We start from the raw sequence: 115,343 nt of genomic DNA, 5'->3' as shown, positions 1-115,343 counted from the left end.
TTTTAGTTTCATTAGTTTAATTTTTCTGACATGTTAATTTTTTTGTTTGTAACAGTTTTTGGAGCAATAGAGTTTAAATACTCAGAACTTTTAGCTCTTTTATTTTCTACAAATGGTCTAATTTGAAACAACCATAGTTTGTTGTTTTTAAATCCGAATTCAACATCATACACTTGATTTACATCATTTTCAGTTGATTTTTCTCCTATTTTCTCTCTAATGTTTTTTGCTAAAACCCTAATATCATTCATATTTAACTCATTCAAAATAGGAGCGTCAAATGATGTAAAATATTTTTTAGTACCACCAGTAATTGGTAATCTGTTATAATCAGATTGCCTAGCTGGTGCTAACAAAATATTCCCGTTTGCTGTAATCAATCTTGTTTCTGCAGATTGCCCATCTACAGCGCCACCGGCACCTTTACTAACGGCAACTGTTAAGTCTGTGTCTGTACCTAAATTGATTCCTTTTGTAATTAAAACGCCAGAATAATCTACATCAACACTCGGAATTATTAAAATTGAAGGATACACATTTTCTGGATTCAACAAGTATTTCTGTCTCCATTTAAAACTTCTTTCGGTGTAAGCAGAAGCCCAAACTCTTTTAATACCTTCAATAATTTTTTGCTCTTCTAAAATATTGAATAAAGTTAAATTTAAACCTGCGCCTGTAAATTCTTTTAAATCCTCCATGTTTGTATCACTTCTTAAAAAGACAGGAACTTTACCAATATCACTTTTAAATGCTGTTTTAAAATTAGATTTTAAATCAGTTATAAAAGATTGTTTTAATTCGATTTTTAAAATAGAAGTGTGCAACTTTTCAAGCGATTTAAGCATAAAAGTTTCTACCTCTGTTTCACTTTTATTTTCGTCTCTTTTTTTAGTAGCTTCTACAAAAGTGTCTGTTAAATATTGCCAGTAGGTTTTATTTTCATTTGGCATAGGTAAATTCATATGTTCTTTAAAAACACCAAACGGAATAATAAGTCCTTCTACAACTTGGTTTGGAAAAAGTTGTTTTAACTCTCCTAAGTTTGCTGCTTTTGGGCCACAAAGTCTACCAGAATCAGTTGCATTTACGGTTCTCATGTTAACAACTTTGGTAACATCCAATCTTATATTTTCAATTGGTACCTCAATCATATTTGTGTTTCGAACTTGTTTTTCGAAAAGTAATTTTTCTTCTTTGGTCATGTTCTCTTCTAACTTTAAGATTACATTTCCTTTGTTTGAAACTGCGTAAAAAACTTTTTTACCGTTAAATTCTTTTAACTTTTTTAAATTATCATTTGATAATGCTGCATTTGGTATTCCTAAATTTCTTGCTAATAATTGCACATGCGAAACGAGATTTCCTTCAGAAACCGTCATAATACCAGCAACAGGTTTTAAATCTATAGGCGGTTTTAAAAAAACATATATGTTATTTGAGTTTACTTCTACATCATCAGGATTGCCGTCTATTACAACCAATTGACCAAATGCATAACCAGGATTTAAACCTCTCATTGCACTTACATCTTGTAAATTGAAAACAGCGTTTTTTAGATTTGATTTTTTGGTTACAAATTCACCTAATTTAGAGACTGTTTTCCCTAAGTTTAAAGCAATACTATTGCGTATTCTATCATCTGTAAAACCATAAGCTAGAGGCTCAAAAGCAGTATATTTTATAACAGTTTCATAATAATTTGCTTTTATCAACGAAGAACTCCATTCAACAATGTTTCTACCTAACGTTAATAAATTATTTAGTTCATCAACGGTTATTTCTTGTTTACTTTTTAGCGTATTAAATTGATTTTCAATTTCGTTAAATTCCCATAATTCTAAAAGACCAGTGCCAAAAGCAGCACAGGTTAAGGTTTCTAACTTATCTACTGTTTCTTGCAATGTTTCTGTTTCCCAATTCTCACTTTCAATGATAGCATTCGTTTCTAATAAATTACTTAAGTCTAATAAGATTAATTTATCGCTTGCCAATATTTTTTGGCTCACAGTAAAACGAATAGATGAAAGGATAGAAGCAGTCTCTATAAGTATATTTTTAGGACTATCTAAATTCTTATAATTAGAAAAATAGTTTTGTAATTCTGTTACTATTTTTTTATTAGATTTTATTTTACCAGCAATATCATTTAATTTTTTAAAGTCTAGTGGAGCATAAAATTGCTCCATGGTAAGCAACATTTTATCAAAACTTTTTTTGGTTTCTGTTTTAAGTTTAGCGTCATTTTTTTGTAAAAATTCTTTAACAAGACCAATATCTGTTCTTTGAGGATTTCCATGAATTTTAATTCTAATTTCCATAAAACTTGGATACACTTCTGCCAAGATCTTTGATTCACTTCTCATTAACTGACCTAAATTAGAATCGCCATTGTGCGGAATATCCTTTAATGATTGTCTTATTAAATAAAAATTTGAATTTACTAATGCTTCATTTTTTAAGATATTCTCATAAAATGATTTTCCCCAATTTTCCTCGTCTTCAGATTGTATGGCACCTCTGTAAAATTGTGCTTTTTGAAGAATCCAACCGTTGTTTATACTTGCTAAATACTTGCTAAGTTGATACTGTTTTAATCTGCTAAAGTTTTCTTTTTCATCTAAAAAACTCTCAATATTTAAACCAGCTAAAATTTCTGTAAAGTATAAATTGTTAGTTTCTCTTAATTTTAACACAGAGCTTTTAAAACTTGCATGCTGTAAACCTCCATTTTCTTCATCCGGACACGGGTCTTTAGAGTTTCTGCGGCTACCATCTTTACAAAACCAATTTATTCTTTCATACGGACCTCTAATATCTGCCTTATAAGAGGTTATGAGTGTTGCAATTTCTTCGGATGTTTTTTTTTGACTGTAGGTGTTTGTTATTAGGAATGATAAAAAAAGTAATATTACTTTGCAATAATTTCTCATTTTTGTAGGGTATATCCGCAAATTTAGCAATTATTTTAGAGCTCTTAAAGACTTTATAAGTATTTTTTTTTTGTAAAATGGATAATTAAAAACTAGAAATGTATTTTTAATAGTTTGAATATAAAATCCTTACCATTTTGTTGTACACACATTTCCTTACAACTAGAAGGATGTATAAATGTATGATTTAAGTGAAAGTTAAACGACGGATCATCCGCAGTAAAAAAACCTTCAAAATCTTTGTCACCTCTTAGGGTATGTCTAGCTATTTTATAATTTAAAGCATCTATTTTCTCTTCGATATGAAACCAAGCGCCACTGCCAATGCCAGAAAGCCATGTGCCTTTATTTAAGTTAAATAAATTAATATCAGGTAGTTCTGTGCCAATTAAATTAAGTTCAATATCAAAGGTTTTAAAAAAGGCCGCTTTATACTCTTTTAAAATAGACCTATTTTTATAAATTTCTATTGTTTGATTTTTTACATTGTATACTTTTTTAACCGTTTTTCCTTTTAAAGTATTGCCTAGCGGACTAGGAGTTAACAAGTAAGAACTTTTTAGTTTTAAAACAATTAATCTATTTGTGCATGAATTTATTAGCGTGTCTGTTACAAATCGTGCGCAATTGCTCGCTTTTTTTATAAATGCACCATAAGGATACTCTTTAGCATCCATTAAATAATGTATAAATTTAATAGCGTTGTTATAATTTATTTTATGGTTTATACTAGCAATTAAGCGTCCTTCTCCATGTGTTTTTTCTGGATGCTTTTCTAGCCATAATAAAATGCTTTTTAAGTTTGATAGTTTATCATTTTTAAAAGTTGCTTGGATTGGTATATAAAGTTCTGGATCTGTCTCTAAACAGCGAACTCTACCATTTCCATAAGAAGTTATATACCTGCCAAAATCGAAATATTTAATTTCGGGTTCATTTTTTTTTATCAATAATAACGCAGCATGCCCTGCTTGAACGGCATGTTCACTACCAATGCCAATTTTTGGCCAAATTTTGCTAAAAGATTCCCAATAAGCGGGTCTAACGATAGTATCTGGATAAGATATTATAACTATAATTGCATTTTCTGCAGTATTCTTTCTCATCCAAATATTTTTTCTTTTCTAAATCTAAATTTTTAGTTTAAGTAATTTATTTGCTGGTGAAAATTGCGTTTCTAAGAATGCCAAAAGTTTTAAAAGCAAAAATCATAGTAAAAATTAAGCAACCCAAACCAACCAAAATAAGGGCATAAGCTAAATATATTTTTGGAGCTTCTGTAAATTTATTTAATGCCTTAAAACCCATGGTGATGATAACTGGTGAAGCAATAAAAAATAACACTAAAACTCCCAATCTAATTAATCCTTTACTTAATAAATTTACGTCTGTACTCATTTTTTATAATTTTGAATTGCGTTTCTTACACTTCCAAATTTCAGCAATAATTCACTCGCTTCTTTTTGGTCGATTTTTAATTCTTGAACTAACATTTTTTCTCCTCTATCAACTAATTTGTTGTTAGACAGTTGCATATCAACCATTTTATTACCTTTTACCTTACCTAACTGAATCATAGTTGCGGTAGAAAGCATATTTAAAACTAGTTTCTGTGCAGTTCCTGCTTTCATTCTAGAGCTTCCGGTAACAAATTCTGGACCAACAACTACATCAATAGGAAACTGAGCAGTGTTCGATAAAGGACTATTTTGATTACAAGAAATACAACCTGTAATAATGTTTTGTTCATTGCATTTTTTTAACGCAGCAATTACATAAGGCGTTGTGCCAGATGCTGCAATACCTACAACAACATCTTTATTTGTAATTGAATGTTTTTGTAAATCTAACCAACCTTGATTTGTAGAATCTTCGGCAAATTCAACAGCTTTTCTAATTGCGTAATCTCCACCAGCAATTAAGCCAACAACCATTTCATGAGGTACTCCAAAAGTTGGCGGACATTCGGAAGCATCTAAAATACCTAAACGGCCAGAAGTACCTGCGCCAATGTAAAAAAGTCTTCCACCAACTTTTAGTTTTTCAACAATTTGTTCTGTTAATCTTACAATTTGTGGTAAAGATTTTTCTACAGCTAAAGGCACTGTCTTATCTTCACTATTAATATTTCTTAATATCGAAGATACAGACATCATCTCTAGATAATTGTATTTCGAATCTTGCTCTGTTGTTTTTATAAATTTCATACTTTCAAAAATACATTTTTTTTAGAAATTCTATGTTCAAACTTTTTGCTTTGTGTGTGTAATTGATAAATTTTAGATTGTTTTAACACAAGTAATAAATGCCTTAATTTATTCTAAAATCCATTTTATCAAATCTTCTTTGTCAACGATAGACCAAGAATGCGGATGCCTTTCTCCATTTGCTCTATAACCTTTATTCTTAGTTTCTATAAGTTCTATGTTTGTTTCATTAAACTCAAGTTTTAATTTTTCTGATAATTTTTTAAGATAAAATGCATTTAAATCTTCATAATTATTTTTTGCTTTCTTTTTCCACCAAATTAAATCTGGTTCTGTGTAAAGTCTTACTTTTAGTCCGTTTAATCCAATTAAATTATTAATATTTTCTGATTCAAAGGTGTAAGGAGCATTTTTTTCATAGGTATTAATTCCTTCGGATGGATTTCCAAATAGTGAATCAAACTCTCTAAGTATCCATTTAGACTCTTGCATCGAAGATTTCGAAAAGTTTAGTTTAAGGTTTTTTTCTGATACTCGATATAAAGCAAGAAGATCAATAGGCGCATCAACAATAAACACACCTTTTGGTTTAATCAGATTTTTAGATTTTAGAAGGTAATCCGTAATTAATAAACTCACATTTCCGCCACCAGAAAAACCACCTATAAATATGTTTTTTTCAGATATTTTTTCTTCTCGAATCGTTTTAGTTATCAAGGTAGCTAAATCTAGTTTTTCAGTTTCTGTTAAATATAAATGCATATTAAAATTCATATATAACACCGAAATAGCATTTTTTGCACTTATTTCTGCGATATTAAACTCTGTTTTAGTGTTTTCTATATCGCAAGGAAAACAGGGAAATAAAATTAATAAGCCGTTTTGGTTTTTTGATTTAACTAATTCGTAATCAGTAGTTTTTATAACTTTTAAAGTATTTTCTTTAGATTTTATATTTGGATTTTTACTTTTACAGGAAATGAAAAATATAAATAGAACGATAAAATATTTTTGCATTTCTCTTTTATTTAAACTAAAACTGTTACAATTTAAAGTGATTTATTTTGTAATCAAGTTGCTTATTTATTTGGACAAGTTTTCTAAAACAATTTATTTTTTTGTTCATAAAACACAATATTTTAGTGTTTTATACTTAACCGAAGTTTAATTTAAAATCCTTCTTTTTTTAATTCGGATAATTCTTTTTTAGTAAAATGCTCTTTAATTAGATTCATTTTTTGTTCGTCTCTCTTTCTAGTATACACCCAGCCATATAATTTTCCCATATATTTTCTATAGTGAAACCATTTTCCTTCGGGATTTATATTTCCGTTGTATCTAAAATCTTTCCAAAACTGAACTCTATCAAGATCTGTTTCGGGTTTTGTCCATTTTCTTTTTTCATTAAATCTTTTTTCCCAAAGCTTGTTAAGTTTCTCTGTAGTTTGCTCATTTAACAAACCTTTTCTCGGTAAAATATACGCATTAAATCTGGTAATAAATTGCTGTTTATTTGGTCTTTTCTGTGTTGAAAGTTGTGAAATGTATTTTTCTAAATAGTGTTCGGGTTTTTTACTGTGCATTTTAAAATTAACACCTAAACTTTCTATTTTTTTTATTAATTGGGTTTTATTACTTCTTTTAGCAGCAGTTAAAAAAGTACCTAAACCTTTCTCTTTGTATTTAAAGCGATGATTTACTTGAATCTTAACACCCGATTGAATTGCTTCTTCTAATAATTTGAGCCATTCATTTTCTTTAATTTTATTTATAGATTCCATTTTATTTAGTTCGGTTTATTATTTAAAATTCATCTCTTTACAATTTTTTTAAGCTAACTATTCGTTTCTTTTTTGTCTGTTTTTAGTTTTCTGACAAAATCAGAAAGTAAACAAAAATATTTTTGAATAACCAAATATAGTAATTTAAATTACACAGTGTTGTAAAATGTAATTATTTATGTGGTTTGCCTTTTAAAAATATCTGCTGGCAAATACTTTAGAGAAAGATATATTGTTTTGCAGTTATTTTTATTAAAATACTTCTTAGTATTGTCTTTAAATTTGTCGAAGAAAAAGGATAAATTAAAGTTTAAAGATTCGTCTAAATACTTTTTAGTTAAGTTTTACTTAGCGCTTAATTAGAATGTGAAGCAACTTATTTTTAAAAATAAAATAGATAAAAAACTGATTATTTTATAAGCTGCATGTAGTTCGTTTAATTTGGTATTATTAATCGCTATTTATTTTTTCTAATTTGAGCTATTAGTTTTTCACTATAATCATCTCACTTTTCTATAAGGTTTCCGCTTTTATCAAAAATATAATAAGCAGCAGTTATAAAAACATTGTATTTTGTAAAGACGTCGCTATATTTTCCGTTTTTATTATAAATACTTGTACAAGTTATGTTATTTATTATATAGTTTTTAAACCAATCTTCCTTGTTTTTATCAACATTAATAGTTATAATTTCTAAGTTTTCTGCTTCTTTTTTTATTTCAGGCAACGCCTTTACACTCCAACTTCAATAAGCAGAATAAAACTATAAGAGAATATATTTGTCATTAAAATAACTTGAAAACTTGATCTGTTCGCCATTCTGATTTTCTCCTAAGAAGTCATAAAACTTAGCTCCTATAGTTTAAAGGGTTATTTTTAAATACGTCTATAATACTTTGGCATATTCAGATTTTCTAATATCAGAATTAAGTTTGGTAATTTGTCTCTCTATAAAGTGTTTTGAGAAATCTGTTTTATAAGTTACTAGTTATGATAGTGCATAATCTGAATTTATGTTTTCCTGGATAACGTTTTTAGTAATTTAGCTTGTTTGAGCATTTTTTTTGCAAACTATCATTCCATTTTCCTTCTTGTCTTATGGCAAACATTTTCTGTATTTTTTGATCTCTTTTTTTGTTTAGCGGATTAATTTTTTTATCAAGTTTGGTTTTAAATTTTTGGTGCTTAGAACCTAAAATTTTTAATGCATCAGGGAAATCATTTTTATGACCCGATACTTCAACCGTTTCGTTACCTATATAAATTAACGTGTTAACATTTTCATTATTTTTAGAATTAATAACGATATTTATTGATAACGTAGCTTCAGAGAAAAATCTTTTTGAAATATAATGGTTTCCTACTAATTTTGTCGAATCTGAAATTTTTCGAGTATTTTCGTCTAAAATAATAACTTTAGAGTTCTCAGAAAATCCCTTAAAATCCGCATTTATAATAAAACAATGTTTCTGATGTTTGCAACTTGTATGAATAAATAGGATGCTTGTAATAATTAAGAATAAATTTTTTATTCGTTATTTTTATTTAACCTTTAAAATCCTTATAAATTATTAGTTTTTCTGAACCAAATCTATGGTAAATGTGTCCGTCTCTGAAATATGAAAATATCCTAATGGAAAGTTGTTTTCGTTTGTGGTATTAATCATATTACCTAATAAAGACGAAGGAACAGACTCAAAAGGACCACCAGAATTTTGACCACTTTGACTTACTAAAACTCTAAAATAAGAAAAATAATCTTCAGAAATTCCAGACATTTTTACGGTTACTGTTGCTGGTAATTCTAACTCGTCTTCTTGATAAAAGAAAGAAAAGTTATACTCAGATCCATTAAAAAAACGATCTTCTAGCCCTAAAAATAAATTTTTGCTAAAGTCAAACAAATAATGATTTTTCACAACAGGAGCATCAAAAAAAGACACCTTTAGTTCTGTTTCTTTACCAGAAAACAGCGTTTCTGTTCCTTGAAAAACATTTGTAAATGGTGTTGATTTTACTTTAGTAGCAGAACCTTTGTAAGTCTCGTTTTCATAAATTACCGTTAATTCGTAAGCTGTATCATCAGCAGGAATAAAAGGAATTATAGGTTCATAATTACCATCGGCATTTGCATCAGAAAATAGAACAATTGTATTGGTTACCAAATTAGTTAAAAAGACTGTAGCATTTGTAACAGGCGGTATTGTTTCATCAAAATAATCGGCAGACGATGTTAATTTTACAATCGTTTTTGCTGTTACAGGACTGTTATCAAAAAAGACTTCAAACGAAGCATCAATAATTAATTTCGGTTCAATTGAAGGAACATCAATGTCTACAACTTTTTCACAACTTGTAAAAAATAAAATTAATAATACGGAAAGTGTATATAGTTTTTTCATGATTAATTTAAAATTTAAAATTATAAGTAACAGAAGGCACTAAACCAAAAATTGAAGTTTGGATGGCTTCATTTCTAAAGGTTTCTCTATTTTGTCTAAAATTTATAGAAGCTGCATTTTGTCTTCCATATAAATTATAAATTCCAAAAATCCATTCAGCTTGCCATCTTCTATTTTTGTTACTATCAGGAGTTAAAGTTGCAGAAATATCTAACCTGTGGTATGCCGGAAGCCTGTCTGCATTTCTAGTATTGTCATTAAATATTGGCACATTTAAACCTTGAACTTCATATTGACCTACTGGATAGTTTGTTGGCTGACCCGTTTGAAACAAAAAGTTGGCATTAAACATCCATTTTTTAGACAATTCATAACTCGCATTTAAAGAAATATCATGCGTTTTATCATATGGCGTGTTATACCATTCTCCTTGATTAATTCCTGGCTCGTTTTCTGTTCTTCCAGGTGTTCTCTGTTCAGATTTAGCAAGTGTATATGCAAGCCAGCCTTTAAAATTGCCTTCGTTTTTTTTAAATAATACCTCTAAACCATAAGCTCTAGCTTGCCCATTTAGGATAACGGTTTCAATTTCGTTATTGGCAATTAAGTTTGCACCATTAATATAATCGATTCTATTTTGAATGTCTTTATAAAAAACCTCTGTTTCTAAAGAATAATCCCCGTTTTTGATAGATTTAAAATATCCGGCTGCAAATTGATCTAATAATTGAGGTTTTATAAATTGACCACTAGGCGCCCAAACATCTAATGGAGTAGGAGATGCCGTGTTTGAAAGTAAGTGTAAATATTGTGCCATTCTATTGTAACTTAGTTTAAATGAAGTTTCAGTATCTATTAAATAAGAGAGTGAAACTCGTGGTTCAAAATTGTTAAAAGTAGCCAATACATCACTTCTTTTGTATGATTCTGATCCAATTGCTTGTGCAGATTCATATTTTTTAAACTGTGAGTTGTAAATTACAGGAGTATCGTTTGTATATACGTTTATCTCATCTTGACCTAGTCGTGTAAAATTACTAAAACGAGCACCATATTGTAAAGTAAGTCTGTCATTTATTGAATGTTCAGCTTCTAAATATGCAGCAAATTCATTAGCATATTTATCAATTAATTTTTCTGATTGAATTCCCGAATCGGCTCTATTTGGTACAATTTCTCCTGGATTAAATTTGATGTAAATGTTATTAATACCGTAACTCAACTTAAAATTTTCATTTAAATAATGTTTAAAATCGTATTTTAAGTTAAAGTTTGTAATGCCAGAATTCCATTCAAAACCAACAAAATCTAAAACTAATCCGTAGAAATAATCAGAATAAATTGCAGAAAGATTAGAAAATATTTTATCAGAAAATAAATGATTCCAACGTAAGTTTACAACTGTATTTCCGTATTTGTTTACAAAGTTATCGCTAATACCAAATACATCTTTTCCAAAATAAGTAGATAAAAACACATTATTATTCTCGTTAAATCGGTAATTGATTTTACTATTTAAATCATAAAAATAAGCTTTATTATCATTATTAAAAAGCGGTAAAAATAAATGTGCATAAGAAGCTCTACCACCTACTATAAAAGAGCTTTTTTCTTTAACAATTGGACCCTCTGCAAGTAACCTGCTAGAAACCAAGCCTATCCCTCCAGTTAAATTAAAATCTTTGCTATTTCCTTCTTTCTGATAAATGTCTAAAACAGATGATAATCGTCCTCCAAAACGAGCAGGAATTCCACCTTTATATAGTTTTACATCTTTTATTACATCAGGATTAAATACCGAGAAAAAACCAAGCAAATGCGATGAGTTAAAAACAATCGCTTCATCTAATAAAATTAAATTTTGATCGGCTGCGCCACCTCTAACGTTAAAACCAGAAGCACCCTCACCGGCACTTGTTACTCCGGGTAGCAGTAATAAGGCTTTAATTACATCAGCTTCGCCTAATACAACAGGAATTTGTTTTATAGTTGCTGCAGTTAATTTGTTAACACTCATTTGCGGAGTTTTAACGTTTAGTTTTTCTATGTTACCTTCAATAACAATTTCGTTTAAACTCTCAGTTTCTTCTGACAGTTTAAAGTTTTTCGTTATTTTTTCTGATAAGTTAATGGTCTCAAAAATGGAAGTGTACCCTAAGTAACTAACTTGTGTTTTATAAGTTCCTTTAGGAATTGTAATGGAGTAAAAACCATATTCGTTAGTCGTGGTTCCTGAGTTTAGAGAAGGGAAATAAATAGAAACACCAATTAATGTTTCGTTATTATTTGCGTCGTAAACTGTACCACTAATTGTTAATTTTTCTTGACTAAAAGCATGTAAAGAAAATAGCAAAATGATGAAAAATATTTTTTTGAAATGAAACATATTTTGTTTAATATATTATTTTTTATAGTCAACAAAATTACAGTTATAAATTCTTTATTTTAAATTTAATGCATAAAAAAAACTGATGAATTTATCATCAGTTTTTATATGTACGTATGGTGCTGTTTTTTTAGCCTATAATACTATTTAAAGTAGAATTTGGTCTCATAGCAGCTGTTGCTAGGTCTTCATTTTGAAGGTAATAACCACCAATGTCTAAAGATTTTCCTTGTATTGTATTTAATTCTGATATAATTGTAGCTTCATTTTTACTTAAAGCTTCTGCAATTATACTAAACTCAGCTTTTAACGCTGCGTTTTTATTTTGTTTTGCTAGAGACTCTGCCCAATATAATGCTAAATAAAAATGAGAACCTCTATTGTCTATTTCGCCCACTTTTCTTGAAGGGGATTTATCATTTTCTAGAAATTTATCAGTGGCATCATCTAAAGTTTCTGCTAAAATTAATGCTTTTTCATTGTTATTTGTGGTTCCTAAATGCTCTAAAGAAACTGCTAACGCTAAAAATTCTCCTAGAGAATCCCAACGTAAATGATTTTCCTCTAAAAATTGTTGAACATGTTTTGGGGCAGAACCTCCTGCGCCGGTTTCAAACAAGCCACCACCATTCATTAAAGGAACAATTGATAACATTTTTGCTGATGTACCCACTTCTAAAATAGGAAATAAATCTGTTAAATAATCACGTAAAACGTTACCAGACACAGAAATAGTATCTTCTCCTTTTATAATTCTTTCTAAAGTAAATTCAGTTGCTTTTATTGGTGATAAAATCCTGATGTCTAAACTAGTAGTATCATGTTGTGGTAAATATGTATTTACTTTTTTAATAATTTCAATATCATGAGCTCTATTTTTATCCAACCAAAAAACAGCTGGTGTTTCTGATGCTCTTGCTCTTGTTACTGCTAATTTTATCCAATCTTGAATTGGTAAATCTTTCGTTTGGCACATTCTCCAAATATCTCCAGTCTCAACAGTATGTTCAATTAAAACTTTTCCTTTTTCGTCTAGTACTTGAACTTTTCCGTCCGCAGCGATTTCAAAAGTTTTATCATGAGAACCATATTCTTCTGCTTTTTGAGCCATTAAACCAACGTTAGGAACTGTTCCCATTGTTGTAGGATCAAAAGCACCATGTTTTTTACAGAAATCGATTGTTGCTGAGTAAATACCTGCATACGCACTATCAGGAATAACTGCTTTTGTGTCTTGTAATTTTCCTTCGGCATTATACATTTGGCCAGAAGTTCTAATCATTGCAGGCATTGAAGCATCTACAATAACATCACTTGGTACGTGTAAGTTGGTAATACCTCTTTCGCTATTTACCATTGCTAATTCTGCACTATGATCTAGCGCAAAACGGATATCTTCTCTAATTTCGTCACGTTTGTTTTTAGGTAATTCACTTAATTTGCTAAGAAGATTCCCAAAACCATTATTAACATCAACACCAATTTTCTTAAATGTTTTTCCGTGTTTTTCAAATAAATCTTTAAAATACACACGAACAACGTGGCCAAAAATAATTGGGTCACTCACTTTCATCATGGTTGCCTTCATATGTAATGAAAACAATACATTTTTATCTAAAGCATCTTCAACTTGTTCTTCTAAAAAGTCTATCAATGCTTTTTTACTCATTATTGTAGCATCAATAATTTCGCCGTCTAACAAGTTTAATTTTTCTTTTAAAATAGTAGTTTTTCCGTTTGTATTTTTATGAATAATCTTAACTGTAGCTTCTTTTTTTAGGGTAATCGATTTTTCATTATGTGCAAAATCACCTTCCGTCATTGTTGCTACATGAGTCTTTGAGTCTTTAGACCATTTACCCATAGAATGAGGGTTTTTGCGAGCAAAATTTTTCACCGCTTTTGGCGCTCTTCTATCAGAGTTTCCTTCTCGTAGAACAGGGTTTACTGCAGATCCTTTTACTTTATTATACAATGCTGAAACAGCTTTATCTTCATCCGTTTTTATTTCGTCTGGATAATTTGGCAAAGCATAACCTAAGTCTTGCAATTCTTCAATAGCATCTTTTAATTGAGGTACAGAAGCACTAATATTAGGTAATTTTATAATATTAGCGTCTGGTTGGTTTGCTAATTCTCCTAAAACAGCTAAAGCATCTTCTACTTTTTGATCATCCGTAAGGTAATCAGAAAAATTTGCTAATATTCTTGAAGCTAAAGAAATATCTTTAATTTCAATTTCTATATTAGACGATTTTGTAAAAGCTTTAACGATCGGTAAAAATGAACGGGTTGCTAATGCTGGTGCTTCGTCTGTTTTTGTATATATAATTTTGGCTGTTTTGCTCATAAAAGTATTTTGTTTTTCTAAAAATTGAACACTATGCTTCTACGAAATGGATTTCGTTTAAAGCGGAACAAATTTATGAATTTAAGGTGAGATTTTAGATGTTAATTTTTTATTAATTACTATCTATTATAACGAATTTAATAAAAAAAGACTCTTTTATTATGGAATTGATATTAATAATAAAAAGCCATAGCTCACAATTGCTTGTTGAGATATGGCTTTTTTGAAATAGTCTTTTACACTTTTTGTATTGCTACAAATAAAATAAGAAGTTATTCTTATACCTCTTTTTTACAAAGAAATTATATTTTTCTATTTCGGGTTTTAAAACATCCTTAATTTTAAACTAGCATTTTACTTTTTTAAAATTTTTATTAATGTTTCTATTGTTATCGTTCTAAAGATGATACTTTAAGTGAGTTAGTAATTTTAATAATAATATGAACTTTTTAAAGCGGTAACTATCATTTTTTGAAATGAACATTGCTACACTATCACATTTTTTCTGATGAACAATTTATAAAGAACGTTACTTTACCCATTTACGCACAATTTTTATTAGTTGTTTGTACACTAACAAGTTTAATTAGTTTGTAAATATTAAAACAAATATAAGGTACTTAATTTAGTTTTGTATAGTTTTTAATAAATTAGAAATCAACATGTTATTAACCAGAGTTGTTAACATTTGTTAACTAAAAAAAGCGTTGTGAATATTCACAACGCTTTTTATATTTTTATTTAAAAAGAAATTATCTTCTTTTTTCAGTAATTCTAGCTTTTTTACCAGTAAGACCTCTAAAGTAGAAAATACGAGCTCTACGTACTTTACCTCTTTTATTAACTTCAATTTTTTGAATAGAAGGTAAGTTTACAGGGAAAATTCTTTCAACACCTACAGTACCAGACATTTTTCTGATTGTAAAAGTTTCAGATAAGCCTGTTCCTTTTCTTTGAATAACTACACCTCTAAAAAACTGAGTACGTACTTTTTCACCCTCTTTAATTTCGTAAAACACAGTAATTGTGTCTCCAGCAGAAAATTCTGCGAATTCTTTTTTTGTTACAAATTCGTCTTGTACAAATTTTATTAAAGCTTCCATATTTAATATTTATATTTTAGTAAAGCAACGTTCACGATTTCTTCGTCAGAGGTTAATTTAGCGTTTGCAAAAGTAATAATTATTTATTGTTGATAAAACTAAAATGTATTATTTTTTAGACTGATAGTTTGTACAGTAGAAAATCCAGAATTTACGAGCTTCTTTTCCGTTTATTTTAATGATAATTGGTTTTAATTCTGTGATAGAATCAAAATATTGGCTTAACAAAGCATTCTTTTCTCCTTTTAACTTGTTGTCTTTAAAACGTTTGTCAGAGTCAATGAAAATTGCATTTTTGTTATTTAAAGTCTGCAAATCATCACCTAGATAATCAAAATGTAAAGCAGGCAATCCTATTATATTTTGTGCATATATTTTTTCATCCATAAAAAAGTTTAAACATGCAGAAGTTTTATAGTTATCATCAGAAAACACAAAACTATTAGGATATTGTATCTGTAAATTACTGGTTTCTTGCGCTAATTCTTTCCAACCAACCCAAGTGTCATCGCTTTTAATAGGAACTAAATAAAAGATAATTTGTAAGCTAAACAATACATGAAATACGATTGAAAAGATGATCTGTATCTTTAATAACTTCTTACTAATAAACATTCCGGCTAAAATAATTCCGGTTATATAAGACGGCATCATCCAGTTTAACTTTACCCAATAAATAGGAGTAAGGGCAAAGAATCCAACGAAAGTTGGGATAAAAAAGGCTAATAAAAATAAGGTTTTAGCTTGCGGAAGTTTAAATTTCAGCAACGCTCTCTTTACATATTTATACGTAAACGTGATAAAAATTAGAAATAAAACGGGTAATAATAAGAACATTTGATGACCAATGGCGCCAAAAAAATATTTGGGTGATATTTTAAATTCTGAAATTGAACTTGTTCTTTCGGATGATTGAAAAGCAAAGGATGCAAAATCGTTTTGATAGTTCCAATACCAAACAGGAAATGTTACGGCAACAGAAATCAGCAAAGAAATCCAAAGCCAAGGGGAAAGGAGTAGTTTTCTGTAACTATTTGAAAAAACTAAAAATCCTAGCAAGCCAATTTGTAATACTAAAGCGGTGTATTTACTATTAAAAGCCAGGCCCATCGCAATTCCGCCTAAAATCCAAAACAGCTTTTTATCTTCAAAAATTGCTTTGTACAAACAAATTAAACTTAAGGTCCAGAATAATAACAAAGGTACATCTGGCGTAGAATTAAAAGATAAGATCGATATAAATATGGTAGAAGCTAATAAAACAAAAGCGCGTTCTAATTTTTCTTTGGATAAAAAGTAAGATGCTAATTTATAGAAACTTAAAATGGTTAAAGTGGTAACTACAAAATCCGCAAATTTTATGATGAAGATAGATTGCCCAAAAATTTCTGTAAAGATTCTTAAAATATAACCAATCATTCCTGGATGATCAAAATAAGATAAAGATAAATTTTGACCGTATAAATAATAATAGGCGTCTTGTGGCATTAATCCCATAAATGGAAGTAAAATCAAACGAAAAAGTTGAAATCCTAAAACCCAAGAAATGGCTATATTGTTTTGTAAGAAAGATTTTATTTTATTCAAAGGTTTTTATTTTATAAAACTTCACAGGTTTTAAAAACTAATGAAATTTAGTCATCTAATAAATCAGGTCTAATTTGTTGTGTTCTTTTGTATGCTTGATCGCTGCGCCAATCATCAATTTTAGGAAAATTACCAGATAATAATATTGCAGGAACTTTCATGCCATCAAATTCTGCAGGTCTCGTATAAACTGGCGGTGATAATAAATTATCTTGAAAAGAATCTGTTAAGGCAGATTGTTCATCGCCAATAACACCCGGAATTAAACGCACAACAGCATCTACTAAAACTGCTGCTGCCAATTCGCCACCTGTTAAAACATAATCGCCAATAGAAATTTCTTTGGTAATATATTTATCACGAATTCTTTGATCTACACCTTTATAATGTCCTGTTAAAATAAGGATGTTTTCTTTTAAAGAAAGCGTATTTGCGGTAGATTGATTCAACGTTTTTGCATCCGGAGTCATGTAAATAACTTCGTCATACTCTCTTTCTGCGAGCAATTGTTTGATACAATTAGAAATTGGTTCTATCATTAAAACCATGCCTGCGCCACCGCCAAATTGAGTATCATCAATTTGTTTGTAGTTGCCTAAACCAAATTTTCGTAAATCGTGAATTACAATTTCTGCCAAACCTTTGTCTTGCGCACGTTTTATGATAGAATGATTAAACGGACTTTCTAATAAATTGGGCGCTACTGAAATAATATCTATTCGCATGTTGCAAATGTAAGTTTTTTGAAGGATTTAAAAAGAAGGTTTTTTTATAGGATTTTAAGAGCATAGGCAAATTTAAAAAAACAAACTACTTTGTTATGTAAGCATCTAGTATTTTAATTATAAAACAATTTTTTTAAAAAAAAAGTATTTTTGTTCTCTTAGAAAAAAGGTAAATCAAAATTTTCTAAACTAACCAAATTTTTAATTTTTCTGTTATCTCAAGATTACTCAATAAATCCAGGTGATTATTTTCATAAACAATCAAGGTGTTTTCTAATTTGAAATCAAGATTTTTTTCAGTTTTTTTATGTTGACCTAAGGCGCTTTTTACATCCACTAAGCTATCTCCTAAAATTTTAGCAGAACCTGCTGTTTCTTTACCAATTATTGCTGCAACAGCATAAAAATCAATATTTTTTGCTAACTGAATGTGTTGTCTTTGATCTCCTTTTCTTTCAAATCGACCGTTGTTTTGCCAATCTTCATCAACAAGATTTCCGTATCTTAAATCTGTTACACCAGCACTTCTAATTTTTCCTAATCTTGCAAAAGGTTTTAAATACGGTACAGATTCCAAAATAAGATCTACATAATTTCCAATACGCTCAATATGAGATCCATGATGCGGAGTTCCTAAAAAAGCGACTTTTTTAAGGTGCTTTGTCCAATTATTTTGATTTTGGTCTGCATAATAAAGCGCACTTCTAGTTAGTAATCCACCCATACTGTGCGCAATAATTACAATTTCTTCGACAGGAACTGGCCAGTTTTCAACTAATTTTTGAATGTTTTTATTTAAGTCTTTTCCGTTGATAGAAATATGTTTTCCACTATTATAATTTAAGTAAATGGGTGTTTTCTCTAATTCTTCGGATAAAATTTCTCCGTGATTATGATTTTTACGAGTCCATTGAATATCACTCATACAAGAACCATGAATCATTAAAAGAATTTTGCCATTAATTTTCGGATACGTTTCTTTTAAACTTTCAGCATTAATTTCAATTGCTTTTGATTGGAATCGAAATTGCATTTCAATCTTTAAAGGGTTTTCTTTTTCCTCTAAATAATCACCAATTACGCCGTTTAAAACAGAAAGTAGTACTTCTTTTTTATCCGAAGATTTTATATTACTAATTGCTGGCGTAACATATTCTAAAATTTTAGAAATAGAATTACCTATTAATTTAGTGCTCCATCTAATATTATTAAAAGTAAAACCGGCAATTTTACTAATTAGTTTTTGAATACTTGTTGATGGTAAAAAAGGTGGATGCACAACTTGTTTATGTATTTCTTCTACTAAATCTGTTACACCAATTGTTGCATCTACAATTAGATGGGTAAGGCCTTGTAATTCTGAATCTGTTTTTGTTTTTTTTGACATTATTAGGTGTCTTTTAAAAATATACGTTCTTAATTTTTTCTGATGGAAATAGATTAAAGATGCGTATATTTTTTAAAATTTAGTATCGATTAAAAATATGAAAAACAAAACGAATCTACTCCTCAATACTTACATGAAACAACGCTTCTCCTTTATTTACAATCGGGGTTTTATTAATACAGAAAATATGACAATCAAAAGGAGCATAAATATTTTTCTTAAATTCGCCAAAAGGATCTTGAATTACACCTAGAATATCTTTCTTTTTAACGTGCGTTCCGTTTTCGACTAAAATTTTAAACATTCCCGAATGATTAGAACGTAACCATTTTGCTTTTTTAATGAAGGTTGGTTTCAAAGCAAGAGAAACTTCACCGTCTATAAAACCTAAGTGGATTAATACATTTTTGGTGCCTCTTATTCCGTGATGAATCACAACAGGATCTAAATTTTTAGATTTTCCGCCTTCGAACAGTAACACCGTTTTACCCATTTTTTTGAGAGATTCACGTAAAGACTTTGCTATATAACTAGAGTGAACCACAAAAGGAGGGTTAAAGACGTTAGCTAATTCTAAAGTTTTTTCTTCAACACTATCTAATCTTATTTGTGTAATATTATCTCGTTCGCCGCCACCAGTGTGATAATCAATAACATAATCTACAAAAGGTGCAATTTCTTGGGTAAATTGATGCGCAAATTGGCTTGCTAAAGAGCCGTTTAAAGTACCCGGAAACATTCTGTTTAAATCGCGTCCATCAGGAAACTCTCTTGTCTGAATTAAATAGCCAAAAATATTAAATACAGGAATACAAATAATTGTTCCTTTTTTGGGTACGTTTAGTTTTTGATCTATGATTTCTCTTATAATACTAACACCGTTTATTTCGTCACCATGAACACCTGCGAGCAATAAAATTACAGGTCCTTCAATTTTAGAACGCTCAATGATTACAGGAACTTTTACTGTTGTTCTTGTGTGTAATTTAGCAACTTCTATATCTAAAACGGTACGTTTTCCTTCTGGAATATTTTGACCTAAAATAATTAAAGGTTTATTCGACATGGATTTCTAAGTATCTAATAATTTCTTTTGCAATATTTTTACCAGTTGCAACCTCAATACCTTCTAGACCAGGAGAAGAGTTTACTTCTAAAACCAATGGTCCTTTAGAAGATTGTAACATATCTACGCCAGCAACTCCTAAGCCCATCGCTTTGGTTGCTTTTAAAGCAGTTCTTTCTTCATCGTCGGTTAACTCTATGATCGTTGCGTTTCCGCCTCTATGTAAATTAGAACGAAATTCACCTTCTTTTCCTTGACGTTTCATTGCTCCAACAACTTTACCATCTACTACAAAAGCTCTAATATCTGCGCCGCCAGCTTCTTTAATAAATTCTTGTGCAATTACTCTAGCTCCTAAACCATTAAATGCTTCTAAAACAGAAGTAGCTGCATTTTTTGTTTCTGCCAAGACAACCCCTAAACCTTGCGTACCTTCTAATAGTTTTAAAACTAAAGGTGCACCACCAACAGAATCTACAACATGTTCTACATCTTTTGTGTAATTTGTAAAAACAGTTTTAGGCAAACCAACACCAGCTCTTGCCAATATTTGTAAACTGCTTAATTTGTCTCTAGATCTAACCAATGCTTGAGAGCTAACCGCAGTAAAAACTTTCATCATTTCAAATTGTCTAATAACGGCAGTACCATAAAAGGTTACAGAAGCTCCTATTCTTGGAATGATGGCATCTATATTTGTAATATATTCTCCTTTATAAAATATTTTTGGAGATTTTTTTTCAATTTCGATATTGCATTTTAAATGGTCTACAACAAAAACTTCATGTTTTCTTTTTATTGCAGCTTCCACCAATCTTCTTGTTGAATACAGTTTCGGATTTCTAGATAAAATTACAATTCTCATTTATTTTATATTTTTTAATTTAAAGGATAGATTCTTCTTCGCAGTATCTATCACAAATTTTTTATTTAAAAACTTTCTACCTAAAAGTATAGGGAAAGTCATGTCTTTACGCTCGCTTAATGTTAAGTGAATAGGGAAGGTTTCATTGAAAATTATAATTTCGGTTTGTACTAAAAACCTTTCTACTGAAATTCCATTAGAACTTTTTACCATTTTTGATGAATAGTTTTTAGTTGAAAATTCTTTATTATTGTAAAAATCATGTTCTGGGTCTAATAATGTAAACCTAATTAAACTTTCACCGTTAATCTCAATTTCTTCAATATTAGAGCAATGTATAGACGAAGTGTATGCACCAGAATCTATTTTAATATCAATATCTAGTAGATGTAACTCAGGAAAATCAGCTTTATCACTTCTACCAATGGTAGTTTTCATGTATGTAAATTAAATGGCCGTAAAATTAGTTATAGTTTTTGACTTAACATCCAAAGTATCAATAAATATTTATAAGCTTGCAATTGCAGCCTCAGCACAACGTTCTCCATCCATTGCTGCAGAAACAATACCACCAGCATAACCACCGCCTTCTCCACAAGGAAATAATCCTTCAATTTCTGGATGTTCTAAATTTTCTTTTCTTGGGATGTTGATTGGGGACGAAGTTCTAGATTCTACACCAATAATATTTGCTTCGTTTGTATAATATCCATGCATTTTTTGACCAAATGCAGCAAAACCTTTTCGCAATCTGCCACCTATTATTTTTGGTAATAAAGAATGAAGCGGAGCAGAAATTAAGCCTGGTTGATAAGAACAATCATTTAAATCTGATGAAATTTTACCATCAACAAAATCTACCAATCTTTGGGCTGGTGCAGCTTGCGTTCTTCCGCCAGCTAAAAAAGAAATTCTTTCTAAATCTTTTTGAAATTCTAATCCTTTTAAAGCACCAAATTTTTCGTATTTTTTAAAATCTTTGTCAATGTCTAATTCAACAACAATACCCGAGTTGGCAAATTTATTATTTCTTTTAGAAGGAGACATACCGTTTACCACCACTTCGCCACTTGCCGTTGCAGCAGGGACGATAAACCCTCCAGGACACATGCAAAAAGAATATACGCCTCTATTTTGTACTTGTTGCACTAAACTATAGGCTGCGGCTGGTAATAATTCATCTCTTTCACCAGAACAATGGTATTGAATTTGATCTATAATTTCCTGCGGATGTTCTACACGAACGCCCATTGCAAAAGATTTTGCTTTTAGCGCAATTTTCTTTTTATGTAACAGTTCGTAAATATCTCTAGCAGAATGACCTGTTGCTAAAATAACTGAATTTACAGCCATTTCTGTTCCGTTATGAAGCTGAATTGCTTGTAATTTATTCTTTTTAATTATAAAATCTACTACCCTTGTTTCAAAATGAATTTCGCCACCAAATTTTAAAATGTTTTCACGAATGTTTTCAATTATTTTTGGTAATTTATTAGTACCAATATGAGGATGCGCATCTATTAAAATTTGTTCTGTTGCACCATGAAAAACTAGGTTTTCAAAAATACGTCGCACATCACCACGCTTTAAACTTCTGGTGTAGAGTTTTCCATCAGAATACGTTCCAGCACCGCCTTCACCAAAACAATAATTAGAATCTTCATGAACAATGTGATCTCGATTTATTGCTTTTATATCTCTTCTACGATTTTGAACATTTTTACCTCTTTCTAAAACGATTGGTTTGTAACCTAATTCGATACATCGCAAAGCGGCATACATACCAGCTGGGCCAAAACCAATAATATGAACTTCTTTGGCTTTAGAAACATCTTTGTAATCAAAAATATAATCAGATTTTTCTGGTATTTGCTCGTTTATATAAACTGCTACTTTATAATTAAAGATGATTTCTTTTTTACGTGCATCAATAGATTTTCTTAGAACTTTTACAGCAGAAATTTCTGCGGCATCAACACTAAGTTGTTTAGAAGCTTTGTACAAAAGTATGTTTTCTGTAAGTTCTTCTATTAAATTTACACGAAGTTGTAGGTCTTTAATCATTTGGCAAATTTAGAAAATTAAAGTTCTTCTAAACCATCTAAAATCAATCTATATTCAATAATACTTTCTCTACAAATAGGGAGTACATAATTTAATCTTTCTTTTATAACGTCTTCTGGTTCATTGTTTTGTGCTAGTTTTTCTAGTGTCGCAATTTCGTCTAAACATCTAACACCCATTAAACCTAGAGAAGATTTTAAAAAATGGCAAATAGATTTTACAGAAACATAATCAACTTTAGTTAAACTTTCTTCTAAAATATCAATTCTAGGAGCAGTATCAGATAAATAAACACCAATAAGTTGAATTAATGAATCTTTATCCGAAGCAAAGTATTCTTTTAATGAAGATAAATCAACAACGTTGCTAATTAAAACTTTTTGAATATCCATATTTTTTAGTAAATTAGGGGAATAATATTATATTTAAAATTTTTGTAAAGATAAATAAAAACTTGAAGTTACCTTTTGTTTGATATTTTTATTAAATTTGAAATAATAAAAGGTATTTTTTTTAAAAAAATATTTACTCCTTAAATTATTATGATTGAAAAAAAGAAAATTGTTTTAGCAGAAGATAATTCTGTTTTATCGCTTTTGTTAAAATTCCGTTTAGAAAAAGATGGATATGAGCTATTAATGGCTAAAAACGGAATGGAAGCTATTGAGTTAATAGAAGCTGAAAATCCTGATTTAATTTTAACAGATGTAATGATGGATTATGTTAGTGGTCTAGAGGTTATTAGTCATGTTAGAAACAAGCTTAAAAGTAAAATACCAATTTTAGTCTTTTCTTCATCGGGTCAAGAAGAAATGGTTTTAAATGCTTTTAATTTAGGAGCTAATGATTTTATGAGTAAACCTTTAAGTCCTAATGAACTGTCTATTAGAGTTCGAAGAATGTTTCTCTAAATAGTTTTAAAATTCGTATGCAGATGAAACTCCCCCTGATAGAAAATATAATTTGGACACTTGTAGTATTGCTCTCTTTTGTAATCGTAATTCTAATTTTTTATCTTAAAGTTTTAAGAAATGATATAAGAGTTAAAAAAAGCAGGAATATAAAATATACCAATATTATAGAAAAGCTGTTAATTGAATTTCTGTACTCAGAAGAAGAAGCAACAGCGCTAAGTAAAAGTCAAATTAGAATTATTAGACACTTTAAAAAAGGATTATCTAGCAAGTATAAAAGAAAAATAATTATTAAAACTTTTATAAAATTAACCAATGAAATTTCTGGTAATATGATTGGCATAATGCGTAAATTGTATGATGAAATTGGTTTGTTAAAGTTTGCCTACAAAAAATTAAGAAGTAAAAAATGGCATATTGTAGCGCTTGGTATTAGAGATATTAGGCAGTTTAGAGTAAAAAAAGCACAAAATCATATTACTAAATACATTAACCATCCAAGAGAAGAGGTTCGTAGAGAAGCGCATTTGTATTTTATAGAATTGTTTGGATATGAAGGGTTAAATTTTTTGGATGACTTAGAGCTTCCTCTGTCAGAATGGGATCAAATTCAATTACTACGTAAAATAGAAAAAATTGATAACAATGAAATCTTAGACATCACTAAATGGTTGAAATCAGAAAACGATTATGTTGTAATATTTATGTTAACCATTGTAAAATTGTATAATAGATTAGAAACAAAAGAGATACTTTTAGAAAAATTAACCGATGAAAATTTAGATGTTAGGCTAAAGGCAACAGAAGTATTAACACATTTTGAAGTTGCAGAAGCTAAAGAAATTCTTAAAAATAAATTTGATACACTTACATTAAAAGAAAAATTAGCGTTTTTTGATTTACTAGAAAAAACGGCAACAGAAAACGACAGTGTTTTTGTTATTGATCATATAAGTAGCACTAATTTTGAGATTAAGCATAAATCGCTTAGAATTCTAAAAGCCATTAATAAAAATATATACGACAAATTAGAGAAAACCGCGGATGACGATTCTTATAATAAAATAATTCACTTTTTAGATTATAGCCATGGATTATAATCATATTGTAAGAAGTATTTTAGTAGGGTTTCATTATTTTTTCTTGCTATTTACAGTGTTAATCGTTGGGTCTTATATCATATTGGCTTTTTTATCATCAAAAGAAACCAAAAGATATTTAAAAAAAAATAGCTTTGTAAATCATAAAGATTTAATTAGTTCAAGAATCGCTCCATCTATTTCTATTATTGCACCTGCTTACAATGAAAGTCTAAACATTGTTGAAAATGTAAGGTCTCTTTTGTCTACACATTATGTAAATTACGATGTTATTATTGTTAACGATGGCAGCAAAGATGATAGTTTAGAAAAACTTATAATAGCCTATGACTTAGAAAGAGTAGAATATTTAATCGATTATAAAGTGCCCACTCAAGATTTAAGAGCAGGAGTTTTTAAATCTAAAAACCCTGCTTTTGATAAATTAATAGTAGTTGACAAAGAAAATGGCGGCAAGGCCGATGCCTTAAATTGTGGCATAAACATTAGTCAAAGTAGATATATTGCTTGTATAGACGTTGATTGTTTGTTACTAGAAGATTCTTTGCAGCGAATGGTAAAACCGTTTTTAGAATATACCGATAGAAAAGTAATAGCCTCTGGCGGAGTTATTAGAATTGCGAATTCTTGTAAAATTGAAAACGGGAAATTATTACAAGTAAATTTTCCGGATAAATGGTTAGAAAGAGCACAGATACTAGAATACTTGAGGTCTTTTTTATTAGGCAGAATGGCTTGGGCTAGATTAAATGGATTGCTTGTAATTTCTGGTGCTTTTGGTTTGTTTGATAAGGAAATAGCCATACAAGTTGGTGGTTATGACACAAAAACGGTTGGAGAGGATATGGAAATCATTGTTAGAATGAGGAAATATATGGAAGAACAGAATCTAAAATATAAGGTAGCTTACATACCTGATCCGTTATGTTGGACGGAAGCACCCGATAACAGAAAAATCATTATTTCACAAAGAAATAGATGGACAAGAGGAACCATAGAAACGCTTAAAATGCACAGAAAAATAGCGCTAAACCCAAAGTATAGAATTCTAGGTTTATTGAGTTTTCCGTATTGGTTTATTTTTGAAAGAATGGCGCCGTTGATAGAAGTTACAGGCATGCTTTATTTTATTTTTCTTTATTTTTATCAAGAACTAAGTTGGAGCTTTGTAGTTGGTCTTTTTTTACTTGCGTATCTTTTTTCATTACTGTTTTCTTTTGTAGCTATTTTTACAGAAGAATTTACTTATCATCAATACGAGAAAAAAGGAATTGGTATTAAACTCGTTTTAACCGTATTTTTAGAACCTTTAATATTACATCCTCTTGTCTTATATGCAGCTATAAGAGGTAATTATGATTACTATTTTAATAAAAATAAAAAATGGGGAGTCATGGTAAGAAAAGGTTTATCAAAAACAGAATAATCAAAACAATACTTAAAATAGAATAAAAGAAATAATAATAATTTTACCCCTAATTTAAAATGAAAAATTATAATAATAAAATGAATAAGAAGATTAGTAGATATGTGTTAATCTGTTTTTCTTTAATGTTAACTTTTTGGTTGATAAGTTTATATGAATTAAGCGCAACCCTTTTAAGTGGAAAAGAAATCGAAAACATACCTAAATATATAGGTTTAAAGTTTTTAAATCACTTTTTTACAGTACTCTTTATTTTTATCATTTTTTTTCCAGTTTACTATTTAATAGCAAAAAAGAAGAAAAAATTACCAAGAACAATTATAAAAGTCTTTTTTGTTCTTTTAGTTATTATTGAGTTTACGTTAACAAAATATAGCTTAACAACTTTATTAAATCTAGGAGCAGATTTATTAGGCTACTCTTTAAATGATATTTACATAACGGTAACAGCATCAGAAAGTACATCTATCATTTCTTTTTTACCTTTTTTAATTTTTCCTTTATTATTTTTAGCGAGCTGTTTTTTTCTTAGAAAATCGATATTTTTTAAATATTCGGGTAGAATATTTATGGGTGCAACGCTTGCGGTTATCATTGTAAAGTTTGCTTTACCAGGTTTTTCTGATGTTATATATCAAAATAAATTATATTATTTTACTACGGACATTATTCAGTTTCAGTTAGAAAAAACGGAAGTTAAAGCGATGAAAATGGATGGGAATAACGAATATCCGTTTTTAAAACCATCCGAAGCAATACCAGACGTTTTAGGTCCATTATTTAATACAGGAACAGAAAAACCAAATATAGTTGTAATCTTAGTTGAAGGTTTAGGATCTGAGTTTGTTGGTGAAAGAAATTATAGTGGTTTTACCCCTTATTTAAACTCTCTAATACCGAAGTCGCTTTATTGGGATAATTTTTTAAGCAATACTGGTAGAACATTTGGGGCACTTCCGTCTTTATTTGGTTCTTTACCTTTTGGCGAAAAAGGATTTTTAGAAATAGAAGAAACGCCAACACATATTTCATTATTTAGTATTTTAAAAAATAACGGATATTCAACCTCTTTCTTTTCTGGTGATCAATCTAGTTTTGACAAGAAAATAAACTTTTTAGAATACAACGGAGTAGAAAATATTATTGATGAAAATAAATATGATGAATCTTCTTTTCCTAAATCGATTAACGGATCAAATGGTTTTTCATGGGGATATTCCGACTTTGAAATTTTTACAAAAACCTTAGCTACTTTAGATGAAATTAAAACACCAAGGCTCGATTTAATAGCAACATTAACCATCCACGAACCTTTTGATTTTCCGCTTAAAAAAGAGTATTTAATAAAAGTAGATAGCGTTCTAAACGCATCAGAAAAAATAAAAGCTACAGCAAGAGATGTAACCATTAATAAGGATATTTTTGCAAGTATTTTATATGCGGATGCAAGTATTAAAATGTTTATGGAAGCGTATAAAAAACGACCTGAATATAACAATACTATTTTTATAATTACCGGTGATCATCGATTAATTCCTATTGCCCAAAAAGATAAATTATGTAGATTTAATGTTCCTTTTTTCATTTACAGTCCTATGTTAAAAAAGCCAGCAAAAATGAAATCTATCAATTCTCATTTTGATTTTACGCCAACAATGTTAGCTTTTTTGAGTAAGAATTATAATGTTAGTTTGCCAAAAGAAACGGCTTGGATTGGCGAAGGTATTGATACCTCAAAAGCATTCAGAAATATTCATAAAATACCATTAATGCGCTATAAAGGTAGTATAAACGATTTTGTGTACAAAGAATATATGTATTCGGATGGGATACTTTTTAAAATAAAAGAAGACCTTAATACGTATAAAATTTCTGATGATAAGACTTTAGAAGAAATTACAGGGTTTTTTAACGAGTTTAAAAGTTTGAACGCTTATGTTACTAAAAATGATAAAATTTACCCTAAAAATAGAGATGCCGCAGTTGTAGCGCAAATTAAGTTTACACCCGAAGAAATTTCTAAATTAAAAGAATTAATAGCCAACTTAACTCCAGATCAACAGTTTTTGCTGGCAAGAGAAAAGGCATTTAACAACGAAAGAGAAACGGCGAGATTAATTTGTAATTATATTTTAAAAGAATCGCCCAATTATGTAGATGTAAGAATCTTAAAAGGTAGAACTTTTGCTTGGGATGCTAAGTATGACGAATCTGAGAAAGAACTTTTAAGTGCTTTAAAACGATCGCCATATTATGATGATATTTATTTAGCTCTTTTAGACATGTACTGGTGGTCTTCACAAAATGATAAATCTAAAGTAATTGTAGAACAGGCTGTAAAAAATAAAATTAAAAATGATGATGTTGCTTTTAAAATGGCGAGAGCATATAAAACGATGAATAATATAACAAAAGCAACTAAAATATTGGATAGTATTCTTTTAAAGCAGCCTAAAAATGAAGAATATCTTACGTTTAAAAAAGCATTAAAATAATGAAGGTAAAAATAAAACAAGTTGCAATTTTGATGGTATTAACTTTTTATACCAATCAATTTTTTGCACAAGAAAAAGTCTTTAACGCAAACCCAGATACCGCTTTTGAAGTTGCCAGAGATTTAGCTTTTAATGGCAAACGTGCTCAAGCACAAGATTCTTTAAAGTTTATTTTAACTAAATATCCAGATTATTTAGATATCCGTTCATTTTTAGCAAGCACCTATTCTTGGGATGGAAATTATAACGAGGCAAGAAAAGAGTTTAAATATGTTTTAGCCAAAGATGCAAACAGAAAAACAGATTGGATTGCGTATATCAAAAACGAAGTTTATGCAGAAAAATATTACAATGCCTTAGCATTATCTTTAAAGGCACTAAATATTTTTAATAATGATGCAGATTTACTACAGCTAAAAGCAAAATCAGAATTAAATTCTGGCAAAAGTCAAGAAGCCCTTTCTACAATGAAGGAAGCTGTAAAATTACATCCAAATAACGAAGAGGTTTTAAACTATCAAAATTCTATAGAAAACCAATTAAGTTTTAATAGAATAGGAATAAGTTTTTCTACAGATTATTACGATGTTTATAAAGGTAATAATGGTTGGTCTAACGCATACTTTAGTACATTAAGTTATTCTAGACAAACAAAATACGGAAGTGTTATTGCTAAAATGAATTATTTAAATAGGTTTCAAACAGATAATTATCAATTTGAAGTAGATTTATATCCAAGAATAGCAGAAGGTTTGTACGCGTATGTGAGTGGTGGTTTTTCTAACAGTCCATACAATCCTACACAGCGATACGGATTTGAGCTTTTTAAATCATTACCAAAAAGTTTTGAAGCTTCCTTAGGTTTTAGATGGCTAAAGTTTTCAACAGAAACTACTATTTATACAGGTTCTTTAGCTTGGTACACAGGTAACAGTTATTGGGCTTTTAGAGGATATGTAACTCCAGGTTTTCCTGGTACCAGTAAATCTGCAGCCCTTATTTATAGAAAATATAGAAGCGATGCAGAAAATTATTTTGCTATTGAAGCTGGTTTTGGAGCCGCGCCAACGTTAGATCGATTTATTCCTGGTTTTACAGGGAAAGAAATTTTTGATTTAGGTTCTCAAAAAATAGTATTCGGATATTTCTTTTCCTCTAAAAATAAAAAAAATGCTTGGGGCTTTAATGCCAGCGCTTTTAGAGAAGAAAAACCATTTTCTAAAGGAGAATATTTTTTATACACATCTTTAGGTGTTTCTTACGACGTTAGATTTTAAACTATTTTAAAACTAGCTTATTTTCTTTTTTATCATTTTTTGTAAAAAAACGTTGTTAGGCAACGTTACTTCTTCGTTTTCAATAGTTTTTATTTTTACAAAAAAAAGACCTATATCACTTATTCTACCTTCTATATTGTAGTCTTTGTCTATAATTTGAATGGTGTCGTCTAGTTTTGCAGAATGATTAAAAAAGATAATCATACCAGAGGTAAGATTTGATAAATGAGACCATTGGGCAAACAATGCAATACCAATAACGGTTAGCACAGAAGCCATAAACATAAATAATTCTGATTGATCTACACCCCAAACCGATAAAATAAAAATTAAAATAATAGTTATTAGAACTACTTTAAAAACTTTTTTGATAATTTTTCCTCGTGTTTTATGCAATAAACTTTTTAGTACAGTTCTATCAATTAATTTAATGATGATAATTTTAATTATAAAAAATAGTACGATTGAGATTATCGTTTCGTATATTTTAATTTCTATTAACTTCATTTTATTTTTTTTTAATTGGATGTTAGATCCATGTTGATATAAAATTGTGATGCTAAGCGAAATTATATTTTTTATGTTGAAAAGAAACTAAAAATAAAACTAAATATTTGTTATAATTTCTACGGATAAATAAAGTTTAAATGTAATAATTTTGTAAAAATTCAGCATATTTTAAAAAATAATTATTGAATATTTACACTTATTTTATTTGATAATCATCAAGAACACTCTTAATTCCTTCAGGGTAAGTAGTTACTCTAAAACTCGGAAATTTTTTCTTAAACTTACTAGAATCAAAGATATTATCAATAGCATATCTAGGAAGTAATTCTTGCGTTTCCTTTATGTTTTCATTAAAAAAAGAGACTATTTTTAATACCAATGAATTTAATACAGTATACTTTATTTTTCTGCCTAACTGGGTAGAAATTTCAGCGATTATGCCTTTGTAAGTTAGTCGGTTGTCATCACAAGGAAGATGCCAAGTTTGTCCGTAAGCATCTGTTGTATTGCCAATAAGTGCCATTGCTTTACTCGCATCAGGTGTATAAATAAGCGTTCTTAATACAGAGTCGCTTAAAAAAACTTTTGGCTTTTTATCAATTTTTAGGTTTTCAAAAATAAGGGAATTTGTAAGTCCTTTTGTTTTTCCAGGACCATAAAATTCGGGTGCTCTACAAATAACAGCATTAATTTCTTGTTGTTTAATGGCTGCTAATAAAAGTTCTGCTGCTAATTTTTTCGCTTTTCCTTTTTTTCCTTCGGATTTTAAAGGAGTATTTTCTAACTGAATTTTGCTATCTTGAGCATATGCATACGTATTATCAAAGTAAACAAGTTTGCAGTTATTGGCCTTACAAGCAGTTATTACATTGTTCATAATTATTGACCAATCTGTTAACCAAACATCAGATTTATAAGCAAGGCCAACGGTTAAATATGCAATTTCAGCGTTTTCAATAGCTTTAAAAACTTCCTCTAAATTTAGCAAGTCAGCTTTAAATAAAACATCATTCGTATTCACTTTTTTAGGATTTCGTCCAACTAACTTAATTTCAGTTGTGTAATTAGCGTTTAATTCTTTTGCCAATTCCTCACCAATTATTCCGTTTGCTCCTAAAATTACTTGCATATTATTTCTTTAAATAATGTTTGATGTAAAATTGATGTTTTCATTCTTTAAATTGAATCTAGTTCCGTAATATATTTTTTAGAATTCTTTAGCCAAGATCTCTTTTTAAAACTAATAAACAACTTAAATTAAATTTAAGAATAGTTTAATTTCCCTTTTTGAAGTAAAAAAATTAGGACTAACTCTGATGTTTTCACCCTGCAATGTAACCAGAACATTTTTAGTAATAAGCTTTTGATAAAGCATTTTAGTAGTTTCTAGAGAATCGGATTTAAAATGAATAATGGCACTTCGATCTTCTATCCTTTTAATGGGTGATATAATTTGATATCCTTTATTTTTAAGTCCCTCAATAATAACATCCGTGTTTTCGATCGCTTTTTTGTAAATATTTTCAACTCCTATTTTAAGTAGCAATTCTAATCCTGCAGACCAAGCATCAAATAGGGGATAAGCAATTGTACCAGTTTCAAATTTTCTAGAATCTTTATAAAAAGAAAGTTGGTCGTGCATTCTTTCTGCCGCGTACATTCCTGGTAAAACAGGATTAATTATTTTTATAACTCTTTTACTAACATATAAAAATCCTGTTCCGTGCAGCCCTAAAAGCCATTTAAAACCACAACCAGAAAGCACATCAATTTCATCTTTATCAACATCAATAGGAATCATACCAGCGGCTTGCGCTGCATCTACAATAAATAAAGCATCATTTTCGTGTGCAATTTTTGCAATTGCCGTTAAATTTGGTCTAAAACCGCTATTATATCTTACAGCCGCCATAGCCACAACTTTCGTGTTTTTATCAATTAGTTTTTTTATGGCTGATGGTTCAAAACTTTCATCTTTATTTACTTTTGCAAACCTAATTTCAACACCTTCTTTTTCTAAATGTAACCAAGGGTATGTTGTGTTCCAATGTTCGTTTTCAGGAATTATAATATTGTCTCCTTTTTTAAATTTTAATCCTTGTGCTACGATTCCTATACCAACGCCAGTGCTTGTTGTCAAAGCATACTCATCCGCAGAACCACCTAATAATTTTGAAAGTGGAACACGAATATTATCACGATTAAAACTTTTTTTACCAAGAAGTTGTAATTCTGTTTTCAAACAATTTTGAAGTCTATTATAAACCAAAATATTAAGTGGTGATTGTGATGCGCTATTCAAATAAATTGCTTCTTTGGTAACCGGAAAAAGTGATCGAATTTCTTCTATATTCATAATTTTGTAGGAATAATTTTTACTAATAATTATTTATTCAATATCTTCTTTATTCTAGATGCTAATTTGCTATTATTTTCTTCCTAACTGCCAACAGAACGATTTATAATTACTCCTTTTTTGTCAATTACAAAGTTTTAGGAATAGAATTTGTGCCTATTTATTCCAGGTTTTTCGCAAATAGACTATGTACTTTTTTAGTTGCGCCTTTACCATAGAAGTTATAGTACCATTTTTTACAGAAACTTCAAGTTGTTCTTTTGTTATGATTTCATTGTTGAAAATAATTATATACTCAGGCTTTAGCGCACTTGTTTTTTATCCAAAGAAAGAAAATCTTTAAAGCACAAATAATAGAAAAAGAGTTTGCTTTATTTTTTTCTATAAAATGATAGCTAAGTTATACTTTTTTCTGTTTAAAGTGAAAAAGCCGCAAAATGATTTACATTTTACAGCTTTTTAAAAGTTTTATTTCAGCAAAATTGTTTGTACTTTAATTTCTTTCTATAACACTACCAGAACCCACAGATTTAGTATCAATATCTAAAGGATTTCCTTTATAATAAACGCTACCAGAACCTACTATTTTTGCTTTAATTTTGCTTTTAACACTAGCGTTTACACTACCAGAACCAGCAATATTTGCGTTTAAAATATCCGTATTTAAATTGTAGGCTTTTATACTACCAGAACCAGCAATAGAACAAGTTAACTCTTTTGCAGTGCCAGTTAATTCGATGTTTCCAGAACCACCAATATTTGAGCTAATTTCATTGGCATCAACTTTTAAAGTAATGTTTCCAGAACCGCCTAAAGCAACAGCAAAATCTCTACTTTTTATAATTTCAGTACTACGAATGTTTCCAGAACCAGCTAGCGAAACTTTTTCTATATTTTCAAAATAAACAGTAACTAAAAGTTTTTTGGTTGTGTTAATATTTGTGTTTTTCTTAAATTGTATATGCAAAAGATCTCCTTCAATTTCCGTTTCTATAAAAGGGATAATGTTTTCTTCGCCTTCAATAGTAATTTTACCTTCTTTGCCTTTTACCAACAAAACATCAAAAGAACCACCAACAGCAATGCCATCAAAACTAGAAGTTGTTCTATTTACAGTTACTACTTTTCCGTTACCTTTTATTTTTTTACTACTTCCAGACCAATCTTGTGCATTAGCAGTTATTGATACAGTTAAAATAAGTACAGTTAAAACGATTTTTTTAAACATGATTTTATTGTTTTTTGATTGATTTTAATTAATATTCTGTGATGGAAACTCCACCATATTGAGATCTAATTTTTAGTTTAGAATTAGAGTTTCCTTTTCCAAATTTACCTCTATAATAACTTTTTGTTGCTTTTGATGTTTTTTGATAAAATTCCATTTTATCATTCTCGCCTTTAAAACTAGCATATTGCAAATCTACTTCAAAATCGAACACAGCATCACTTTCAACGCCTATTTTAATATCTGCATATTCTGCATCAATTGTTACTTGTTCAAAACCTTTTGTTACTTTTTTTACAGAAATAGATCCGTAATCTGTATCAATAATTAAATTTCTTCTGATAGTACCAAAGCTCATACTTACATAATCAGAATTTCCATTCACATCATCAGCTTCCTCAATACTTATGGATCCATAATCTGCTTTAAAGTTGATGTTACCAACGGTTCCAAGTTTTAAAGTTGAATAATCGGCATTTACTTTTAAATCTCCTGCTTTATCAATACTAATTTTAGAATAATCAACATTTATATTGCCAGTTTTTATAGCACCAATGGTGGATGAATTGCAGTAATCTAAATTAATAGTAGTATAATCTCCAGTTAATTCACCTACCGAAACTTTACCATAATCGCAGTTGATAGAAGCGTTTCCTGATAAATAATCTAAATAAATACTTCCATAATCATTGTCTAAATTTACAGAATTAGATTTTGGCATTTTTATGACGTAATTAATTTGATACGTAATATTGCTGCTTTTTTTCCAGAAAGACCAGCTTTTTTCTTCTTTTTCAAAGTTAGTCTTAGCGGAAACAAAGTTAGAAGAAGCATCAAATTGAATATCAATGGATGCAAGTTTGTCTTCAACACTTTCTAAATCATCACCTTTTACAGTGATTGTAACTTCTATCTCTACTCTGTTTTTATCCCAAGTGGTGATGTTTAAATTTCCATATTTATTATTAATAGACACTTTTGCATCTGCATTTACAGCATATTCTTTTTTGATAATTTTCTTTTTTTCTTGCTTTTTACCATCAACAATAGCCGAGGTAATTAGCGGGAAAAGTAAAAAAAGCAGAGTAATTTTATAGATATATTTCATCTTTTATTAGATTAGGATTTTTAATTTGTTCAAGTTGAATTAATACGTTTTCTAAAATTTCTAAACGTTGCTGGTAATTTTGAATCATCTCACTTATAATTTGTCTTGAGTTTCCTTCAATATTTAATTCTTTTACAAAAGTTTTATAATTGTCTTCTAATTCTTCCAATCGCTCTAAAGCTTCTTCGATAATTATTTCTGTTTCTAAATTTCTATTTTTTTCAAGATTTTTTAATTCTTGATGAATAGTGGATACAAAATAGTTTTGTACTTCTTCCATTTTAGGAGAAACATCGGCTAAATCCATTTGTTTTTTTTGATGATTGCTGCCCAACCAAAAGCCTAAAACTAAAACTACTGATGCCGCTGCACTTAACCATTTCCAAGAAGTTTTACTATTCTTTTTTGGCTGATTTAGTTTGCCTTCAAAACGTTCTAAATGTCCTGATTTCGGCTCTTGGAAATCAAATTTATTTTCAGAAAAGAAATCCTCTAATTTATTTTCCATACGCTTGTATTTGTGTATTTTCTGCAAGTAGTACTTGCTTTAATTTTTTCTTTGCTCTAGAAATTGTGGTTCTCACATTCTCATTTGTGTACTTTAAAATTTGTGCAATTTCTTCATAATCATATCCTTCTATTAAATTTAAAGTAAGTACAACCCTGTAATTTTCTTTTAAATTTTGCAACGTATTTAAAACCTTTTTAGGGTTTAAATCTTTATAATCAATAGCTTCATCATCAATAGTATCATTTGGTATTACTTCCATTTTTACTTCTTCGTATCTATTGTTTTTCTTTAACTGAGTTAAACTTTTATTGATTACAATTCGTTTTAACCAAGCTCCAAATGCAACTTCACCTTTATAGGAGGCTAACTTTGTAAAAGCAGTTAAAAAGGCTTCTTGCATAATATCTTCCGCTTCAAAACTATCTTTTAAAATTCTGTGCGCAGTATTATACATAGCGCTGTAATAGGCTTTGTATAATAGTAACTGCGCGTTTTTATCAAACTTTTTACAGCGTTCTATAAGGTTGGTTATATGTGGTTGATTGGTTTCCAATAAAACGTTACTATTTTAAAGACTAGATGGTTTTTGAGTTGTTACAGTTTACAAAAATAAAAATACTATTTTTTTATAGTTAGAATTTTAAAAGATATACTTTTAACTAAATTCCTTTGGCATAACAATTGACTTATTTATAATAGATAATTGCTGTTTAGTTTTTAAGCATTTAGTTATCAGTATTTTATAATTATAATACTGATGTTGGTTTTTGTTAGTAAAGAAAATCAATGTCACAATGACACATATACAGCACATGAGCAAATCAAAAATTATAAAGTTAGACAGTTTGTCGTTTCAAAATATTATGAACGAAGATTCTGAATTAATTCCTTTAATGACGCCCGAAGATGAAGAAATTATCAATAAAGAAAGCGTTCCAAAAACATTACCAATTCTCCCGTTAAGAAATACAGTTTTATTTCCAGGAGTTGTAATTCCTATTACCGCGGGTAGAGATAAATCGATTCAATTAATTAAAGACGCAAACAAAGGCGATAAAATTATTGGAGTGGTTGCGCAACGTAATGAAGATGAAGAAGAGCCAACGTTAAAAGATATTCATACAACCGGTGTTGTAGCACAAATTTTACGTGTTTTAAAAATGCCTGACGGGAATACAACTGTCATTATCCAAGGAAAAAAACGTTTCGAAATTGAAGAAATTATTCAAGATGAACCATATTTAAAAGCAACCGTAAAAGAAGCGGTTGATGATAAATTTGTGGAAGATAAAAAGGAGTTTGAAGCCATTATAGATTCTATAAAAGAACAAGCTTTAGAGGTAATTAAAGAAAACCCGATGTTGCCTTCGGAAGCTTCTTTTGCAATTAAAAATATTCATTCAGATGCATTTTTGGTCAATTTTATTGCATCAAATATGGATTTGACAGTGATGCAAAAACAAGTTATTTTAGAAAAAGACAATCTAAAAGAACGTGCTTTACTTACTTTGAAAAGTTTAAATAAAGAGCTTCAGAAATTAAAGTTAAGAAATGATATTCAATCTAAAACACGCGAAGATTTAGACCAACAGCAACGTGAATATTATTTAAATCAGCAATTAAAAACAATTCAAGAAGAATTGGGTGGCGTTTCTAATGATCAAGAATTAGACGAAATGCGCGTGCAAGCTAAAACTAAAAAGTGGACCAAAGAAGTTGGTGATACTTTTGAAAAAGAATTAGCACGTTTGCGAAGAATGAATCCGCAAGCTGCAGATTATGGTGTGCAAAGAAGTTATTTAGAATTGTTGTTAGAACTGCCTTGGGGAATTTTCTCGAAGGATAAATTTGATTTAAAACACGCTGTAAAAGTTTTAGATAGAGATCACTTCGGATTAGAAGATGTAAAAGAAAGAATCATTGAACATTTGGCTGTTTTAAAGCTAAGAGGAGATATGAAATCGCCAATTATCTGTTTATACGGACCTCCAGGAGTTGGTAAAACTTCGTTAGGTAAATCGGTTGCAGAAGCTTTAGGACGTAAATATGTAAGAATGTCTTTAGGTGGTTTGCGTGATGAAGCAGAAATTCGCGGACATAGAAAAACATATATCGGTGCAATGCCAGGTAGATTGATTCAGAACTTAAAAAAAGCCGGAACGTCAAATCCTGTTTTTGTATTAGATGAAATTGATAAGTTAAGTAGTAGTCATCAAGGTGATCCATCTTCTGCAATGTTAGAAGTTTTAGATCCTGAGCAAAATGAGGCTTTCTACGATAATTATTTAGAAGTTGGGTACGATTTATCAAAAGTACTTTTTATAGCTACCGCAAACAATTTAGGCCAAATTCCTTGGGCTTTGCGCGATAGAATGGAAATTATAAATGTTACGGGTTATACAATTGAAGAAAAAATAGAAATAGCTAAAAGACATTTGTTGCCAAAACAATTAAAAGAACATGGTTTAACGGTTAAAGAAATAAAACTTGGCAAAAAACAATTAGAACAAATTGTTGAAGGTTATACGCGTGAATCTGGTGTTCGTGGTTTGGAAAAACAAATAGCTAAAGTGGTACGTTTCGCAGCAAAATCGATTGCTTTAGAAGAGGAGTACGATATTGTTTTATCATCAGAAAAAGTAGAAGCAATTTTAGGAACACCAAGATTTAGAGATAAATCTGAAAATAATGATGTTGCAGGTGTCGTTACAGGTTTAGCTTGGACAAGTGTTGGTGGTGATATTTTATTTATAGAATCTATTTTATCAAAAGGAAAAGGAACACTTTCTATTACAGGTAATTTAGGTACTGTAATGAAAGAATCTGCAACAATTGCGTTGCAATACATAAAGTCGAATGCAGAGGAATTTGGAATTAATCCAGAAATTTTAGAAAAGTACAATGTGCATATTCACGTGCCAGAAGGCGCAACGCCAAAAGACGGACCAAGTGCAGGTATTACTATGTTAACTTCTTTAGTTTCTTCGTATACGCAGCGCAAAGTAAAAAATAAGTTAGCAATGACAGGCGAGATTACATTACGTGGAAAAGTATTGCCTGTTGGCGGAATTAAAGAAAAAATATTAGCTGCAAAAAGAGCAAATATTAAGGAAATAATTTTGTGTAAAGACAATGAAAAAGACATTTTAGAAATTAAAGAAAGCTATCTAAAAGGCTTAACTTTTAACTATGTTACAGATATGAAACAAGTAATAGAATTGGCGCTCACAAAACAAAAAGTAACCAATGCTAAAAAATTAATTTAAATTAAAAAGCCTCTTTTCAAAACTTTGAAAAGAGGCTTTTTTTAATTACAATAATCACAATTAGGTAAGTTTAATTGTTGTTGTAATTGCTTGTAATAAGCACATTGTTTTCTCAAGGCCTCCGTTTCTCCATTACATTTGTACGCATAAGCAGCCTGACATTGATAATCATATTGTTTGTCAATATTACTTGGGCCATTGTAACCGTTACAAACAATAGAATCTACAGCAGTATCTGCTTCTTCTTCACCAAATAAATCTTCGCAACTTAAAATTGTAATTGAAAAGATAGCAAAAATCGCTAAAAATAAAAAATTTCTTTTTTTCATGACTAAATCATTTAAGGTTAGGAGTCAAACTTATAAAAAATTGGTGTTTAATTATATACCTATAATTAGGTATATTTCTGATTTTAAAACACTATAAGAGCATCAAATGCTAAAAAATTGATTTAATTAAAAATCGTCTTTTCAAAGTTTTGAAAGGACGATTTTTTTTGTGCTATATAAACGTAAACTTAAAAAAGGTAAAGCGTAGATACTTATTTTAGATATTTAATTGCTTTATTTCCTAGTGGCTTTATATGTGCCATTGGGTTGAATCATCAGTATTGCATTTATTGATGCATCATCAGATGCTACAAATTCAACTTTAAAACCTTCTAAGGTTTTAAAAGTAAACTTATGTTTGTCTGTTGCTAACAATTCATACTCAGGTTGCCCTTTAACAAAAAGATACAACGTACTTTCATTTTTTAGATAAACTTTTATTTCAATTCCTGCTAATTCATAACTTCCTACATACTTTTCTAAGATTGCTTTGTCAACGTTAATAATAGATGGTTTGTGCTTAAATTCAATCGGATGCTCTAAAGCTTCTTCCATTTTCATTTTAACTAAAGAAATATCACCTACATCGTTGGTATTAAAGTTTAATCGCCAAGCACCATCCTCTGTAGTATCAATTCCTTTTTTAGTTACCTCGAATATTTCAAAAACATCATAGTGTACATGCTTTAAATAAAATTTTTTTAACGTAAAACTTGCAAATAATGAGTCATTTTGGTTGGTAATAGTAAATTCGCCGTAACCAAGGTTTGAATACTTACCCGTAAAATCTTGCAAAACATGCGATGGTTTTGTATTTTCTACTTTTGAAGCTAATGTTTTGTCTTTTGCCGCTTTCTCTTCTTTTTTTTCTTTTAATTTTTGATCTGTAAACTTTTTTGACCAATTTGTTTTTTGCGTTTTTAACATTCTATCTGCAACGATATTTCTAACTAAGCTAGGAACTGCTGAACCGTTTTGATTTGCTAAAACTACAATTCCTAAACTATCAGTAGGAAAAAAGGCAACATTAGCAGAAAATCCATCAATGTTTCCTCCATGCTCAACTCGATAATGTCCTTTGTAAGATGATAGAAACCAAGCATACCCATAGTTTGATAAATGCATATCAGGAAACTCTTTATCGGGTTGCCCGCTGCTTGCGACCATTTGAGAACTTGTTGCTTCGTTAATATAGGATTCGGGTATTACTTGCTGTTCGTTAAATTTTCCATTATTTATCCAAGTTATCAACCAGTTCGACATATCATTTACGCTGCTATTAATACTTCCTGCAGGACTCATACCTGCAATATGATAATAGTCCATTTTGCTTATCAAACTGTCTTTTACAAGCTCATAACCGAGTGCTGCATTTAAGCTTTTCTTTAATTCGTCAATAGAAACATTCGACCTATTCATGTCTAAAGGCTTAAAGAAGCGTTCTTTAATATTTTCCTCCCAACTTTTTCCTGTAATTTTTTCTGCAATTACACCTTGCGCCAAAAACATAAAGTTATTATAATACCATTGTTTTCTTACACCAGTAAATGGTTCTTGGTGTTTTACACGAAGTAGTAAGCTATCTTTATTATTGGTAGGAAAAAGATACCATGAATAGTCATTACGAGGTAAACCTGTTCTATGACTCATTAAATCTTTAATAATGATGTTCGTATTCATGTCATCAGTATTAAATTTTAAATTAGGTAAGTATTTTGTAGGACTTTCTTCAAAAGACATTTTATCATCTTGTCTCAATTGACCAAGAATAGCAGATGTAAATGCTTTTGAACTAGAACCAATCGCATACAAAGTATTGGCATCAGCAGGTATTTTATTTTCAAAATCACTATAACCAAAACCTTTAGCGTAAATAATTTTTTTACCTTCAACAATTGCAACAGCAAAACCTGGTGCTTTTGTAACTTCAAGAATAGTATTTAATTCCTTTTCAAGACCTTTGAGACGTTTATCGTTTTGAGCAAAAACTGATGAAAATGAAATTATTGTAAAAAGTGCAACTATTATTTTTCTCATGATTTCTTCTATTTATTATAATTTTTTGTCATTTATTTTTACAAATAAAGCGCTTATATAGCGAATGAATAAACACACGATCTGGTGAACTAAAAAAGGCTTTTATTATTAGTTATTGAAACAGATTCAACATTTGTAGCAAGTTAGAGTTTTTTAACGAAAAAATTAACAAAGCATTACACCTTATTTTGTGCATATATTAAAAGAGTTAAAAATAAATTTTAAGCTAACTTTTTGAGCACTATTAGTTTAATAAATAATTTAAAAACAAACTACCGCTAACATTCCTAAAAACCTTTAATAAATTAGTACTGTTTTGTTAGTCAAAATCATCCATTTTAATTAGTACTCATAGTAGTAAAACAAAAAAAGCCCCAAATTGGAGCTTTCTATTTTTGTATAAATCAAATTCAAGGATCTAAGAAATGTCTTCTTTATCGTGATTTTTATAAAATTGCATAACAATAAAAGAGCCAATTACAGAAGATGCAAAACCTTCTATCACTAGCGTTAATACAATCTCTGGTAGCGACAAATCTCCAGCTATTAAAAATGAATTCTGTATAACTTGCATAAAATCAGGATTAATAACTTCTAAATACACAACTACACCAACAATAGATAAAGCGACCGCCAAGGCTGATGTCTGAATTCCAACACCTAGATTGGTAGTAAATGCAGTTACTTTATTTGTGTAAATATTTGTTTTTATTGCTTGATGAATTCCAATTAGAACGAAAACAAGATTAAAAAAACGAAGGAAACCGTTACCTGCAAGTCCTAATAACTTACTTAAAAAGAAAAACCCCCCAATTAAGATTGTAATTAATAATGCATTCGTAATAATTATTTTTTTAGTAGACATAAATTTTATTTAGTTTTACCAAAGATAAGGCTTAACAAATAAAACCACCTTAAATGAAATTTTAATGCCCTTTTAAAAAACCTAAGAATTTATAATACCATTAACTTTCTCTAATTCATCCGCAGAAAAAATAGTGTTATCAATCGCTTTTACACTGTCTAAAATTTGTTCGGTTTTACTTGCACCAATTAAAACAGACGTAATTCTGTCATCCTTTAAAATCCAAGAAATTGCCATTTGTGCTAACGTTTGATTTCTGTTTTTAGCAACTTCATTTAATGAATTAATTTTAGGAAGCATTTCTAAAACTTGATTTGTATTTAAAAAAGGACTGTCTTTAACAGCTCTCGAATCTTTTGGCAAACCATTAATGTATTTATCCGTTAACATTCCTTGTGCTAAAGGCGAAAAACAAATAGCGCCAACTCCAGAATTTCCTAATAAATCTAGCAATCCATTTTCAATCCATCGATCAAACATATTATATTTTGGTTGATGAATTAAACACGGCGTTCCTAAATCTTTTAAAATTTTAAATGCTTTTGCAGCTTCTTCTGGTTGATAATTAGAAATACCAACATACAATGCTTTTCCTTGGCGAACCATCAAATCTAAAGTACCCATAGTTTCTTCTAAAGGTGTGTCATAATCAGGTCTATGATGGTAAAAAATATCCACATAATCCAATTTCATTCTTTGTAAGCTTTGATCTAAACTAGCTACTAAAAACTTTTTAGAACCTAAATCTCCATAAGGTCCTGGCCACATTCCGTAACCAGCTTTTGTAGAAATTACTAATTCGTCTCTATAAGATTTGAAATCTTTTTTTAAGATTTTTCCAAAGTTTTTTTCAGCAGAACCAGGAGGTGGTCCATAATTATTTGCCAAATCAAAATGTGTTATTCCGTTATCGAAAGCACATTTTAATAAATTTCTAGCATTTTTAAAATCGTCATTTTCTCCAAAATTATGCCACAATCCTAAAGAAAGTTCAGGTAATAATAAACCACTATTTCCTGTTCTTCTGTATTTCATTTTCTCGTAGCGATTTTCATCAGCTACATATGCATTTAGTTTTGTCATAATTTATAGTAAAGCTTCTTTTAATAAGGTTATTGGGTGTTTTGCAATCCGTTTTGTACCATCAAAAATTTGATGTCTACAACTTGTTCCTGATGCAGCAATTTCTGTCTCCGAAGTACAATTTCTAAGTTTAGGAAATAATGTGTCTTCACCAACTTGCATGCTCACTTTATAATGTTCTTTTTCATATCCAAAAGAACCTGCCATTCCGCAACAACCAGTATTTAAAATAGTTACAGCATAATTAGTTGGAATGTTTAGCATTTTAAAACTTGCAAAAGTGCCCGATAATGCTTTCTGGTGGCAATGTCCATGAATTTTTATTTCTTTCGTTTCTGATGTAAAAAGAGCACCCGTAATGTTTTCTTTTTCAATTTCTTTTGCTAAAAATTCTTCGAACGTAAACACATTTTTTGCAATTTTTTCTGCGGATGTTTTATCAGTTGCTAAACGAATATATTCGTCTCTAAAAGTTAAAATGGCAGAAGGTTCTACGCCAATTAGCGGAGTCTCATCTGTAATTATACCTTTAAAAACAGCAATATTATTGTTGCAAATTTTCTTCGCTTCTTTTAAAAATCCTTTCGAAATATGACTTCTTCCGCTTTCATCATGCGCAATATTTTTAACTTCGTAGCCTAATTTTTCTAATAAAATAACCGCATCTTTTCCTATATCAGCATCGTAAAAATTAGTGAATTCGTCTTTAAATAAATACACTGCTTTTTTAGATACTTTAGGTTGGTGTTGTTTCATCCAACTTTCTAAAGTTTGATTTGCTAATTTAGGAACCGAACGCTCAACAGCCACCCCTAAAACTTTTTTCATCAAAAGTGAATTGGTAAAAAAGTTTGTAATTCTCGGTAATTTACTGCCTAATTTATTGTATTTGGCATTATTTGCAAATAAGCTATTTCTAAAAGAATAGCCGTTTGCTTCTTGATATTGATACAGAAATTCTGCTTTCATAGTTGCAATATCAACATTACTCGGACATTCTGATGCACAGGCTTTACAACTTAAACAAAGGTCAAAAACTTCTTTTAATTCTTTGTGATCAAATTTATTTACTTTATCAGAATTAGTTAAAAATTCACGCAGCGTATTTGCTCTTGCTCTGGTGGTGTCTTTTTCGTTTTTTGTGGCTCTGTAACTAGGGCACATGGTTCCGCCAGCTTCTGCAGGTTTTCTACAATCTCCAGAACCATTGCATTTTTCTGCTAATTTTAAAATTCCTTCGCTATCAGAAAAATCCTGAAGGGTTTTAATTTCTGGTTCTATTCGGTCAATTTCGTAGCGTAAGTTTTTATCCATCGAAAAAGCATCCGTAATTTTTCCTTGGTTAAAGACATTGTTTGGATCAAATGCTTTTTTAATACGTCTTAATAATTGATAATTTTGCTCGCCAATCATCAACGGAATAAATTCTGCACGCACAATTCCGTCTCCATGTTCACCACTAAAAGAACCTTTGTATTTCTTAACCAATTCGGCAGTTTCTGTCGTTATTTTTCTAAATAAAACAACATCTTCTTTTTTCTTTAAATTCAAAATAGGACGTAAATGCAATTCACCAGCGCCTGCATGAGCGTAATACACAGCACTTTGCTGATATTTATCCATTATTTGGGTGAATTCCTGAATATAATTTGGCAAATCTTCTAAAGCCACAGCAGTATCTTCTATACACGCAACTGCTTTCATATCGCCAACAATATTTCCTAAAAGGCCTAAACCAGCTTTGCGCAAATTATGCACTTTTGCAATATCGCTGCCATAAACTTTTGGGTGATGATAGCCAAAATTGTTTTTCTCTAAATCGGTAATTAAAGTATCTGCTAAAATTTCTGCCTCTTCAAGCGTATTTGCAGAAACTTCTAACATTAAAACGGCTTCTGGATCGCCTTGTAAAAAGAACCTGTTTTTTGCAGCCTCTCTGTTACTTTTTGTACAATCTAAAATGGTTTTATCCATCAATTCACAATTGTATAAATTGTGTTTCATGGCGGTAACAGTAGCCAATAAACTTTCATTAATACTTGTAAAATGAGAACAAACCATGATACTTTCTTTTGGCGGTAAAGCATCTAATTGTAACGTTATAGAGGTTGAAAAAGCCAAGGTACCTTCGCTACCAGAAAGGAATTTTGCAACATTTATAGTTGGTTGTGTTCCTCCAAATAAATCTGAAATTAAAAACTCATCAACGGCATAACCGGTATTTCTTCTATGAATGGTTTCTTTTGGAAACTGTTCTTTAATTTCTTGCTGATTTGCCTTAGAAGAAAGTTCTGTATAAATAGATTTATAAATTTGTCCTTCTAAGGTGTTTTCTTTTGTTTTTCTGATGAACTCTTCGGATGAAATTTCTTTAAAAATAGCGGCACTTCCATCACTTAAAATAGCCTCAATTGCTAGCACTTTATCGCGTGTAACGCCGTATTTTATAGAAGTGCTTCCAGATGAATTATTACCAACCATTCCGCCAATCATACACCTGTTTGATGTTGAGGTGTTTGGTCCAAAAAATAATCCGTAGGGTTGTAAAAAAAGATTTAAAGAATCTCGAACGATTCCAGGTTCTAATGTAATCGTCTTCGCCTTTTCATCAAAAGAAATAATATTCGTAAAATGGGTAGAAACGTCTACTACAATTCCGTCTCCAACACATTGCCCAGCAAGGGATGTTCCTGCGGTTCTAGGTATTAAAGTAACGTTATTTTTGGTAGCAAAATCGATTAAAGTTTTAATGTCTTTTTCATCCTTTGGAAAAGCGACTGCTAACGGAATCTTACGATACACAGAAGCATCTGTAGCGTATAAAGTTTTGTGTAAATTATCAAAAAGAACATCACCAGAAAGTGATTTGTGTAAGGTTTTTAAAGCAGTAGTGTCAATCATTTTTTACAATGGAATTTGAGTGTCTTTTACTACTACAAATATCGCTAAAATTATTTTTATAACGGAATAAACAAAGTTGTAATCTAAAGTTTTATGAGTTATTGCAGATATTGTTTTAGATAAAAGCTTTTATTCTTTTTAGTGCATTTTTTTAACTTAAATCTTTAAATACTGCTAATTAAAAGTACTCTGATTGTTGTTCTATTTGATATGCACATCTAGTTGCGGAAACGGAATGGTTACATTGTTCTCGATAAATTTTTGGTTGATAGTTCTTCTAATATCACTTTTCATTCTATCTGCTCCAAAAATTGTACTACTATAAAAAAGTACTTGAAAATCTAAAGAAGAATTTCCGAAATTTACAAGTCTTGCCTCTATAAATTTAGTGTCATCGACCTCTGGGTGAATTTTAGCGCTTTCTTCAAGAATCCTAATAACGAGTTCTACATCGCTTCCGTAACTTGTGCCAACTTCTATTCTAAATCTATTTTGTCTTGTTTGGTGACTCCAATTAATCACTTTATTTGTTGTGATTAAAGAATTTGGGATGATCGTAGAGATATCATCGGTATTTAATCCTTTAGAAGTTCGCAAACCAATTTCTTGTATTTTTAATATGTTTCCGTCTATTTCTAAAACATCACCAATTTTAATGGATCTTTCTGATAGCAAAATAACGCCAGAAATAACATCGTTAAAAGTCTGTTGCAATCCTAAACCAACGCCAACTAACAAGGCCGCAGAACCAGCCAATAAAATAGATATTTTAATGCCAAAAGTTTCTAGTATAAAACCAAAAGCGATGATCCAAATAATGTATTTTATTATTTGATATAAAGAAGACACGTTTCCCTCATCAAATTTATCTAAATTCCTGTTGCGAAAAATAGATTGTTTAATAACAATTAAAACGACTTTGGTAATAATTACAATTAATAGCACCAAAAATAACGTACTAACTTTTAAGTGATAGGTTCCAATATTTAAAAGTTCAAATTCTAAAAATTTGTTGATCAATTCCATGTTTTATAGGGATGAATATTTTTATCAGTAAACTTTTCTGCGGATGTTTGCCTACTTTATTTAATGATATTTTAAAGTTAAAGCGAATTTAAATATTTTTTAGTTAAAAAATTAGAATAACTACTAATTATCAATATTTTGTATTGACACTTTTTGGAAGATTCAAAATACAATTAATTAAAATTAAACAGTTAAAAAGTATTTGAATTGGTATATTTGTTTACAATCAAATCTTATTTTAAATGAAAAAACTAATAGTATTTTTCCTGTTTATTTCTATTTCAATATCAGCACAAGAAGTTAATTTGTCTTATTACTTGCCAAAAGATGTAACTTACAATAAAAATATTCCAACTCCTAAAGATATTATTGGGCATGAAGTAGGCGAGTGGCACGTTACCCACGATAAATTAGTAGAATACATGAAGGCTTTGGCGGCTTCTTCGGATAGAATTTCTATAGAAGATAGAGGAACCACTTACGAAGGAAGACCTTTGTTATTGTTGACAATTACATCGCCAGAAAATCATAAAAATATAGAAAGTATCAGACAAAAACATATCGATGCAACCGATGATACTTCTGTAGATATTTCTAAAAACCCAATTGTTGTCTACCAAGGATTTTCTATTCATGGTAACGAGCCAAGTGGTTCAAATGCAGCTTTGGCAGTTGCATATTATTTGGCTGCCGCAGAAAATATTGATGCGTTGCTAAGCAATACAATTATTCTTTTTGATCCTTCATTTAATCCTGATGGATTGCAACGTTTTGCCTATTGGGCAAATACAAATAAGAGTAAAAACATTAATCCAGATCCTAACGACAGAGAATATTCTGAGATTTGGCCAGGAGGAAGAACCAATCATTATCAGTTTGATATGAATAGAGATTGGTTGCCAGTTCAATTACCAGAAAGCAAAGCAAGAATTGCAAGTTTTCATAAATGGTTGCCTAATATTTTAACCGATCATCATGAAATGGGAAGTAATTCTAGCTTCTTTTTTCAACCGGGAATTCCGAGTAGAACAAACCCGTTAACACCACAAATGAATCAAGATTTAACCAAAGAAATTGCAACCTATCATGCAAAAGCTTTGGATAAAATTGGCTCTCTATATTATTCTGAAGAAAGTTTTGATGACTTTTATTATGGAAAAGGTTCAACATTTCCAGATATTAACGGTGGTATTGGTATTTTGTTTGAACAAGCAAGTTCTAGAGGGCACGCACAAGAAACAGAAAACGGAATCTTAACATTCCCTTTTACGATTAGAAATCAGTTTACAGCTGCATTATCAACTTTAGAAGCAGCTAAAAATATGCGTGTAAAAATCTTACAATATCAGCAAGATTTTTATAAGGAATCTAGAAGTTCTGGCGATAATAAAGCGGTTGTTTTTGGTGATGAAAAAGATGCCGCAAAAAGTTTTATGTTGGCAGAAGTTTTAAAACGTCATCAAATTAAAATACACGAAGTAAAAGCGGATTTTACAGAAAACGGAAAAATATTTAAAAAAGGCTACAGTTATGTAGTGCCAATGAATCAGAAAAATCAACGTTTGGTAAAAGCAATGTTTGATGTTCGAAAAACATTTACAGATAGCTTGTTTTATGATGTTTCTGCCTGGACTTTTAACCATGCATTTGGCGTTGATTATGCAGAAAATATAGCACTTTCAAAAGCAGGAACTGAAATTACAGATTTAAAAATGAAAACAGGATCGGTATCTTCTCAAAGCGATTACGGTTATTTAATGCCTTGGAATGAATATTACACTCCAAAAGCATTAAACGCAATTTTACAGAAAGAGTTGCGTGCAAAAGTTTCAATGAAAAACTTTAAAAATGCAGGGAATTCTTACGAGTACGGAACGATTTTTATTCCTGTGCAAAATCAGAAATTAGACACCGCAGAACTATTTGAGTTTTTAAATCAAGTAGCAAAAGAAAGTAATGTTTCAATAACAGCAGTTACCACGGGTTTAAATGACGGAATTGATTTAGGAAGCGAAAATTTTAGCGCAATTACAAAACCGAAAGTAGCAATGTTGGTTGGCGAAGGAATAACAAGTTACGATTCTGGTGAAATTTGGCACTTATTCGATCAGCGTTTTGATATGCATTTAACACGTTTAGATATGAGTTATTTTACAAGAACGGATATCAGCAAATACACGCATATTGTAATTCCGAGTAGTAATATAGATGCAGCTGCTATTGAAAAATTAACTACTTGGGTTAAAAATGGCGGAATTTTAGTGGGTTATAAAAACACTGCAAAATGGCTAGCAGCAAACAAAATGATTAATTTAGATTTTGAGGAATCTAAAATGGATACCATTAAAAATGTTTCGTTCGAAGATCGTTCTTTGCAATCTGGTGCACAGTATATTGGTGGTGCTATTTTTGAAGCAACTATAGACAGATCTCATCCAATAAACTTTGGATATAAAAATGAAAAAATAGCATTGTTTAGAAACTCAACCATGTTTATAAAAGCAGATACTAAGAGTTACAATAATCCTATTAAGTATACTTCAAATCCTTTATTAAGTGGTTATATTTCTAAAGAAAACTCAAAGCTAATTAAAAATACAGTTCCGTTTAAGGTACAAAGATTAGGCAGAGGTCGCGTAATCGTTTTTACTGATAATACAAACTTTAGAGCTTTTTGGTTCGGAACAAATAAATTATTAATGAATACGATTTTCTTTGGAGATCTGATGTAATGTAATCAGTTGTCGGTTATCAGTTTTCAGTTGTCGGTTATCAGTTATCGGTTGTAGGTTTTCAATAATCAATTATCAATTATCAGTTATCGGTTATCGGTTATCGGTTGTCAGTTTTAAGTTTGTAGTTTTAGTTGGAAATTGCAATGGTTATATCTTTTTGAGCTCAGTTGAAAGGTTTATACGTAAGTGGCAGATTTAGTTTTTTTTAATTTCACGCTGTCACTTCGAGTAATTCCGTTTTTCGGCGGAATTGTATCGAGAAGTCTTTAAACTCTAAAACTTATTGCAGTAACAAAACAAAAAGTGAATCGTCTTAGGTAAACAACCAACAAATTAACAAAATGAGTTTCTTTAGAGTTTTATTTGCAATAATTTTTCCGCCATTATCAGTTATTGATAAAGGCTGTGGTTCGTTCTTTATTATTTTTTTACTTACACTTTGTGGATGGATTCCTGGTATAATTGGCGCATTGGTAATTTTGAATAATCCGAAGAATTAGAAGAGAGTATTTAATTTTTTTAGTTGATTTAAAAGTTTAAAACTACGAAACTTTTTCCCCATTTTTAACACCTTTAGAGGCTTGCAATAACACAACATTTCCATCCGTATTGTAAACTCCTATAACCAAACATTCGCTCATAAAATTGGCAATTTGTCTCGGTTTAAAGTTGATGATTGCAGAAACTTGTTTGTTTAGTAATTCTTCTTTGGTATACAAATCTGTTATTTGAGCACTCGATTTTTTAATACCTAAAGCACCAAAATCTAAGGTAAGTTGATACGCGGGTTTTCTAGCTTTCGGAAAGTCATTTACTTCAATAATTGTTGCCATTCTAATGTCAACTTTTAAAAAATCTTCGAATGTAATTTCTTCTATCATATTTATTTAAAAAAATTTATGTTTTGATTGTTCTCAATAAGTACACAATTAAACGATTACTTCTTCCCTAATTTCTGAATTACCCATAAAGGGCCAATCAATAAAAACTCTAAATCCTTTAAAAAAGAGGGTTTTGCACCTTCTATTTTATGGCCGTAAAACTGACCAATCCACGCTAAAACAAAAATAATTATGGATGCATATAGTAAGTCTATAAAATTACCTAGCCAGAAGTTTGCAATAATACATATTAAAATTACTAAGAGCATTTCTGTAAAATACCAAAATCCTAGTCTTAGGTAAAAAACAGAAATAACAAGGCCAACAACAACTGCCCAATTTTCTAAAAGCGGATTAGAAGTGTTAAATGTATTTTCTAAAAAAGTGTTTGGTATGCTCATTAACAAACCAATTACACTAAAAAATATAAGTGGAACACAAATATAATGAATCGCTTGGTTGGTTTCATTTTGATGGCTAACAGCGTATTCATCAAAGTATTCTTTGGCAGTTTTCATATCTCTAAATTAAGACTTTAAAGATATAAGAATTTTTATAAAGAGGAAATTAAAAATAAAAGGTTATTATTTCCAACCTCTGCGAATCATTAATTGCTCTATATGTGCAAAATGATGGTTGCAATGCCAAGCATAGATGCCAATATTTTCTTTTAAAGTAACTTTTTCGTTGCTTGCTGGATGTATAAAATAACGATCTAAATCTTCATCCTTTAAATTATTTATGAGATAAATCCACTTTGCATGCAATGCTTTTAATCCGTCAATAGATAAAAAAATAGGAGCAGATTTAGAGTCGTGTAAAGCTGCCCAACGTTCTTCAAAATAGGCTTTAATTACAGGTTTATCTTCGGTTAAAGTCCATTTAAAACGGATGTAAGAATTAAGATGACTGTCATAACAATAATGCACAACTTGCCTAATAGACCAACCATTTTCTCTGTAAGGAGTATCTAATTGATTTTCTGATAATTCGCGCGTTAAAAACTCTAAATTCTGCGGAAAAGTTTCTAAAACATACAACCAATCTTCAATATTTTTTTTTGTGATTTGCGCTGGAATATTCGCTTTTCCTATCGGATATTTAAAGGCTTCTAATTCCATCTTTTATTTAGTGATTTTAGTCAAAAAACGTTGAGCACTTCTGTTCTCCGGATTGATGGACAACGCTTTTTTAAAGTTAATTTCAGCATTTAAAGTATCCTTTTGTAACAAATAAGCTTCACCTAAACTGTCAAAAACATTAGAGTTGTTGGGATATAAAGCTGCATTTATTTTAAAAACTTCTAGCGCAAGATCAAAATTATTTTTTCTGATATACTCATAACCTAACCTGTTCATCTTATTTTCATTAATCACCGGACTTAAAGAATCTTGTTTTTTAATTTCTAAAAAAGCTGCTAAAGCGCTCTTATATTCTTTGTCCATAAAATATTCACTTGGTGTTTTTTCACCTTCTCCCATTTTTCTAAAATGATAGAGAATTCCATCATGTTCTGTTTTAGAAGCCAACTCAATATGCATTTCTGGTTTTTTTACAAATAGTATTTTTTCATTTAATGCTTTCATATAGAATGCAGTATCATTTACCTTTAAGGGTTCTATATCATCATTTCCACGCCATTTTACTTTTAGTATATGCTCTTTAAAATGGACTTCTAATACTTCGTCGGCATTAAACAAATAACGACCAGAAGTAGCGTTTATAAATTCATCAGTATTTTTTTGCGAAGTACAACTACTACATAAAAGAAGCACAAATAATGGATATAAAAAATTTTTCATGGTTGGTTTGCTAAAAGGATTCTATATTTTAGACGACTAATCTAACCGTTTTGTTACAAAATAGTGCAATTATTTCAATTACAAAATGTGATTTTGGGTTAAATTTGAAAATGCTTTAGTTTTGTGTATTCACTATTTAAAATAATGTAGTATGGTTTTATGAATGATAATAAAAATCAAGTAAAAAAAATAAAGAAACCTTGGCCTACTAAAAAAGCCATGGAACAAGTCTATGAAATGAAACTTTGGGGCGATGACACTTCTAATTTTTATTCAGGAGCTGGATCTCACCAACCAGGAATAATAAATCCATACATTGCTGTTTTAAAAACATTTTTAAGCTCTTTTAAAAGTAAGATTACAGTTTGTGATTTAGGTTGCGGCGATTTTAATGTAGGCAAAGAATTGGTGCAATTTTCCAAGAAATTTATTGCAGTTGATATTGTTGCAGATCTTATCAAACACAACAAAGAAAATTTTAAAGCAGAAAATTTAGAGTTTCATTGTTTAGACATTTCAAAAGATAATTTGCCTGATGGCGATTGTGCTTTGGTAAGACAAGTATTGCAACATATATCAAATGCTGAAATTAAAACTATCGTAAAAAAGCTAGAAAACTTTAAATATGTAATCGTTACCGAACACTTGCCTATTGGAAACTTCACTCCTAATAAAGACATTATTTCAGGACAAGGAATTCGGCTTAAAAAACAAAGCGGCGTTAATTTACTTGAATCACCATTTAATTTAAAAGTAAAAGAAGAAAAGCAATTATTGGCTATTAATTTAAAAGAGAACAAAGGTGTAATTGTAACTACTTTATACGAACTTCATATTTATTAACCACATCTTTAACTGTTTTAAATAATGTTGTTTGAATCAAAGAAAATTAAAATAAAAAGGATGGATTTCATTTAGAAATGAGCTTTTTTAAGCGAAAGAGAAATCTCGAATACCTATAACTGAATTCTTTATGAGGCTCGGTTTTTAAAAAATATGATTTAAGGTATCTCTCTCAATAGCTGTAATTAATTTCACAAATTTGTGCTGATCTTCTTCGGATAATCGATTAAAAAGCAAGTCGCCTTCAGTAATCATTTCAAGTCCTACTTCCAGTCCTTTAATTTGACTTTTCGAATAGGTATTTGGATTCTTTTGCATCGCAGTGATAAGAAACTGAATTACTTCTTTAATTTTTTTAATGAGATTTTTATCATGTAAAATTTCAAATAAGGTTTGCGAGCTTTCTATAAACCTTTCAATTTCTTCACGAGATAATAATTTTAATAATGCATCAACCTTTACAGAATCATACGGAGCTTCTATTTTATTTTTGATGGCTTCATCTACCATGGTATTCTCAAAATTTGTTGCAGCCTTAAAGGTTTTCATTGCGTCTAATCCTGCGCTCAATATTTTAGGGAGATGTCTTCCATATTTAAAGATAATTTTAGCAGCTTCGAGTAAGATTCGCAATAATTTTTGCGGATGTTTTATATAATCGTCTAAACTGTCAAAGGCCTTATTTAATTCTGCTCTTTTATCAGGCGTTGGATACATGTATGTCAAAAAATATTCCCGAAGTTGGTTTACAGTTTCTTCATTAATAGTTTCAGGAAGACCATACGTGTTCTTTATTTGCTGATATTGATATCTTTGAGAAACAGTTTTGCGATATCCTTCAATTATTTCTTCTAAAACTTTTTCTCTGGTCATTTAATGATATACGTTATAAATTGGGTGGTTGTGCGTACCATAAAACCTTGAATTTTGATTTTATGAACTGAGATTATTTAATTTAGGTTTGTGAGTTCGCTTGCTAAATTAATGAATAATTTAGCAAGCTTTGGTAAAATAATAGATCTTGTTAGAATATTTTATGATAATTTCACTTTATCAGATACTCAAACCAACGAACCTTTTTTATATTTAAAGCATCATTTAGTGTTCGTTTAATTATGAAAAAATTAAATCACGATTTTAGGAATACTCTAAAATGTCAAAAGGAAAAATACTTTTATTGCAAAATTATGCAATCGGTGTTCTATGAAGAGGCAATTAAGTAGTTGATCAAGACGCGATAAGAGTTGCATCAGAATGCAACTTCACCTTTTGTAATTATCTGTAATTCAGTTGATTTAAGTTTGCTGAGAAACTACTCTTTTTAGGCCTAAAACAACCTTTTTCATCCCTAAAACAATTAATAATTTTTCAAAAAATCGTATCTTTACAATAGAAAATTGAAAAATATGAAAGTAGTTACCTTAACCATAAACCCCGCTTTAGACAAAAGTGCAAAAGTGGCAGAAATGACACCTTTTGATAAATTAGACTGTTTAGATATCACGTATCATCCAGGAGGCGGCGGAATTAATATTTCCAGAGTTTTACACAGATTAGCTATAGAAAGCCATTGTTTATTTCCTTACGGAGGAAAAACAGGAGAGCATTTAATAGAATTATTACAAGAAGAACACGTAGCTGTTTTTTCGACACCAATTTCTATCTGGACAAGAGAAAACTTTGCGGTTTTTGATACAAAAACCAATTTACAGTTCAGATTCGGTATGCCAACAGAATCATTTTCTGAGTCCGAAATGAAAAATGTCGAAAGGTTGATAAATGAGCAAGTAGCCGACAATGATATCTTTGTTATAAGTGGTAGTTTGCCAAAAGGATTACCAACTGATTATTATTCTAAAATCATTAAAAACTTAACCGCAAAAGGAGTAAAAGTTATTGTGGATACTTCGGGCCCTGTTTTTAGTGAAGTTTTAAAAAATGAGTTATATCTGATAAAACCTAATCAAAAAGAATTGGCACGTTTAGCAGGTAAAGAATCGTTAACTAAAGAAGAACGAGAAGCATTTGCGATGCAATTGGTAACTTCAAATATTGCAAAATATGTGGTGGTTTCTTTAGGAAAAGACGGTGCTTTTATGGCGCATAAAAACGGAATTGAGTATGTGGCTGCTCCAGAGATTTTAGTAAAAAGTACTATTGGGGCAGGAGATAGTATGGTTGCAGGTTTAATTTATGCGATTGTAAAAAATGAAAGTCCAAAAAACATGTTACGTTGGGGTGTTGCTTGTGGTGTTTCTGCAACTTTAAGTGAAGGTTCCGATTTAGCACACAAAGTAGCTATTGATCAAATTTTGAAATTGGTGTAAATTGTTTTTATAGAATAAAGTTTAACTGCTTCTCAAAGTAAGACTAGCAATCAATAATTAGTAATAAAAGAATTTAAAATTTTTTTGACAAGCTCAGCAAGACAATGAATCGTTTCAAAGTCTTGCTGAGTTTTTTTTATTTAAATAGTTGAGTCCACTTAAGTTTGACATACTTTTATTTTTAAAAAAAATAAATATTCTATAAAATAAGTAGACATCGTATTTTAAATTGGGTTAATGACTTGTTATACAGCTATGTAAAAGCCTTTTTAACAGTTGGGTATAATGTGGTTAAACGTTTCAATATCAGTAAAACACAATAAAATTGTATTTTTGGTAATTGATTATTAATAGCATCATAAAAGTTACAAAAAATGGCAAAAACATTATTTGACAAAGTATGGGATTCACACGTTGTTCGTCACGTTAAAGACGGACCAGATGTGTTTTTTATTGACCGTCATTTTATCCACGAAGTTACAAGTCCTGTAGCGTTTTTAGGATTAGAAAGTAGAGGAAACAGTGTTGTATATCCTGCGCGTACATTTGCAACGGCAGACCACAATACACCAACTATAAATCAACATTTACCTGTCGCAGATCCTTTGTCTGCAAATCAGTTAGATGCGTTAGAAAGAAATGCGGCTAAACACGGAATTTCACATTGGGGTTTAGGTGATAAAAACAACGGAATTGTGCATGTTGTTGGTCCAGAAAACGGAATTACCTTACCTGGTGCAACAATTGTTTGTGGAGATTCTCACACATCAACACATGGTGCTTTTGGTGCTATTGCCTTTGGTATTGGTACATCAGAAGTAGAAATGGTTTTGTCTACACAATGTATTATGCAACCAAAACCTTTAAAAATGCGTATCAACGTAAACGGTAAATTAGGTTTGGGAGTAACTCCAAAAGATGTGGCTTTGTATATTATTTCTAAGCAAACAACTTCGGGCGCAACGGGTTATTTTGTTGAATATGCAGGAGGTGTTTTTAAAGACATGTCTATGGAAGGCAGAATGACTGTGTGTAATTTATCTATTGAGATGGGTGCACGTGGAGGTATGATTGCTCCGGATGCCAAAACATACGAATATTTAAAAGGGCGTGCTCAAACTCCGAAAGGAGCCGATTGGGACAAAGCCATGAAATATTGGGAAACGTTGCATACTGATGAAGGTGCAGAATTTGATGTTGAATATAATTATGAAGCATCAGATATTGAGCCAATGATTACCTACGGTACAAACCCAGGAATGGGAATGGGCGTAACAAAATCGATTCCAACTGCCGAAAGTTTAGAAGGTGGCGTAGAAACTTACAGAAAATCATTAGGATATATGGCTTTTAACGAGGGTGATTCTATGATTGGTAAAGAAATTGATTTTGTGTTTTTAGGTTCTTGTACAAACGGACGAATTGAAGATTTTAGAGGGTTTTGTTCTATTGTAAAAGGAAGACAAAAAGCGCCGAATGTAACAGCTTGGTTAGTACCGGGTTCTCATAAAGTAGTAGATCAAATAAAAGCAGAAGGGTTAGATAAAGTTATTACAGAAGCAGGTTTTGTTTTAAGAGAACCAGGTTGCTCGGCTTGTTTGGCTATGAATGATGATAAAGTTCCATCAGGAAAATTATCGGTCTCAACATCAAACAGAAATTTTGAAGGAAGACAAGGCCCCGGATCTAGAACCCTATTAGCATCACCTTTAGTTGCTGCAGCATCCGCAGTGCAAGGAGTTGTTACAGATCCTAGAACGCTAATGACTAGTTAGCAGTTTACAGTAGGCAGTTTTCAGTCAAATGATGTTGCTTACCATAAAATATTAAAATAACTAAAAATGACTGCCTACTGAATACTGGCAGACTGAATACTTAAAAACATGGCTTACGATAAATTCAACATATTAACAAGTACAGCATATCCATTACCAACAGAAAATGTAGATACAGATCAAATAATTCCTGCTCGTTTTTTAAAAGCAACAGAGCGTGTAGATTTTGATGTAAACTTTTTTCGCGATTGGAGATACAATTCAGACGGAACACCAAAAGCAGATTTTCCTTTAAACAAAGAAATTTATGCAGGTTCTAAAATTTTAGTAGGAGGTAGAAACTTTGGTTCTGGTTCGTCAAGAGAACACGCAGCTTGGTCTGTGTACGATTTTGGATTGCGTTGTGTAATTTCATCAGCATTTGCAGATATTTTTAAAAATAACTGTTTAAATGTGGGGGTTTTACCGGTTCAGGTTTCGGCTAAATTTGCAGATACGTTATTTGCTGCAATTATGGCAGATCCAAAAACAGAGATTAACGTTGATTTACCAAATCAGAAAGTAACTTTACTGGCAACAGGTGAATCTGAATCTTTTGTAATAAATACCTACAAAAAAGACAATATGTTAAACGGTTTTGATGATATTGATTATTTAAAAAACATCGAAAACGAAATAACTGCTTTTGCCAAAACAAGACCTTTCTAAAAATAATTTTTTAAGATTGACGTATGGCAACTAGAAAGATTGAAATAATGGATACGACACTGCGTGATGGCGAACAAACATCAGGCGTGTCGTTTTCGGTTTCTGAGAAATTAACAATCGCAAAATTACTTTTAGAAGAATTAAAAGTAGACCGTTTAGAAATTGCATCTGCCAGAGTTTCTGATGGCGAATTACAAGCTGTAAAGAAAATTACTTCTTGGGCATCAGAAAATAATTGTTTAGATAAAATAGAGGTGTTAACTTTTGTTGATGGTGGAAAATCTATAGAATGGATGATCGAATCTGGCGCAAAAGTTCAGAATTTATTAACCAAAGGTTCTTTAAATCACTTAACACATCAGCTAAAAAAAACACCAACACAACATTTTGTAGATATCAAAGCTACTATTGAGTTAGCGGCGAAACATACTATTAAAACAAATGTGTATTTAGAAGATTGGTCTAACGGAATGCGTAATTCCAAAACCTACGTTTTTGAATATTTAGATTTCTTAACGACTCAAAATATAGAACGCGTTTTATTACCAGATACTTTAGGTATTTTAACTCCGGATGAAACCTTTGAGTTTATTACTGAAGTTCGTCAAAAATATCCAACTATTCACATCGATTTTCATGGTCATAATGATTATGATTTAGGCGTTGCCAACGTAATGGAAGCTGTAAAAGCGGGTGCAAACGGATTGCATTTAACCATAAATGGGATGGGAGAACGTGCAGGAAATGCACCAATGGCAAGTGTTATTGCAGTAATTAACGACTTTTTAAAGGATGTAAAAATTACTGTAAATGAAAAAGCGCTAAATAAAGTTAGTAAGCTTGTAGAAACATTTTCGGGCTTTAGAATTCCCGTGAATAAACCAGTTGTTGGCGCTAATGTTTTTACACAAACGGCAGGAATTCATGCAGATGGAGACAACAAGCACAACTTATATTTTAACGATTTAATGCCAGAACGATTTGGTAGAAAACGTAAATATGCATTAGGAAAAACATCAGGTAAAGCAAATATCCAAAAGAATTTACAAGATTTAGGAATTAGTTTAAATGATGAAGAACTTAAAAAAGTTACCCAAAGAATTATTGAGTTAGGAGACAAAAAAGAAGTAGTGTCTCAAGAAGATTTACCTTACATAATTTCTGATGTTTTAGACAGTGATACAATTGTAAAACGTGTAATTGTAGAAAATTATGTTTTGGGGCATGCAAAAGGAATGAAACCATCAACTACTTTGCAGTTAAGAGTGGAAGGCGTTTTGTATGAAGCGCATGCACAAGGAGACGGACAATTTGATGCCTTTATGAATGCTTTAAAAAAGTTGTACAAAACACACAGTAAAAAGGAAGTTCCTAAGTTGATTGATTATGCAGTTAGAATTCCGCCAGGAAGTAATTCGGATGCCTTGTGTGAAACGATTATTACTTGGAGAAGAGAAAAACACGAATTTATTACACGAGGTTTAGATTCAGATCAAACAGTATCTGCAATTAAAGCCACAGAGAAAATGTTGAATATTATTTAAAAAATGCCATTTGCTCTTAGCAGTTTGCTATTAGCTAAAAAAAACAGAACCGAATAAATTATCAGCTGTATATTGAGCCAATTGCCAATTGCAAACAGCCAAAAGCTTAAAAATATGAAATTAAAAATCGCAGTATTAGCTGGAGACGGAATTGGTCCGGAAGTTATAGACCAAGCAGTAAAAGTATCCGACGCAATAGCTAAAAAATTTAACCACGAAATAACTTGGAGGCCCGCTTTAACAGGTGCAGCAGCAATTGATGCAGTTGGTGAACCATATCCAGATGAAACTCATGAAATTTGTGCAACTTCGGATGCTGTTTTATTTGGTGCAATTGGTCATCCAAGATATGACAATGATCCGTTAGCAAAAGTTCGTCCGGAGCAAGGATTGTTAAAAATGCGTAAAAAATTAGGCTTATTTGCAAACGTAAGACCAACATTTACGTTTCCTTCTTTGTTAGATAAATCGCCTTTAAAAAGAGAAAGAATAGAAGGAACTGATTTGGTTTTTTTACGTGAATTAACGGGGGGAATTTACTTTGGCGAAAAGGGTAGAAGAGATGGTGGAGAGACTGCTTTTGACAATTGTGTATACACAAGAGCAGAGGTAATTCGTTTGGCTAAAAAAGGGTTTGAATTGGCAATGACACGTTCTAAAAAATTGTGTTGTGTTGATAAAGCCAATGTTTTAGAAACTTCACGTTTATGGAGAGAAACTGTTCAGGCTATGGAAAAGGATTATCCAGAAGTTACGGTTTCTTACGAGTTTGTAGATGCAGTTGCGATGCGTTTGGTACAATGGCCAAATAGTTATGACGTATTAATTACAGAAAATTTATTCGGCGATATTTTAACTGATGAAGCTTCTGTTATTTCTGGTTCTATGGGATTAATGCCAAGTGCATCTTTAGGTTCTAATATTGGTTTATTCGAGCCAATTCACGGTTCTTATCCGCAAGCAACTGGCTTAAATATTGCAAATCCTATGGCTACAATTTTATCTGCAGCAATGATGTTCGAAAACTTTGGTTTACTAGAAGAAGGAAAAGCAATTAGAGAGGCGGTAAACAATGCTTTAAACAAAGGAATTGTTACAGAAGATTTAGCAGATGGAGGAAAAGCTTACGGCACAAAAGAGGTAGGAGCTTGGATTACAGAAAATATATAATACTTAGTTTCTAAATTGAATATATTTTAAAAAGCGCTCTAATTTTGGGCGCTTTTTTTGTTTTAGACCATAAAAAAGTCCTGCATCAAAAGAGTACGTTTTATGCTAGATCTTTTACTCTATGTCTTTTGATCTTTTTATTGAATAACCATCAGTAGAAAAAGCAAACCCTTGATTTGTGCCATTTTCTCCTATCATTATTGCTTGAATTATTGGTTTAACATGTTTGTTTTTACCGCTTAACTCAACAATAAAGTTTGCTCCGGATCCTCCTGTATCATCCTCTTTTTCAATCACATAGTTTATACTGGCCATTGGTGGTAAACTAATAGAATTATGTAGATAGTTTTTTACTAAAACGCCTTCAGTATTAAAATAATCAATTTTGGTTACAAATAGAGAATCAGAATAACTCGTATTTCTAATACTCAAAGTAGCGGCTAAAAGGCATTTTTGATTTACTCTGGTTACATAAATATTAGAATAAATGGGTACATAAATAGTATCATTGTACTTCATTTGATTTTTATCTATTGGATGACCCAATTCCAGAGATTCTAACTCGTCTACTCCTGATTTTATAATATTTGGATTCTTATTTTCGCAAGAAATAAAAATAAAAACTAGCAGTACAGTTTTTAATATTGTTGAGGTATATTTCATTTTTTTCATTTTTTAATTAAACGATTTTTATTCTTTATAGTAGTTTATTATCTGCAAAATTGTAATCTTTAATTTAAATATTAGAATAAGCATTTTTAGTACTAGAAAATTACAAAGCCATAAAGGTTTTTTTAAGTTCCTCTAATGTGAATGGTTTTTGTAGAATAAGGTCAATGTTGTTTTGCTCTTTAACTTTCTCTTCAATATCCCATCCGGTTACGGCAACAATTTTTATTTTTTTTGCAAACTTAGCTCTAATTGCTTCGGCTAACTGCCATCCATCCATTTCTACCATGCCAATATCTGTAAATACAACATCACAATTATTTTCATTAAGATGTGCTAAAGCTTCTTTTCCACTCATTACAAGAGTACATTTATGTCCCATCAAAGCCACTAACATACGTGCAGATTCGGCAATTATAAAATCGTCATCTACCCATAAAACACACAAAGATTCTTTTTCTTTATTTTCTTTCATAACTTTTATTTTAGACACCTCTTGGAAAAATAATTTCGATACATGTTCCTTTATTTATTTTAGAAGATTTAACAACTATATCTCCTCTGTGTTTTTTTATAATTCCGTATGCGCCGCTCATTCCTAAACCTCTGCCTAATTTAAATCCTTTGGTTGAAAAGAAGGGTTGAAATACTTTTAATCTAGTTTCTGTATCCATCCCAATACCGGTATCTGTAAAGGTAGCAAAAACGCCTGTTGCATTTAAGCCTGTTTTAATGTTTAGAACGCCACCTTTTGGCATTGCTTCAATACTATTTTTAATCAAATTAAAGATAACAGATTTTATCTCACCTTTGTTACAGTTAATTTTAGGGATGTTACCAAAATCAGTTGTAATATCGATTTTTAGAAATTTACTATCTAATGTGTTTTTCCATAAAGGATTTGATTCCTTTAAGCTTTCTTCAATTAAGATGTTTAAATCGAATAGTTTAGCGTTTTTATTAATATTTTCGGTATCTCCAAATTTTTGCAAGGCTTTAACTCTACTAGCAACATCAGTAATAATAGTTCCAATAGTATTTAACCGATCAAGAGAACTAGTTGATAATTCATTTTGAATTTTTACAACTTCTAAATTACCCATCATTTGTTGTAGAGAATTATTAAAATCATGAGCAATAGAAGATGACATTTCTCCAATAGCTTTTAATCTTTGGTGTTTGCTTTGCGCTTCTTCAAATAGTTTTTGTGCAGTAATATCTTGGTTAGCCCCTGATAAACTAGTTACTTTATTATTGTTATCAAATACAGGTTGACAAATTGATTTTACTGTTTTTTGCTCATTATTAGAAAGTATAATTCGAAATTCAATATCGTATGGAACACCTAGATTAACAGCCTTGTTAACTGCTTCTTTATACAACTCTAAATCATCAGTATGAATTAGACTTAATGCTGTATCGAATTCAGGTATTGGTTTTGTTATGTCAAAACCCCAAATATGATACATTTCTTCTGACCATTCTTTTTCTTGCGTAGAAAGATTGTATAACCAACTGCCTACTTTTGCTAATTTCTGAGCCTGTATTAATTCATTACTAATATTTTGCAATTTTAATTTAGTATTATATTTCTCTTCTTCTAATAGTTTTTTTAAGGTAATATCTTGTGTTGTTCCGGCCAAGCGAAGTATCTTATTATTTTCATCTAAGATCGTTTGACCAACAGACCTTATCGTTTTTTGTGTGCCATTTTGTAGGCAAATTCTATGCTCTAAATCGTATGGTTTTTTTAAACTGATAGCTTCGCTAACAGCACTTATAAATAACTCTTGGTCTTCTGGATGTATTAGGTTAATTAGTTCTTCTAATTCAGGAGGGTTCTTTTTTGGATCAAACCCCCAGATGTGAAATGTTTCATTAGACCATTCTATATTTTGAGTTGAAAGATTATATAACCAACTACCAATATGTGCTAATTTTTGCGCTTCATTTAATTTTTTTAAAGATTCCTTTTTCGCTAATTTTGCATCTTTTATGTTTTGAATACTTTGAATACTAATTGGCACTGTTTTCTGATTCCCTTCTTTTTGAGGAATAGGAATTGAAAATAAAGCAGCAAATTCATCACCCTCTAATGTTTTATAATTTACTTCGGATGTAAATGTTTTTTCATTATTCCAAATGGCTTCTATAAGATTTATAAAAACTTTTTCTGCTCCATCACCAAATGTAAGCTGTATATTATTTAAAAAATCTTGATTATTTTTTGCTTTAAATAACTTTAAAGTGGCTTTATTTACATTCGTTACCTTTACTTTTGAAAGTAATGAAAATACTATTTCTGGGTTTTGTTCTAAATATATTTTAATATTTGATATCTCTAGTTTTCTAAGTTCATCTAAGTGTTTATATACAAGTGTAAAATCTTCGTTCCAAATAGAGATTGCTGCATTATCAAATAATTCTTTAAAATCCTCTTCTATTCGTCTGTTTTTATCTTCTGCATGTTTTTGTTCGGTTATATCTTTTGTAACCCCAAAAATACTGTCTTGAGAATTTTTTTCGAGTGCCATAATATAAAGCGTTCTAATTTCTCCGCAAGGCCTCTTTATTCTAAACTCAAAAGGGATAAATATTTTATCAATAAGTAAAGCGCTTATACCTTTCTCTACTTTATGTAAATCTTGGGGTACAACGGTTTTAGTTACATTTTCATTAGAAGGGTAAAAGTGTTCTTTTGAAACCCCATAAATATTGTACATTTCATCAGACCATTCTGCTTTATCTGTTGTCATGTTCCATTGCCAACTACCAATATTACTTAGTTTTTGAGCTTGATTTAAGGCATTATTTAGTTGATCAAGTTTTTTATTTTGATGGTCTAACTCTTTTTTAATGGTTTTACTTTGGGTGATGTCTTGCACTGTGCCATTAATTGATACTGCTTTTCCGTTTGCATCAAACGAAGGTTTACCAATACCTAAAATGTATTTAGTACTGCCGTCATTGCAAAGTATTCGATGTTCAAATTCATAACTATTGCCCGTTTTAATGGCTAATCTCACCAAACGGTCTAGCTCAGTTTTCTCGCTTCGATTAATTTTGTTTCGATAAGTTTTATATAACTTCTCTGCAGGTGTATTTTCCATTTCAAAAATACGGTATTGTTCAGGTGACCAATAAATATTAAATGTTAAAAGGTCTAATTCCCAACTACCAATTTTTGCAGTGGCTTGTGCTTCGTTTAAACGTTTTTCACTAAGAACTAGTTCGGTAGCTTTCTTATCTTTTAATTTATTTTGATTTTCTATTTCTAGTTCTGCAATTTTACGTTTATCGATGTCTCTGCATACTTTTACTATTTCAACAACTTTACCTGTATCATTTTTAATAGGATACATGTATTCTGAAAACCATTTTTTTTCTCCTAGCCAATCTAAAAGTACTTCAATAGTTTCGCTTTCGCCTGTTTTTACTACTTTTCTAAATCCGTCTAAAAGTACTTTAGAGGTGTCTTGATCAAAAAGGTCTTTGGGTTTTTTACCAACGATATCTTTTAGAGCTATTGCATAACGTGTTGGTCCATTATAATAAATATATCTACCATTAGTTTTGTGAATGGTAATCATATCATCAGATGCTTTTAATAGCATGTTAATACGATCTTCACTTTTTTTTAGTTTATCATCAGATTTTAATTCTTTAATCTGTTCTTCTAATTCTTTATAAGTGGGTTTTTTCTTTAGCATTAGCTTGTATTAAGGTGTTGGCTTTATACATTTAACAAAATTATTAAATATTTAATAATCTTATTTAGCTAATTTAAATTTTTAAATTGAAAAAATCAAGAGGAAAAACATCCTTTTAATAAAAAAAGCACATTAAAGAATCATTTTAAATAACTGAATAAAAATCAAGAAAAAGGGATTAGGTATTTATTGCATTTTCTATTTGATTTAATAAATCTTCTGGTTCAAATGGTTTAAAGATAAAACCATTCATACCACTTTCTTCCATTTTATCTTTTACCTCCATAAAAACAGAAGCGGATAACGCTAAGATTGGTATTTGTTTATTAAATTTTCTAATTTCTTTAGATGCCGTATAGCCGTCCATAATAGGCATTTGAATATCCATTAAAACAACATCATATTCTTTTTCTTTAACCATATTAACCGCAGTTAAACCATCGTTTGCAATTGCAACTTTTAAATTTACTTTTTCTAAGATTTGTTGCGCAACCATAATATTAATTAAATTGTCTTCTACTAATAAGACAGTTTTTTCTTTAAAATTAAATTCTTTTTTATGGGTAGTTTTATGTAGCTCTTTATCCGAAGCTAATTTTACATCTAGCTGAAAATAAAAACGACTTCCTTTGTTAATTTCGCTTTCAATTTTTACTTGCGATCCCATTGCTTCTATAATACTTTTTACAATTGGTAACCCCAAGCCTGTACCACCATACAAGCGGTTAGTGGTGCTAGATGCCTGTGTAAATACTTCCCAAATAGTTTCGTGTTGGTCTTTTGGAATTCCGATTCCTGTGTCTATAATCTGAGTTAATAAAACGAGTGAATCTTTGGTTTTATGTATACTTTTAATGCTAAGAGTTACAGTTCCTTTATCAGTAAATTTTATAGCATTTGTAACTAAGTTATTAATTACTTGATTAAAACGAACTATATCTAGCCAAATTAGAGGTATATCATCATCAATTTCTAGATTCATGGTAATGCCTTTTCTTAAACAAGCAGCTTCATGAATTTTTTTTATTTGTTTTACGGCTGCAGATAAATCAACAGGAATGTTATCTAGTTGAATATTAGTAGACTGCATTTTACTAAAATCTAACACATTGTTTAGCAGATTTAATAATATTTTACCAGAATAATTGAGCGCTTCTATATTTTGAACTTGGTCTTCTCTAGGATTGTTATCGCCCAAAATATGCGAGAGTCCAATAACGGCGTTTAAAGGCGTTCTAATTTCGTGGCTCATGGTGCTTAAAAACTTAGATTTTGCATTTGATGTTTCTAAGGCTTCTAATTCTTTTGTATGAATTTTATCAAAATAACGTGCATTTAATATTAGATAGTATATTAATTGAAAAATAACTAGTGATATGGTACTAGAAATAGCTATTGGATAAATGACATTTCTTGCAGTTATTGGGTCTAACTTTTTGATCGCAAAAAGATTATAATCAGTGATAAAAAGTAACATCCATAATACTAAAGGAAGTAGTGTAAATAGTAGTACTAAGTAGCGTTCTCGTCTAAAAGAAAATAATATAAAAGGCAAGCCAATGTTAAACATATATACAAACTCTACACTACCATTTTTACCTACAAAAGATGAGATAACGGCAAGACCAATACTGCTTGTAAGTAAATATACTATTCTTGCAGCATTCAGTTTTTCTTTTTTTGCAAGATAGGCGGCCAAAACATATGCAATAATATTTAGCGCGTTGTAATTTCTTAGCCAAATAAAATCGAACTTATGAGAAAGGAATGTACACAGTAAAGCAAACCCAATATTAACTAAGGATAATGTAAATACGAGGTTAAATCTTCTTTGTGAGTGATTAAGCATATGTAGAGATATTAATTGCTGATTGCTTGTTCAATTTTGTCTAGTAAATCTTCAGGATTAAAAGGTTTGTAGATAAAACCGTTCATTCCACTTTCATTTATTTTGTCTTTTACTTCCATGAAAATAGAAGCAGAAAGGGCTAAAATTGGCAGTGTTTTATTAAATTTTCTAATTTCTATAGTAGCTTGATATCCATCCATAATTGGCATTTGAATATCCATTAAAACAATGTCGTAGGTATTTTCTTTTACTTTATTTACGGCAGCTAAACCATCGTTTACAACATCTACATTTAATTTTGCTTTTTCTAGAATTTGCTTACCAACCATTACATTAATTAAGTTGTCTTCTACTAAAAGCACTTTTTTACCATCAAAATTTCTTTCTTTTTTTTGATTTGATTTGTTTAATGAAGTGTTTGAAGCAAGTTTTAGATCAAGATTAAAGTAAAAACGACTTCCTGTGCCATGCATACTTTCTATTTTAACTTTAGAATTCATGGCTTCTACAATACTTTTTACAATAGGTAAACCTAAACCTGTACCGCCATATAACCTATTTGTAGTTGTTGATGCTTGCGTAAATGCTTCCCAAATAGTATCTTGTTTATCTTTTGGGATACCTATTCCGGTATCAATTACTTCTGTAAGTATGTTTATACTGTTAATTGTTTCTTTTTGTTTTTTTATTTTTAGAGTTACGCTGCCTTCATCAGTAAATTTTATTGCATTTGTAACTAAGTTATTTATTACTTGATTGTACCTAACAATGTCTAAATAAACAACAGGAATAGCATCATCTATTTCTAGATTCATAGAAATTCCCTTTTGATTACAAGAGGATTCATGAATTTTTTTAATCTGTTTAATGGCAGCAGAAATATCAGTAGGAATAGCGTCAAGCTCAATTTTAGTAGATTGCATTTTACTAAAATCTAAAACGTTATTTAACAGATTTAATAAAATTTTACCAGAATAATTTAAGGCTTCAATGTTTTGTATTTGGTCTTCTCTAGGTTTATTATCGCCTAAAATATGAGAAAGACCAATAACCGCATTTAAAGGTGTTCTAATTTCATGGCTCATCGTGCTTAAAAATTTAGACTTAGCCTCTGATGCTTCTAAGGCATCTTCGCGACTGCTATGAATAGTATAAGAACTATTATAATTTAAGTATGAAAAATACATTAACTGAAAAGTAACTAAAAAAAGTGTGGTAATAATAGAAACAGGATAAATGAGATTACTCGCAGTTTCTATAGCTATTTTTGAGGTTGTTATTAAGTTAAAATCTGTTACATATAATGCTATCCAAAGAAAAATTGAAGTGAGTGAAAATATAGCAATTAGATATTTTTCATTTCTAAAAGAAAATACCATAAAAGGTAAACTCATTGTAAACATTAACATAAACTCTACACCGCCGTCTTGCCCAATATAAGATGCCGTTGAAACTATACCAGTATTTAAAATAATAAAATATAATAATCTTGCTATTTTTAAATTTCCTTTTTTAGCAAGGTAAGCGCTCGTAAGATATAAAAAAATACATGTTGTATGAACGTATATTAAATCTGTAACATTTAATTTTATTACTATTAGTGTGCAAACCACACTAACAATAATAGCAATTAATGATAATGCAAATATCATTTGAATACGCCTTGGGGAAAAATCTAACATAGTGATTTAAATTACATCATTTAAAATGTAAATTCAATTAAAGATACACCTTCTATGATTATAAAAACGTTATTATCTGTTAATTATAGCATTTTCAATTTGATTTAATAAATCATCTGGATCAAAAGGTTTATAAATAAAACCATTCATGCCACAATCTTCTATTTTACTTTTTACTTGCAAAAAAACAGATGCAGAAAGCGCAAAAATAGGGATGTCTTTGTTAAACTTTCTAATTTCTTTGGATGCTTTATAACCATCCATAATTGGCATTTGAATATCCATTAAAACAATATCAAAATGGTTTTCTTTAACCATGTTTACAGCAGTTAAGCCATCCCTAGCAACCTCGACCTTTAAGTTTACTTTTTCTAGAATTTGTTTTCCAACCATTAAATTAATTAAGTTGTCTTCTACCAATAGAATTTTTTTACCTTTAAAATCGTGTTCTTTTTTATAGGTAGTTTTAAGTAGCTCTTGTTCAGTAGCTAGCTTTAGGTTAAGTTGAAAATAGAAACGGCTTCCTTTTTCTGGTTCGCTTTCAATTAGAACACTTGAACCCATTGCTTCAACAATACTTTTTACAATAGGTAAGCCAAGGCCAGTGCCGCCATACAATCTATTTGTTGTGTTAGATGCTTGTGTAAAAGCTTCCCAAATTGTGTTGTGTTTGTCTTCTGGAATACCGATACCAGTATCAATAATTTCGGTTAATAAATCTAAAGAATCTTTGGTTTGATTTACTTTAGTTATTTTAAGAGTTACACTTCCTTTATCTGTAAATTTAATAGCATTTGTTACTAAATTATTAATAATTTGATTGAATCTAACAATATCTAACCAAACAAAAGGAATGTCAGTATCAATTTCTAAATTCATTACAATTCTTTTTCGCAAACAAGATGCTTCATGAATTTTTTTAATCTGCTTTATAGCTTCGGATATGTCTACAGGTATGTTGTCTAATTCTATAGTAGTAGACTGAATTTTGCTAAAATCTAAAACATTGTTTAGTAAGTTTAATAATATTTTACCAGAATAATTTAGAGCTTCAATATTTTGAACTTGATCTTTTCGAGGATTATTATCTGTTAAAATATGAGATAGCCCAATAACAGCGCTTAAGGGCGTTCTAATTTCATGACTCATAGTGCTTAGAAATCTCGATTTTGCATCTGATGCGTCTATGGCTTCTTGTTTTGTAGAATGTGCACTTTTATTTGCATTAGAATTTATATATGAATAATAAATTAGCTGAATTACAACAAAAAGTAGGGTAGTAGTTATTGAAACATAATAAACGATGTTTCTTGTTTTTACAGGATTATTTAATTCAATATCAATAAAAAGTTTAAAGTTGGTAAAATACAGTAGTACCCAAAATATAAAAGGTAGCAAACAAAAAAGGATAATTTGAATTTTCTCTCTACTAAATGAGAAGAAAACGAAAGGTAGGCCAATTGCAAAAATTAAAAAGAATTCTACACTAGCATCTTTACCTAGGTAAGAAGAGACAAAAGCAATTGAGCAGTTGAACAATAAAAGAAATAAAGCTCTCGCTATCTTTGGATATCCATTTTTAGAGAGTATTGCGCAAGTTAAAAATAAAACAGCAGCTACAAATAGATAATTGCTTAAGGTGTTTATTTTTAATGAAACCGCCATTGCAAGCCAAAGAATTGTCATTGTCATGCATATCATAGAAGTAATAAAAATCATTTTTATTCTTCTTTTTGAAAATGGCCAAGTGCTTATTTCTAACATTTCTTTAAAATTAATTACGTGTAAATTTTTCAATCTGACTCAATAAATCTTCTGGAGTAAATGGTTTAAAAATAAAACCATTCATACCACATTTATCAATTTTATCTTTAACCTCCATAAACACATTTGCAGACAGTGCTAGTATAGGAATATTAGGATTAAATTTTCTAATTTCTTTAGTTGCTTTATATCCATCCATAATTGGCATTTGAATATCCATTAGTACAATATCAAAATTTTCTTCTTTTACTTTTTGTACGGCAATTAGACCATCATTCGCGATACTTACTATTAGTTTTTCTTTTTCAAGAATTTGTTTACCAACCATTACGTTAATAAGGTTATCATCTACTAATAAAACTTTGATACCTGTAAAGTTGAATTTTTCTGCCTCTATTTCCTTTTCGATTGTATTGTATTTTGCAATTTTTAGTTTTAAATTAAAATAAAAACGACTACCTTGATCGTTTACACTTCTAATTCTTGCTTTTGTTTTCATTACATTTAGAATACTTTTTACAATAGGCAAACCTAAACCTGTACCACCATATAAGCGGTTTGTTGTATTAGATTCTTGCGTAAAAGCTTCCCAAATTATTTTTTGTTTAACTTTAGGAATACCAATACCAGTATCTTTTACTTCTACATGAAGCGTAACAAAATCTTTTCTTTGTCTTATTTTTTTTATTATTAAGGTAACACTTCCTTTATCTGTAAATTTAATTGCATTAGAAATTAGATTGTTCAGAACTTGACTAAATCTAATTATATCTAGATATACGTAAGGTATAGTATCGTCAATTTCTAATTTAAGCAAAATGCCTTTTTTTAAACAAGCTGCTTCATGTATTTTTTTTATTTGCTGGGCATCGGCATTAATATTTGTAGGGATATTATCTAGCTCTATAGCAGAAAATTGCATTTTACTAAAATCTAAAACATTATTTAATAAATTTAATAATGTTTTACCAGAATAACTCAGCGCCTCGATATTTTTGATTTGATCTTCTCTTGGTTCGTTATCTCCTAAAATATGAGACAAACCAATTACAGCATTTAAAGGTGTTCTAATTTCATGGCTCATAGTGCTTAAAAATTTAGATTTTGCCAGGGATGCTTCTAATGCTTCTTGTTTTTTAATATGAATTTTTGAATAGTATTTTGTGCCAAGAATAGAAAAATAAATAAGTTGGGTTACCACCATAGTAAACGCACAAATAATAGATATAGGATAAATATATGTGTTTGCAATAACAATATCTATAGGTGTATCCGTAAATAATTTAAAGTCGGTTATAGCAAGGGTTATCCAAAGAAAACCAGAAAGAAGCGAAAAGAAATATACATATAGCTTTTCTGTTCTAAAAGAGAATACAGAAAAAGGCAATGCCAAAGAAAAGATAAACATATATTCTACGCTACCTGCTCTTCCTATAAAGGAAGCTGTACTTGTAATCCCTAAATTTAATAGGATAAAAAAGAGGATTCTAGAATAATAAGTACGTCCATTTTTAGAAAGATAAGCACAGTAAATATAGATAATAACCGTAGCAAAATGATAGTAGCCTAAATTATTTAAACCTAAAAGAAAAGAAACGATACCTGAAAATAGTGCTAAGCAACCAATGAGTAAACTTATGGCATACATTAGCTTATTAAGCCTTCTTGAAGTTGGGTGTTTTTTATCTTCGGACATAGAGTTCTATAATTTTATAAAAACCTGTCCCAAAAAATAAATGAATCTTAGGGGGAAGATTTTTATTTTAAACGCAATTAATCAGTTACATGTAAATAAAATTATGATTTAAAAAAAAAATATAATCATAATAACATCTAATGTAGTAAAAAAAAAGTAATAACCTTTAAAAAAAATAAAAACTCTCGAATTTCGAGAGTTTTTTATTTTTTTTAAAAGTAAAATAATTATTTTACTAACCATTGAAAATTAAAATTTTATAAAGTATCAATTTGTTATAAGTTTATTTTTTATTATTCTTAAATGATTTATTTGGGTATTCAGGAACTGCAGGCACTATTCTAGTATCTTTTTCAATTAATTTTTTTAATAAATTAATTGCTTTTTCTAATTGCGCGTCTTTACCGTTAAAAGTTTCATGCGGTAGATTTTCAACCACGATATCCGGTTCAAAACCATGCCCTTCTATACGCCATTTACCATCGCCATAAACACCAAACATTGGCGCTCTTGCAATTCCGTTATCACTTAAAGTATTGGCGCTATTTAACCAAATTTCACCACCCCAAGTTCTAGTTCCAATAGCAGTTCCTAGATTAAGTCTTTTAAATCCGTCTGCAAAAGCTTCACCATCCGAATAGGTGTTTTCATTAACAAGAATTACAATGTGCCCTGTAAATGCGTAAGGCATATTCCAATATTGTTTTCCACTTCTTCCTTTCCAATACATCCACGCTTTACGAAGTAATTTTTCCAGAATAAAACTATCAATATTTCCGCCCCAATTGTATCGAACATCAATAATTAACCCTTGTCTGTTAAAAACAGGATAGAACTCTCTATAAAACTGATTGATGTCATTTTCGCCCATTGCTCTAAGATGCAAATAACCAATAGCGTCTTCAGATTCTTTTTCAACATGCAATCTGTTTCCGTATTCCCAATCTCCATATCTTAATTTGAAAGAATTTGCAATTGGAGTAACAATGATATCTTTTGAAGTTTTTAAGCTCTTTATGGTTAATCGAACTTGTTTACCTACTTGGTTTCTAATTAATTCGCCAATATCTACAGCTGACAAAGCATTTTTACCATTTACATGTGTAATAATATCGCCTTCTTTTACATCTAAATAAGGATCATCTAAAGGTGATTTTTCATCCGGATAATCTGGGTCAACCTTATAAATGTATTCAATTTTAAATCCTGCATTCGCTTCGTCACGCACTAAAACGGCACCAAGATTTGCTACAGGAATATTTTTAGGATCACTTCTTAAATCGCCACCTCCAACACTGGTGTGCAAGGCTGCTAATTCGCCCACAAAACTTCCTATTAAATCAGAAAGTTCGTCTCTTGTGGTAATACGAGAAATTAAAGGAAGATATTTAGCATGCATGGCATCCCAATCTACACCGTGCATATTTTTATCATAAAAATAATCACGTTCCATTCTCCACGCATCTGTAAACATTTGTTGCCAGTCTTCTATGGGGTTTATTGCAAATTTCCAACCACTTAAATCAATGCTATTTTTATCGCTAACACTAATTTTTTCGGTTGCTGCTTTTACCATGTAAAAACTTTTTCCTTTTGAGATAAGAATTTTTTCACCATCCGCAGTTAGTTGGTAGTTTTTAACATCTTCTAGAATTGTAGTTACACTTACCTCTTTGTTGTCTATTTTAATTGCTGCTAAATGAGTTTTTCCATTTAAACCTATATCTGATGAAAGTACAAATAATGTTGTTTTATTAAGGTCTAAGCTTCTATAATTTCCTGGGCTTACTGGTACTTCTATGATTCTTTCTTTAATACCATCTTCATCAATTAAAACAGTTACTACTTTTTTATCGCAGTCTTTGCATTCTTCTTTAATGTATAACTCATCACTTGGTCTAAAGGGAGATCTCGTACCTTTTTGCAACGCAACATGATATATTTTTTCACTCGCTTCAAAATAAGGTTCAGGCTGTCTTGTTCCCCAAGGACTTCCTACAATTGTGGTAAAACTTCTATCGGATATAAAATAAAGAAACGTACCATCTAGACTCCATTTCGGACTCGTGCTATTTGCTCTATCCGTAGTTAAATCGAAACTTTTTTTAGTCTCTACATTGTAAATTTTAATTTGAGCCATGGTATTTTCTGCAACTTGTACAAAAGAGATCCATTTACTGTCTGGCGACCAAGTGTAATCTCTAATACCTTCTTGGTTTGTAGATATTTTTGAACTTTTACCAGTGGCAATATTTAAAACAAATAGATGTTCACTCAAATCACTGTAAGCCAAAAGTTTACCATCTGGCGAAGGGTTTCCTTCATATCTTAAAATGGATCCGTCTTTGGTGATCGTTTTAGAGTCTCCCATACCGTCTGCAGACATTGTAATAAATTCAAATTCACCACTTTCATCAGACAGCGTAATAATTTCTTTTCCATCCGAAGAGAAAGTTGCATCTCTATATCTTACGTTTGATTTATCAGAAAAAGAAACAGTTCTTCCAGCTTCTACAGGAACTACAAATATTTTACCTCTTGCGGTAATAACAATTTTAGAGCCGTCTTTATTTGTGTTTACATTGCTAATATATTCTGATGGAGTATCGTCCCATTTTTCTCTAAGTTGTTCATGATCAGAAACTAATTTAATGTCAATTTTATTTCCTGTATTTGATGCTAAATTATGCAACCATAAATCTGCACCTAATTGATACACAATATTTCCGTTAGATATATTTGCATAACGTACATCAAATTTATCATGTTTCGTTATTTGCTTTAAGTCGCTTCCATCTTCGTTCATCGACCAAACATTCATAATTCCGTCTCTATCCGTAATAAAATATACTTTATTTTGATACCACATTGGGTGATGACTTTCACCAAGATACTCTGTTGTTAACTTTATAGCTTCTTTTTCACCTTCGGTAAATTTCCAAATTTGTCTTGCTGTACCACCTTTATATCGTTTTGTTACATTTCTGTGAAAAGCAGGTCTTACAAAATAAACGGTTTTACCATCTTTATTAAAACTAGCTTCACTTGCTTGGTCTAATGGGATGAAGCTTTTTACTTTTGATGCTGTATTTATTTTTACTAATTGATAATCAGGTTTTTTGTTATACGCCCAAGTAGCATAGACAATTTCTCCGTTTGGTGCCCAAGTTGTTGCAAGGGATGGCTCACTTTCATAGGTCCAACGAGTTGTTAAACCACCGTTCACGGGAATTGTATAAATTTCCATCGGACCTTCATAATTTGCTGAAAACAAAACGGTTTTTCCATCCGGAGAAATAGAGGGAAAGCGTTCTTCTTCTAAATGTGTGGTTAATCTTCTTGCCAATCCGCCAGAGATAGGAACAGTCCAAAGATCTCCTTCCGCAGAAAAAACGATGGTGTTATCGTGTACATCTGGATATCTGTAATAACCTTCAAAACCTTGAGAGTAGGTTGCTGGGTTTAGTAAAAAGGTAAAAATAAATAAATAGAGGAGTTTTTGAATACTGATGTTTGGTTTGGTAATCATTTGGTTTTTTAGGTTTGTTTGGTTATTTTAAAGGTAATTTTCAACTTAATACGTACTGATATAAAACAAATTAATTTTGATTATTATTTTTATATCCGAAGTATCTTTTTCTACAATAAGTAGTTGCGTTAAATTTACAAAATAAAATCTAATAGTTTATTTTTAAAATATGATCAAAAAAAAACTCTCGAAATTCGAGAGTTTTTATATACAAAAAAGGTAAAAGAGTTATTTTACATTCATCAATTCAACATCAAAGATTAAGGTTGCATTTGGCGGAATTACTCCACCAGCACCAGATTCTCCGTACGCTAAATGAGAAGGAATTACAAAACGTGCCTTATCACCAACTTTTAATAATTGAATTCCTTCATCCCAACCAGCAATTACTTGGCCAACTCCAATAGCAAAATCAATTGGTTCTTTTCTTTTATATGATGAATCAAAAACTGTTCCGTCTAATAATTGACCTTTATAATGTACAGAAACATTAGCGCCTTTTGTAGCTTGTTTACCAGTACCTTTTTGTAAAATTTGGTAACGTAAACCACTTTTAGTTTCTTCGTAACCTGCAGCAACAGAATCTAACAACTCATTTTGTTTTGCTTTTACTTCTGCTTCTCTTTTTTCTCTTGAACCTTCAAAAGTTCTAAAAGCCTCAACAGCATTAAAAGCCTCTGCATCTGCACCAACTCTAATGATTTCTATTTTCATGTCATCACCTTGTGCAACTGCATCTACAATATCTTGGCTGTCTATAACCGTACCAAAAACAGTGTGTTTACCGTCTAACCATGGAGTAGGAACGTGGGTAATATAAAACTGACTACCGTTTGTTGCTGGTCCAGAGTTAGCCATTGCTAATTTTCCCGGAGCATCATGTTTTAAATCTGGATGAAATTCATCATCAAATTTATAACCAGGATTTCCTGTTCCTGTTCCTTGAGGGCATCCTCCTTGAACCATAAACTCAGGTATTACTCTATGGAATTTTAATCCATCATAATAGGGAGTTCCTTGACCTTTTGCAGAGTTTTCTAAATTTCCTTCAGCCAACGCTACAAAGTTACCAACAGTTCCTGGCGCTTTTTCGTGTTCTAATTGTACTAAAATTTCACCTTTAGGAGTGGTGAATTTTGCGAATATTCCGTTATTCATTGTTTTAATTATTTTACTATTTGTATTCTCGAGCGCAGTTGAGATGTTTTGTTCACTTATGAGTTCTTGACTGCGCTCGAACTGACTTTAATTATTATCGTACAAAAATAAGGTATTTTATTGAGGACTTGCAGAAACAAACTCAGCGTACCTTATTTTTTTGAATTTAAAATTGATAAACCATATGTAAAACCTAGGTTTAAATTTGTAGAATTCACATTTCCATAAGGAGTTATAGTTTGTCCGGCCGCAATATTTAAAGAAAAACTATCCGTTAAATGATAATTAACCCCAACTGTTGGTCTTACTAAAACCCCCTCACCAGTATCAACACCTGCGCCACCAGCAACACCACCCATTAATTCAATAAAAGTTGAAAATTTACCATTTAAAAATTGATTGCTTCTAATTCCTAATCCAAATATTCCATGAGCATAACCGCCAGATTTACCTTCATAAGCAAAAGAAGTTTCGCCAACTAAATAAAAGCGTTTATTTAAATCATAGAATATTTTTAGAGAAATCATTTCTAAATCAATTGTTGTATTATCATCTTTTGCCATCTTATAATACGTCTGATTTTGAACACCAACACCAACTCCATGAGTTTTAATTTTTGATGCACTTTCTTCCGAAAAAGGATCTTTTAATCCTCCGGTTAACCCATAATATTTTAAACTTACACCTGCAGTATAAGCTTCAAATGTTCCGCCAATGGCTCTATGATAACCACCATGCGCACTAATTCCTAATTTATCAGTTAAATGAACATCGAAACCAACACTAGGATACATTGTTAAACCACCTTCTGGATAAATTCTTCCTCCTGCAGCACCAACTCCCATTTTTGCAAAGAAGTTAACATTTTTGGTTTCATTAAAATTCTTTCCAACACCAAAAAATAAATCCATAAATCCAGATACTAAGCCGCTATACATCGTATCTACATGAGCATACACAAAGGTGTTTGACGTTAAATATCTTTGATATTCAAAACCAATAATAGATAATGTTTCTGTAAGTGTTTTGTATGAGGGATTTGTGGTGGTATCAGCCCTAGACATTCCGATAGGAAAGAAATAATCTAAAGTTAATTGTTGTACACTTTTCACCGCTGGTTTTGTCCAAAACTCATCAATTGAGTCATCATTTAAAGTAAACGTTTTTTGAGCATCTTTATAAGAACCTGTTCTTAATACACTTGGAATTTCAACAAAAAAAGAAACATTGTCATTTTTCTGAATTCCCGTAAAAAAGTTTACATAACCATATTGAACACCAAAAGAATAGCCATTTTTTTTGTATTGTAAACCAGCGTTAGGATAAATCATTCCACCACCATTTACTAAGCTTCTAAATCCGCCACCGCCACCAAAATGCAGATTTGCATCAAAATATAAATCTTTATAGATGGGCGTATTTAAACCTAAAGTAACACCTAACGTAAATAAACCACCTTGATCTCCTGTAATTGCGGTATGAAAACCAGCGCCCGTGTACAGCCAATCATTTAAAGGAATATTGTAAGTTAAACCAACAAAACCTAATGTAGGCGCTAATTCATAGGGTACTTGTTCAAAAGGCTGATGAACCAAAATATAATTTAATCGAATACTGTTATGTAATTCTTTTCCTTCAAGTTCCGATAAATTATACGTTTGTGAGTAATTTTGCAAACTGATAAAAATAAAAAATAAAAGCACTAACTTTTTCATGATTCCTAACCTTTAAATTCGCTGGTAAAATGCAGTTTTACAGATGGATATTTGCTCTGCGTCATTTGAATTGTAAACTCAGAATCCGCTAAAAAAACCAATTGACCTTCTTTGTCTTTTGCTAAATAGCGTTGCTTAACACGTTTAAATTCTTTAAATTCATCATTTTTAATATCTGCTGGTTCTACCCAACATGCTTTGTGAACACTTAAATTTTCGTAGGTACATTTTGCACCATATTCATGTTCTAACCTGTATTGAATTACCTCGTATTGTAAAGCACCAACGGTACCAACTACTTTACGACCATTCATGTCTAACGTAAATAATTGCGCAACACCTTCATCCATTAATTGATCTAAACCTTTCGCTAATTGCTTAGATTTCATTGGGTCTGCGTTGTTTACGTATCTAAAATGTTCTGGAGAAAAACTCGGAATTCCTTTAAAGTTCAATATTTCACCTTCGGTTAAAGTATCACCAATTTTAAAGTTACCAGTGTCGTGTAAACCAACAATATCTCCTGGATATGATTCTTCTACAATTTCTTTTTTCTCTGCAAAAAAGGCATTCGGACTAGAGAATTTTACTTTTTTACCATTTCTAACATGTAAATAAGGCGAATTTCTTCTAAAAACTCCGGATACAATTTTAACAAACGCTAGTCTGTCTCTATGTTTAGGATCCATATTTGCGTGGATTTTAAACACAAAACCAGTAAGTTCTGTTTCTTTAGAATCTACTAAACGCTCTTCTGCTTTTTTAGGTTGAGGTGAAGGAGCAATTTCTATAAATGCATCTAATAATTCTTTTACGCCAAAATTATTTAAGGCAGAACCAAAAAACACAGGCTGTAGTGCGCCATTTAGGTATTCAGTTCTATCAAACTCTGGATACACCTCCGTAATTAATTCGATGTCTTCACGTAAAGTTCCCGCTGCTTGCGCTCCTATAATTGTATCTAATTTAGGGTTTGCTAAATCATCAAAAACAACTCCTTTAGAAATACTTTGTTTGTTATCACCAGAAAAAAGATTCAATTTCTTTTCCCAAATATTATAGATTCCTTTAAAATCATATCCCATTCCTATAGGGAAACTCATTGGCGTAACGCGTAAGCCTAGTTTTTGTTCTACTTCATCTAATAAATCAAAAGCGTCTTTACCTTCTCTATCCAATTTATTGATAAAAACCAACATTGGTATTTTACGCATTCTACAAACTTCAACTAATTTTTCGGTTTGTGGTTCCACACCTTTTGCAACATCAATTACAACAATAACGCTATCTACGGCAGTTAGAGTTCTAAAAGTATCTTCTGCAAAATCCTTGTGACCAGGCGTATCTAGAATGTTTATTTTTTTGTTTTTGTAGATGAAAGCAAGTACAGAAGTTGCTACAGAAATTCCTCTCTGACGCTCAATTTCCATAAAATCGGAAGTTGCGCCTTTTTTAATTTTATTATTTTTTACAGCACCAGCTTCCTGAATTGCACCACCAAATAATAATAACTTTTCTGTTAAAGTAGTTTTACCAGCATCTGGATGCGAAATGATACCAAATGTTCTTCTACGTTCTATTTCTTTTAAAAAACTCATCTACAAAATTTGAGGTGCAAAGATAGGTTTTATTCTATAATTTTTTGTTCTGATAACGATTTGAAAATTGGAGTCGAATTTCAATTGTTTTAGGGGTTTTAGAGGTGCCTAAAAATTAAAATTGATTATTGCGTCTCTTTCTAATTTATTGCACTTCGAATTAACAAATTCACAAATTCTTTTCAAAGTAAGAATAATATAAATTTAAGTTTTTCTAAATATTTTTTAAATCAGAAAATTTGTATCAAAAAAACACTGTGAATTTCTGAAAAATAACTTTTTTCGAATGATGGTTTTAAAACGTTCACTACAATAGAAACATAAAAAATAGTGATAATTCACAAGTATTTTATTCGAGGAATTACGTGAAATCTATGTCAAAAAGAAAACGCTATGAATCTTCGTAATTTCTTTGCAAATCTCTGCATAATAATTTTACTTTATAATTTCAATCGTCATTTTTATATCCTTAACAGGCCATTCATCAACTCCTACATCAACCTTAGAAATTTTATCCATCGTATCAAAACCAGAAACAACTTCACCAAAAACGGTATGTTGATTGTCTAGATGATGTGCTCCATTTCTGTCATGAACCATATAAAATTCAAACGGACTCGATAACTTATTAGGGTTTTTTTTCCAATCTCTTGCAGCTGCTAATGCGCCATATGCATGCTTTCGGTTATTTTTAAATTCGGGTTGCATTAAATAATTCCCATATTTTCTGCGTTGTTTTTGCGTGTACATATTATCAGAATTACCACCCTGAATTACAAAGTTTTTGGCTACTCTATAAATTACTGTTGTATTAAAATATTTAATTTTTGTAAGAAAAATAAAATTTGCGCGGTGTACAGGTACATCCTCGTATAAACGCAATTTTATATTTCCGAACTTGGTTTTAATAAGAACATTAGTTTCAGGGTTTTGCTTGCCATATTCAGTTAAAAAAGCTTCGGTATTTTCGCTATTTAGGCTATCCCAAGGTTTTATGATTTCTTTTTCTAAAGCATCTTTTTTATTCGTTTTTTTCTTTTCAACTTTTACAGAATTTTCTTTTTCTTTTTTAGCTTTATTACACTGATAAAAGAAAATGATGATTGTTAAGAATATTATTTTGATAAAAATTTTCAATTTTAAGGCTTTAACTTTTGAATCATCAAATATAAATCATCAAAATAAAACAATAGAAAAAACTGATAGTTTTATTCTAAATTTAAGTTTTAAACCTAATTGAATCTAGTATATTTGCAAACATGGAAGAACAAGTGATTTTAGTTGATACAAACGATAATCAAATAGGCGCAATGCCTAAGATGGAAGCGCATGAAAAAGGCGTTTTACACAGAGCTTTTTCTGTGTTTGTTTTTAATAAAAAAGGCGAATTAATGCTACAGCAAAGAGCAGCGCATAAATATCATTCCCCTTTATTATGGACAAATACCTGTTGTTCTCATCAAAGAAATGGAGAAAGTAACATACAAGCAGGTGAAAGAAGGTTACAAGAAGAAATGGGCTTTTCTACAAGTTTAAATGAAGTTTTTTCATTTATTTACAAAGCGCCTTTCGATAATGGCCTAACAGAACACGAATTCGACCATGTATTAATTGGTTATTTTGATGAGGAGCCAAAAATTAATAAAGAAGAAGTAGAAGCTTATAAATGGATGTTGCTTGAAGATGTGAAGTCTGAAATTGAAAATAATTCAGATGAATTTACAGCATGGTTCAGGATAATTTTCAAAGAATCGTATCATAAAATCAAGAATTATAAAATATAGTTTTTCAAAATTAAATAATTTAAAAAATACACTTATGCCTAAAGTTACCGTTCATAGAAAAGCACATTTTAATTCAGCTCACAGATTATATAGAAAAGATTGGTCTGATGAAAAGAACTTTGAAGTTTTTAATAAATGCAGCAATCCTAATTTTCATGGCCATAATTACGAACTGATTGTTTCTTTAACAGGTGCTATTGATAAAGAAACAGGCTATGTATACGATTTAGGTATTTTAAGCAGCTTAATTAAGTTACATATCGAAGAAAACTTTGATCATAAAAATTTAAATATAGAAGTAGAAGAATTTAAAAATTTAAATCCTACTGCAGAAAATATATCTGTTGTTATTTATGATAAACTAAGAAAACACATTCCTAATCATTTAGAACTAGAGATAACTTTGTACGAAACACCTAGAAATTTTGTAACGTATTCGGGTTAATATTTTTCATCTACGTAGGTGTTTTCTGATTTTTGGCTATTAATTTTATAACCTGATAGTGCTTTTTTAAAATAACTGTAATTGTAGTATGTAAAACCATGAAAATTCAAATCTTTAGTAAGGTTTTTGTTTTCTATGTTTAGTTCTTCAAAGAAAATCTTTTCAGCGTTTTTAAAATGATTTTTTCGAAGCCATGAACCCATAAAATCCATTTCAGAAGAAAATATTAATGAAATTTCAATTTTTGATTTTATTTTTGAAAGTAATTTTAGACGATCTTTTACGTATTCAAAACTTCTCGCAGGGTGGTCTACATAAGCAGCAATTAGTAAACGATCTACATTATTACTTATTTTAAAAACTTCTTCGTTTGTATATTGACCAATATAGGCTTCAATTTTTATTGGATGAGATTGCTCTTTTGCAAGTAACTTCATAGTTGTTAACGTACCTAAGTAAAAGTTAAAAGACCCAACTCTATTACAGGGAATTTGTGCCTCTTTTAAATATGTTTCGCAATAATACCCACCATTTAAAGAAGCTTGTTTATTCCAATATTCATACTCTAAATTGTAAACATCAAATTTTTCGATGTCTTTTTTTCTAGATTGATTATAGGGATGTATCGCTTCTACAAAAAACTTTGCATTTTCTCCAGAAGCGCTTATTTTTTTAATATCATATTTCAACTTTGCTCTAGAAATGAAATTGGCTAAGACCTTATTTTTGTTGGAATTTTCTAAAGAGAATCTTTTATGTACTTTATTTAATTCGTAGAGAATTAAAGTATGAATGTTGTTTTTTTTAGAAAACTCTAGAAGTTCTTTCTCTTGATTATAACTACCTAAAATATTATTGAATTCATCTACATATAATTTTCTTTGAAAACCATAAGAATTTAAAATCAAAAACATTAAAATTATGGATATCGGATATCTCATTACATATTGTTTTTACAGATTTTTACACCTAAATTCAACTGTAAGTTAATCTAATTTTTACTCAAAGAATAAGAATTTATTAACTTTCTTAATAATAAGCTGTTAGCATTTGTTACCAGTAGTTTTTATTATACTTTTATAAAATTTTATGCTTTGTTTAGCAGAAGATTCTTTAGTTTTACAAAAGTAACTTTTTTTACCAATTACATTTATTGATAGTTTAACTTTTAAAGAATAAAAGAAAATAACTTCTTAATTAAATGAAGATGTTTTTTTATTTAGTTGTAAAAAAATAAGATTGTTTTATCAGAATAAATATTATTTTACATCTGGCTGTTTTCCAACCAAACCACACTTTTTTAATCTCTGTGTTACTTATATTACCATCCAATTTACCAGCGTATATTTTTATAAGTAGTTATGCCATCGCAAGGACAGTGAAAAAAGACTAGTGTATTTATTAAAGGACATTTTTTGGGTAAATTTTTAAGAGAGTCTCCAAACCATTCAACTCTATTTCCACTGGGCTTTAAAGAACTATATTCCGCAATCATAATTGGTTTATTAAAGAATGTCAAATCTTTGTAATAATGACTAAAAAGTTATTTAAATGTTCAACAATCTCACCAACTTTTGTTAGCACCGTAATTTAAAACACCGGTTGCAACTACTTTTACATAATCTGTTCTTGGATAATATTCTTTAAATTTTCTAAAAGACAAATGTAGACTCCAAACCCATATAATGCAGTAGCTCCTATTTTGTAACCAATAAACTCTTTCTAGAATACCCAAAATTTAACAATCTGTTTTTGGTTAATTTTTGTCTAAAACGAATACCACCAACACAATCTATTTCTCCTGATTTTTTTTAAACACCACCAGTAATATTGCATCAAATTTTAATTTATTAAACTTAAATTGATCAGTTAATTTAAGAATTAATGCTCGTTCTTTTTGTAGTGAAAAATTATAGTTTGATATTTCTAATTGAAGATTTAAAAATCTAGATTTATATTAACTTGATACCATATGTTTATTGAAAAGGCAATCGGTTCAGAATCTGATTGATATTCAAAGTTTGTTTTAAGATAAAACGCACCAGATCCTTCTATTTTCTAATCTAAATTGTTTGTAATTTCTTTATCCAGATAAATTTCTTTAATTCTATCAGGCTTAGTTTGCGACCTTTTTAAACCTCCTTTCCAGAAACTAATATTGCTTGCATCAATAAAAACACATCATTTATAGATTCATCATCTAAAAACTTAGACAAAAAGTAAAAGCATTAAATAATTAACGAGTATAAAGACTAATAGTAAATATTAAAACTTAAAACTTTTTAAAGTGGATGTTTTATCATTCATCACAAAAAAAGATTTTAAAATTAAATTTGAGAGGGTAAGTTTATCAATAATTTTTTTTAATAGTTTTTATAAATTATGAAAATGAAATCTTATCTATTTAAATAGACCTGCCAGTTAGAATAAAAATAACACATTATTTTGTATTTTAGAATTAGTTTTCTTTATCCAAATAGGTGTTTGACATTTTATTAGTGTTACGATCATAATTATTTAATGCATTTTTAAAAAAACTATAATTATAATAGGTAAAACCATCAAAGGTTAAATTGGTAGAGAGCTCTTTGCTTTGCGTGAACAACTTTTTAAAGAATTTTTTTTCTGCCTGTTTGTAATCGTTTATTCTTAACCAAGGTCCCATAAATACCATTTCTGTTGAGAATATAATCGATATTTTAATTTTTGATTTAATATCTGAAAGTAATTTTAATCTTTCTTTTACATATTCAAAACTTTTGTCAGGATTATCAACATAAGCAGCAATTAATAGTTTGTCTGCATGGTTACTTATCTGTAAAACTTCATTTATTGTAAATTTGCCAATATAAGCTTCAATTTTAATTGGATGCGATTCTTCGTTCGCTAATAATCTCATTGCAGTTAAACTACCCAAGTAAAAATTAAAAGAGCCAACTCTATTACAAGGCATTTCTCCGTTTCTTAGATAATTTTCGCAATAATACCCACCTTTTAAAGAAGCTTTTTCATCCCAATATTCATATTCTAAATTATAAGCATCAATTTTTTCTTCGGATTTTTTTCTTGATTTATTATAAGGATGTATGGCATCAACAAAAAAGTCTCCACTTTCTCCAGAGGCACTTATTTGTTTAATATTATATTTTAATTTTGCTCTAGATATAAAATTAGCTAAAGCACTATTTTTTGTAGAATCGTCTAGAGGAAATCTTTTGTGCACTTTATTTAATTCATATAGAATTAACGTATGAATATTGTTTTTTTTAGAAAATTCTAAAAGCTCTAGTTCTAGGTTGTAACTACCAAGAATATTGTTAAATTCATCTACGTATAGCTTTCTTTGAAACCCATAGGAATTAAGAACCAAAATTGTTAAAATTAAGGATAAAAGATATTTCATAATGTTATGGTTAGGTTAGGTTAGGTTTTTTCTGGGCATGATGGCTGAGAGAATTTCGAAGGGAAGTGTACTTGTTGTATCAAAATTTTATAATGGTTAAGAACCAATAATATTGATATTAAGGGTAGAAGATATTTCATTAAGTTGAGGTTAGGTTAATTTTTATTGTAAGAATAGTAACTTATAGATTTTTCTAAAATAGAGTAGGAGTGATAACTAAAACCATCTAAGTTTAATTTCTTTTTTAGGTTGACGTTAAAATTATTCATAGTGTTAAAAAACTTGTTTTCTCCATTATCCAAACTGTCAAACTTTAACCAATAACCTAGTTTATCCATATTGGTAGAAAAAACAATTGAAGCTTTTATATTGCTATTTGTATTGTAGAGATTTTCTAAGTTCTTTTTAGCTGAAGTAAAGCATAATTCTGGGCTTTTACCGTGAGCTTGTATAATTAAACGGTCACAGTATTTATTAATTTCTGCAATTTCGTTTTGAGTGTAATAGCCAACATAAGCATCAACTTTTACATCATGTTTTTGCTTTTTTGCAAGCGACTTAAGTTTTTTTAAATTATCTAAAAAGTAATTAAAAGAACCTTGTCTAGTGCAAGGAACTTTATTTTCTTCTAGATAATTGATGCAATAATAACCATCGATACCAGAAGCCTTTTTAGACCAATATTCGTATTCTAAATTATAAATATCAAACTTTTCTTCGGATTTATTTCTAGTTTTGTTATAAATATCAATTCTAGAGGTAAAGAAGTTTGCAGACTCACCAGAGGCCCCAATATGAGTCATATTATATTTAGTTTTAGCCTTTGATATAAAGGCTGCTAAAATGTTGTTTTTTTTTGGGTCTATTAAAGAGTATTGTTTGTCAACTTTGTTTAATTGATATAAAATTAAGGTATTAAATTTGTTTTCTTTAGCAAAGCTTAGAAGTTTGTTTTCTTTGTTTTCACTGCCCAGTATACTATTAAAATTATCAACGTACAAAGTTCTTTGAAAGCAAAAAGTTTTCGTAAAAAAAAGGAGAAACAAAATTAAGAAAATATCTTTTTTCAATTTTTAAATGATTGTCCCGTTTGGGTGCACAAAGATAAACAAAATATGATATACAGAAACACAAATTTATTGGTAACTAAATAAAATTAGTCCTCTTCTTTCGTTTTATTATAGCCCACAACTAATCTAATTGCTAGTCTTGCAAATAAAATAATCGCAATAACAGTAACGATGTTAAATCCGTCCATAATGTTAAGATAAATAATTTCAACTAACTAAACATCATAATAAGAAGATATTACGAAGTTTTATTTTGTTATATTTATAATAAATAATTTTAAATACATGTTTTTTTGTGTAATTAAATAAGCAGCAATGCAACTAAGCCAGTTAAATTTTTGAAAATGAATTAACCTAGTTTACCATCGCCATCAATATCTTTACCAAGATGATTTTCTAATATTAAAAGGGTTTTTCTTAACAGTTTTTTAGTTTCATACAGTTCTTTTTCAAGAGAATTAACCTTTTCTTCTAGATCATCTGCCTTTTCGCATTGTTCTTCTATTTCACTTTGCTGAATTAAATCCCAAAAAATTCCCATATATTTATACTTAAATTTAGTTATTTCTTCAAAGTTAATTATTTTATATTTAGAATGATTGTTTAGAAGAAGTATTAAGTTTGTAACTTAATATAATGTGTATGAAAATTAATCAGCTTATTAAATTTGAACCTATTTTAAAGGATAAAATTTGGGGAGGAGAAAAGTTAGCAACTTTATTAAATAAACATTCAAAAAGCAAAGATATTGGCGAAAGTTGGGAGATTTCTGATGTTGAAGGCGATACGTCGATTGTAGTTAATGGCGCTTTAAAGGGTAAAAATCTAAAAGAACTAATTCTTAAATATACATCTGATTTAGTTGGCGATAAAATTTACGCTCATTTTGGAGAGAAGTTTCCGCTTTTAATTAAATTTATTGATGCAAAAGAAGCATTAAGTATACAATTACACCCAAATGATCAATTGGCACAAGAGCGTCATAACTCTTTTGGAAAAACAGAAATGTGGTATGTAATGCAAGCTGATAAAAATGCTAATTTAATTGTTGGTTTTCAAAAAGAGGTTTCACCAAAAGAATATATAAAACATTTAGATAACAAATCTTTATTAGATATTTTAAATGTAGATGAAGTGCAAAAAGGCGATGTATATTTTATTCCAACCGGAAGAGTACATGCAATTGGCGCAGGTGTTTTGTTGGCAGAAATTCAGCAAACATCAGATATTACGTACAGAATTTATGATTGGGACAGACCAAATCCAGATGGAACGTTTAGAGATTTGCACACAGAAGAAGCAATTGATGCCATCGATTATTCAGCAAAAGATTCTTACAAAACAGTGTATTCTAAAAATGAAAATGCTTCGTCAGAAATTGTTTCTTGTCAGTATTTTACAACCAATGTATTACCAATAAAAGGCGAGGTTTCTATCAATCATCAAGAAAAAGATAGTTTTGTAATTTATATGTGTGTAGAGGGTAATGTAACTTTTCAGTATGAAAATCAAACCGAAAAATTAAAGACAGGCGAAACTATTTTAGTGCCTGCTTGTATTAAAAACATTAAAATAATTGCTGATGAAGTATCAGAATTATTAGAAGTGTATATCAAATAAACCTTACAGAGTTATTAGGTAAAATAAAATTTTATTTAGATGAAAATAATTGCCATGATACCTGCACGTTATAGTGCAACCCGTTTTCCAGGAAAGTTAATGAAAGATTTAGGAGGAAAACCTGTTATTTTAAGAACTTACGAAGCCGCTCTAAATTCTAATTTGTTTGATGATGTATATATTGTTACAGATTCTGATATTATTTTTAAAACTATTAAAGATGTTGGCGGAAAAGCAATTATGAGCAAAAAAGAACATGAATGTGGTTCTGATAGAATTGCAGAAGCGGTTTTTGATATTGAAGCAGATATTGTAATTAATGTGCAAGGAGACGAACCTTTTATAGACGAAGTTTCGCTTTTTAAATTGATTGATGTTTTTAAAAAAGACAGTAAAAAAGAAATTGATTTGGCTTCTCTAAAAGTGCAAATTACAAACATAGAAGATATAGAGAATCCTAACAATGTAAAGGTAATTACCGATGTAAATAATTTGGCTATTTATTTTTCTAGAAGTGTTATTCCTTTTCATAGAGATCAAAACATTGATGTAAAATATTACAAACATAAGGGTGTTTATGCGTTTAGAAAACAGGCTTTAATTGATTTTTATCATACACCAATTACACCTTTAGAAGCATCAGAAAAAATTGAAGCGATTCGATATCAAGAAATTGGAAAAAAAATAAAAATGGTAGAAACGGATGTAGAAGCTGTAGGAATCGATACGCCAGAAGATTTAGAAAAAGCAATAAAATATTTAAATAAATAATGAATTCTAAAATTAAAGTAATCGCATTTGATGCCGATGATACTTTGTGGGTAAATGAAACCTATTTTAGAGAGGCAGAAAAAGAGTTTGCAAAACTTTTATCGGCATATGAAACCGAAAATAAAATAGATCAAGAGCTTTTTAAAACCGAAATTAAAAATTTATCTATTTATGGCTACGGAATTAAAGGCTTCGTTTTGTCTATGGTTGAATGTGCTTTAGAACTTTCTAATTATCAATTAGATCAAAAATCGTTAGAAAAGATCTTAAATATTGGTAAAGAAATGTTAGAAAAACCAATTGAATTGTTGGTAGGTATAGAAGATGTTTTGCAATCTTTACAAGGTAAATATAAGTTAGTTGTTGCCACAAAAGGCGATTTGTTAGATCAAGAGCGTAAGTTAGAAAAGTCGAATTTACTCAAGTATTTTCATCACATAGAAGTTATGAGTGATAAAAAAGAGAAAGATTATCAGAAATTGATACGACATTTAGATATTCATCCATCAGAATTTTTAATGATTGGTAATTCTTTAAAATCGGACGTATTGCCTTTATTGGCAATTGGTTCATCGGCAATTCATGTTCCTTTTCATACAACTTGGGCACACGAAAACGTGCCAAAAGAACAAGAATCTGCAACCACATATCTTACTGTTCTAAATATTAAGCAAGTATTGCCTTATTTAGAATAAATAGATTACTTTTGCATCGTTAAAATAAAATAAATTATGTCAAGTATAAAAAACTTAAAAAAAGATATCAATTACGTTTTGGGTGATGTTATAGAATATGCAATTGATGTTGCAGCTCTAAAAAATCAACAAAAAGAAGGTAATATAATTATTGATGAAGCTATTGAAACATTTGATGCTCTAATTGTTAGTGTAAATACAAAAAAAGTTCAAAATAAAAAAGCTCATTTCAAAGCGATAAACGCAGATTTAGAAGTTAAAGCTAAAGGTTTAGTAGAAAAAATTAATAGTTTATAAATTTAACAATTTCTAAACAAAATTTTAAGACCAACATTTGTAAAAGATGTTGGTTTTTTTATTAAATTTGATTTATATACTAAAATGATTTAGTTTACGTTCTAATAATAAACAATTTAATTTTTTAAAGATGGCTAGAGCAATGTTTGAGTACACGATAACTGTGCTAAAAAAAGTGAGCTTTAATTCAGATTTATTTTGTAAAGAATTAGGAAAAGCTTTAAAAATGCTGTTACCTTTCGAGATAAAAGAGTTAACAATTTGGTTAAAACAATTTACAGCAAACAAGCCAGAATTGTTTGTTTGTATGAGATTAATAGAATAAAAAAAAGGAGGCAATTATTGCTTCCTTTTTTTTATGTTTTTAAAATATTTGTTTTAATCTTTTTTATGTCTGTATTTAGACATTAATTTTCTACCAAACTCCATTTCTGCAACATGGAGTTGTATTATTTTTTTGAACGAAATTACCTGTTTTACTTTACTAACAAAATCTTTTTGAGATTCGTGTAATTGTCTATCAATAGATAATTTTAGCATTACTAATTTTTCGGCATCCGTTTCATTTAAAGCTTCAACTTCATCACTATTTTTTAGAGATTTTTTTAGTTCAGATCTTTGTTTGCTTCTTAACGCTTGCTGCTCTTGATCATAAGCATTGTAAATTGGCCAAAACTTTTGTGCCTCTTCTGGTGTTAAGTTTAATTTCTCTGTTAAGTAAGATATTTTAAGAGCTTTAATTTTTTCTCTAGCGGCTTCGTTATGCTGAGCAGAAATAGAAAGCATACAAAAAAAGCTAATACATATAAAGGTTATTAAATTTTTCATGGTCTAAATTTTTAATTTATTTCATTAAATAAAGCGATGTTATCTATAGAGTTTATATAATCTTCTATAGTCTCATCTTTAATTGTAGTAAAATAGAAGTCATTTTCTTCTAAAAGATCATCTTCTAAAACAATACTTATATCGTTTGTAAAAAGTGTATTAGAATCAAGCCAATATTCAATCTCAACATCAGAGAGTGAATCCATAGTAAGTTCTTCATCAGTCTTAAAGACAAAAGAATTTAAGCCTATAAATAAAATAATAGAAGCAGCGGCTGCGTAAGGAATCAATTTTAAAACTCTGTCTTTAAAAGAAATAATTTTAACTTCTTTTGCTGATGGTAAAACTTTTGATAAAACACTGTTTTCTATTGTGTTAAAATAGTTATCAGGCGTTTTAAAACCATTTTCTTTAGGAAGTTTTTTTTCTGATAATTTTGCGTCAATAACAGCTTCTAATTTATTAAAATAATCTGCAGGAGTTGAAAAACCAGTATTTATGCAAGTTTTTTTACTGATGTAATTTACGCTATTTTTAATTTCTTTATCCATTATTACTTAGACCTTTACTTTATATAAAGGTTTAATTTGTTTGTGTTTTTATATAATTTTCAATTTTTTTAACTGCATGAAAATAAGAAGCTTTTAATGCTCCAACAGAAGTTTCTAAAATTTCTGACATTTCATTATATTTTATTTCATCAAAATATTTCATGTTAAAAACCAATTGCTGTTTTTGAGGTAGCGTTGCGATGGCTTTTTGTAAAATAACTTGAATTTCATTGCCTGTAAAGTAGATGTCACTTTCTAAAGTAGATGCAAGTTGTTGATGATAATCAGAGATATCAACACTTCTATCTTTTGCTCTTTTGTTGATAAAGGTAATAGATTCGTTCGTAGCAATTCTATACATCCAAGAATAGAGTTTACTTTGCTCGTTAAATTTATCTATATTTTTAAATATTTTGATAAAAGTATTTTGCAAGACATCATCTGCATCGTCATGACTAATGACAATTTTACGAATGTGCCAATATAAGCGTTCTTTGTATTTCGAAATTAGTAATCGAAACGCTTTTTCTTTGGTTTTATTGTTTTTAAGTTCTGCTATAAAAGTAATCTCGTCAGTCAAAAAACATTGTTTTAAGTTAGACAGAAAAAAAGTATAAAGGTTTAATTAAAGTTTTGTTTTAACTATTGTTTTTAGTTCTAGTTCTAGAGTATCCAAACAAACGTTTTTGTTTAATTGTATCAGCAATTCCGGCTGGCAACATTTCTTCCCATCCTTTTTCGCCATCCATAATCATTTTTAAAACAGTTCTAGAAAAGATGTCTAAAATATCTTTATCAAAATCTTTAATGTCTAAAAGTTTTCCATTATTTTTAAAGTACTTATAAAGTTCCTTCATTCTTGGATGTACTTTTAAGTTTTCGCTATTTATATATTCGCCAGAAGCTTGGTTAAGATAAGGATACATGTATACCTTTAGGTCTCGATAAAATAATTTACCAAAAGCTTCTAATACGCCACCGCTTAAGTCTCTATAATATTTTTCGTCAAAAATCTGAATGAGGTTATAGACTCCCATTGCTAAAGCCATTCTTTCTTTAGTAAATTCACTAAAATATTCTACCAATTTAAAGTATTGTTGAAAACTGGTAATCAGTACATTCTGACCTAAAGAACACAGTAACTCTGCTCTATCAAGAAAATCTCTTTCATTAATTTTACCTTCATTGGTTAAATTACTTAAAGTGATTTCGAATATAATTTGAGTATTTTTCTCTTCTACTTTATTTTCTGCTAAAAACATTTTTTTAGACAGTTCAAACATATCCATATTAACCTTTGTAACGGGTCTAAAACTACCACGTAAGGCTAAAATATTTTTTTTATACAGTACTTGTGCAGGTAATAAATTGTTTCCGTCCGGACCGAACATTACGGCATTTGTCATTCCATTTTTAAGTAATTGTAGACTCATTAATCTGTTGTCTACATACATAAAACGTGGGCCAGAGAAATTAACCATATCAATCTCTATTTGATGATTTCCTAAGTTATCATAAAAAGATTTTACCAATTCTTTTGGACTATCATTTAAATAAAAAGCGCCATAAATAAGATTTACACCCAGAGCACCAAGCGTTTCTTGTTGTAAACGAGCATCCGTTTCTTTAAAACGCAAGTGTAAAACAATTTCATTATAGCCTTCTAAAGGATCTAATTGAAAGCGAATACCAACCCAACCATGACCTTTAAATTGTCTAGCAAAATCGATCGTAGTTACCGTATTTGCATAACTAAAGAATAATTTATCTGGATGTTTTTGTCTGCTTAATCTATCTTCAATTAAATCAATTTCGTGGCGTAACATGGTCTGTAAACGCGGTTGTGTAACATAACGTTTGTCTTCTTCCATACCATAAATAGCATCAGAAAAATCTTTATCATAAGCACTCATTGCTTTTGCAATTGTACCAGAAGCAGCACCAGATCTAAAAAAATTACGTGCAGTTTCTTGACCTGCACCAATTTCTGCAAAAGTTCCGTAAATATCTGTGTTTAAATTTATTCTTAATGCTTTACTCTTAATAGTTGGTACGCTACTAATTTCTTGATCTCCTCTTAAAGAAATTGCCATATATGGATGTTTTAAATCTTAACAAATGTAAGGAATTACAATACTATCAGTCAATTTTTATCTTACTTTTGTTTTAATGAAAAATGATAAAAAACTCTTAAAGATTACTTTTTTAGGCACAGGCACTTCGCAAGGAATACCAATGATAGCGAGTAAAGACCCTGTTTGCCTGTCTAAAGACCAAAAAGACAAACGTTTACGTTCTTCTATTTTAATTTCTTGGGATGAAGTTTCTTATATAATTGATTGTGGTCCAGATTTTAGACAACAAATGTTGCGAGAAAATGTAGAATTAGTGAATGGCGTTTTATTTACGCACGAGCACTCAGATCATACAGCAGGTATCGATGATTTGCGACCTTTTTGTTATAAAATTGGTGAGATGCCTATTTATTTAAATCAGAAAACATTGCAAAGTCTAGAAAAGCGTTTCGAGTACATTTTTAGCAAAGAAAATAGATATCCAGGAGCGCCAAGTGTACAACCTACAATTGTAAATAACTTACCTTTTACAATTGATGGAGTTCAAGTTATCCCTATTGACGTAATGCATGGTAATTTACCTGTAGTAGCTTATAGGTTTCAAGATTTTGCATATTTAACAGATGTAAAATCGATTGTAAAATCAGAAAAAGAAAAACTTAAAAACTTAGATGTTTTAGTCATAAATGCATTGCGCCAAGAGGCGCATCCAACCCACTTTAATTTAGAAGAAGCATTAGAATTTGTAAAAGAAATTAAACCTAAAAAAGCATATTTTACCCATATTAGTCATAAATTAGGTTTTCATTCTCATGTTTCTAAAACACTACCTAAAAATGTTTTTTTAGCCTATGATGGCTTAAAATTAAGTATTTAGATTTGATAAATTATTTTTTAATGTATATTTGTCTGTAACACTAGCTTTTTTAGCTCAAAAAATTTACTAGCACTAATTAAAAATTGATTCCCTATGGCCAAAGACCCTCAACAAGAAAACGAAGGAGAAATAAAACAACAGCAACAAGTTGATACTAGAATAGCAGCAGTAAGAGACCTTATTTTTGGTGAAAATATTTTACAATATAATACGGAATTTGCAGATGTTTACGATAAATTAAAAGCATTAGAAAATCAAACAAAAAGTAATTTAGCAGAATCTGTTTCTCAACTTGAAAACAAATTAGCAGATTTAGAAAGCTTAATGGATCATAAATTTCAAGATTTAAGCGAAGATCTAGACAGAAGATTGGCAGATTTAGATGACGAAAAAGCAGATAGAAGAAAACTTGGTAAAGCCTTAGAGAAAATAGCATTGATGTTGCAAGAATAGATGGAGAAAACGACTGTAGATCATAAAGACAATCGTTTTGAGTTACTCAAAGAACTTCTTTTAGCTGATGACAGAAAAGACTTTAATATATTAAGAGATGAATACCTTGAACGTGAAAAGTTTAAGGTTAAAGTTGCTCCTGTAGTCGACGAAAAAATAGAAGATTTAAAAGAGAATTTTCCTAAATATTTTGGTAAAACCATTACAGAAACTATTAAAATTCAAATTAGAGATTCTCAAGACGAAGTAGTAGAAGCACTTTACCCAATTATGGGTAAGTTGGTTAAGAAATTTATTATTGCAGAAATCACTAAACTTACAGAAAGTATCAATCAAACAATTAACGATAAGTTTTCTATTTCACAAATTATAAAACGCTTATTTAAAGGTAAAAGAACCGATGCAGATGATGTTTTGCAAGAAGTTTTTGAGCCAATTATAGAAGAAGTTTTTGTCATCAATAAAGATTCTGGTTTATTAGCAGGTAATTATTCTAGAGGTAATATTGCCGATAAAGACATGGTTTCGGGCATGTTAACAGCTATTAAGTCTTTTGCAAAAGACTCTTTTTCTAAAGACGGTCAAGATATAGAAGATATTAAATTTGAAAACTTCCAATTATCTATTCAAAATTTTAAAACAATTTATATTGCAATTGCTACATCCGGAGTAATAAGTTCAGATTTTGAAGAAGAGCTACTCGATAATATTAATAATTTAGCAGAAATTATTTTAAGAGATAGAAGTTACCTCACAGATGAAGAAAAACTAAATAGTATCATTCAAAAAACACTAATTAAAACCGAATAAAGTTTATTCAAACTCACTTAATGATTGCAAAAAAAGTTTTATTGGTAGGAAATTTTGGAGTCGGGAAAACTTCGTTAATAAGAAGGTTTGTTCTCAATGAATTTTCTGAAGAATATATTAGTACAATAGGCGTAAGAGTTAGTTCAAAAATTATAAAAATTGATACCGAAGAAATTAAGCTATTAATTTGGGATGTTGCAGGCACAAGTGCCGATGAAAAAGTACCCAAAGCTTATTTTTTAGGATCAAGTGCTGCAATGTTCGTTTTTGACTTAAGCAGAGAGGAAACTTATAATAATATAAAAAACCAAGTAGATATTGTTAAGCAGTTATCTGGTTTAGGTACTATTACAGTTGTTGGAAATAAGAAAGATTTAGTTACTTTCAAAGAAATTGAACAACTTAAAAAGACGATTTCTATTTCTATAGACCTTATTACAAGTGCAAAAGATGATGAAAATGTAGAGGATGCATTTAAAGAACTTGCAAAACAATCCCTAAACTAAAATCAATTGACAATTTCAAAAATAGAACATTTTTTTATTGAAGTAACAACAAATCATGCAGCAGTTGTTACTAAAATTGTATCAGGAAAATTTGCTTTTAATGAATTTGAGTTGCATCAATCCATATACGCTGTCTGCCCTTTTTTAGAAGGTACTTTAGAAGCACTTAAAATAAATGACCCTTTTTTAATGGAGGCAATGGTTGTTGTTTCTGATAATAAAGAATATAATGTTGATGTTGAATTATTGAAATCTGATAAAGAAGTTTTTGTATTAATTCATAACAGAACTAATGTTTATAAATATGCCTCACAATTAAACCAAAATAGAAATGATCTTTTTTTCTTAAAAAGAGAACTAAATGAAAAAAATATTGAGCTTGACAAATTAAGAAAAATAGCAGACAAAGCAAATGAAGAAAAATCGCGTTTTTTGGCGATGATGAGTCACGAAGTTAGAAATCCTTTAAATGTTATTCTTGGCTATACAGAGTTAATTAATGAAGAAGAAGTTTCTAAAAAGGTAAAAGAGCATTTAAAATATTTAACAATTTCTGGTAAAAATTTAAAAGTAATTGTTGATGATATTTTAGATTTATCAAGAGTAGAAGCGGGTAAATTGCAGTTAAGTAATTCGCCTATAGAATTGATTGCCATTATAGAACAGCTTAAAAATAATTATAAAAGTAGCCATAGAGACTTAGACATAAACTTAATGTTTTCTTGCTCAAAAAAATTACCAAAATTTGTTTTAGGTGATGATGTTAGACTTCTTCAAATACTAACTAATTTAATAAATAATTCTATTAAATTTACCCAAAAAGGAACTGTTTCAACATTTGTTGATCTAATTTCTTTGGATAAAAAAAATGTAAAAATTTCTTTTAAAGTTACGGATACAGGAAGAGGAATGACAAAAAGTCAAGCAGCTTCTGTTTTTGAAGAGTACCAACAAAACGAATTGGATGATAATCGAATTCATAAAGGCGCAGGTTTAGGTTTGGCAATTGTAAAACGTTTGGTTTCTGCCATGAACGGTACAATTTCTGTAACTAGTAAAATTGATGTTGGTACTACTTTTCAAATTGATATTCCTTTTCAAATTGATGATTCAATTTTTGATGAAGAAAATCTATCAGAAGAAATTATCGAAAAAAATTATATAGTAGGCAGTAAAATTTTAGTTGCTGATGATAATTTCTTAAATAGAACCATTGTTGCTCATATTTTAAAAAAGGAAAAAGCTAATTATACACTGGTAAAAGATGGGTTAGAAGCGCTTTTAGAAATGCAAAAAGAAACTTTTGATCTTGTTTTGTTAGATATTAATATGCCAAACCTTTCTGGGGAAGATTTAATAAAACAGAAACTAGCGTATCAAAAATCGAATTCTAAAACGCCAATTTTGGCTTTAACAGGCAATAGTTCTGTGCAAGATATTAAAGGGTATCTCAAAATTGGTTTTAAAGATGTTATTCCTAAACCATTTACTAGCGTTCAATTTGTGTCGTTGTTAAATAAAAATTTAAGTTCTAAAGTTTAGTAGCTGAAGTTTATTATTTTAAGTTTCACTAAAGTAAACTATTGTTAAATTTTATGGTTATTACTAATCATCAATACTTTGACCCACTAAAATTGAGAACTTCCAACTAGTATCATCAGATTTAATATTTTGAGTTTGTTTTAATAATACTCCAATAGTTTGCTCTTTTGGATCCGCAAAATATTGAGTGTTAAAATAACCACCCCAACTAAATGTTCCGCTGCTCCCATTTCCACCTAAACCTTCACCTTTATCACTTTGAACCATAAAAGCTAAGCCATAAAATTCTTTTGGATCTTTTCCCCACAATTCACCAATTTGATTAGACATAATCATTTCTATGGTTGTTCTGCTTAGTAATCTAATTCCGTTTAATTCGCCATTATTCAAATACATTTGTAAAAACTTAGCATAGTCTTCTGCCGTGCTTGAAAGGCCAGCTCCACCAGAAAAAAATGTTCTAGCACCTTTAATTGGGTAGTTTGGGTCATAAAATGTAGTTGGATAATTTATCCATTTACCGTCCTTTTTCGTTTGCACCGAAACGAGTCTGTCTTCTTTAGATTTTGGTAAATAAAAAGCGGTATTAGTCATTTTAAGTGGTTCAAAAATGTGTGTTTGTAAGTAAGCATCAAAAGTTTCACCTGATATTATTTCTATAAAATATCCAAGTACATCATAGCTTTCGCTATACGTAAATTCATCGCCTGGATTATGATGAAGAGGAAGTAATGCCAATTTTTTGATATTGTCGGCAATACTAATTTTTTCTGTAGTAAATAAATCGATGATTCCTGCATCTTTATATATTTTTTTAAATCGATCATCGCCATCAATTACTCCATAACCAATGCCCGAAGTATGTGTAAGAAGATGTCTAATACTTATTTCTCTAATAGCTGGTTTAGTGGTAAAAGTTCCATCAGCTAATACAGAATCTAAAACTTGCGGATTTTTAAATTCAGGGATATATTTTGAAATTGGGTCATCTAATTTAAATCTACCTTCTTCCCACAGCATCATTACGGCTGTTGCTGTGATCGCTTTAGATTGTGATGCTAAACGAAAAATAGCATCTTTTTTTAGCGTTTGTTGTGTTTTAGCATCTGCTGTTCCAAAAGCTTTGTGGTATATAATTTTACCGTTTCTTGCTACTAAAGCTACAACACCGGGTAAATTGCCGTCTTTAATAGCCTTTAAACACATGCTGTCAATTCTAGCCAATCTTTCTTCTGATACACCAACCTCTGATGCATTTCCATACGTTAACGCATGAGGATTTTGAATTGATTTTGTTTGTGCTTGTGATAAAAAACAACTTAGTACTAAAATTATAATAAATAAAATTCGGTGTGTGTATTTTAGTTTCATGGTTGTTTTTAGCGGTTATGACGAACGTCAAATTTGGTTAATTTATACTTTTATCTAATTTTTTGCTAACGCGGTACTTCTTAATTTATCATTAAAAATGTTGAAGTAAGAATTTAGACATTAACAGAGGTTACTTCATTTAAACAGGGAGTTTAAATTTATATAACTGTTATAAAATCATTTTTGTATTGAATCTAGTTCAGTATTAGTGATTTATATCAGCATTTAGCGAAGTTAAATTTTTTAAAAGTAATAACCTAAAAAGAATATTTTTTTTTACAAACGTTTTTCAATCCAAGTTTTAAAACTATAAAAGTTTTGTGGCGCTACTCCATGACCAACAGGATATTCTGAATATTCATTTTGGAAACCTAATTTATCTAAAAAAGGTCTACTTTTTCTCGCCCATTCTATTGGTAAAACTTGATCAACAGAACCATGAGAGCAATAGTAATTGGTTTGTATTTCTTTTGAAATTTCTTTTGGAAGTAATTCAGTGTTTATGTAACCACTTAAAGCAATTACATTTTTAACTTTATTAGGGTAAAAGAAGCTTAAAGAATAGCTTAAAATAGCGCCTTGACTAAAACCTAGTAAAAAAGTTTTATTAGGATCTGTTTTGTATTTCTGTTTTATTTCATCAATAAAAACAGCAATGATGTCAAGCGAAGTTTTGGCTTGTTTTAAATCAGAAAATTTACCTTTTACATCATCAAAATTAATTGCATACCAGGCATAACCGCCGTAACCCATCTCGTAAGGTGCTTGTGCGCTTACAATTAATAACTCATCTGGCAATTCTTCGGCAAAAGAAAACAAATCTTCTTTATTGCTTCCGTAGCCATGCAATAAAATTAATAAAGGCGGATTTTGAGTTTTATTTTTAGGTTCTCGTACAATATATTCTAACTTCATAAATGCTTTTATATCAATAAATTAAAAATTTTTAAACCAATTTTGAAATTGTTGACCAACATAAGGTACTAATTTTTCTTCGCCTTTTACCGCTCCAATAAAACCAATTACCCATAATATCGCTATTAAAATAAAAGCAACATAACTAGCAGTTGTTCCCAAAAAATCATACACAATATATTTATTTATCATTGTTAAAAGAAAAATACCAATCATTTGTCTAATGTGAAAACTAGTAAAAGAATTTTTCTTACTATTATTCATGAAAAATGCAATAATAGTTCCAAAAACGGTAATATAACTAATAATTGCAGCTGTTTTACCTTCTTTAACTGTATAATTTTCCATTGGTCTTTAGTTTATAATTAATTGATTATTGGCAAATATACCATATACTTTTCCTTTTAATCTTTTGTTGATAAAAGCGCTATTCTTAGAGGTTGATAAAATGTCTTTACTTGCAAAAATCACTTCAGTTTCTGGATTAAAAAGTGTAATATCAGCAAAATTTCCTTCTTTAATCGAATGATTTTCAATTTTAAAAATTGCTTTTGGTTTCGTTGTAAAACAATCAATGAAATCCGCTAAATCTAGCACAGAATTTACCGCACCAAATGCAGATTCTAATCCGATTACACCATCTTTAGCTTCGCTGAATTCTACTTTTTTATGTTCAATGTCAATAGGATTATGATCTGAGGTTATAATATCGATAACACCAGTTTCAACACCTTTTTGCAACGCTTTTAGATCCTCTTTCGTTCTTAAAGGCGGATTTGTTTTAAAGTTACTATCAAAAGCATGTAATTCATCATCTGTTAAAACCAAATGATGCGCCGCAACGCTACATGTAACTTTTAATCCTTTCTTTTTAGCTTCTTTAATTAAGTTTACAGATTTTGTTGTTGAAATTGTTGGGATATGTAACTTTCCTCCAGTGTATTCTAATAAAAATAAATCTCTAGAAATTTGAATGTGTTCTGCTAACGCAGGATTTCCTTTCAATCCTAATTTTGTGCTATTAATTCCTTCATTTGCAATTCCATCGCCAGCAATTGCGTTGTTTTTTGGAAAACTTAACACCAAGCCATCAAAATTTTGGGCGTACAAGAGGGCAATTTTCATCAAATTATCATTTTCGATGGGTTTGTTGTAATCTCCAAAAGCAATTGCTCCAGATTGTTGCATGTCATACATTTCTGAAATCTCTAATCCGTCGCTATTCTTTGTTAAGGCTGCAATTGGATATAGTTTTGTAGCAGAATTGAATGCTTTGCTGATTAAAAACTCAACATCAGATTTAGAATCAATAACAGGGTTTGTGTTTGAGTTTACGGCGATTGATGTAAATCCGCTTTTTGCGGCAACTTGCAAACCATGTTTTATAGTTTCTCTCTCTTCAAAACCAGGTTCTCCAAGAGAAACACTCGTGTCAAACCAGCCGCAAGAAACATGTAGGTTTTCAAGTTCAATAACTGTATAAGTATCTTTGTTTTGAATAGAATCGGCTATTTTTTCAAGCTTTCCATCACTAATTAAAATATCCTTTTTTTGGTTGTGATAAGGACTCGTTGCATCTATAATCGTTGCGTTTTTAAGAAGTGTACTCATGGTTTATAGAATTTTAAAATCAAAATTTCTAAGAGCAAAGATACAATTGCCAACGACAAAAACCATTTCCATAGCCAATGAACTTCGTTATTTTCGTTCAAATCTTCAAAAACAGTTGCAATAGAAGTAGAAATATTCATATTCTCGTTGGTTTCTTTTAATGAATTTAAGTCCATAAAATTGAGTAAACTTTCCTCTTTTGGAGTGTTAAAAGCAAGTGTTTGAATCGTGTCTTTTTTTCTTAGGATGTAATAAAAACCAGCATTATTGGGTTGGTCTTTAGTACTAATTGTTACTTTATTTTGAAATGTTTGTTGATCAGGAATAAAGTAAGATTCCGAATTTGAGATGTTTAAAATTTCATCTTTTTCCAAATTCGTTTCAATATCAATTTTATTTTCGGCATCTAAATAATAGTATAATTTAGAATGTTTAAAGCTCATTTTCCCGAAATTATAGAAAACAGGCACAATTAAAGGCGAATTAAGGAAGTTGCTATTGTTTTTGTTAATAGCACTTGAAAATAAATAAATACTATTTTCAGAGGCTTTAATTTGACTAATAAAAGGCAAGTTATTATCGAAAGAAACAATTTTACTGCTGTTTTTTGATGAGATAGGATAGTGGCTTTGTGTTTTTGGATATTGAAAATTACTTACTTTATTCTGAAAAACATTTTTAAATAAGGGATGCTCATAATTAATCGTTGTGATTTTTAAAGTGTCCAAAATTTTAGATTCTATTTTTGAGCTGCCAATCTTTTTAAGAAAATTATTATAAGATTTTATCTCAGAATTCTCATTCGGAATGATAACAATATTGCCACCTTTAGTAGAGAAGTTTAAAATGCTTTTTGATAAAGTTTCTGGTATTTTTTCTAATTCATTTAAGACAATTAATTGCTGTTTTTGAATGGAATTATAATTCACATTTTGTAGTGAAGATTGTGTAAAATTAAACTCATCTTCTGTGTAAATTTTTGACAAGAAATTAGCCTCATTTCCAATACTTAAAACACTTACTTTTTTAGTAGTATTTAAGCTAAAGTAAAAAGTATTATCAAACGAAAAAGTGTCGTTAAAAGTGATTTGTATTTTACCCAAAAAATCAGTTTGATTCTCAATAATAAAAGGCACCGTTTCTAGAGCGTCTTTTTTAATAGAGTAGGACTGTTTACTAATTAATTTTGTATTGTTAAAAAGGGCAATAGGAATATTTTTTTTCGCTTCACCTTGGTTTTTAACGATAACATTTATAGTAAAATTATTGGTATTTCTATTGCTGATAAAAACACTGTCTATAGAAATATTGGTTTTTGTGCTTGGTGTTAGTTTTATAGCAGAAAAAACAGGTGTTACATTTGTAAACTTATCATTGTAATAACATTGGTAATCAGATATTAATATGTTTTTAATTAAAGTATTTGTTTCATTAAATGTAAGGTTGTTTATTTTTAAGAAAATGCTATTAAAATCTAGTTTTTTAGAAGTATTTCTAACTTTTAGCAATTCGTTTTTTAATTCAGAATAGGAAATATCTTTATAGAAATCTGTATTCGTTTGTAAAGAATAGATATCTTTTTTAGAAGCATTTTTAATAATTTCTTGGGCTGCTATTTGTAATAAATTTCCTTTTTCACCTTCCGTATTAGTGCTTAAAGAATTGTCTAAATAGATAAAAGTGTGCTGGTTTTTAGATGTGTTTTTATTGCTGAAATAAGGTTGTGAGAACGCGAATAGTATCGCAGAAAATAAAAGCATTCTGGTGCACAGAATTAACCATTTTTTTATACGAGAACTCTTACGGGTTTCTTGCACTAATTTCTGCAAAAAAGCAACGTTTGTAAACGGTACTTTTACAAATTTTTGTAATTGAAAAAGGTGTACTAAAATTGGTATAATTAGTAGTGCTAAAAAGTATAATACCTCTGGGTTTTTAAATTGCATTAAATAGTAAAATTAGTATTTAGCAGGTCCAATATTTTCTGAACTTTTTTTGATAAAAACACGTAAATCTTCGTTTGATTTTTCTAAATCTACTTTACGCAAATACATCATATGGCCGCTTCTATATCCTTTAAAAGTCATTCTATTTTTCATTTTTCCACTAGGATCAATTTTCCCCATTGTGTATTTTGCAACAGAATATGTAGTTGCTCCATCATAATATCCAGACTGCACCAAAACTTGTAAATATGGATTTTGCGCCATGGCTTGACGTAGATTTTCACGAGCATCTTCGTTTTCGAAATCCCAATTGCCAACAGGACCAAACATGTTGTATTTTACATCCGTTTTAAAGTTTAAGATATTTTGTGTGTAGTAATTCATAGCTGGTGTAAACGAATGCAACCAAGAGGTTAATTCTGGGCTGTAATCCGGACTTGTCCCTATTTCCTCTCTATCAATTCCTAAATACCTGCTATCTAAACGGCCAATCGTTTTTCCGTTTGTATCACGTAAAAGTTCTTTCCAGAAAAAACTTGGTTTCATTTCTAAATTTTGCTGTAACAAAACGCTTTTTTTAATTCCCGTGAAGCGCGCCATTTTATCAGCAACACGATTCCGTTCTTCCGCAGTGATATTTCCTCCTTTTGAGATGGCTGGAAGTAATTCATTATAAGAAAAAAGCTCTGCTTCTGGTAAAATTTCTTCTAAATCTTTTTGTTGTAAATCTGCTGGCAACATTTTATGATACCACGCAGTTGCTGTAAAATAAGGTAAATTCATTGCCAAATCTTCTGAAGCACCAGACCTTATAATTTTATAATCAGCAGGCGAAACCATAATTACGCCATTTAAATACATCCACTGTCTGCTTTGCAATTCGTTTGCTAATTGCATTACACGTGTTCCACCATAACTTTCACCAATAATATATTTTGGAGATAACCAACGATTATTTCGAGTCATAAAGGTTGTTAACCAATCTGCTAAATACTTTGCATCCGCATTAACACCGAAGAAATATTTTTCATCTACTTTTTGTCCTTTTTCTACAACAGGACGCGAATACCCTGTATTTACTGGATTTATAAAAACAATATCTGCAACATCTAACACAGAATACGGATTGTCTTGAATTCCGTAAGGCTGAATTGGATTTCCTTCTTCATCAATCTTTAAAATTTTTGGACCTGTGTAGGCAATGTGCATCCAAACCGATGCAGAACCAGGACCTCCATTAAAAGACATGATTAAAGGTCTTTTAGAGCTGTCTTTAACATCTGTTCTCGTATAATACGTGTAATATAAGGACGCAACAACTTTTCCGTTGCTGTCCCAAACGGGTTGCATACCTGTTTTAGCTTTATAAGGTACGGTTACTCCTTTAATAACTACTGAATTCGTGGTTACTACGGTTGTGTCAATCGGAATTCTGCTGTCTTGTGCAATAAACGTGTAACTTATAAAGACGATGATAAAAAAGATATATTTTTTCATTTGATAAAAGTTTGGAAAGACCAATTTATTACAATTAACGCAATTAAAAAAAAGTTGTTCATTTCTAATTAAAACTTTTCAAAAACTCCTAATCCAAATAAAGCAAAATCATATTTTACAGGATCTTTTTTATCTAATTTACGCAAGTTTTTATCTAATTCAGAAAGTGCTTTCCAGTCATTTTGTGTTCTTAAAAGCAGTTTTAATTTTCTTGCAACATTGCCAGAATGCACATCTAAAGGGCAGGATAAGTTTGCAGGATTATGCGTTTGCCAAAGTCCAAAATCAACACCAGCTTTGTCATTTCTAACCATCCATCTTAAAAACATGTTTATGCGTTTTGCCGCCGAGTTTTTTAACGGATCAGAAATATGTTTTTGAGTTCTTTGTTGATGTTCAACCTCAAAAAAAACAGCTTTAAATTGGTGAATTGCTGTTTGATACGTTGTTGATTTGTCTTTGATAGCGAGTGCGTTTTCTAAACCACCGTGATTTAGATAAACATGTTGCAGCGATTTAATAAACTGTTGAAAATCGATATAATTAAAAGTTCTATGTACAAAATTTTGGAATGCTTTTAAATCTTTTTCTTGATGATTTAAAATAAAATCGTGAGGAGAATTGTCGAGCAATTCCATCATTTTGTAAGAATTTTTAATAATCATCGTTCTATTTCCCCAAGAAATAGTAGCTGTTAAAAAAGCAGCAATTTCAATATCTTCTTTTTTAGAAAATTGATGTGGAATTTGAATAGGGTCGGACTCAATAAATTTTGGATTATTGTATAAAATTACCTTTTCATCTAAAAATTCTTTGAGTTCTTTTTGTTTCATTAAAAATTAAATTATTTTGCCGTCAATCATGGTTAGTTTTCTATCAGCCATTGCTGCAAGTTCTTCGTTATGAGTAACCAAAACAAAAGTTTGACCAAATTCATCACGTAATTTAAAAAATAGTTCGTGTAAATTTTTGGCTGATTCGCTGTCTAAATTTCCACTAGGTTCATCCGCTAAAATAACAGATGGATTGTTAATCAACGCTCTTGCAACGGCAACTCGCTGTTGTTCACCTCCAGAAAGCTCATTGGGTTTATGATGTATTCTGTGCGATAATCCTAAAAATTCTAAAAGTTCTTTAGCTTTTGTTTCTGCTTCTTTTTTAGATTTTTTTCCTATAAATGCAGGAATACAAACATTTTCTAAAGCAGAAAATTCTGGTAATAATTGATGAAATTGAAAGATAAAACCAATATGATTATTTCTAAAGTTCGATAATTCTTTATCAGAAAGATTTTTAAGAGAAATATCATTAATTGATAACTCAAAATCTTGCTCTTTTAATGGCTTGTCTAAAGTGCCCAATATTTGTAGTAAAGTTGTTTTTCCTGCTCCAGAAGGACCAACAATAGCCACGATTTCACCTTTTTTGATGTGTAAATCAAGGCCTTTTAAAACTTGAACATCACCATAATATTTATGGATATTTTTTGTAGTAATCATAAGAAATATATCTAACTACGAAAGTATAAAAAAACAAATATACTTAGGGAAGTATATGTATTAATATTAAAAAGTGGGTTAATAATTAAGGTAATAAAATGTATTTTCTCTACTTTATGTAGCACAACGATATTGAAAGTATTCAATATTTTTAGCAAAGAAAAATATATTAAAATTCACTAACAATGATTTTTTAAAGATGAAACCGCTTCATTTATAGTTTATTAACTTTTTTTTAGAATCCATTTCACTAAGATTAATTATTAAATAATCTCAATTAACAAGAAAAAGTATTAACTATTTAAGCGCTTAAATTATTTTATGAAATAATGTGTAAATTTTTGCCTTTGAATTTGTATTTTTGAACGTTTTTAAAAGAGATACTGATGAATTTACACGAATATCAAGGAAAAGAAATTTTAAACAGCTTTGGAGTTAGAATTCAAAGAGGAATTGTAGCAAGTAGCCATAAAGAAGCTGTAGATGCGGCAAAACAGTTAACTGCAGAAACTGGTACAAGTTGGTACGTAGTTAAAGCCCAAGTTCACGCAGGTGGTCGTGGAAAAGGAGGTGGAGTTAAGTTGGCAAAAAACTTAGCGGAAGTAGAAAAAATCTCTAACGAGATTATTGGCATGATGTTAATTACGCCTCAAACTTCTGCAGAAGGTAAAAAAGTAAATCAGGTTTTAATTTGTGAGGATGTATATTATCCTGGAGATTCTGAACCAGAAGAATATTATATGTCTGTGCTTTTAAACAGAGCAACAGGTAAAAATATGATTATGTATTCTACGGAAGGTGGAATGGATATCGAAACGGTGGCAGAAAATACTCCGCATTTAATTTTTACAGAAGAAATTGATCCTTTATTAGGTATCATGCCTTTTCAAGCGCGTAAAATAGCTTTTAATTTAGGCTTATCAGGAACTGCTTTTAAAGAAATGACAAAGTTTGTTACCAATTTATACCAAGCATACATTGGTTCAGATTCTTCAATGTTTGAGATTAATCCTGTATTAAAAACTTCGGATGATAAAATTATGGCAGTTGATGCTAAGGTTTCTTTGGATGAAAACGCATTATATAGACACAGAGATTACGCAGCAATGCGTGATTTACGTGAAGAAAACCCAATTGAGGTTGAAGCAAAAGCGGCTGGTTTAAACTATGTAGATTTAGACGGAAACGTTGGTTGTATGGTTAACGGAGCTGGTTTAGCAATGGGAACAATGGATTTAATTAAAGAATCTGGAGGAGAACCTGCTAACTTCTTAGACGTTGGTGGTACTGCAGATGCAGCTAGAGTTGAAACTGCTTTTGGTATTATCTTAAAAGACCCAAATGTTAAAGCAATTTTAGTAAATATTTTTGGAGGTATTGTACGTTGTGATAGAGTTGCACAAGGTGTTGTAGATGCTTACAAAAGTATGGGAGACAAAATTAATGTGCCAATTATTTGTAGATTACAAGGTACAAATGCTAAAGAAGCAAAAGAATTAATAGATAATTCTGGAATGAAAATTATTTCTGCAACAGAATTTCAAGAAGCTGCAGATAAAGTTCAAGCAGTTTTAGAAGCGTCTTAGTTTTTGTCTATATATATTTAAAAACGCCTTACATCTGTAAGGCGTTTTTTTATGGAGTTTTTTTAGTATTCAATATTATAAAAAAGTAACAACTTCTTTAATAAACGTTATTCTGATGCATAAGAATGAAGAGAATACTAAATTATAAAAACTTTATATACTGTATTAAATAAACAATAACAACACTTATAGCTAAACCAAAGGATACTTTGCTTAAATCTTTAAAGATTAGTTTGGATGAGTTTTTAACATTCTTCTTATTTAAAAGATAGTTAATAGCCATTTCACGACCTGCTAAAACTCCAATAAACGTCCAAGTTGTGCTCATTGGTATCGAGTTATAATTACCGTAAATAAATAGAATAATACCGTAACATAAATCAATTAAAGTTGCTGAACGTATGTTACCTGCATTCACTTTTTTATTTACAATTTCTTGTATTTTTCCACCTTTGCTTTTAAATATATAAGCCATAATAGATAGAATTAAAGCAAGTGCTAATAACAATTCTGTCAAAGATAATTTTCTAGGTAAGAACACAAAGATATTTGCAAAATCCTGAATTAACCATTGAGACCAAAGAAAAGCAGTAGAAACCCACTGAGCAGCTACCCAAAATTTTATGTTTTTACTTGCCTCTAAATTGGCAATCGATTTTTTAGATTCAAAACTCTTTGCAATTACCAAGTAAATAAGAAATGCAGAAATAACGGCAATTCCGTATCCATAAACAGATTTAATAATCATTTTTTCAATGATTTGTTGGCTCGAAAAAATGCTAAGAATCATAAAAGTAGTACTCACAGGAATCCCAAAACGTGTAATAATTAACAAAGCCAGCGGCGCAATTAAATGCCACCACATTATTTTTTCTGGCAACGGAATATTACCTAATCTTTGGTAAGAAACATCGCCATTGTAAAAATACCAGCCATACACTAAAGTTGCAGTTAGAATCACAGATGCAAACGTCCATAAAATGGCCCAATGTGTTTTTTTATTTGAAGTTAAGAAGGTTCCCAGCGTCTGAATAACATCATTCCCTATTACAGAATAGACTGCAAATAAAAATCCAACATACATTATTAATACTTCCATAGTGGTAATCGAATAATTTTGGGCGCAAAAATACCTACTTTTCAAGGTATTTAATATTATCTAATTGTTATTTTTTTTAATCGTGTACTCTTAACTATTTAGAGTGTAATATACAGCAACGCCTGCCAAATAGCCTATAATTGCTAACCAAGAAATCCTTTTTAAGTACCAAATAAAATTAATTTTCAAAATTCCCATAATGGCAACACCAGCAGCCGAACCAATAATTAAGGCACTTCCTCCGGTACCAGCACAATAAGCTAGCATTTCCCAGAAAATATGATCTTGCGGATACATATCCATCGAGTACATACCCATTGCACCAGCAACTAAAGGTACATTATCTACTATTGAAGACAAGAAACCTATAAAAATGTTTGTCATATAAATATTTTGAAAAGTTTCATTTAAAGTAACCGCCAGTTGTTCTAAATGACCCGCTGTTTGTAAACTTGCAACCGCTAATAAAATTCCTAAAAAGAATAATACACTTGGGGTATCTACTTTGCGTATAATTGTAGAAACTGAAAGTTTATTTTTGTGTACCTCTGATTTTTTTCTGTGTAAAATTTCGGTAAGTACCCAAATAACACCTAAGCTAAATAGCATTCCCATAAACGGAGGTAGATGGGTTATCGTTTTAAAAACAGGTACAAATAACAAACCTAATACACCAGCAGCTAAAACTAAATTGCTCTCTTTGGTTGAAATTGTATGAGAACCTTCTTCTAAATTTTCTTTAACTTCTGGTCTATTTATATTCTTTTCACCCATAAAAGAAGCGATGATTAGTGGCACTAATAGACACACTATACTCGGTAAAAAAACTTTAGAGATGATATTAACCGCTGTAACTTGTCCGCCAATCCATAACATAATAGTAGTAACATCACCAATAGGAGACCACGCGCCACCTGCATTAGCTGCAATAACGACCATTCCTGCAAAAAACCACAAATCTTCTTTATCACTAATTATTTTTCTTAGTAAAGTAGCCATTACAATTGCTGTTGTTAGGTTATCTAATACAGACGAAAAAAAGAACGTGGTAATACAGATAATCCATAAGAGTTTAACTCGGTTTATCGTTTTTATTTTAGAGGTTATAAGTTCAAAACCATTGTGTGTATCAATGAGTTCTACAATAGTCATAGCACCTAAAAGAAAGAATAAAATCTCAGCAATTTCACCAATGTGATGCAGAATTTCTTGGTCAATAAAGTTAATATCAACAGTACTCGAGAAGATAACATCTCTACCAAAAATGACTAAAACCCAACAAATTACACCTGTTAGAATGGCTGTTGCCGCTTTATCTATTTTTATAGTATGCTCTAAAGCTATAAAAAGATATCCAACAATAAAAGTAAGAGCGATTAGTATATACATTTTTAAATTTTGTTTTAAATTTAAGATAAAGATATTATAAAATTAGTTTCCTAAATTATTTTTTTTCGGCATTAAATATAATTTTTTGATCTAAAAAGTAATTTAATTTTAGCATTATAATTAATAATAAACCTTAAATACTTTTAGTGTTCTTTTAGCTGTTAACGAAAGGTCTTTTTGTTTATTATGGTTTTATAGCTTGTTATTAGTAGCTTTTTTATCTATAAAATACAGCTAATTTTTACTAAAATAAGTAAGGTTTTATCGCTAGGTAAGCATAGTTGGTGTTTAAAGTGATTCGCTTGTTTTCAGGGAATCAACATTTAAAGTTTAGAAAGTTGTTTTATTTTTAAGGAGGTAAAGAGTAAGCCTAAGGAATACTGCTTTATCCGTAAGGAGGTTAAGAGTAAGTCTAAGGAACGCAACTTTATCCGAAAGGAAGTGAAGAGTAAGTCTAAGGAACGCAACTTCATCCGTAAGGAAGTAAAAAGTGTCACTTAGAAATATAGTTCAATACTTAAGGAAGTACAAAAGAAGTTTAAGGCAACTTACGCTGTCCTTAAGTTAAGAAGATTTATGATTGTATGCTTTCGTTTTTATGGTTGATAAACTAACTAAACTTAGTGGATGACTAACATCTATTAAAAAAATATTAATAGTGTTTGTTTTTTAAACTGATCTATACTTTTTTAGTACTTAAAAATAATTACGGATTGCAATAATCGCAATACATAGGGTCTTCGGATGTTTTTTGATGAGGATATAGTTCCTCTTTTTTGAAATCGCATTTTTTACAACTATAAATAAAACTCAGCGTTGAGTTTGTAGGAGAACCACACAAATCGCATTCTAATCCTTTTTTTACATCGGTAACATCAAAACCGGGAGCGTTGCATTGTGGGCAGCAAGAATTTATTTTAGTTACTAATTTCTTAGTGGTGGTTTCAATTACAGACATCCGAGTTGGATTGTACATGGCTCTCATGTCGGTTTCTACATAAATAGAATCGTAACTTTTAATCATTTTTTGAAAAGTTTCTTTTAATTGACTTGTTTTTGTTATTCCTTTAATTATATGGCTAGTATCCTCTTTTGATGCACGAATAATTAAGCCATGAGAAGGAAACTTCACTAACTCAGCAAATGCTAACAAGTCGTTTTCTGTTTTAATTTCTTTACCATTAAAATTGGTCTCTAAACTCAATTCTCTGGCTACAATCTCTAAGTTGTTTTTTTTATCAATAAAAATCAAAAATTCATCGTCCGCATTTACAAAAAATAACGATGGATGGGAGCCAAAAGAGCCTTCACTTGCAATTCCTAAATCGCAGTTAGCAAGTTTCATTGCCAGTAAACATTTTTTTCTTGCCGTTGCGATTGGGTCTAGTTTTCTCTCAATTTCGCCTGTAAAAGTTCCTAAAGTATCTGTATCAAAATCATCTTTTACAAAACAGCATACACCTAAAGCCTCTTCTAATAATGGAGCAATGACCTTTTCTTTTTCGTGCTTTGTTGCAATTATTAAACTTCTACCTTTAAACATTACTTATGAGTGTTGTCTAATTTCATGATATTTCTAGGTGAATGGTCGCCATAATAATTTTCTTTTCTTGCGGATGTTTTAAAACCTAGCTTTTCATAAATATGAATTGCACCACTATTATCAGGATGAACAGTTAAAAGAATGCAGTCTATGTTTATTAAGTTTAATAAACTTTTGCATAATTTTGTGCCAATTCCGTGACCTCTATATTCGCTTTTTGTAGCTAAAGAAAGAATCCAGCCTTCGCTATTATTGGTGCCTCCAATTATGTATCCTAAAATATCCTTGTTTTCATTTTCAGCAACAAGAAATAATTCTGAAAATAAATCATAATATTGTTTAAGTACAAACAGCGGGTAATTCATTGGTTCGAACTCTTTTTTATCTATTTCAAAGATTTCATTAATTTCATAGACTTCTATTTTTCGAGTTGTTATAATCATTTTATTAAAATTGATGTTTTATTGCTTAGTAACAGTTGCTATCTAGATACGGGAATGTCACGTTTTAATTAACCGCAATCAAAGTTAATAAAGTTGATTGAATATAAATGTATAAAACCAAATTAGGTGATACACATTTTCTGATTTGAGAAAATATACATCACCTAACATGGTGTTCGTTTTTTAATGCCTAAAAAATCAAACTTTTTACATCGATTTTTATTTATTATTTAAAAATTAACTGCGCACAGTACCATCACCATAAATATAATATTTATTGGTTACTAATTTCTTTAATCCTAAAGGACCTCTGTGGTGTAATTTGTCTGTACTAATAGCCAATTCTGCACCAACGCCTAATTGTCCGCCATCTGTAAACCGTGTGGATGCATTTTTATAGACAGCCGCGCAATCTACTTGTTGCATAAAATTGCTTGCATTTTCATCGTTTTTTGTCATAATCGCTGCAGAATGTCCGCCTGAGTTTTTATTAATTATCTCGATAGCTTCGTTTAGATTATTTACAGCACCAATACAACATTTTAATGATAAAAATTCCTCTTTCCAAACACTAGCTTCCAGAATTAAAGTTTCGTCTGTTAATATTATTTTTACGTCTTCATCCACTAAAATAGTTACGTTTCGTTCTTTTAGAACCGTTTGTAACTGTAATAATTTAGTTTCATAAGCATCAATGTTTTTACTAATTAAAATTTTATCCAACGCATTACATGCAGAAATTTTATCAGTTTTAGCATTGATAATTACAGATAAGGTTTTGTTCCAATCTGCGCTATCATCAATATATAAAAAGTTATTACCTCTTCCGCTGATTAAAACGGCACACTTTGCGTGTTCTTTAACAAAGTTGATTAAACGTTCGCCACCTCTTGGCACAATTAAATCTAATTGCTCAGTTGGGTTTTTTAAAAATGCTTGCGTTTCTGCTCTGTTCATTTGCAGTAACTTTATATAATCTGTGCTTAGATTATTTTCAGTTAATGCTTTGTGCCAAAGATTTACCAATACCTTATTACTGTAAATGGCTTCTTTACCACCTTTTAATAAAATCCTATTATTGGCTTTAAAGGCTAAAACAGCGGCTTCAATAGTTACGTCTGGTCTTGATTCATAAATAATCATGATGGTTCCAAATGGCGCTGTTTTATTGGTAACTTGCAACCCGTTTTCTAAATTTAAATCACTAATAAGTTGATTTACAGGATCTTCTTGTGCTTTTACCTCGTTGATGGCTTTTATCATTCCATCAATTTTTTGATCGGTTAAAATCAAACGATCAAACATAGCCTGATCTTCTTTATGAAAAGCGTCTAAATCTTTTTTATTTGCTGTTAATATGAGCTCTCGATTTTCATCAAGAATTTTTGCCATACTTTTTAAAACGTTATTTTTTATGTTTGTTTCTATTAATTTCATGGTGTAAATTTTAAAGTGCCACTTTTGTACCCACAGATTTTCCGTCGATAATATCAATAATGGTGTTGTCTCTTTTTCCGTTTGCGATGTAGGTTGGTATGTTATTAGCCGCCGCTTCTTGTGCGTAGTCTAATTTAGAGCCCATTCCGCCACGACCTTCACCAGGTTTTTTAGTACTGTCTTTAATGTATTTATCTAAATCCTCATTTGGATTCACATTTTTAATTAAAGCGCTATTTTCTGCTGCCGGATCTCCTGTATACAAACCGTCTATATCTGTTAAAATAATTAATTTATCAGCATTCATTAATTGTGCAATTAAACTTGCCAACTCATCATTATCAGAAAACATAGACATAGTTACAGAAACCGCATCATCTTCATTTGCAATAGGAATAACACCTTCGGCCAATAAACCTTCGCAACAATTAATCATATTTTGTCTGTGTATACCAGGAGTAAAATCTCTTTTTGTAGGCAATACTTGCGCACATTTCATTCCGTAATCATTAAAAATATTGTAATAATGACGCATCATTCTAGGTTGTCCAATTGCGGAATAGACCTGTCTTCTTTGTGTTTCATTCTTAATATTTGATTCACCTAAGACTTCTTTTCCAGCAATTACAGACCCAGAGGAAACCAAAATACAAATAATACCTCGTTCATAAAGTTCTGCAACTTGTTTTACTAAGCGTCTTAAAACAGGTCTAACAATTCTGTTATCTCTGTTTGTCATTACATTTGTACCTACTTTTATTACTATTCTTTCTTTATACATTTTAATGTTCTTTACCTAATTCTACAGCCCTATTAAAAGCAGCAAAAGCGGCGTCTTTA

General features: G+C 30.1%; 100 protein-coding genes (2 of these 100 only partly in view). 27 read left to right on the top strand and 73 right to left on the bottom strand.

All coding sequences use genetic code 11. The features are described from left to right. The 20 genes from BTO16_RS06830 to BTO16_RS06730 all read right to left on the bottom strand — a co-directional run. Positions 1 to 12 carry the 5' end (the start) of a serine hydrolase gene (locus BTO16_RS06830; RefSeq protein WP_105020875.1) on the bottom strand. Its footprint begins 1,302 nt before the window's first position, so 12 of the gene's 1,314 nt are visible here — the first part of the coding sequence; the start codon lies at positions 10 to 12; its stop codon lies beyond the left edge, outside the window. Then, entirely contained in the window at positions 12 to 2,930 is a 2,919-nt protein-coding gene (locus BTO16_RS06825; RefSeq protein WP_105020874.1) for a PEP/pyruvate-binding domain-containing protein, read from the bottom strand. The genes BTO16_RS06830 and BTO16_RS06825 overlap by 1 nt, the downstream gene beginning before the upstream one ends. A 92-nt stretch (positions 2,931 to 3,022) precedes the next feature. After that, positions 3,023 to 4,036 carry a DUF6695 family protein gene (locus BTO16_RS06820; protein WP_105020873.1) on the bottom strand — a complete coding sequence of 338 codons (1,014 nt, stop codon included), beginning with the start codon at positions 4,034 to 4,036 and terminating at the stop codon, positions 3,023 to 3,025. Positions 4,037 to 4,082: 46 nt separating this feature from the next. Continuing rightward, a complete protein-coding gene (locus BTO16_RS06815) occupies positions 4,083 to 4,328 on the bottom strand; it encodes a DUF6095 family protein (RefSeq protein ID WP_105020872.1) in 246 nt (81 codons plus the stop codon). After that, complete coding sequence (gene murQ / locus BTO16_RS06810; protein WP_105020871.1) at positions 4,325 to 5,137, bottom strand: N-acetylmuramic acid 6-phosphate etherase; 813 nt, start codon at positions 5,135 to 5,137, stop codon at positions 4,325 to 4,327. The genes BTO16_RS06815 and murQ overlap by 4 nt, the downstream gene beginning before the upstream one ends. A 108-nt stretch (positions 5,138 to 5,245) precedes the next feature. Then, positions 5,246 to 6,154: a hypothetical protein gene (locus tag BTO16_RS06805; RefSeq protein WP_105020870.1), complete on the bottom strand. Its 909-nt coding sequence runs from the start codon at positions 6,152 to 6,154 to the stop codon at positions 5,246 to 5,248. 152 nt (positions 6,155 to 6,306) lie between these two features. Next, positions 6,307 to 6,918 carry a hypothetical protein gene (locus BTO16_RS06795; protein ID WP_105020868.1) on the bottom strand — a complete coding sequence of 204 codons (612 nt, stop codon included), beginning with the start codon at positions 6,916 to 6,918 and terminating at the stop codon, positions 6,307 to 6,309. A 505-nt stretch (positions 6,919 to 7,423) separates the two neighbouring features. Further along, positions 7,424 to 7,645: a TlpA family protein disulfide reductase gene (locus tag BTO16_RS06790; RefSeq protein ID WP_105020867.1), complete on the bottom strand. Its 222-nt coding sequence runs from the start codon at positions 7,643 to 7,645 to the stop codon at positions 7,424 to 7,426. 844 nt (positions 7,646 to 8,489) lie between these two features. Beyond that, complete coding sequence (locus BTO16_RS06785; protein ID WP_105020866.1) at positions 8,490 to 9,320, bottom strand: DUF4249 family protein; 831 nt, start codon at positions 9,318 to 9,320, stop codon at positions 8,490 to 8,492. Between the two features lie 7 nt (positions 9,321 to 9,327). Continuing rightward, positions 9,328 to 11,706 carry a TonB-dependent receptor gene (locus BTO16_RS06780; protein ID WP_105020865.1) on the bottom strand — a complete coding sequence of 793 codons (2,379 nt, stop codon included), beginning with the start codon at positions 11,704 to 11,706 and terminating at the stop codon, positions 9,328 to 9,330. A gap of 130 nt (positions 11,707 to 11,836) precedes the next feature. Then, positions 11,837 to 14,056, bottom strand: a complete 2,220-nt coding sequence (locus BTO16_RS06775) for an NADP-dependent isocitrate dehydrogenase (protein WP_105020864.1) — start codon at positions 14,054 to 14,056, stop codon at positions 11,837 to 11,839. A gap of 752 nt (positions 14,057 to 14,808) precedes the next feature. After that, positions 14,809 to 15,159, bottom strand: a complete 351-nt coding sequence (rplS, locus tag BTO16_RS06770) for a 50S ribosomal protein L19 (protein WP_105020863.1) — start codon at positions 15,157 to 15,159, stop codon at positions 14,809 to 14,811. Between the two features lie 108 nt (positions 15,160 to 15,267). Then, positions 15,268 to 16,746, bottom strand: coding sequence for a glycosyltransferase family 39 protein (locus BTO16_RS06765; RefSeq protein ID WP_105020862.1), 1,479 nt, complete (start codon positions 16,744 to 16,746; stop codon positions 15,268 to 15,270). A gap of 47 nt (positions 16,747 to 16,793) precedes the next feature. Beyond that, complete coding sequence (gene trmD / locus BTO16_RS06760) at positions 16,794 to 17,471, bottom strand: tRNA (guanosine(37)-N1)-methyltransferase TrmD (RefSeq protein WP_105020861.1); 678 nt, start codon at positions 17,469 to 17,471, stop codon at positions 16,794 to 16,796. Positions 17,472 to 17,655: 184 nt separating this feature from the next. Then, positions 17,656 to 18,858, bottom strand: coding sequence for an esterase/lipase family protein (locus BTO16_RS06755; RefSeq protein ID WP_105020860.1), 1,203 nt, complete (start codon positions 18,856 to 18,858; stop codon positions 17,656 to 17,658). Positions 18,859 to 18,973: 115 nt separating this feature from the next. After that, positions 18,974 to 19,924, bottom strand: coding sequence for a succinylglutamate desuccinylase/aspartoacylase family protein (locus BTO16_RS06750; RefSeq protein WP_105020859.1), 951 nt, complete (start codon positions 19,922 to 19,924; stop codon positions 18,974 to 18,976). Continuing rightward, positions 19,914 to 20,789: a 30S ribosomal protein S6--L-glutamate ligase gene (gene rimK, locus BTO16_RS06745; RefSeq protein WP_105020858.1), complete on the bottom strand. Its 876-nt coding sequence runs from the start codon at positions 20,787 to 20,789 to the stop codon at positions 19,914 to 19,916. Before rimK ends, BTO16_RS06750 begins: the two co-directional genes overlap by 11 nt. Next, positions 20,790 to 21,227 carry an ATP-dependent zinc protease family protein gene (locus BTO16_RS06740; protein ID WP_105020857.1) on the bottom strand — a complete coding sequence of 146 codons (438 nt, stop codon included), beginning with the start codon at positions 21,225 to 21,227 and terminating at the stop codon, positions 20,790 to 20,792. Positions 21,228 to 21,296: 69 nt separating this feature from the next. Then, on the bottom strand, positions 21,297 to 22,853 hold the full coding sequence (locus tag BTO16_RS06735) for an NAD(P)/FAD-dependent oxidoreductase (protein WP_105020856.1): 1,557 nt from the start codon (positions 22,851 to 22,853) through the stop codon (positions 21,297 to 21,299). 17 nt (positions 22,854 to 22,870) lie between these two features. After that, positions 22,871 to 23,245, bottom strand: coding sequence for an Hpt domain-containing protein (locus tag BTO16_RS06730; RefSeq protein ID WP_105020855.1), 375 nt, complete (start codon positions 23,243 to 23,245; stop codon positions 22,871 to 22,873). A 150-nt stretch (positions 23,246 to 23,395) separates the two neighbouring features. Between BTO16_RS06730 and BTO16_RS06725 the strand changes: the two genes are divergently transcribed. Genes BTO16_RS06725 through BTO16_RS06705 form a run of 5 tightly spaced genes read left to right on the top strand, consistent with a single transcriptional unit; the run spans position 23,396 to position 30,065 of the window. After that, on the top strand, positions 23,396 to 23,764 hold the full coding sequence (locus BTO16_RS06725) for a response regulator (RefSeq protein ID WP_105020854.1): 369 nt from the start codon (positions 23,396 to 23,398) through the stop codon (positions 23,762 to 23,764). Positions 23,765 to 23,787: 23 nt separating this feature from the next. Next, positions 23,788 to 24,867 carry a hypothetical protein gene (locus BTO16_RS06720; RefSeq protein ID WP_146105352.1) on the top strand — a complete coding sequence of 360 codons (1,080 nt, stop codon included), beginning with the start codon at positions 23,788 to 23,790 and terminating at the stop codon, positions 24,865 to 24,867. Then, complete coding sequence (locus tag BTO16_RS06715; RefSeq protein WP_105020852.1) at positions 24,857 to 26,293, top strand: glycosyltransferase family 2 protein; 1,437 nt, start codon at positions 24,857 to 24,859, stop codon at positions 26,291 to 26,293. The genes BTO16_RS06720 and BTO16_RS06715 overlap by 11 nt, the downstream gene beginning before the upstream one ends. Positions 26,294 to 26,352: 59 nt before the next feature. After that, positions 26,353 to 28,788: a sulfatase-like hydrolase/transferase gene (locus BTO16_RS06710; RefSeq protein WP_245892009.1), complete on the top strand. Its 2,436-nt coding sequence runs from the start codon at positions 26,353 to 26,355 to the stop codon at positions 28,786 to 28,788. After that, entirely contained in the window at positions 28,788 to 30,065 is a 1,278-nt protein-coding gene (locus BTO16_RS06705) for a YaiO family outer membrane beta-barrel protein (RefSeq protein WP_105020850.1), read from the top strand. Before BTO16_RS06710 ends, BTO16_RS06705 begins: the two co-directional genes overlap by 1 nt. A 12-nt stretch (positions 30,066 to 30,077) precedes the next feature. Here BTO16_RS06705 and BTO16_RS06700 read toward each other — a convergent pair whose 3' ends face one another. From BTO16_RS06700 to BTO16_RS06670, 7 genes are all read right to left on the bottom strand, one after another. Then, a complete protein-coding gene (locus tag BTO16_RS06700) occupies positions 30,078 to 30,572 on the bottom strand; it encodes a mechanosensitive ion channel domain-containing protein (RefSeq protein ID WP_105020849.1) in 495 nt (164 codons plus the stop codon). A gap of 199 nt (positions 30,573 to 30,771) precedes the next feature. Then, positions 30,772 to 31,704, bottom strand: coding sequence for an NAD-dependent epimerase/dehydratase family protein (locus BTO16_RS06695; protein ID WP_105020848.1), 933 nt, complete (start codon positions 31,702 to 31,704; stop codon positions 30,772 to 30,774). 123 nt (positions 31,705 to 31,827) lie between these two features. Then, complete coding sequence (locus BTO16_RS06690) at positions 31,828 to 32,931, bottom strand: aminotransferase class V-fold PLP-dependent enzyme (protein WP_105020847.1); 1,104 nt, start codon at positions 32,929 to 32,931, stop codon at positions 31,828 to 31,830. 493 nt (positions 32,932 to 33,424) lie between these two features. Then, on the bottom strand, positions 33,425 to 34,159 hold the full coding sequence (locus tag BTO16_RS06685; protein ID WP_105020846.1) for a head GIN domain-containing protein: 735 nt from the start codon (positions 34,157 to 34,159) through the stop codon (positions 33,425 to 33,427). Positions 34,160 to 34,187: 28 nt separating this feature from the next. Then, positions 34,188 to 35,267: a hypothetical protein gene (locus BTO16_RS06680; protein ID WP_105020845.1), complete on the bottom strand. Its 1,080-nt coding sequence runs from the start codon at positions 35,265 to 35,267 to the stop codon at positions 34,188 to 34,190. Next, positions 35,251 to 35,775 carry a hypothetical protein gene (locus tag BTO16_RS06675; RefSeq protein WP_105020844.1) on the bottom strand — a complete coding sequence of 175 codons (525 nt, stop codon included), beginning with the start codon at positions 35,773 to 35,775 and terminating at the stop codon, positions 35,251 to 35,253. Before BTO16_RS06675 ends, BTO16_RS06680 begins: the two co-directional genes overlap by 17 nt. Beyond that, positions 35,765 to 36,331, bottom strand: a complete 567-nt coding sequence (locus tag BTO16_RS06670) for an RNA polymerase sigma factor (protein WP_105020843.1) — start codon at positions 36,329 to 36,331, stop codon at positions 35,765 to 35,767. The genes BTO16_RS06675 and BTO16_RS06670 overlap by 11 nt, the downstream gene beginning before the upstream one ends. 241 nt (positions 36,332 to 36,572) lie before the next feature. On the opposite strand from BTO16_RS06670, the gene lon reads away from it, so the two are divergent. Then, on the top strand, positions 36,573 to 39,044 hold the full coding sequence (gene lon / locus BTO16_RS06665; RefSeq protein WP_105020842.1) for an endopeptidase La: 2,472 nt from the start codon (positions 36,573 to 36,575) through the stop codon (positions 39,042 to 39,044). Positions 39,045 to 39,085: 41 nt separating this feature from the next. Here lon and BTO16_RS06660 read toward each other — a convergent pair whose 3' ends face one another. The 6 genes from BTO16_RS06660 to BTO16_RS06635 all read right to left on the bottom strand — a co-directional run bounded on the left by BTO16_RS06660 (position 39,086) and on the right by BTO16_RS06635 (position 47,285). Continuing rightward, entirely contained in the window at positions 39,086 to 39,373 is a 288-nt protein-coding gene (locus tag BTO16_RS06660; protein ID WP_105020841.1) for a hypothetical protein, read from the bottom strand. Between the two features lie 234 nt (positions 39,374 to 39,607). Further along, positions 39,608 to 41,410: a serine hydrolase gene (locus BTO16_RS06655; RefSeq protein ID WP_105020840.1), complete on the bottom strand. Its 1,803-nt coding sequence runs from the start codon at positions 41,408 to 41,410 to the stop codon at positions 39,608 to 39,610. 418 nt (positions 41,411 to 41,828) lie between these two features. Beyond that, the gene (locus BTO16_RS06650; protein ID WP_105020839.1) at positions 41,829 to 42,275 is read right to left on the bottom strand and encodes a hypothetical protein; all 447 of its coding nucleotides are present in this window, start codon (positions 42,273 to 42,275) and stop codon (positions 41,829 to 41,831) included. An 81-nt stretch (positions 42,276 to 42,356) separates the two neighbouring features. Next, positions 42,357 to 43,358, bottom strand: a complete 1,002-nt coding sequence (gene mgrA / locus BTO16_RS06645) for an L-glyceraldehyde 3-phosphate reductase (protein ID WP_105020838.1) — start codon at positions 43,356 to 43,358, stop codon at positions 42,357 to 42,359. A 3-nt stretch (positions 43,359 to 43,361) separates the two neighbouring features. Next, complete coding sequence (locus BTO16_RS06640) at positions 43,362 to 46,259, bottom strand: FAD-binding and (Fe-S)-binding domain-containing protein (RefSeq protein WP_105020837.1); 2,898 nt, start codon at positions 46,257 to 46,259, stop codon at positions 43,362 to 43,364. A 201-nt stretch (positions 46,260 to 46,460) separates the two neighbouring features. Next, positions 46,461 to 47,285, bottom strand: a complete 825-nt coding sequence (locus BTO16_RS06635; RefSeq protein WP_105020836.1) for a mechanosensitive ion channel family protein — start codon at positions 47,283 to 47,285, stop codon at positions 46,461 to 46,463. 242 nt (positions 47,286 to 47,527) lie between these two features. Here BTO16_RS06635 and BTO16_RS06630 point away from each other — a divergent pair, with 242 nt between their 5' ends. Both BTO16_RS06630 and BTO16_RS06625 read left to right on the top strand, forming a co-directional pair. Then, positions 47,528 to 50,017, top strand: coding sequence for a M14 family zinc carboxypeptidase (locus BTO16_RS06630; RefSeq protein ID WP_211298206.1), 2,490 nt, complete (start codon positions 47,528 to 47,530; stop codon positions 50,015 to 50,017). 344 nt (positions 50,018 to 50,361) lie between these two features. After that, the gene (locus tag BTO16_RS06625; protein WP_015480514.1) at positions 50,362 to 50,520 is read left to right on the top strand and encodes a YqaE/Pmp3 family membrane protein; all 159 of its coding nucleotides are present in this window, start codon (positions 50,362 to 50,364) and stop codon (positions 50,518 to 50,520) included. A gap of 42 nt (positions 50,521 to 50,562) precedes the next feature. Here BTO16_RS06625 and BTO16_RS06620 read toward each other — a convergent pair whose 3' ends face one another. From BTO16_RS06620 to BTO16_RS06605, 4 genes are all read right to left on the bottom strand, one after another. After that, positions 50,563 to 50,901 (bottom strand): tRNA-binding protein, encoded by a 339-nt coding sequence (locus BTO16_RS06620; protein ID WP_105020835.1) that lies wholly within the window; start codon positions 50,899 to 50,901, stop codon positions 50,563 to 50,565. 56 nt (positions 50,902 to 50,957) lie between these two features. Continuing rightward, complete coding sequence (locus BTO16_RS06615; RefSeq protein ID WP_105020834.1) at positions 50,958 to 51,419, bottom strand: Mpo1 family 2-hydroxy fatty acid dioxygenase; 462 nt, start codon at positions 51,417 to 51,419, stop codon at positions 50,958 to 50,960. Between the two features lie 66 nt (positions 51,420 to 51,485). Continuing rightward, entirely contained in the window at positions 51,486 to 52,022 is a 537-nt protein-coding gene (locus BTO16_RS06610) for a YfiT family bacillithiol transferase (protein WP_105020833.1), read from the bottom strand. A gap of 3 nt (positions 52,023 to 52,025) precedes the next feature. Continuing rightward, positions 52,026 to 52,703 carry a tetratricopeptide repeat protein gene (locus BTO16_RS06605; RefSeq protein ID WP_105020832.1) on the bottom strand — a complete coding sequence of 226 codons (678 nt, stop codon included), beginning with the start codon at positions 52,701 to 52,703 and terminating at the stop codon, positions 52,026 to 52,028. A gap of 159 nt (positions 52,704 to 52,862) precedes the next feature. On the opposite strand from BTO16_RS06605, the gene BTO16_RS06600 reads away from it, so the two are divergent. Then, on the top strand, positions 52,863 to 53,546 hold the full coding sequence (locus tag BTO16_RS06600; RefSeq protein WP_105020831.1) for a class I SAM-dependent methyltransferase: 684 nt from the start codon (positions 52,863 to 52,865) through the stop codon (positions 53,544 to 53,546). Positions 53,547 to 53,690: 144 nt separating this feature from the next. On the opposite strand, the gene BTO16_RS06595 is transcribed toward BTO16_RS06600, so the two are convergent. Continuing rightward, the gene (locus BTO16_RS06595; protein WP_105020830.1) at positions 53,691 to 54,419 is read right to left on the bottom strand and encodes a hypothetical protein; all 729 of its coding nucleotides are present in this window, start codon (positions 54,417 to 54,419) and stop codon (positions 53,691 to 53,693) included. Between the two features lie 533 nt (positions 54,420 to 54,952). On the opposite strand from BTO16_RS06595, the gene BTO16_RS06590 reads away from it, so the two are divergent. The 5 genes from BTO16_RS06590 (at position 54,953) to leuB (ending at position 61,070) form a co-directional block, all read left to right on the top strand. Continuing rightward, positions 54,953 to 55,873, top strand: a complete 921-nt coding sequence (locus BTO16_RS06590) for a 1-phosphofructokinase family hexose kinase (protein ID WP_105020829.1) — start codon at positions 54,953 to 54,955, stop codon at positions 55,871 to 55,873. 374 nt (positions 55,874 to 56,247) lie between these two features. Beyond that, positions 56,248 to 57,648, top strand: a complete 1,401-nt coding sequence (leuC, locus tag BTO16_RS06585) for a 3-isopropylmalate dehydratase large subunit (protein WP_105020828.1) — start codon at positions 56,248 to 56,250, stop codon at positions 57,646 to 57,648. A 108-nt stretch (positions 57,649 to 57,756) separates the two neighbouring features. Further along, a complete protein-coding gene (gene leuD / locus BTO16_RS06580) occupies positions 57,757 to 58,356 on the top strand; it encodes a 3-isopropylmalate dehydratase small subunit (RefSeq protein WP_105020827.1) in 600 nt (199 codons plus the stop codon). A gap of 23 nt (positions 58,357 to 58,379) precedes the next feature. After that, entirely contained in the window at positions 58,380 to 59,900 is a 1,521-nt protein-coding gene (locus BTO16_RS06575) for an alpha-isopropylmalate synthase regulatory domain-containing protein (protein ID WP_105020826.1), read from the top strand. A 114-nt stretch (positions 59,901 to 60,014) separates the two neighbouring features. Then, positions 60,015 to 61,070, top strand: coding sequence for a 3-isopropylmalate dehydrogenase (gene leuB, locus BTO16_RS06570; RefSeq protein WP_105020825.1), 1,056 nt, complete (start codon positions 60,015 to 60,017; stop codon positions 61,068 to 61,070). A gap of 114 nt (positions 61,071 to 61,184) precedes the next feature. Here leuB and BTO16_RS06565 read toward each other — a convergent pair whose 3' ends face one another. The 12 genes from BTO16_RS06565 to BTO16_RS06510 all read right to left on the bottom strand — a co-directional run bounded on the left by BTO16_RS06565 (position 61,185) and on the right by BTO16_RS06510 (position 81,577). Then, the gene (locus BTO16_RS06565) at positions 61,185 to 61,733 is read right to left on the bottom strand and encodes a DUF3124 domain-containing protein (RefSeq protein WP_105021536.1); all 549 of its coding nucleotides are present in this window, start codon (positions 61,731 to 61,733) and stop codon (positions 61,185 to 61,187) included. Positions 61,734 to 61,842: 109 nt separating this feature from the next. Then, positions 61,843 to 62,214 (bottom strand): response regulator, encoded by a 372-nt coding sequence (locus BTO16_RS06560; RefSeq protein WP_105020824.1) that lies wholly within the window; start codon positions 62,212 to 62,214, stop codon positions 61,843 to 61,845. A 10-nt stretch (positions 62,215 to 62,224) separates the two neighbouring features. Next, positions 62,225 to 65,449 (bottom strand): PAS domain-containing sensor histidine kinase, encoded by a 3,225-nt coding sequence (locus tag BTO16_RS06555; RefSeq protein ID WP_105020823.1) that lies wholly within the window; start codon positions 65,447 to 65,449, stop codon positions 62,225 to 62,227. Between the two features lie 178 nt (positions 65,450 to 65,627). Continuing rightward, positions 65,628 to 67,298, bottom strand: coding sequence for a response regulator (locus BTO16_RS06550; protein ID WP_105020822.1), 1,671 nt, complete (start codon positions 67,296 to 67,298; stop codon positions 65,628 to 65,630). Between the two features lie 11 nt (positions 67,299 to 67,309). After that, positions 67,310 to 68,950, bottom strand: coding sequence for an ATP-binding protein (locus tag BTO16_RS06545; protein WP_105021535.1), 1,641 nt, complete (start codon positions 68,948 to 68,950; stop codon positions 67,310 to 67,312). Positions 68,951 to 69,052: 102 nt separating this feature from the next. Beyond that, positions 69,053 to 70,744, bottom strand: coding sequence for an ATP-binding protein (locus tag BTO16_RS06540; RefSeq protein ID WP_245892001.1), 1,692 nt, complete (start codon positions 70,742 to 70,744; stop codon positions 69,053 to 69,055). Between the two features lie 10 nt (positions 70,745 to 70,754). Continuing rightward, positions 70,755 to 72,440 (bottom strand): response regulator, encoded by a 1,686-nt coding sequence (locus BTO16_RS06535; protein WP_105020821.1) that lies wholly within the window; start codon positions 72,438 to 72,440, stop codon positions 70,755 to 70,757. Between the two features lie 283 nt (positions 72,441 to 72,723). Beyond that, positions 72,724 to 75,969, bottom strand: a complete 3,246-nt coding sequence (locus tag BTO16_RS06530; protein ID WP_105020820.1) for a S41 family peptidase — start codon at positions 75,967 to 75,969, stop codon at positions 72,724 to 72,726. Between the two features lie 228 nt (positions 75,970 to 76,197). Further along, positions 76,198 to 77,127: a peptidylprolyl isomerase gene (locus tag BTO16_RS06525; RefSeq protein ID WP_105020819.1), complete on the bottom strand. Its 930-nt coding sequence runs from the start codon at positions 77,125 to 77,127 to the stop codon at positions 76,198 to 76,200. A 152-nt stretch (positions 77,128 to 77,279) separates the two neighbouring features. Beyond that, complete coding sequence (locus BTO16_RS06520) at positions 77,280 to 78,842, bottom strand: hypothetical protein (RefSeq protein ID WP_105020818.1); 1,563 nt, start codon at positions 78,840 to 78,842, stop codon at positions 77,280 to 77,282. Positions 78,843 to 78,847: 5 nt separating this feature from the next. Next, entirely contained in the window at positions 78,848 to 80,440 is a 1,593-nt protein-coding gene (locus BTO16_RS06515; RefSeq protein ID WP_105020817.1) for a peptide chain release factor 3, read from the bottom strand. Positions 80,441 to 80,875: 435 nt separating this feature from the next. Continuing rightward, entirely contained in the window at positions 80,876 to 81,577 is a 702-nt protein-coding gene (locus tag BTO16_RS06510) for a peptidylprolyl isomerase (protein ID WP_245891999.1), read from the bottom strand. A gap of 122 nt (positions 81,578 to 81,699) precedes the next feature. Between BTO16_RS06510 and idi the strand changes: the two genes are divergently transcribed. Both idi and BTO16_RS06500 read left to right on the top strand, forming a co-directional pair. Then, on the top strand, positions 81,700 to 82,224 hold the full coding sequence (idi, locus tag BTO16_RS06505; protein WP_105020816.1) for an isopentenyl-diphosphate Delta-isomerase: 525 nt from the start codon (positions 81,700 to 81,702) through the stop codon (positions 82,222 to 82,224). Between the two features lie 34 nt (positions 82,225 to 82,258). Then, positions 82,259 to 82,669, top strand: a complete 411-nt coding sequence (locus BTO16_RS06500) for a 6-pyruvoyl trahydropterin synthase family protein (RefSeq protein ID WP_105020815.1) — start codon at positions 82,259 to 82,261, stop codon at positions 82,667 to 82,669. Here the strand turns inward: BTO16_RS06500 and BTO16_RS06495 are convergent. The 4 genes from BTO16_RS06495 to BTO16_RS06480 form a co-directional block, all read right to left on the bottom strand. Continuing rightward, entirely contained in the window at positions 82,666 to 83,610 is a 945-nt protein-coding gene (locus tag BTO16_RS06495) for a hypothetical protein (RefSeq protein WP_146105351.1), read from the bottom strand. The genes BTO16_RS06500 and BTO16_RS06495 overlap by 4 nt on opposite strands. Positions 83,611 to 85,127: 1,517 nt before the next feature. After that, on the bottom strand, positions 85,128 to 86,072 hold the full coding sequence (locus BTO16_RS06490; protein WP_146105350.1) for a hypothetical protein: 945 nt from the start codon (positions 86,070 to 86,072) through the stop codon (positions 85,128 to 85,130). Positions 86,073 to 86,227: 155 nt separating this feature from the next. After that, positions 86,228 to 86,875 carry a hypothetical protein gene (locus BTO16_RS06485; protein WP_146105349.1) on the bottom strand — a complete coding sequence of 216 codons (648 nt, stop codon included), beginning with the start codon at positions 86,873 to 86,875 and terminating at the stop codon, positions 86,228 to 86,230. A gap of 616 nt (positions 86,876 to 87,491) precedes the next feature. After that, positions 87,492 to 87,683: a hypothetical protein gene (locus tag BTO16_RS06480; RefSeq protein ID WP_105020811.1), complete on the bottom strand. Its 192-nt coding sequence runs from the start codon at positions 87,681 to 87,683 to the stop codon at positions 87,492 to 87,494. A gap of 101 nt (positions 87,684 to 87,784) precedes the next feature. Between BTO16_RS06480 and BTO16_RS06475 the strand changes: the two genes are divergently transcribed. The 5 genes from BTO16_RS06475 (at position 87,785) to BTO16_RS06455 (ending at position 90,850) form a co-directional block, all read left to right on the top strand. Then, positions 87,785 to 88,762 (top strand): type I phosphomannose isomerase catalytic subunit, encoded by a 978-nt coding sequence (locus BTO16_RS06475; protein WP_105020810.1) that lies wholly within the window; start codon positions 87,785 to 87,787, stop codon positions 88,760 to 88,762. Positions 88,763 to 88,801: 39 nt separating this feature from the next. Then, on the top strand, positions 88,802 to 89,533 hold the full coding sequence (gene kdsB, locus BTO16_RS06470) for a 3-deoxy-manno-octulosonate cytidylyltransferase (RefSeq protein ID WP_105020809.1): 732 nt from the start codon (positions 88,802 to 88,804) through the stop codon (positions 89,531 to 89,533). After that, the gene (locus BTO16_RS06465; protein ID WP_105020808.1) at positions 89,533 to 90,228 is read left to right on the top strand and encodes an HAD family hydrolase; all 696 of its coding nucleotides are present in this window, start codon (positions 89,533 to 89,535) and stop codon (positions 90,226 to 90,228) included. The genes kdsB and BTO16_RS06465 overlap by 1 nt, the downstream gene beginning before the upstream one ends. Positions 90,229 to 90,264: 36 nt before the next feature. After that, positions 90,265 to 90,525 (top strand): hypothetical protein, encoded by a 261-nt coding sequence (locus tag BTO16_RS06460; RefSeq protein ID WP_105020807.1) that lies wholly within the window; start codon positions 90,265 to 90,267, stop codon positions 90,523 to 90,525. Positions 90,526 to 90,655: 130 nt separating this feature from the next. After that, entirely contained in the window at positions 90,656 to 90,850 is a 195-nt protein-coding gene (locus BTO16_RS06455) for a hypothetical protein (RefSeq protein ID WP_105020806.1), read from the top strand. Between the two features lie 53 nt (positions 90,851 to 90,903). Here BTO16_RS06455 and BTO16_RS06450 read toward each other — a convergent pair whose 3' ends face one another. The 4 genes from BTO16_RS06450 to BTO16_RS06435 are packed head-to-tail and all read right to left on the bottom strand — an operon-like array spanning position 90,904 to position 93,997. After that, the gene (locus tag BTO16_RS06450; protein ID WP_146105348.1) at positions 90,904 to 91,353 is read right to left on the bottom strand and encodes a hypothetical protein; all 450 of its coding nucleotides are present in this window, start codon (positions 91,351 to 91,353) and stop codon (positions 90,904 to 90,906) included. Positions 91,354 to 91,364: 11 nt separating this feature from the next. Further along, positions 91,365 to 91,904: a hypothetical protein gene (locus BTO16_RS06445; protein WP_105020804.1), complete on the bottom strand. Its 540-nt coding sequence runs from the start codon at positions 91,902 to 91,904 to the stop codon at positions 91,365 to 91,367. Positions 91,905 to 91,935: 31 nt separating this feature from the next. Further along, positions 91,936 to 92,484: an RNA polymerase sigma factor gene (locus BTO16_RS06440; protein WP_105020803.1), complete on the bottom strand. Its 549-nt coding sequence runs from the start codon at positions 92,482 to 92,484 to the stop codon at positions 91,936 to 91,938. 58 nt (positions 92,485 to 92,542) lie between these two features. Beyond that, a complete protein-coding gene (locus BTO16_RS06435) occupies positions 92,543 to 93,997 on the bottom strand; it encodes a nicotinate-nucleotide adenylyltransferase (RefSeq protein ID WP_105020802.1) in 1,455 nt (484 codons plus the stop codon). A 76-nt stretch (positions 93,998 to 94,073) separates the two neighbouring features. Between BTO16_RS06435 and BTO16_RS06430 the strand changes: the two genes are divergently transcribed. The 5 genes from BTO16_RS06430 to BTO16_RS06410 all read left to right on the top strand — a co-directional run bounded on the left by BTO16_RS06430 (position 94,074) and on the right by BTO16_RS06410 (position 98,167). Beyond that, the gene (locus tag BTO16_RS06430; RefSeq protein ID WP_105020801.1) at positions 94,074 to 94,856 is read left to right on the top strand and encodes an MBL fold metallo-hydrolase; all 783 of its coding nucleotides are present in this window, start codon (positions 94,074 to 94,076) and stop codon (positions 94,854 to 94,856) included. A 93-nt stretch (positions 94,857 to 94,949) separates the two neighbouring features. Further along, positions 94,950 to 95,309, top strand: coding sequence for a hypothetical protein (locus BTO16_RS06425; protein WP_105020800.1), 360 nt, complete (start codon positions 94,950 to 94,952; stop codon positions 95,307 to 95,309). Continuing rightward, complete coding sequence (locus BTO16_RS06420) at positions 95,310 to 96,119, top strand: cell envelope biogenesis protein OmpA (RefSeq protein WP_105020799.1); 810 nt, start codon at positions 95,310 to 95,312, stop codon at positions 96,117 to 96,119. Then, on the top strand, positions 96,116 to 96,625 hold the full coding sequence (locus BTO16_RS06415) for a Rab family GTPase (RefSeq protein ID WP_317045804.1): 510 nt from the start codon (positions 96,116 to 96,118) through the stop codon (positions 96,623 to 96,625). The genes BTO16_RS06420 and BTO16_RS06415 overlap by 4 nt, the downstream gene beginning before the upstream one ends. 6 nt (positions 96,626 to 96,631) lie before the next feature. After that, complete coding sequence (locus BTO16_RS06410; protein ID WP_105020797.1) at positions 96,632 to 98,167, top strand: ATP-binding response regulator; 1,536 nt, start codon at positions 96,632 to 96,634, stop codon at positions 98,165 to 98,167. A gap of 63 nt (positions 98,168 to 98,230) precedes the next feature. Here BTO16_RS06410 and BTO16_RS06405 read toward each other — a convergent pair whose 3' ends face one another. From BTO16_RS06405 to BTO16_RS06370, 8 genes are all read right to left on the bottom strand, one after another. Continuing rightward, positions 98,231 to 99,538, bottom strand: coding sequence for a serine hydrolase domain-containing protein (locus BTO16_RS06405; RefSeq protein WP_105020796.1), 1,308 nt, complete (start codon positions 99,536 to 99,538; stop codon positions 98,231 to 98,233). 276 nt (positions 99,539 to 99,814) lie between these two features. Next, complete coding sequence (locus BTO16_RS06400; protein WP_105020795.1) at positions 99,815 to 100,453, bottom strand: alpha/beta hydrolase; 639 nt, start codon at positions 100,451 to 100,453, stop codon at positions 99,815 to 99,817. Between the two features lie 21 nt (positions 100,454 to 100,474). Next, the gene (locus tag BTO16_RS06395; RefSeq protein ID WP_105020794.1) at positions 100,475 to 100,801 is read right to left on the bottom strand and encodes a hypothetical protein; all 327 of its coding nucleotides are present in this window, start codon (positions 100,799 to 100,801) and stop codon (positions 100,475 to 100,477) included. A 6-nt stretch (positions 100,802 to 100,807) separates the two neighbouring features. Then, a complete protein-coding gene (locus BTO16_RS06390) occupies positions 100,808 to 102,064 on the bottom strand; it encodes a dihydroorotase (RefSeq protein ID WP_105020793.1) in 1,257 nt (418 codons plus the stop codon). Continuing rightward, the gene (locus BTO16_RS06385) at positions 102,061 to 104,010 is read right to left on the bottom strand and encodes a BatA domain-containing protein (RefSeq protein ID WP_105020792.1); all 1,950 of its coding nucleotides are present in this window, start codon (positions 104,008 to 104,010) and stop codon (positions 102,061 to 102,063) included. The genes BTO16_RS06390 and BTO16_RS06385 overlap by 4 nt, the downstream gene beginning before the upstream one ends. A gap of 12 nt (positions 104,011 to 104,022) precedes the next feature. After that, the gene (locus tag BTO16_RS06380; protein WP_105020791.1) at positions 104,023 to 105,507 is read right to left on the bottom strand and encodes a S10 family peptidase; all 1,485 of its coding nucleotides are present in this window, start codon (positions 105,505 to 105,507) and stop codon (positions 104,023 to 104,025) included. 68 nt (positions 105,508 to 105,575) lie between these two features. Further along, a complete protein-coding gene (locus tag BTO16_RS06375; protein ID WP_105020790.1) occupies positions 105,576 to 106,340 on the bottom strand; it encodes a TIGR02757 family protein in 765 nt (254 codons plus the stop codon). Positions 106,341 to 106,346: 6 nt separating this feature from the next. Beyond that, positions 106,347 to 107,006: an ABC transporter ATP-binding protein gene (locus BTO16_RS06370; RefSeq protein ID WP_105020789.1), complete on the bottom strand. Its 660-nt coding sequence runs from the start codon at positions 107,004 to 107,006 to the stop codon at positions 106,347 to 106,349. A gap of 386 nt (positions 107,007 to 107,392) precedes the next feature. On the opposite strand from BTO16_RS06370, the gene sucC reads away from it, so the two are divergent. Further along, positions 107,393 to 108,592 (top strand): ADP-forming succinate--CoA ligase subunit beta, encoded by a 1,200-nt coding sequence (sucC, locus tag BTO16_RS06365; RefSeq protein WP_105020788.1) that lies wholly within the window; start codon positions 107,393 to 107,395, stop codon positions 108,590 to 108,592. 142 nt (positions 108,593 to 108,734) lie between these two features. On the opposite strand, the gene BTO16_RS06360 is transcribed toward sucC, so the two are convergent. The 7 genes from BTO16_RS06360 to proC form a co-directional block, all read right to left on the bottom strand. Further along, positions 108,735 to 109,691 (bottom strand): hypothetical protein, encoded by a 957-nt coding sequence (locus BTO16_RS06360; protein ID WP_105020787.1) that lies wholly within the window; start codon positions 109,689 to 109,691, stop codon positions 108,735 to 108,737. Between the two features lie 90 nt (positions 109,692 to 109,781). Further along, positions 109,782 to 111,080 (bottom strand): sodium:proton antiporter NhaD, encoded by a 1,299-nt coding sequence (gene nhaD, locus BTO16_RS06355; RefSeq protein WP_105020786.1) that lies wholly within the window; start codon positions 111,078 to 111,080, stop codon positions 109,782 to 109,784. A gap of 706 nt (positions 111,081 to 111,786) precedes the next feature. After that, entirely contained in the window at positions 111,787 to 112,623 is an 837-nt protein-coding gene (locus BTO16_RS06350; protein WP_105020785.1) for a DUF6671 family protein, read from the bottom strand. Beyond that, complete coding sequence (locus BTO16_RS06345) at positions 112,623 to 113,066, bottom strand: GNAT family N-acetyltransferase (RefSeq protein WP_105020784.1); 444 nt, start codon at positions 113,064 to 113,066, stop codon at positions 112,623 to 112,625. Before BTO16_RS06345 ends, BTO16_RS06350 begins: the two co-directional genes overlap by 1 nt. 237 nt (positions 113,067 to 113,303) lie before the next feature. Further along, positions 113,304 to 114,503, bottom strand: coding sequence for a glutamate-5-semialdehyde dehydrogenase (locus tag BTO16_RS06340; RefSeq protein WP_105020783.1), 1,200 nt, complete (start codon positions 114,501 to 114,503; stop codon positions 113,304 to 113,306). Between the two features lie 10 nt (positions 114,504 to 114,513). Further along, on the bottom strand, positions 114,514 to 115,284 hold the full coding sequence (proB, locus tag BTO16_RS06335) for a glutamate 5-kinase (RefSeq protein WP_105020782.1): 771 nt from the start codon (positions 115,282 to 115,284) through the stop codon (positions 114,514 to 114,516). Position 115,285: 1 nt separating this feature from the next. Further along, a protein-coding gene (gene proC / locus BTO16_RS06330; RefSeq protein ID WP_105020781.1) for a pyrroline-5-carboxylate reductase crosses the window boundary here: on the bottom strand, positions 115,286 to 115,343 show its end. Its footprint extends 749 nt past the window's final position; only the last 58 of its 807 coding nucleotides appear in the window; the start codon falls outside the window, past its right edge; its stop codon occupies positions 115,286 to 115,288.

It is taken from the genome of Polaribacter glomeratus (assembly GCF_002954665.1).
Lineage (GTDB): Bacteria > Bacteroidota > Bacteroidia > Flavobacteriales > Flavobacteriaceae > Polaribacter > Polaribacter glomeratus.
The sequence above is the reverse complement of the archived record's forward strand: the minus strand, read 5'-3'. Positions and strand labels throughout refer to the sequence as shown.

Coding starts and splice junctions, on each gene's coding strand:
- BTO16_RS06825 (WP_105020874.1), bottom strand. CDS start 2,930: ATGAGAAATTATTGCAAAGTAATATTACTTTTTTTATCATTCCTAATA.
- BTO16_RS06820 (WP_105020873.1), bottom strand. CDS start 4,036: ATGAGAAAGAATACTGCAGAAAATGCAATTATAGTTATAATATCTTAT.
- BTO16_RS06815 (WP_105020872.1), bottom strand. CDS start 4,328: ATGAGTACAGACGTAAATTTATTAAGTAAAGGATTAATTAGATTGGGA.
- murQ (WP_105020871.1), bottom strand. CDS start 5,137: ATGAAATTTATAAAAACAACAGAGCAAGATTCGAAATACAATTATCTA.
- BTO16_RS06805 (WP_105020870.1), bottom strand. CDS start 6,154: ATGCAAAAATATTTTATCGTTCTATTTATATTTTTCATTTCCTGTAAA.
- BTO16_RS06795 (WP_105020868.1), bottom strand. CDS start 6,918: ATGGAATCTATAAATAAAATTAAAGAAAATGAATGGCTCAAATTATTA.
- BTO16_RS06785 (WP_105020866.1), bottom strand. CDS start 9,320: ATGAAAAAACTATATACACTTTCCGTATTATTAATTTTATTTTTTACA.
- BTO16_RS06780 (WP_105020865.1), bottom strand. CDS start 11,706: ATGTTTCATTTCAAAAAAATATTTTTCATCATTTTGCTATTTTCTTTA.
- BTO16_RS06775 (WP_105020864.1), bottom strand. CDS start 14,056: ATGAGCAAAACAGCCAAAATTATATATACAAAAACAGACGAAGCACCA.
- rplS (WP_105020863.1), bottom strand. CDS start 15,159: ATGGAAGCTTTAATAAAATTTGTACAAGACGAATTTGTAACAAAAAAA.
- trmD (WP_105020861.1), bottom strand. CDS start 17,471: ATGCGAATAGATATTATTTCAGTAGCGCCCAATTTATTAGAAAGTCCG.
- BTO16_RS06755 (WP_105020860.1), bottom strand. CDS start 18,858: ATGTCAAAAAAAACAAAAACAGATTCAGAATTACAAGGCCTTACCCAT.
- BTO16_RS06750 (WP_105020859.1), bottom strand. CDS start 19,924: ATGTCGAATAAACCTTTAATTATTTTAGGTCAAAATATTCCAGAAGGA.
- rimK (WP_105020858.1), bottom strand. CDS start 20,789: ATGAGAATTGTAATTTTATCTAGAAATCCGAAACTGTATTCAACAAGA.
- BTO16_RS06740 (WP_105020857.1), bottom strand. CDS start 21,227: ATGAAAACTACCATTGGTAGAAGTGATAAAGCTGATTTTCCTGAGTTA.
- BTO16_RS06735 (WP_105020856.1), bottom strand. CDS start 22,853: ATGATTAAAGACCTACAACTTCGTGTAAATTTAATAGAAGAACTTACA.
- BTO16_RS06730 (WP_105020855.1), bottom strand. CDS start 23,245: ATGGATATTCAAAAAGTTTTAATTAGCAACGTTGTTGATTTATCTTCA.
- BTO16_RS06725 (WP_105020854.1), top strand. CDS start 23,396: ATGATTGAAAAAAAGAAAATTGTTTTAGCAGAAGATAATTCTGTTTTA.
- BTO16_RS06720 (WP_146105352.1), top strand. CDS start 23,788: ATGAAACTCCCCCTGATAGAAAATATAATTTGGACACTTGTAGTATTG.
- BTO16_RS06715 (WP_105020852.1), top strand. CDS start 24,857: ATGGATTATAATCATATTGTAAGAAGTATTTTAGTAGGGTTTCATTAT.
- BTO16_RS06710 (WP_245892009.1), top strand. CDS start 26,353: ATGAAAAATTATAATAATAAAATGAATAAGAAGATTAGTAGATATGTG.
- BTO16_RS06705 (WP_105020850.1), top strand. CDS start 28,788: ATGAAGGTAAAAATAAAACAAGTTGCAATTTTGATGGTATTAACTTTT.
- BTO16_RS06700 (WP_105020849.1), bottom strand. CDS start 30,572: ATGAAGTTAATAGAAATTAAAATATACGAAACGATAATCTCAATCGTA.
- BTO16_RS06695 (WP_105020848.1), bottom strand. CDS start 31,704: ATGCAAGTAATTTTAGGAGCAAACGGAATAATTGGTGAGGAATTGGCA.
- BTO16_RS06690 (WP_105020847.1), bottom strand. CDS start 32,931: ATGAATATAGAAGAAATTCGATCACTTTTTCCGGTTACCAAAGAAGCA.
- BTO16_RS06685 (WP_105020846.1), bottom strand. CDS start 34,159: ATGTTTAAAAAAATCGTTTTAACTGTACTTATTTTAACTGTATCAATA.
- BTO16_RS06680 (WP_105020845.1), bottom strand. CDS start 35,267: ATGAAATATATCTATAAAATTACTCTGCTTTTTTTACTTTTCCCGCTA.
- BTO16_RS06675 (WP_105020844.1), bottom strand. CDS start 35,775: ATGGAAAATAAATTAGAGGATTTCTTTTCTGAAAATAAATTTGATTTC.
- lon (WP_105020842.1), top strand. CDS start 36,573: ATGACACATATACAGCACATGAGCAAATCAAAAATTATAAAGTTAGAC.
- BTO16_RS06660 (WP_105020841.1), bottom strand. CDS start 39,373: ATGAAAAAAAGAAATTTTTTATTTTTAGCGATTTTTGCTATCTTTTCA.
- BTO16_RS06655 (WP_105020840.1), bottom strand. CDS start 41,410: ATGAGAAAAATAATAGTTGCACTTTTTACAATAATTTCATTTTCATCA.
- BTO16_RS06650 (WP_105020839.1), bottom strand. CDS start 42,275: ATGTCTACTAAAAAAATAATTATTACGAATGCATTATTAATTACAATC.
- mgrA (WP_105020838.1), bottom strand. CDS start 43,358: ATGACAAAACTAAATGCATATGTAGCTGATGAAAATCGCTACGAGAAA.
- BTO16_RS06640 (WP_105020837.1), bottom strand. CDS start 46,259: ATGATTGACACTACTGCTTTAAAAACCTTACACAAATCACTTTCTGGT.
- BTO16_RS06635 (WP_105020836.1), bottom strand. CDS start 47,285: ATGGAATTGATCAACAAATTTTTAGAATTTGAACTTTTAAATATTGGA.
- BTO16_RS06630 (WP_211298206.1), top strand. CDS start 47,528: ATGAAAAAACTAATAGTATTTTTCCTGTTTATTTCTATTTCAATATCA.
- BTO16_RS06625 (WP_015480514.1), top strand. CDS start 50,362: ATGAGTTTCTTTAGAGTTTTATTTGCAATAATTTTTCCGCCATTATCA.
- BTO16_RS06620 (WP_105020835.1), bottom strand. CDS start 50,901: ATGATAGAAGAAATTACATTCGAAGATTTTTTAAAAGTTGACATTAGA.
- BTO16_RS06615 (WP_105020834.1), bottom strand. CDS start 51,419: ATGAAAACTGCCAAAGAATACTTTGATGAATACGCTGTTAGCCATCAA.
- BTO16_RS06610 (WP_105020833.1), bottom strand. CDS start 52,022: ATGGAATTAGAAGCCTTTAAATATCCGATAGGAAAAGCGAATATTCCA.
- BTO16_RS06605 (WP_105020832.1), bottom strand. CDS start 52,703: ATGAAAAATTTTTTATATCCATTATTTGTGCTTCTTTTATGTAGTAGT.
- BTO16_RS06600 (WP_105020831.1), top strand. CDS start 52,863: ATGAATGATAATAAAAATCAAGTAAAAAAAATAAAGAAACCTTGGCCT.
- BTO16_RS06595 (WP_105020830.1), bottom strand. CDS start 54,419: ATGACCAGAGAAAAAGTTTTAGAAGAAATAATTGAAGGATATCGCAAA.
- BTO16_RS06590 (WP_105020829.1), top strand. CDS start 54,953: ATGAAAGTAGTTACCTTAACCATAAACCCCGCTTTAGACAAAAGTGCA.
- leuC (WP_105020828.1), top strand. CDS start 56,248: ATGGCAAAAACATTATTTGACAAAGTATGGGATTCACACGTTGTTCGT.
- leuD (WP_105020827.1), top strand. CDS start 57,757: ATGGCTTACGATAAATTCAACATATTAACAAGTACAGCATATCCATTA.
- BTO16_RS06575 (WP_105020826.1), top strand. CDS start 58,380: ATGGCAACTAGAAAGATTGAAATAATGGATACGACACTGCGTGATGGC.
- leuB (WP_105020825.1), top strand. CDS start 60,015: ATGAAATTAAAAATCGCAGTATTAGCTGGAGACGGAATTGGTCCGGAA.
- BTO16_RS06565 (WP_105021536.1), bottom strand. CDS start 61,733: ATGAAATATACCTCAACAATATTAAAAACTGTACTGCTAGTTTTTATT.
- BTO16_RS06560 (WP_105020824.1), bottom strand. CDS start 62,214: ATGAAAGAAAATAAAGAAAAAGAATCTTTGTGTGTTTTATGGGTAGAT.
- BTO16_RS06555 (WP_105020823.1), bottom strand. CDS start 65,449: ATGCTAAAGAAAAAACCCACTTATAAAGAATTAGAAGAACAGATTAAA.
- BTO16_RS06550 (WP_105020822.1), bottom strand. CDS start 67,298: ATGCTTAATCACTCACAAAGAAGATTTAACCTCGTATTTACATTATCC.
- BTO16_RS06545 (WP_105021535.1), bottom strand. CDS start 68,950: ATGATATTTGCATTATCATTAATTGCTATTATTGTTAGTGTGGTTTGC.
- BTO16_RS06540 (WP_245892001.1), bottom strand. CDS start 70,744: ATGTTAGAAATAAGCACTTGGCCATTTTCAAAAAGAAGAATAAAAATG.
- BTO16_RS06535 (WP_105020821.1), bottom strand. CDS start 72,440: ATGTCCGAAGATAAAAAACACCCAACTTCAAGAAGGCTTAATAAGCTA.
- BTO16_RS06530 (WP_105020820.1), bottom strand. CDS start 75,969: ATGATTACCAAACCAAACATCAGTATTCAAAAACTCCTCTATTTATTT.
- BTO16_RS06525 (WP_105020819.1), bottom strand. CDS start 77,127: ATGAATAACGGAATATTCGCAAAATTCACCACTCCTAAAGGTGAAATT.
- BTO16_RS06520 (WP_105020818.1), bottom strand. CDS start 78,842: ATGAAAAAGTTAGTGCTTTTATTTTTTATTTTTATCAGTTTGCAAAAT.
- BTO16_RS06515 (WP_105020817.1), bottom strand. CDS start 80,440: ATGAGTTTTTTAAAAGAAATAGAACGTAGAAGAACATTTGGTATCATT.
- idi (WP_105020816.1), top strand. CDS start 81,700: ATGGAAGAACAAGTGATTTTAGTTGATACAAACGATAATCAAATAGGC.
- BTO16_RS06500 (WP_105020815.1), top strand. CDS start 82,259: ATGCCTAAAGTTACCGTTCATAGAAAAGCACATTTTAATTCAGCTCAC.
- BTO16_RS06495 (WP_146105351.1), bottom strand. CDS start 83,610: ATGAGATATCCGATATCCATAATTTTAATGTTTTTGATTTTAAATTCT.
- BTO16_RS06490 (WP_146105350.1), bottom strand. CDS start 86,072: ATGAAATATCTTTTATCCTTAATTTTAACAATTTTGGTTCTTAATTCC.
- BTO16_RS06485 (WP_146105349.1), bottom strand. CDS start 86,875: ATGACTCATATTGGGGCCTCTGGTGAGTCTGCAAACTTCTTTACCTCT.
- BTO16_RS06480 (WP_105020811.1), bottom strand. CDS start 87,683: ATGGGAATTTTTTGGGATTTAATTCAGCAAAGTGAAATAGAAGAACAA.
- BTO16_RS06475 (WP_105020810.1), top strand. CDS start 87,785: ATGAAAATTAATCAGCTTATTAAATTTGAACCTATTTTAAAGGATAAA.
- kdsB (WP_105020809.1), top strand. CDS start 88,802: ATGAAAATAATTGCCATGATACCTGCACGTTATAGTGCAACCCGTTTT.
- BTO16_RS06465 (WP_105020808.1), top strand. CDS start 89,533: ATGAATTCTAAAATTAAAGTAATCGCATTTGATGCCGATGATACTTTG.
- BTO16_RS06460 (WP_105020807.1), top strand. CDS start 90,265: ATGTCAAGTATAAAAAACTTAAAAAAAGATATCAATTACGTTTTGGGT.
- BTO16_RS06455 (WP_105020806.1), top strand. CDS start 90,656: ATGGCTAGAGCAATGTTTGAGTACACGATAACTGTGCTAAAAAAAGTG.
- BTO16_RS06450 (WP_146105348.1), bottom strand. CDS start 91,353: ATGAAAAATTTAATAACCTTTATATGTATTAGCTTTTTTTGTATGCTT.
- BTO16_RS06445 (WP_105020804.1), bottom strand. CDS start 91,904: ATGGATAAAGAAATTAAAAATAGCGTAAATTACATCAGTAAAAAAACT.
- BTO16_RS06435 (WP_105020802.1), bottom strand. CDS start 93,997: ATGGCAATTTCTTTAAGAGGAGATCAAGAAATTAGTAGCGTACCAACT.
- BTO16_RS06430 (WP_105020801.1), top strand. CDS start 94,074: ATGAAAAATGATAAAAAACTCTTAAAGATTACTTTTTTAGGCACAGGC.
- BTO16_RS06425 (WP_105020800.1), top strand. CDS start 94,950: ATGGCCAAAGACCCTCAACAAGAAAACGAAGGAGAAATAAAACAACAG.
- BTO16_RS06420 (WP_105020799.1), top strand. CDS start 95,310: ATGGAGAAAACGACTGTAGATCATAAAGACAATCGTTTTGAGTTACTC.
- BTO16_RS06405 (WP_105020796.1), bottom strand. CDS start 99,538: ATGAAACTAAAATACACACACCGAATTTTATTTATTATAATTTTAGTA.
- BTO16_RS06400 (WP_105020795.1), bottom strand. CDS start 100,453: ATGAAGTTAGAATATATTGTACGAGAACCTAAAAATAAAACTCAAAAT.
- BTO16_RS06395 (WP_105020794.1), bottom strand. CDS start 100,801: ATGGAAAATTATACAGTTAAAGAAGGTAAAACAGCTGCAATTATTAGT.
- BTO16_RS06390 (WP_105020793.1), bottom strand. CDS start 102,064: ATGAGTACACTTCTTAAAAACGCAACGATTATAGATGCAACGAGTCCT.
- BTO16_RS06385 (WP_105020792.1), bottom strand. CDS start 104,010: ATGCAATTTAAAAACCCAGAGGTATTATACTTTTTAGCACTACTAATT.
- BTO16_RS06380 (WP_105020791.1), bottom strand. CDS start 105,507: ATGAAAAAATATATCTTTTTTATCATCGTCTTTATAAGTTACACGTTT.
- BTO16_RS06375 (WP_105020790.1), bottom strand. CDS start 106,340: ATGAAACAAAAAGAACTCAAAGAATTTTTAGATGAAAAGGTAATTTTA.
- BTO16_RS06370 (WP_105020789.1), bottom strand. CDS start 107,006: ATGATTACTACAAAAAATATCCATAAATATTATGGTGATGTTCAAGTT.
- sucC (WP_105020788.1), top strand. CDS start 107,393: ATGAATTTACACGAATATCAAGGAAAAGAAATTTTAAACAGCTTTGGA.
- BTO16_RS06360 (WP_105020787.1), bottom strand. CDS start 109,691: ATGGAAGTATTAATAATGTATGTTGGATTTTTATTTGCAGTCTATTCT.
- nhaD (WP_105020786.1), bottom strand. CDS start 111,080: ATGTATATACTAATCGCTCTTACTTTTATTGTTGGATATCTTTTTATA.
- BTO16_RS06350 (WP_105020785.1), bottom strand. CDS start 112,623: ATGTTTAAAGGTAGAAGTTTAATAATTGCAACAAAGCACGAAAAAGAA.
- BTO16_RS06345 (WP_105020784.1), bottom strand. CDS start 113,066: ATGATTATAACAACTCGAAAAATAGAAGTCTATGAAATTAATGAAATC.
- BTO16_RS06340 (WP_105020783.1), bottom strand. CDS start 114,503: ATGAAATTAATAGAAACAAACATAAAAAATAACGTTTTAAAAAGTATG.
- proB (WP_105020782.1), bottom strand. CDS start 115,284: ATGTATAAAGAAAGAATAGTAATAAAAGTAGGTACAAATGTAATGACA.